Source organism: Frateuria defendens, from assembly GCF_001182895.1.
GTDB lineage: Bacteria > Pseudomonadota > Gammaproteobacteria > Xanthomonadales > Rhodanobacteraceae > Frateuria_B > Frateuria_B defendens.
In genome coordinates, this window is record NZ_LFQR01000004.1 from 1 (window position 1) to 114,013 (window position 114,013).

96 protein-coding genes, 1 tRNA gene and 5 pseudogenes (1 of these 102 cut by a window edge) are annotated in these 114,013 nt (G+C 68.8%); 34 read left to right on the top strand and 68 right to left on the bottom strand.

The window, feature by feature from the left end; translation table 11 throughout:
• Positions 1–105: 105 nt before the first annotated feature.
• Positions 106–1,128 (top strand): ribonucleotide-diphosphate reductase subunit beta, encoded by a 1,023-nt coding sequence (locus ACH65_RS00385; protein ID WP_153242409.1) that lies wholly within the window; start codon positions 106–108, stop codon positions 1,126–1,128.
• A 133-nt stretch (positions 1,129–1,261) separates the two neighbouring features.
• On the opposite strand, the gene ACH65_RS00390 is transcribed toward ACH65_RS00385, so the two are convergent.
• Together ACH65_RS00390 and ACH65_RS00395 are read right to left on the bottom strand one after the other, a co-directional pair.
• Positions 1,262–1,558 carry a HigA family addiction module antitoxin gene (locus tag ACH65_RS00390; RefSeq protein WP_049620589.1) on the bottom strand — a complete coding sequence of 99 codons (297 nt, stop codon included), beginning with the start codon at positions 1,556–1,558 and terminating at the stop codon, positions 1,262–1,264.
• Positions 1,559–1,569: 11 nt separating this feature from the next.
• A complete protein-coding gene (locus ACH65_RS00395; protein WP_082190076.1) occupies positions 1,570–1,848 on the bottom strand; it encodes a type II toxin-antitoxin system RelE/ParE family toxin in 279 nt (92 codons plus the stop codon).
• A 211-nt stretch (positions 1,849–2,059) separates the two neighbouring features.
• Here ACH65_RS00395 and ACH65_RS00400 point away from each other — a divergent pair, with 211 nt between their 5' ends.
• Positions 2,060–2,770 (top strand): hypothetical protein, encoded by a 711-nt coding sequence (locus ACH65_RS00400; protein ID WP_049620591.1) that lies wholly within the window; start codon positions 2,060–2,062, stop codon positions 2,768–2,770.
• Between the two features lie 7 nt (positions 2,771–2,777).
• Here the strand turns inward: ACH65_RS00400 and ACH65_RS00405 are convergent, their stop codons facing one another.
• Positions 2,778–3,161, bottom strand: a complete 384-nt coding sequence (locus ACH65_RS00405; protein WP_049620592.1) for an ArsR/SmtB family transcription factor — start codon at positions 3,159–3,161, stop codon at positions 2,778–2,780.
• A 97-nt stretch (positions 3,162–3,258) separates the two neighbouring features.
• On the opposite strand from ACH65_RS00405, the gene ACH65_RS00410 reads away from it, so the two are divergent.
• Positions 3,259–4,005, top strand: a complete 747-nt coding sequence (locus ACH65_RS00410; protein WP_049620593.1) for a glucose 1-dehydrogenase — start codon at positions 3,259–3,261, stop codon at positions 4,003–4,005.
• 56 nt (positions 4,006–4,061) lie between these two features.
• On the opposite strand, the gene ACH65_RS00415 is transcribed toward ACH65_RS00410, so the two are convergent.
• The 4 genes from ACH65_RS00415 to ACH65_RS00430 all read right to left on the bottom strand — a co-directional run bounded on the left by ACH65_RS00415 (position 4,062) and on the right by ACH65_RS00430 (position 8,654).
• Complete coding sequence (locus ACH65_RS00415) at positions 4,062–4,970, bottom strand: type II CAAX endopeptidase family protein (protein WP_049620594.1); 909 nt, start codon at positions 4,968–4,970, stop codon at positions 4,062–4,064.
• Positions 4,971–5,078: 108 nt separating this feature from the next.
• A complete protein-coding gene (locus tag ACH65_RS00420; protein WP_049620595.1) occupies positions 5,079–5,732 on the bottom strand; it encodes a DUF2076 domain-containing protein in 654 nt (217 codons plus the stop codon).
• 331 nt (positions 5,733–6,063) lie between these two features.
• Positions 6,064–7,329 carry an OprD family outer membrane porin gene (locus ACH65_RS00425; RefSeq protein WP_049620596.1) on the bottom strand — a complete coding sequence of 422 codons (1,266 nt, stop codon included), beginning with the start codon at positions 7,327–7,329 and terminating at the stop codon, positions 6,064–6,066.
• Positions 7,330–7,349: 20 nt separating this feature from the next.
• Positions 7,350–8,654: a cation:dicarboxylate symporter family transporter gene (locus tag ACH65_RS00430; protein ID WP_049620597.1), complete on the bottom strand. Its 1,305-nt coding sequence runs from the start codon at positions 8,652–8,654 to the stop codon at positions 7,350–7,352.
• Positions 8,655–8,853: 199 nt separating this feature from the next.
• Between ACH65_RS00430 and ACH65_RS00435 the strand changes: the two genes are divergently transcribed.
• Complete coding sequence (locus ACH65_RS00435) at positions 8,854–9,762, top strand: cyclase family protein (protein ID WP_049620598.1); 909 nt, start codon at positions 8,854–8,856, stop codon at positions 9,760–9,762.
• Positions 9,763–9,950: 188 nt separating this feature from the next.
• Positions 9,951–11,048 (top strand): AbrB family transcriptional regulator, encoded by a 1,098-nt coding sequence (locus tag ACH65_RS00440; RefSeq protein WP_049620599.1) that lies wholly within the window; start codon positions 9,951–9,953, stop codon positions 11,046–11,048.
• Between the two features lie 47 nt (positions 11,049–11,095).
• On the opposite strand, the gene ACH65_RS00445 is transcribed toward ACH65_RS00440, so the two are convergent.
• Entirely contained in the window at positions 11,096–13,516 is a 2,421-nt protein-coding gene (locus ACH65_RS00445) for a TonB-dependent receptor (RefSeq protein WP_049620600.1), read from the bottom strand.
• 349 nt (positions 13,517–13,865) lie between these two features.
• Here ACH65_RS00445 and ACH65_RS00450 point away from each other — a divergent pair, with 349 nt between their 5' ends.
• Positions 13,866–14,252, top strand: a complete 387-nt coding sequence (locus tag ACH65_RS00450; RefSeq protein ID WP_049620601.1) for a BlaI/MecI/CopY family transcriptional regulator — start codon at positions 13,866–13,868, stop codon at positions 14,250–14,252.
• Position 14,253: 1 nt separating this feature from the next.
• Positions 14,254–16,248, top strand: a complete 1,995-nt coding sequence (locus ACH65_RS00455) for a M56 family metallopeptidase (RefSeq protein WP_064504782.1) — start codon at positions 14,254–14,256, stop codon at positions 16,246–16,248.
• A gap of 369 nt (positions 16,249–16,617) precedes the next feature.
• Here the strand turns inward: ACH65_RS00455 and ACH65_RS00460 are convergent, their stop codons facing one another.
• Complete coding sequence (locus ACH65_RS00460) at positions 16,618–18,951, bottom strand: S9 family peptidase (RefSeq protein ID WP_049620717.1); 2,334 nt, start codon at positions 18,949–18,951, stop codon at positions 16,618–16,620.
• Positions 18,952–19,120: 169 nt separating this feature from the next.
• On the opposite strand from ACH65_RS00460, the gene ACH65_RS00465 reads away from it, so the two are divergent.
• Positions 19,121–19,537, top strand: a complete 417-nt coding sequence (locus ACH65_RS00465; protein ID WP_049620602.1) for an acyl-CoA thioesterase — start codon at positions 19,121–19,123, stop codon at positions 19,535–19,537.
• A 169-nt stretch (positions 19,538–19,706) separates the two neighbouring features.
• Positions 19,707–20,456: a glutathione S-transferase family protein gene (locus ACH65_RS00470; protein ID WP_049620603.1), complete on the top strand. Its 750-nt coding sequence runs from the start codon at positions 19,707–19,709 to the stop codon at positions 20,454–20,456.
• A gap of 16 nt (positions 20,457–20,472) precedes the next feature.
• On the opposite strand, the gene ACH65_RS18650 is transcribed toward ACH65_RS00470, so the two are convergent.
• The 5 genes and pseudogenes from ACH65_RS18650 to ACH65_RS00495 all read right to left on the bottom strand — a co-directional run bounded on the left by ACH65_RS18650 (position 20,473) and on the right by ACH65_RS00495 (position 22,712).
• Complete coding sequence (locus ACH65_RS18650) at positions 20,473–20,805, bottom strand: pilin (RefSeq protein ID WP_082190058.1); 333 nt, start codon at positions 20,803–20,805, stop codon at positions 20,473–20,475.
• A 295-nt stretch (positions 20,806–21,100) separates the two neighbouring features.
• Positions 21,101–21,388: a HigA family addiction module antitoxin gene (locus ACH65_RS00480; RefSeq protein WP_049620605.1), complete on the bottom strand. Its 288-nt coding sequence runs from the start codon at positions 21,386–21,388 to the stop codon at positions 21,101–21,103.
• Positions 21,389–21,399: 11 nt separating this feature from the next.
• Positions 21,400–21,677: pseudogene (locus ACH65_RS21115) on the bottom strand (type II toxin-antitoxin system RelE/ParE family toxin).
• A 114-nt stretch (positions 21,678–21,791) separates the two neighbouring features.
• Positions 21,792–22,013, bottom strand: a pseudogene (locus ACH65_RS20955) (prepilin-type N-terminal cleavage/methylation domain-containing protein); the annotation flags it as partial.
• A gap of 45 nt (positions 22,014–22,058) precedes the next feature.
• Positions 22,059–22,712, bottom strand: a complete 654-nt coding sequence (locus ACH65_RS00495) for a glutathione S-transferase family protein (RefSeq protein ID WP_049620606.1) — start codon at positions 22,710–22,712, stop codon at positions 22,059–22,061.
• A gap of 512 nt (positions 22,713–23,224) precedes the next feature.
• On the opposite strand from ACH65_RS00495, the gene ACH65_RS00500 reads away from it, so the two are divergent.
• A complete protein-coding gene (locus tag ACH65_RS00500; protein WP_049620607.1) occupies positions 23,225–24,931 on the top strand; it encodes a DUF6311 domain-containing protein in 1,707 nt (568 codons plus the stop codon).
• 207 nt (positions 24,932–25,138) lie between these two features.
• On the opposite strand, the gene ACH65_RS00505 is transcribed toward ACH65_RS00500, so the two are convergent.
• Positions 25,139–26,035 (bottom strand): LysR family transcriptional regulator, encoded by an 897-nt coding sequence (locus tag ACH65_RS00505; protein WP_049620719.1) that lies wholly within the window; start codon positions 26,033–26,035, stop codon positions 25,139–25,141.
• A gap of 168 nt (positions 26,036–26,203) precedes the next feature.
• On the opposite strand from ACH65_RS00505, the gene ACH65_RS00510 reads away from it, so the two are divergent.
• From ACH65_RS00510 to ACH65_RS00525, 4 genes are all read left to right on the top strand, one after another.
• A complete protein-coding gene (locus ACH65_RS00510) occupies positions 26,204–27,196 on the top strand; it encodes an aldo/keto reductase (protein WP_049620608.1) in 993 nt (330 codons plus the stop codon).
• A 236-nt stretch (positions 27,197–27,432) separates the two neighbouring features.
• Entirely contained in the window at positions 27,433–28,260 is an 828-nt protein-coding gene (gene queF / locus ACH65_RS00515; protein WP_049620609.1) for an NADPH-dependent 7-cyano-7-deazaguanine reductase QueF, read from the top strand.
• A 118-nt stretch (positions 28,261–28,378) separates the two neighbouring features.
• On the top strand, positions 28,379–28,984 hold the full coding sequence (locus ACH65_RS00520; RefSeq protein WP_049620610.1) for a hypothetical protein: 606 nt from the start codon (positions 28,379–28,381) through the stop codon (positions 28,982–28,984).
• 169 nt (positions 28,985–29,153) lie between these two features.
• Positions 29,154–29,357 carry a CsbD family protein gene (locus tag ACH65_RS00525; protein ID WP_049620611.1) on the top strand — a complete coding sequence of 68 codons (204 nt, stop codon included), beginning with the start codon at positions 29,154–29,156 and terminating at the stop codon, positions 29,355–29,357.
• 95 nt (positions 29,358–29,452) lie between these two features.
• On the opposite strand, the pseudogene ACH65_RS19490 reads toward ACH65_RS00525, so the two are convergent.
• Positions 29,453–29,563 (bottom strand): annotated as a pseudogene (locus tag ACH65_RS19490) (transposase); the annotation flags it as partial.
• A gap of 258 nt (positions 29,564–29,821) precedes the next feature.
• Here ACH65_RS19490 and ACH65_RS00530 point away from each other — a divergent pair.
• The 5 genes and pseudogenes from ACH65_RS00530 (at position 29,822) to ACH65_RS00545 (ending at position 35,299) form a co-directional block, all read left to right on the top strand.
• The gene (locus tag ACH65_RS00530; protein ID WP_153242411.1) at positions 29,822–31,420 is read left to right on the top strand and encodes a glycoside hydrolase family 32 protein; all 1,599 of its coding nucleotides are present in this window, start codon (positions 29,822–29,824) and stop codon (positions 31,418–31,420) included.
• A 111-nt stretch (positions 31,421–31,531) separates the two neighbouring features.
• Positions 31,532–31,699 carry a hypothetical protein gene (locus tag ACH65_RS19495; protein ID WP_153242412.1) on the top strand — a complete coding sequence of 56 codons (168 nt, stop codon included), beginning with the start codon at positions 31,532–31,534 and terminating at the stop codon, positions 31,697–31,699.
• A 249-nt stretch (positions 31,700–31,948) separates the two neighbouring features.
• Complete coding sequence (locus ACH65_RS00535; protein WP_336884791.1) at positions 31,949–33,187, top strand: acyltransferase family protein; 1,239 nt, start codon at positions 31,949–31,951, stop codon at positions 33,185–33,187.
• A gap of 149 nt (positions 33,188–33,336) precedes the next feature.
• Positions 33,337–34,300: pseudogene (locus ACH65_RS00540) on the top strand (IS1595 family transposase).
• Positions 34,301–34,396: 96 nt separating this feature from the next.
• The gene (locus ACH65_RS00545; protein WP_049620612.1) at positions 34,397–35,299 is read left to right on the top strand and encodes an XdhC family protein; all 903 of its coding nucleotides are present in this window, start codon (positions 34,397–34,399) and stop codon (positions 35,297–35,299) included.
• 54 nt (positions 35,300–35,353) lie between these two features.
• Here ACH65_RS00545 and ACH65_RS00550 read toward each other — a convergent pair whose 3' ends face one another.
• Positions 35,354–36,250 carry a LysR family transcriptional regulator gene (locus tag ACH65_RS00550; protein ID WP_049620613.1) on the bottom strand — a complete coding sequence of 299 codons (897 nt, stop codon included), beginning with the start codon at positions 36,248–36,250 and terminating at the stop codon, positions 35,354–35,356.
• Positions 36,251–36,626: 376 nt separating this feature from the next.
• Between ACH65_RS00550 and ACH65_RS00555 the strand changes: the two genes are divergently transcribed.
• The 4 genes from ACH65_RS00555 to ACH65_RS00570 all read left to right on the top strand — a co-directional run bounded on the left by ACH65_RS00555 (position 36,627) and on the right by ACH65_RS00570 (position 41,008).
• Positions 36,627–37,736, top strand: coding sequence for an alpha/beta hydrolase (locus ACH65_RS00555; RefSeq protein ID WP_153242413.1), 1,110 nt, complete (start codon positions 36,627–36,629; stop codon positions 37,734–37,736).
• 71 nt (positions 37,737–37,807) lie between these two features.
• Complete coding sequence (locus tag ACH65_RS00560) at positions 37,808–39,025, top strand: MFS transporter (protein WP_082190061.1); 1,218 nt, start codon at positions 37,808–37,810, stop codon at positions 39,023–39,025.
• Positions 39,026–39,075: 50 nt separating this feature from the next.
• The gene (locus ACH65_RS00565; RefSeq protein WP_049620615.1) at positions 39,076–39,819 is read left to right on the top strand and encodes an SDR family oxidoreductase; all 744 of its coding nucleotides are present in this window, start codon (positions 39,076–39,078) and stop codon (positions 39,817–39,819) included.
• A gap of 196 nt (positions 39,820–40,015) precedes the next feature.
• The gene (locus tag ACH65_RS00570; protein WP_049620616.1) at positions 40,016–41,008 is read left to right on the top strand and encodes an aldo/keto reductase; all 993 of its coding nucleotides are present in this window, start codon (positions 40,016–40,018) and stop codon (positions 41,006–41,008) included.
• A gap of 216 nt (positions 41,009–41,224) precedes the next feature.
• Here the strand turns inward: ACH65_RS00570 and ACH65_RS00575 are convergent, their stop codons facing one another.
• The 3 genes from ACH65_RS00575 to ACH65_RS00585 form a co-directional block, all read right to left on the bottom strand.
• On the bottom strand, positions 41,225–41,644 hold the full coding sequence (locus ACH65_RS00575; protein WP_049620617.1) for a nuclear transport factor 2 family protein: 420 nt from the start codon (positions 41,642–41,644) through the stop codon (positions 41,225–41,227).
• 192 nt (positions 41,645–41,836) lie between these two features.
• Positions 41,837–42,901 (bottom strand): NAD(P)-dependent alcohol dehydrogenase, encoded by a 1,065-nt coding sequence (locus ACH65_RS00580; protein WP_049620618.1) that lies wholly within the window; start codon positions 42,899–42,901, stop codon positions 41,837–41,839.
• 15 nt (positions 42,902–42,916) lie between these two features.
• The gene (locus ACH65_RS00585; RefSeq protein ID WP_049620619.1) at positions 42,917–43,474 is read right to left on the bottom strand and encodes a flavodoxin family protein; all 558 of its coding nucleotides are present in this window, start codon (positions 43,472–43,474) and stop codon (positions 42,917–42,919) included.
• Positions 43,475–43,617: 143 nt separating this feature from the next.
• Here ACH65_RS00585 and ACH65_RS00590 point away from each other — a divergent pair, with 143 nt between their 5' ends.
• Positions 43,618–44,574 carry a LysR family transcriptional regulator gene (locus tag ACH65_RS00590; RefSeq protein ID WP_049620620.1) on the top strand — a complete coding sequence of 319 codons (957 nt, stop codon included), beginning with the start codon at positions 43,618–43,620 and terminating at the stop codon, positions 44,572–44,574.
• A 5-nt stretch (positions 44,575–44,579) separates the two neighbouring features.
• On the opposite strand, the gene ACH65_RS00595 is transcribed toward ACH65_RS00590, so the two are convergent.
• From ACH65_RS00595 to ACH65_RS00615, 5 genes are all read right to left on the bottom strand, one after another.
• Complete coding sequence (locus ACH65_RS00595; RefSeq protein WP_049620621.1) at positions 44,580–45,494, bottom strand: LysR family transcriptional regulator; 915 nt, start codon at positions 45,492–45,494, stop codon at positions 44,580–44,582.
• A gap of 99 nt (positions 45,495–45,593) precedes the next feature.
• Positions 45,594–46,448, bottom strand: a complete 855-nt coding sequence (locus ACH65_RS00600; RefSeq protein WP_237561408.1) for an ABC transporter substrate-binding protein — start codon at positions 46,446–46,448, stop codon at positions 45,594–45,596.
• Between the two features lie 183 nt (positions 46,449–46,631).
• On the bottom strand, positions 46,632–48,782 hold the full coding sequence (locus ACH65_RS00605) for a TonB-dependent receptor (protein WP_202594115.1): 2,151 nt from the start codon (positions 48,780–48,782) through the stop codon (positions 46,632–46,634).
• A gap of 35 nt (positions 48,783–48,817) precedes the next feature.
• Positions 48,818–49,597 carry an ABC transporter ATP-binding protein gene (locus ACH65_RS00610; protein ID WP_049620624.1) on the bottom strand — a complete coding sequence of 260 codons (780 nt, stop codon included), beginning with the start codon at positions 49,595–49,597 and terminating at the stop codon, positions 48,818–48,820.
• A complete protein-coding gene (locus ACH65_RS00615) occupies positions 49,594–50,646 on the bottom strand; it encodes a FecCD family ABC transporter permease (RefSeq protein ID WP_082190062.1) in 1,053 nt (350 codons plus the stop codon). Before ACH65_RS00615 ends, ACH65_RS00610 begins: the two co-directional genes overlap by 4 nt.
• A 382-nt stretch (positions 50,647–51,028) precedes the next feature.
• On the opposite strand from ACH65_RS00615, the gene ACH65_RS19500 reads away from it, so the two are divergent.
• Both ACH65_RS19500 and ACH65_RS00620 read left to right on the top strand, forming a co-directional pair.
• Positions 51,029–51,220: a hypothetical protein gene (locus ACH65_RS19500; protein ID WP_153242414.1), complete on the top strand. Its 192-nt coding sequence runs from the start codon at positions 51,029–51,031 to the stop codon at positions 51,218–51,220.
• Positions 51,217–53,667: an outer membrane protein assembly factor BamB family protein gene (locus ACH65_RS00620; RefSeq protein ID WP_049620626.1), complete on the top strand. Its 2,451-nt coding sequence runs from the start codon at positions 51,217–51,219 to the stop codon at positions 53,665–53,667. The genes ACH65_RS19500 and ACH65_RS00620 overlap by 4 nt, the downstream gene beginning before the upstream one ends.
• A gap of 522 nt (positions 53,668–54,189) precedes the next feature.
• Here the strand turns inward: ACH65_RS00620 and ACH65_RS00625 are convergent.
• Genes ACH65_RS00625 through ACH65_RS00635 form a run of 3 tightly spaced genes read right to left on the bottom strand, consistent with a single transcriptional unit; the run spans position 54,190 to position 58,440 of the window.
• The gene (locus tag ACH65_RS00625) at positions 54,190–55,560 is read right to left on the bottom strand and encodes a c-type cytochrome (protein WP_049620627.1); all 1,371 of its coding nucleotides are present in this window, start codon (positions 55,558–55,560) and stop codon (positions 54,190–54,192) included.
• A 31-nt stretch (positions 55,561–55,591) separates the two neighbouring features.
• Complete coding sequence (locus ACH65_RS00630) at positions 55,592–57,853, bottom strand: xanthine dehydrogenase family protein molybdopterin-binding subunit (RefSeq protein WP_049620628.1); 2,262 nt, start codon at positions 57,851–57,853, stop codon at positions 55,592–55,594.
• Positions 57,853–58,440 (bottom strand): (2Fe-2S)-binding protein, encoded by a 588-nt coding sequence (locus ACH65_RS00635; RefSeq protein WP_049620629.1) that lies wholly within the window; start codon positions 58,438–58,440, stop codon positions 57,853–57,855. Before ACH65_RS00635 ends, ACH65_RS00630 begins: the two co-directional genes overlap by 1 nt.
• 309 nt (positions 58,441–58,749) lie before the next feature.
• Between ACH65_RS00635 and moaA the strand changes: the two genes are divergently transcribed.
• Positions 58,750–59,808 carry a GTP 3',8-cyclase MoaA gene (moaA, locus tag ACH65_RS00640; protein WP_049620630.1) on the top strand — a complete coding sequence of 353 codons (1,059 nt, stop codon included), beginning with the start codon at positions 58,750–58,752 and terminating at the stop codon, positions 59,806–59,808.
• 188 nt (positions 59,809–59,996) lie between these two features.
• Here moaA and ACH65_RS00645 read toward each other — a convergent pair whose 3' ends face one another.
• The 8 genes from ACH65_RS00645 to ACH65_RS00675 form a co-directional block, all read right to left on the bottom strand.
• Positions 59,997–60,725 carry an NADPH-dependent F420 reductase gene (locus tag ACH65_RS00645; protein WP_049620631.1) on the bottom strand — a complete coding sequence of 243 codons (729 nt, stop codon included), beginning with the start codon at positions 60,723–60,725 and terminating at the stop codon, positions 59,997–59,999.
• Between the two features lie 24 nt (positions 60,726–60,749).
• A complete protein-coding gene (locus tag ACH65_RS20510; RefSeq protein ID WP_202594116.1) occupies positions 60,750–60,905 on the bottom strand; it encodes a hypothetical protein in 156 nt (51 codons plus the stop codon).
• 178 nt (positions 60,906–61,083) lie between these two features.
• Positions 61,084–62,244, bottom strand: coding sequence for an MBL fold metallo-hydrolase (locus tag ACH65_RS00650; RefSeq protein ID WP_049620632.1), 1,161 nt, complete (start codon positions 62,242–62,244; stop codon positions 61,084–61,086).
• 22 nt (positions 62,245–62,266) lie between these two features.
• Complete coding sequence (locus tag ACH65_RS00655; RefSeq protein ID WP_082190063.1) at positions 62,267–63,151, bottom strand: SDR family NAD(P)-dependent oxidoreductase; 885 nt, start codon at positions 63,149–63,151, stop codon at positions 62,267–62,269.
• Between the two features lie 68 nt (positions 63,152–63,219).
• Entirely contained in the window at positions 63,220–64,629 is a 1,410-nt protein-coding gene (locus ACH65_RS00660; RefSeq protein WP_237561397.1) for an SMP-30/gluconolactonase/LRE family protein, read from the bottom strand.
• A 61-nt stretch (positions 64,630–64,690) separates the two neighbouring features.
• Positions 64,691–65,464, bottom strand: coding sequence for an SDR family oxidoreductase (locus tag ACH65_RS00665; RefSeq protein WP_237561398.1), 774 nt, complete (start codon positions 65,462–65,464; stop codon positions 64,691–64,693).
• Positions 65,465–65,519: 55 nt separating this feature from the next.
• A complete protein-coding gene (locus tag ACH65_RS00670) occupies positions 65,520–66,044 on the bottom strand; it encodes a cyclophilin-like fold protein (protein ID WP_237561399.1) in 525 nt (174 codons plus the stop codon).
• A gap of 378 nt (positions 66,045–66,422) precedes the next feature.
• Positions 66,423–66,947 (bottom strand): cyclophilin-like fold protein, encoded by a 525-nt coding sequence (locus ACH65_RS00675; protein ID WP_202594117.1) that lies wholly within the window; start codon positions 66,945–66,947, stop codon positions 66,423–66,425.
• Between the two features lie 299 nt (positions 66,948–67,246).
• Between ACH65_RS00675 and ACH65_RS00680 the strand changes: the two genes are divergently transcribed.
• Entirely contained in the window at positions 67,247–68,161 is a 915-nt protein-coding gene (locus ACH65_RS00680) for a LysR family transcriptional regulator (protein WP_049620636.1), read from the top strand.
• 96 nt (positions 68,162–68,257) lie between these two features.
• Entirely contained in the window at positions 68,258–69,433 is a 1,176-nt protein-coding gene (locus tag ACH65_RS00685) for an arabinose transporter (RefSeq protein ID WP_049620637.1), read from the top strand.
• Positions 69,434–69,463: 30 nt separating this feature from the next.
• On the opposite strand, the gene ACH65_RS00690 is transcribed toward ACH65_RS00685, so the two are convergent.
• The 7 genes from ACH65_RS00690 to ACH65_RS00710 all read right to left on the bottom strand — a co-directional run bounded on the left by ACH65_RS00690 (position 69,464) and on the right by ACH65_RS00710 (position 75,017).
• Positions 69,464–70,333, bottom strand: coding sequence for an aldo/keto reductase (locus ACH65_RS00690; protein ID WP_049620638.1), 870 nt, complete (start codon positions 70,331–70,333; stop codon positions 69,464–69,466).
• Between the two features lie 72 nt (positions 70,334–70,405).
• On the bottom strand, positions 70,406–70,615 hold the full coding sequence (locus tag ACH65_RS19505; protein WP_202594118.1) for a tautomerase family protein: 210 nt from the start codon (positions 70,613–70,615) through the stop codon (positions 70,406–70,408).
• A gap of 44 nt (positions 70,616–70,659) precedes the next feature.
• Complete coding sequence (locus tag ACH65_RS20670) at positions 70,660–70,848, bottom strand: SDR family oxidoreductase (protein ID WP_237561400.1); 189 nt, start codon at positions 70,846–70,848, stop codon at positions 70,660–70,662.
• Positions 70,845–71,144: an SDR family NAD(P)-dependent oxidoreductase gene (locus ACH65_RS20675; RefSeq protein ID WP_049620639.1), complete on the bottom strand. Its 300-nt coding sequence runs from the start codon at positions 71,142–71,144 to the stop codon at positions 70,845–70,847. The genes ACH65_RS20670 and ACH65_RS20675 overlap by 4 nt, the downstream gene beginning before the upstream one ends.
• 513 nt (positions 71,145–71,657) lie before the next feature.
• Positions 71,658–72,563, bottom strand: coding sequence for a LysR substrate-binding domain-containing protein (locus tag ACH65_RS00700; RefSeq protein WP_049620640.1), 906 nt, complete (start codon positions 72,561–72,563; stop codon positions 71,658–71,660).
• Positions 72,564–72,836: 273 nt separating this feature from the next.
• A tRNA-Arg gene (locus ACH65_RS00705) sits at positions 72,837–72,913 on the bottom strand.
• 205 nt (positions 72,914–73,118) lie between these two features.
• A complete protein-coding gene (locus tag ACH65_RS00710; RefSeq protein ID WP_049620641.1) occupies positions 73,119–75,017 on the bottom strand; it encodes a M61 family metallopeptidase in 1,899 nt (632 codons plus the stop codon).
• Positions 75,018–75,259: 242 nt separating this feature from the next.
• Here ACH65_RS00710 and ACH65_RS00715 point away from each other — a divergent pair, with 242 nt between their 5' ends.
• On the top strand, positions 75,260–75,838 hold the full coding sequence (locus ACH65_RS00715; protein ID WP_049620642.1) for an outer membrane beta-barrel protein: 579 nt from the start codon (positions 75,260–75,262) through the stop codon (positions 75,836–75,838).
• A 91-nt stretch (positions 75,839–75,929) separates the two neighbouring features.
• On the opposite strand, the gene ACH65_RS00720 is transcribed toward ACH65_RS00715, so the two are convergent.
• The 12 genes and pseudogenes from ACH65_RS00720 to ACH65_RS00775 all read right to left on the bottom strand — a co-directional run bounded on the left by ACH65_RS00720 (position 75,930) and on the right by ACH65_RS00775 (position 93,378).
• The gene (locus tag ACH65_RS00720) at positions 75,930–77,840 is read right to left on the bottom strand and encodes a M61 family metallopeptidase (RefSeq protein WP_049620643.1); all 1,911 of its coding nucleotides are present in this window, start codon (positions 77,838–77,840) and stop codon (positions 75,930–75,932) included.
• A gap of 233 nt (positions 77,841–78,073) precedes the next feature.
• Entirely contained in the window at positions 78,074–79,567 is a 1,494-nt protein-coding gene (locus ACH65_RS00725; RefSeq protein WP_049620644.1) for an amino acid permease, read from the bottom strand.
• A gap of 309 nt (positions 79,568–79,876) precedes the next feature.
• Positions 79,877–81,226 (bottom strand): metallopeptidase TldD-related protein, encoded by a 1,350-nt coding sequence (locus ACH65_RS00730; protein ID WP_049620725.1) that lies wholly within the window; start codon positions 81,224–81,226, stop codon positions 79,877–79,879.
• Positions 81,227–81,234: 8 nt separating this feature from the next.
• Entirely contained in the window at positions 81,235–82,677 is a 1,443-nt protein-coding gene (gene tldD / locus ACH65_RS00735; protein ID WP_049620645.1) for a metalloprotease TldD, read from the bottom strand.
• Positions 82,678–82,727: 50 nt separating this feature from the next.
• Entirely contained in the window at positions 82,728–85,472 is a 2,745-nt protein-coding gene (locus ACH65_RS00740) for a TonB-dependent receptor plug domain-containing protein (protein WP_049620646.1), read from the bottom strand.
• 220 nt (positions 85,473–85,692) lie between these two features.
• Positions 85,693–87,456 carry an ABC transporter ATP-binding protein/permease gene (locus tag ACH65_RS00745; RefSeq protein ID WP_049620647.1) on the bottom strand — a complete coding sequence of 588 codons (1,764 nt, stop codon included), beginning with the start codon at positions 87,454–87,456 and terminating at the stop codon, positions 85,693–85,695.
• A gap of 358 nt (positions 87,457–87,814) precedes the next feature.
• Entirely contained in the window at positions 87,815–88,027 is a 213-nt protein-coding gene (locus ACH65_RS00750) for a heavy-metal-associated domain-containing protein (protein WP_049620648.1), read from the bottom strand.
• Between the two features lie 153 nt (positions 88,028–88,180).
• Positions 88,181–90,619: a heavy metal translocating P-type ATPase gene (locus tag ACH65_RS00755; RefSeq protein WP_049620649.1), complete on the bottom strand. Its 2,439-nt coding sequence runs from the start codon at positions 90,617–90,619 to the stop codon at positions 88,181–88,183.
• A gap of 101 nt (positions 90,620–90,720) precedes the next feature.
• Positions 90,721–91,137 (bottom strand): annotated as a pseudogene (locus ACH65_RS00760) (heavy metal-responsive transcriptional regulator); the annotation flags it as partial.
• Positions 91,138–91,465: 328 nt separating this feature from the next.
• Positions 91,466–91,921 carry a hypothetical protein gene (locus ACH65_RS21055; RefSeq protein WP_336884792.1) on the bottom strand — a complete coding sequence of 152 codons (456 nt, stop codon included), beginning with the start codon at positions 91,919–91,921 and terminating at the stop codon, positions 91,466–91,468.
• Positions 91,922–92,090: 169 nt separating this feature from the next.
• The gene (locus ACH65_RS21060; protein ID WP_049620651.1) at positions 92,091–92,384 is read right to left on the bottom strand and encodes a hypothetical protein; all 294 of its coding nucleotides are present in this window, start codon (positions 92,382–92,384) and stop codon (positions 92,091–92,093) included.
• A 64-nt stretch (positions 92,385–92,448) separates the two neighbouring features.
• Complete coding sequence (locus tag ACH65_RS00775) at positions 92,449–93,378, bottom strand: LysR family transcriptional regulator (RefSeq protein WP_049620652.1); 930 nt, start codon at positions 93,376–93,378, stop codon at positions 92,449–92,451.
• A 117-nt stretch (positions 93,379–93,495) separates the two neighbouring features.
• On the opposite strand from ACH65_RS00775, the gene ACH65_RS00780 reads away from it, so the two are divergent.
• Positions 93,496–94,251 (top strand): 3-oxoacyl-ACP reductase family protein, encoded by a 756-nt coding sequence (locus ACH65_RS00780; protein ID WP_049620653.1) that lies wholly within the window; start codon positions 93,496–93,498, stop codon positions 94,249–94,251.
• On the opposite strand, the gene ACH65_RS00785 is transcribed toward ACH65_RS00780, so the two are convergent.
• From ACH65_RS00785 to ACH65_RS00800, 4 genes are all read right to left on the bottom strand, one after another.
• A complete protein-coding gene (locus ACH65_RS00785) occupies positions 94,179–94,694 on the bottom strand; it encodes a hypothetical protein (RefSeq protein WP_237561402.1) in 516 nt (171 codons plus the stop codon). The two genes, ACH65_RS00780 and ACH65_RS00785, sit on opposite strands and share 73 nt — an antisense overlap.
• Positions 94,678–95,313 carry a transcriptional regulator gene (locus ACH65_RS00790; protein ID WP_049620654.1) on the bottom strand — a complete coding sequence of 212 codons (636 nt, stop codon included), beginning with the start codon at positions 95,311–95,313 and terminating at the stop codon, positions 94,678–94,680. The genes ACH65_RS00785 and ACH65_RS00790 overlap by 17 nt, the downstream gene beginning before the upstream one ends.
• Before the next feature lie 134 nt (positions 95,314–95,447).
• The gene (locus ACH65_RS00795) at positions 95,448–97,766 is read right to left on the bottom strand and encodes a TonB-dependent receptor (protein WP_053096099.1); all 2,319 of its coding nucleotides are present in this window, start codon (positions 97,764–97,766) and stop codon (positions 95,448–95,450) included.
• Positions 97,767–98,022: 256 nt separating this feature from the next.
• Positions 98,023–98,619, bottom strand: coding sequence for a TetR/AcrR family transcriptional regulator (locus tag ACH65_RS00800; RefSeq protein WP_049620655.1), 597 nt, complete (start codon positions 98,617–98,619; stop codon positions 98,023–98,025).
• Positions 98,620–98,741: 122 nt separating this feature from the next.
• On the opposite strand from ACH65_RS00800, the gene ACH65_RS00805 reads away from it, so the two are divergent.
• The gene (locus ACH65_RS00805) at positions 98,742–99,476 is read left to right on the top strand and encodes an SDR family oxidoreductase (RefSeq protein WP_049620656.1); all 735 of its coding nucleotides are present in this window, start codon (positions 98,742–98,744) and stop codon (positions 99,474–99,476) included.
• Between the two features lie 272 nt (positions 99,477–99,748).
• Here the strand turns inward: ACH65_RS00805 and ACH65_RS18410 are convergent, their stop codons facing one another.
• The 5 genes from ACH65_RS18410 to ACH65_RS00825 form a co-directional block, all read right to left on the bottom strand.
• A complete protein-coding gene (locus tag ACH65_RS18410) occupies positions 99,749–100,015 on the bottom strand; it encodes a hypothetical protein (RefSeq protein ID WP_053096101.1) in 267 nt (88 codons plus the stop codon).
• Positions 100,016–100,028: 13 nt separating this feature from the next.
• Entirely contained in the window at positions 100,029–100,454 is a 426-nt protein-coding gene (locus tag ACH65_RS18415; protein WP_053096103.1) for a hypothetical protein, read from the bottom strand.
• Between the two features lie 111 nt (positions 100,455–100,565).
• Positions 100,566–101,618 (bottom strand): glycerophosphodiester phosphodiesterase, encoded by a 1,053-nt coding sequence (locus tag ACH65_RS00815; RefSeq protein ID WP_049620657.1) that lies wholly within the window; start codon positions 101,616–101,618, stop codon positions 100,566–100,568.
• 257 nt (positions 101,619–101,875) lie between these two features.
• Complete coding sequence (locus ACH65_RS00820) at positions 101,876–102,136, bottom strand: hypothetical protein (protein ID WP_049620658.1); 261 nt, start codon at positions 102,134–102,136, stop codon at positions 101,876–101,878.
• A 1-nt stretch (position 102,137) separates the two neighbouring features.
• The gene (locus ACH65_RS00825) at positions 102,138–104,447 is read right to left on the bottom strand and encodes a TonB-dependent receptor (RefSeq protein ID WP_049620659.1); all 2,310 of its coding nucleotides are present in this window, start codon (positions 104,445–104,447) and stop codon (positions 102,138–102,140) included.
• A 251-nt stretch (positions 104,448–104,698) separates the two neighbouring features.
• Here ACH65_RS00825 and ACH65_RS00830 point away from each other — a divergent pair, with 251 nt between their 5' ends.
• Both ACH65_RS00830 and ACH65_RS00835 read left to right on the top strand, forming a co-directional pair.
• Positions 104,699–105,097, top strand: coding sequence for a lysozyme inhibitor LprI family protein (locus ACH65_RS00830; protein WP_082190066.1), 399 nt, complete (start codon positions 104,699–104,701; stop codon positions 105,095–105,097).
• A 50-nt stretch (positions 105,098–105,147) separates the two neighbouring features.
• Entirely contained in the window at positions 105,148–106,518 is a 1,371-nt protein-coding gene (locus tag ACH65_RS00835; protein WP_064504785.1) for a peptidoglycan-binding domain-containing protein, read from the top strand.
• Between the two features lie 222 nt (positions 106,519–106,740).
• Here ACH65_RS00835 and ACH65_RS00840 read toward each other — a convergent pair whose 3' ends face one another.
• From ACH65_RS00840 to glk, 4 genes are all read right to left on the bottom strand, one after another.
• The gene (locus ACH65_RS00840) at positions 106,741–107,856 is read right to left on the bottom strand and encodes an acyltransferase family protein (RefSeq protein ID WP_237561403.1); all 1,116 of its coding nucleotides are present in this window, start codon (positions 107,854–107,856) and stop codon (positions 106,741–106,743) included.
• A complete protein-coding gene (locus ACH65_RS00845; RefSeq protein ID WP_049620661.1) occupies positions 107,853–110,156 on the bottom strand; it encodes a family 20 glycosylhydrolase in 2,304 nt (767 codons plus the stop codon). The genes ACH65_RS00840 and ACH65_RS00845 overlap by 4 nt, the downstream gene beginning before the upstream one ends.
• A 120-nt stretch (positions 110,157–110,276) precedes the next feature.
• Complete coding sequence (locus tag ACH65_RS00850) at positions 110,277–112,994, bottom strand: TonB-dependent receptor (protein WP_049620662.1); 2,718 nt, start codon at positions 112,992–112,994, stop codon at positions 110,277–110,279.
• A 106-nt stretch (positions 112,995–113,100) separates the two neighbouring features.
• A protein-coding gene (glk, locus tag ACH65_RS00855) for a glucokinase (RefSeq protein WP_082190067.1) crosses the window boundary here: on the bottom strand, positions 113,101–114,013 show its 3' portion. It continues 140 nt past the right edge of the window; the window shows 913 of its 1,053 coding nt (coding positions 141–1,053); its start codon lies off the right edge, out of view; the stop codon is at positions 113,101–113,103.

Sequence of the window (114,013 nt, forward strand, 5' to 3'; positions counted from 1 at the left end):
GCCGTCCTCCACCAAGGCAAGGCGCGGGGCGCCAGCTTGCGCTGGCATGACGGGACCCCACGACACCGTCGCCTCGACGACGACATGTCCGCACAAGGATCGACCATGACTACCTCGCACAGCGACGCCCACCTCCTCGACCCGGGCTTCTCGCTCACCCTGCGCCCAATGCGCTACCCCAGCTTCTACGAGATGTTCCGCAACGCCATCAAGAACACCTGGACGGTGGAGGAGGTGGACTTCTCGCTCGACACCACCGACCTGAAGTCCAAGATGTCCGACGCGGACCGCCACCTAATCCACCGCCTGGTGGCCTTCTTCGCCACCGGCGACACCATCGTGTCGAACAACCTGGTGCTGAACCTCTACCAGCACATCAACGCGCCCGAGGCGCGCATGTACCTCTCACGCCAGCTCTACGAGGAAGCGCTGCACGTGCAGTTCTACCTCACCCTGCTGGACACCTACATCCCCGACCCGGCCGAGCGCGCCAAGGCCTTCGCGGCGATCGAGAACATCCCCTCGATCCGCCAGAAGGGCGAGTTCTGCTTCAAGTGGATCGACTCCATCCAGGACCTCAGGCGGCTGGAGACGCGCGAGCAGCGCCGGCAGTTCCTGCTGAACCTGATCTGCTTCGCGGCCTGCATCGAGGGCCTGTTCTTCTTCGCCGCCTTCGCCTACGTCTACTTCCTGCGCTCGCGCGGCCTGCTGCACGGCCTGGCCTCCGGCACCAACTGGGTGTTCCGCGACGAATCCGGCCACATGGCCTTCGCCTTCGAAGTGGTGCGCACCGTGCGCGAGCAGGAGCCGGACCTGTTCGACGAGGCCATGCGCGAACAGGTGGAAGCCATGCTGGAAGACGCCATCGCCTGCGAGACCCAGTTCGCCGAGGACGTGCTCGCCGGCGGCGTCGCCGGCCTCTCGGTGAAGGACATGCGCCAGTACCTCGAATACTGCGCCGACCAGCGCCTGGCCCAGCTCGACCTGCCGAAGAAATACGGCGCCAGCAACCCCTTCGACTTCATGGACCTGCAGGACGTGCAGGAACTGACCAACTTCTTCGAGCGCCGCGTGTCGGCCTACCAGGTGGGCGTGGAGGGCGAGGTGGCGTTCGACATGGCGTTCTGAGCCGCGCCGCCGCACGGCGGGAATATCGGTGATGCGGGCTTGCTGCGTTTGGCCGTCCTGGCAGCCTCCTCATGGACAGCCCACCCGCGGGCACGCCACCGCTTCCAGGTTCGGGAGACCGCCGCGCAGCCGCTCAGGCTGCGTGCGGATGGATGCGCCGCAACGTATCGCCCAGTTCCCGGCGCGCCGTCTCCAGCTCGTAGCGCTTTTGCAAGTTGATCCATACGTCCGGCGTGGTGCCGAAGTAACGCGCCAGGCGCAGAGCCGTATCCGCCGTGATGCCGCGCCGCTCGTTCGCAATATCGTTGATGCGGGCCGGCGTGACGCCGAGCGCGCGGGCAAGCGCATTGCTCGACAGCTCGAGCGGCCGCATGAACTCCTCGCGCAGGATTTCGCCCGGGTGGACCGGTGGGAGCAACTTCGTGGCCATGTGTCTCATCCTCAGTGGTAGTCCACGATCTCGACCGCGTGCGCCGCGCCATCCTTCCATACGAAACAGATGCGGAACTGGTCGTTCACGCGAATGCTGTACTGGCCGGCCCGGTCGCCCTTTAGAGCCTCGAGACGATTGCCTGGCGGCGAACGCAGGTCGTCGAGGGTTTGCGCCGCATCGAGGTATTCAAGCTTGCGCCGAGCCACCCCCTCGATGCTCACGAAGCGGCGCACGCGCACGCCATGGAACAACGCTTCCGCATCCTTGCTGGCGAAGAAGGTCTTGATCACAAGGTTTATCGTATACCGATATACGGCATGAAAGCATCGCTTATGGGATGCACTCCCCCTGAAGATGCGGACCTCGGTCGGGATCGAGATGGATGCCGAGTCGATCCCGCCGCGAGGCCGCTACCCGCTGGCTCATGGCTTTCGGCTAACTATCCGCCATGCCCGTGCCTGCCATACTCGCCCGCACGACCGACTCCTCGGGGCGCCCATGTTCGACTCAAGGAAGCACCGCGCAGCCGCGGCCCTCGTCGCGCTCGCCTACGTCGCCATCCAGTCGTTCCAGTGGTTCGTCTTCGCCCGGCTGCCGCCCGCTGACGTGCCGGCGCAGGCGCTGATGCAGGGGCCGCTGCCGCTCAACGTGGCGCGGGCGGTCGCGATGCTGCTCGCCTTCCCCGGGCTGGCCTACCTGTTCCTGGTCGTCTGCGGCCTCGTCCATCGTCGCCGCCCTGCGCTCGCCGTCGCCGCCTTCCTCGGCTTCTTCGTGTTCTGCCTGCTGGAAGTGCAACTGCGCTCGGTGGAGCTGTTCTACGTGTATCTGGAACTGCCCGCCCGCTACCAGGCCGCCGCCTCGGCGGCCGGGCAGGCGCGCGTGCTGGCGGCGCAGGCCGCGTTCCAGTCCGTGCAGCACGCGCTGTATTTCCCGCTCGGCCTGTCGTGGCTGATCGCCAGCACCCTGGTCTGCCTGGGCCTGGGCGGACACCGGCTCGACGGGCTGGCGCAATGGGCCTTCGGCCTCAACGCCGTGCGGCTGTTGCTGCGCATGCTCGACGCCTATGTGCTCGGCCCCCGCTTCGACGCGCTCTACGAGGCGCTGTACCTACCGCTGGTGTTCCTGACCTTTCTGCCGCTGGCCGCCTGGCTGCACTGGGGAGGGCGCGATGGCGCGCCTGCACCGCCGCAAGCCGTGGTGGAACGCTAGCCTGCGCTCAGCCGGTCGTCGCCTTCCGCGCCGCCGGCTTCTTCTTCGCGCCGCGCATCCGCTCCTCGAACTGCGCGCGGTGCGCCTGCATGATCGCCGGGAGCAACCCCGGGAAACGTTGCTCGATCTCCGCGCAGCGGGTGGTGTTGCGCATCTCCACACCGTGCCGCTCGCTGCGGATCAGGCCCGCCTCGCGCAGCGCGCGAAAGTGCTGGGACAGGGTGGACTTGGGGATGCAGCGGTCGCTGATCTGCTGGAAATTGGAGCAGGTGCGGGCGGAATCCGCGTCGGCCAGCTGCGCGTAGATCGCCACGCGCACCGGGTCGGACAGCGCGTGGAGGATGCCCTCCACGGTGATGTCGTCGATCGATGGGTGGGTCAGCGGCCTCATGCGGGCATTTTACCAGCCCTTGATTGATAGTTCTAAAGTTCGTATGTTTTGAAGTATTGGATCAATGGACTCACCCCAACCCTCCACGGGAGTCGTCATGAGCAAGCTCAAAGACAAAGTCGCCGTCGTCACCGGCGCATCCAAGGGTATCGGCGCGGCCATCGCCAAGTCGCTGGCCGCCGAAGGCGCGTCGGTGGTCGTCAACTACGCCTCCAGCAGGGCCGGCGCCGACAAGGTGGTGGCCGAGATCGAGGCGGCCGGCGGCAAGGCGGTGGCGGTGGGCGGCGACATCGCCAAGGCCGCCGAGGCGCAGGCCATCGTCGATGCCGCGGTCGAGCGGTTCGGCCGGCTGGACATACTGGTGAACAACTCCGGCGTGTACGAGTTCGCGCCGCTCGAGGCCATCACCGAGGAGCAGTTCCACCGGCAGTTCAACGTCAACGTGCTCGGCCTGCTGCTGACCACGCAGGCGGCCGCCAAGCACCTGGGCGAAGGGGCCAGCATCATCAACATCGGCTCCCTCGCGACGCGCATCGTGCCACCGGCGAGCGCGGTGTACGCGGGTACCAAGGGCGCGGTGGACGCGATCACCGGCGTGCTGGCGCAAGAGCTTGGCCCGCGCAAGATCCGCGTCAACGCGGTGAATCCGGGACTGATCGAGACCGAGGGCGTGCACACCGCCGGCGTCATCGGCTCGGACCTCGAAACCCTGACGGTGACGAAGACGCCGCTGGGCCGCATCGGCCAGCCGAAGGACATCGCCTCGATCGTCACCTTCCTCGCCTCGGACGATTCGTACTGGCTGACCGGCGAGCAGTTGGTCGCCGCCGGCGGCATGCGCTGAGCGGGGCCGGCCCCGGGGCCCGTATGGGCTCCCGGGGTCGCCCTCGCGCGACCATCTCAACCGGGGCGGGCCTCGTCCGTGCCGGCGCGGTGCGGGTAATCCGCGCCGCGCTCGCCCAGCTGCCCGCGCCGGCGCCAGACGACGACCGCCACCAGCACCACCACCAGCGGCAACATGAAGCCGAATTCGTCGATCGCGTACGGCGTGATGGCGCCGTGCGGGCTGGTGATGGGGGTGAAGAACTGCTGGATGAACACGTTGTGGCTGGCATGCAGGATCGCCGCCGGCCACAGGCTGCCCGAGCGCAGGCGCAGCCAGGCCATCGGCACGCTGATCGCCAGCACCATCAGCGTGAAGCACGGCAGCGCGAACCACCAGGGCGTGCCCGAGTTGTAGTCGGCGAACAGCAGGATCGGCATGTGCCACAGCGCCCACACCGCGCCGGTCAGCAGCGCGCCGCGGGTGAAGCCGAACGCCTCGGTCATGCGCGGGGCGAGGTAGCCGCGCCAGCCGATCTCCTCGCCCAGTGCGGTAGAGAGGCCGAACACCAGCCCCACGCTGGCCCGCAGCAGGAAATAGCCGGCCACGACCAGCCAGGACGGCGCCGCCCCCCAGCCCAGGCCCTCGGCGAGCGAGGCGACGAACTGCGGGTTGCCGAAGCCGCCCAGGCCGCCCAGCCACACGATCGCATAGGCCACCGCCGCATAGCCGAGCGGAAGCAGGTAGGCGAGCCAGGCCCAGCGCGCCGCGCTCCAATGCCAGCCGAGGCCGGCCAGCGGCTGGCCGCCGAGGCGGCAGCTCGCCAGCGCCGCCATGGCCGGGCACCACATGAGGCCGGCGACGTACATGCGGAAACCGCCGCCGAGGTGGCCGGTGGCGATCACCAGCGCGTAGAAGACCGCACTGAACGCGAAAACCAGCAGCAGATACAGGCCGATCGCCGGCCGTGGATGCCCAAGTGCCATCGCCAGTCCTCCTGGAGTCCGGGACCGGCCGATATAAGAACGACGGCGGTCGCTCGCGCAACCGCCGTCGGTCATGGTTCACGGGGCGGGCCCTTGCGGGCCTGCCGCTCAGCTCCAGTTGCTGTCGTCGTCGAAACCGCTGTCGGCGAAGTCGGAGTCGTCGGAGGGGCCTAAGTTGTCGAAGCCGCTGTTGTCGTGGTCATTCTGCGAATCGTCGTAGAAGTTGTTCTGGGTGACGTTCTCGACCACCTCCGGCTGGCCGCCGGCCAGGCCGCCGCCCTGGTGGCCGCCGATCAGGCTCTCGATGCCGTTGAACAGGAACATGCCGCCCGCGACGCCGGCCGCGGTGGTGGCGGCGCTGGCGAGGAAGCTGGGCGCGCCGCCGCCGGCCGCCTGCGGCGGGGGCACCGGCGGGGGCGTGGCGCCGCCGCCGAAGAAGCGCTCACGCCAGCCCGGGGCCGGCGGCGGTGCGGACGGCGCTGGCGGCGGCACCTGGCCGCGGCGCCAGTCCTGCTGGCCGCCGAGGAAGCTGCCGCCGCCCTGCCCGCCGGCCTGCGCCTGCAGGCGGGCGATCTCGGCCTTGGCGTTCTCCAGTGCCTGCTGCTGCAGCAGGCTGCGCTGCACCAGCAGGTAGAGCGCGTCCGGCTGGTCGGCCACGCGCTGGCGGATCAGCGCGTCGGCCTGCGGGTCTTTCGCCACGCCGCGCGCGGCGGCCAGGCGGTCGAGGAAATCTTCCAGCAGTTGCTGTTCCTGCGGTGTCATGCGCAAAGCTCCGGACTCATGGATGGTTGCGTAGCCCTTGGCACTGCCGTGGTTCCGGCGGCGCCGGGTACGCCCGCCGCCGCGACGGAACGGTTCCGTCACGCAGCGGCGTAAGGAGGACTGTAGGGGCGCCCCGTGACGCATCCAAGGCATCGGCCGCGCGGCATTAGGCGGGCGATTCAGGCGGCGTCGGCGACGCAAGTTCTTGCCGGGCGCCCGCCCGCGGCCCCGCACCGCGGTTTGCGCCGGTACGGCAGCCGCGAAGCGGACCGGGCCGCACGCACGGCGCGACAGCATGCCGCGGTGCCGCGCCCCGTCGTGGCGGCCGCGCTCACTTGAGCGCCAGCACGTAGTCGAGGATCAGCCGGTTCTCGTTGAAGCGGTTGGCGGCCGCGTAGCTGCTGCGGATCGCCGTGTTGCGCCAGCGCAGCGAGAAGCCCTTCAGCGGGCCGCCGGGAAAGGCGTAGCCGATGTCGGTGTTGCGCTCCCACTCGCGTCCGGCGGGCAGGCCAGCGCCGCGGTCGATGTGGTCGCCGGCGGTGTAGCGGGTCATGAAGGTGAGGCCCGGCAGGCCGAGCCGCGCGAAGTCGTAGTCGAAGCGGTACTGCCAGGAACGCTCGTGCGCGTTGGCGAAGTCGTTGATGGTGACGAAGTTGATGAGGTAGGCCGTGCTGCGCGCCAGGTAGGGGAAGGGGTCGCGCCCGCCCATGTGCTGGTAGCCCACGCCGAAGGCGGCGCCGCCGAGCTTGTAGGTGAGCATGGCGTCCACCGCGCGGTTGTCCACCGGCGCCCGGCTGCCGCCGTCCGGTCGGGTGACGTGGTAGCGCAGGTCGCCGGACAGCGACTGGCCCGCGCCCGTGTGCCAGCTGCCCTTGAGGCCGTAGAAGCTCTGCCGGTAGATACCGTCGAGCCAGATGTAGCGATAGGTGGCGCTGGCGCCGAGCGCGCCGGGGAAACTATAGGTGCCGCCGCCCATCACCAGCTTGTCGCTGCGGTAGGCCGGGTAGCGGTTGAGCACGAAGTCGCTGTAGTGGGTGGCGTTGGCGTACTGGTTGCCGCTGAGCCTGGCGCCGATCAGGGCGAGGCGGTCGAGGTCGTGCGACTCCACCAGCCAGCCCTTGTAGGTGGCCTGCAACAGGCGCGTGTAGTCGGAGATGGCGAAGGGGTCGTTGAAGACGAAGGTGCCGTACTTCACCGTGGTCTTGCCGAGCTTCGCCTTGTAGGTCGGGCGCAGCTTGGCGTACTCGTTCTCCGGCGAGCCGTCGGTGCGGTAGGGCATGATGTTGGTGCCCGCGCCGCCGTGCAGGCGGTAGCCGGCCTGGCCGAGCAGGTCCACGCCCAGGCCCACCGGGCCGGCGGTGTAGCCGGAGTTGAACTGGAAGATGAAAGCCTGCGCCAGCCCCACCGCGCCCGGCCGCGGCGCGGGTTGGTGGTGGAACTCGCGGTTGAAGTAGAACTGGCGCGCCTCGAGCGTCGCGCTGCTGCCGTTCCAGAAATCCGCCGCGCTGCGGCTGGCCCAGTCGTCGGCATGGGCCGGCGCGACGGCGGCCAGCGACAGCCCCCCGGCGCAGGCCGCACAGAGGGCCAGGCGATGCATGGGCGAGCTTGGCCTCGTCATCATGCCGACCCGCCTCGATCCAGCCCGGCTGCCGCGACCGGCGCCTCCACGGGCGCCTCGCCCGCCAGCACGGTCCGGGCTTTCGCATGGTCGAGCGTGCGGGTGAAGGTGCCCACCACCAGCGTGGCGACGCAGTTGCCGAGGTAGTTGGTGAGCGCGCGGGCGATGCCCACGAACCAGTCCGCCGGCAGCAACAGCAGCAGGCCGGACACCGGCAGCGAAGGCACCGCCGCCAGGGTGGCGGCGAGAATCACGATGGCCGCCCCCGGCACGCCGTGCGCGCCCTTGGAGGTGAGCAGCGCGATCAGCAGCACGCTCACCACCTGCCCCGCACTGAGCGCGGTGTCGGTGGCCTGGGCGATGAACAGCACGGCCAGCGTGAGGTACAGGGAAAAGCCGTCGAGGTTGAACGAGTAGCCGGTGGGGATCACCAGGCCCACCGTGCCCTCCTCCACGCCCAGGTCCTCCAGCTTCTTCATGGTCTGCGGCAGCACCGCGTCGGAGGAAGTGGTGGCCGCGACGATGGCGATCTCCTCGCGCAGGTAGCGCGCCAGCGCGGTGAGGCGATAGCCGCACAGCCGCAGCAGGCCGCCGAACACCAGCAGCACGAAGACCAGGCAGGCGCCGAAATAGGCGAGCAGCAGCAGACCGACCTTCTCCAGCGAGGCCAGGCCGAAGCTCGCCGTGGTGTAGGCCATCGCACCCAGCACGCCGAGCGGCGCGAGGCGCACGAACAGGCCGAGGATGCGGAAGAACAGGCGGCTGGCGTCCTCGATCACGTGGCCGATCTTCTCGCCCGGGGGGCCGAGCAGGATCAGCGCCACGCCGGTGACGATCGCCAGCAGCAGGATCTGCAGCACGTCGCCCTGCACGAAGGGGCTGAGCAGCGAATCGGGGATCAGGCGCTGGAAGAAATCGGCCACGCCGCCCAGTTCATGGTGGGCCGCCGCCGGCGGCTCGCCCAGCTGCGCCAGCGCCGCGGGCGAGGCGTGCAGGCCGCGGCCCGGCTGCACCACGAAGGCCACCAGCACGCCGAACAGCAGCGCGACGGTGCTGACCACCTCGAAATACAGCAGGGCCAGCCCGCCCAGCCGGCCGACCCGGCGCAGGTCGCCGCTCTTGGCGATGCCGCAGGCCACCACGCAGAACACCACCGGCCCGACCATGATCTTGATCAGCTGGATGAAGTCCTTGGCGAGCGGGCTCAACCGCTTGGCGAACTCCGGCACGAACGCGCCGAGCAGCACGCCCAGCACGGCCGCGAGCACCACCTGCAAGAACAACGAGCGTGCCAGATACCGCATGCCATACCTCCCTAGTCACTCTTCCACTAACCATGCAGGCGGGAGCGGCTCAACCGGCAAATTGACGCATAGCCATCCAGGCGTCCATACGAAAACGCTTCCGCTGCCTCCATCGCCGCCTCCGTCCGGGCCGTGCGGCGGCCGGCGCTGGCGCGCCGCTGCGCTAGGATGCCCGCGATCCCAGCGCAAGGAAAACCCGATGCCCCGCCCGCCCCTGCTGCTACCACTTCTGATGCTGCTCGCCCTGGCCGGCCCCGCCCGCGCCGCCGACGACACCCGCCTGTGGGACGCCTACGCGCAGCAGCTGCGCGGGGTGAAGTACGTGTCGCTCTCGCACGTGATCGCGCCGGGCATCCCGGTGTGGCACGGCTTCGGCCCCTCGCGCTTCGCGCCGGCCGCCGACCCCGCGGACGGCCACGCCTACACGTATGCGAAGGACGGCTTCGAGGCCACCCGCTATGAGCTTTCCACCGACCAGCTCGGCACCCAGCTCGACCCGCCCGCGCACTGGGCGCCGGAATACCCGTCCATCGACGAGCTGCCGGCCAGCTACACGCTGCGGCCGCTGGCGGTGATCTCCATCGTCGCGCAGGTGAAGCGCGACCCGGGCTACGCGCTCACGGTGGCCGACATCACGGCGTGGGAAAAGCGGCACGGGCGCATCCCGGCCGGCGCGGTGGTGTTCGTGCGCTCGGACTGGTCCAGGCGCTGGCCCGATCCCGCGCTCGCCACGCTCAAGCACTTCCCCGGCGTATCGCTGGCCGCGCTCAAGTTCCTGCACGAGCAGCGGCACATCCTGCTGCACGGCCACGAACCGCTGGACACCGACGACAGCCCGGACCTGGAAGGCGAATCCTGGCTGATGCACCACGGCTACGCCCAGGCCGAGGGCGTGGCGCACCTGGACCAGGTGCCCGAGGCCGGCGCGCTGGTGGCGATCGGCTTCCCGCGCTTTGCGGGCGGCACCGGCGGCTACGCCAGCTTCACCGCCCTCTGCCCGCCCGACTGGCCCTACGGCGTGGCCGCCGACCCGACCCGCGACGCCCCACTGCCCAAGGCCGCCCGGCCGCTGCATTGGGACCCGGCCACGGGCGTGCGCGTGCGCTGAAGTGGCGTCCACTGCGCCGCCTCGCCTGCCCGCGCCACGACACGGCCCCGGCGCCCGTTCGCCTCATGCTTCCGGATTGACGCATCGACGATGCGTGGACCAGCATCAACTATGTGAGTAAATCCTCATATAATGCGCACGGCACGAACCGCCACCGCACCGCTCCTTCACCTGGCGAGGATCTCCCCATGTCGCAAGCCGACCAGGCTCCGCCTCCATCGCCGCGCGTCGACGGGCACGTGGCGCTGCGATGGCCGGCGCTGCTGGTGCTCTCCGCCGTGCTGGTGATCCTGCTCGAAGCCATGCACCTCTCCGCCGCCCTGTTGATCGGCCCGATGGTCGCGGCGATCGCGCTGGCCGCCGCCGGCCGCGCGCCGCGCATTCCCAACGTCCCCTTTCTCGCCGCGCAAGGCGTGGTCGGCTGCATGATCGCGCGCAGCCTCACGCCGTCCATCGCCGTGGAAATGGCGCGCGGCTGGCCGCTGTTTCTCGCCGCCGTAGCCTCGGTGATCACGGCAAGCGCCGCCCTGGGCTGGCTCCTCACGCGCTGGCGCGTGCTGCCGGGCAGCACCGCGATCTGGGGTTCGTTCCCCGGCGCGGCCGCCACCATGAGCCTGATGGCCGAGGCCTTCGGCGCCGACATCCGCCTGGTTGCCTTCATGCAGTACCTGCGCGTGCTACTGGTGGCGCTGGCCGCATCCGGTGTCGCGCGGCTCGGCGGAGGCGACACGGTCGCGCACGCAACGACATGGTTCACGCCGGTCACGCCGGGGCCGTTCGCCCCCACGCTGGCCTTGGCGTTCGGCGCAGCGGCGCTGGCGCCGCGCCTGCGCATCCCGGCCGGCCCGCTGCTGCTGCCGATGGTGCTGAGCGCCGTGCTGCAAGGCTTCGGCTGGCTCACCATCACCCTGCCGCCCTGGCTGCTGGCGGCCAGCTACGCGCTGGTTGGCTGGAGCATCGGCCAACGCTTCACGCCCACCATCCTGCGCCATGCCCTGAAGGCGCTGCCGCAGGTGGTGGGCGCCATCGCGGCGCTGATCCTGGTCTGCGGCCTGCTCGCGCTCGGCCTGATGCGCCTGGCCCACGTGAGCGCTCTCACCGCCTACCTCGCCATGAGCCCCGGCGGCGCCGATTCGGTGGCGATCATCGCCGCCTCCAGCAAGGTCGACGTGCCGCTGGTGATGGCCCTGCAGAGCGCGCGCTTCGTCACGGTGCTGCTGGTGGGGCCGGCGCTCGCGCGCCTGCTGGCCCGACGCGTGCCTGGGGAGGCCGACGCGCCGGCGTAGTCGCGAACGCCACGGCCGTCCTCACGACGGCCGTGGCGCGGCGTTGCTCAGAAGAACGAGGCGCCGAAAGTCAGCATCACCGCGCGCGTCTGCAACACCTTGTAGACGGCGGGGTTGCTCACCGCCACCGCGGCGCCGCTCGAATCCACCGCGGTGCCGGAGGACTGGAAATCGCCCACTGTGTCGGCCGCCGCCAGCGCCTTGCGGCTGAACAGGTTGGACACGTTGAGGCGGATGTACGGCTTGCGGAAGTCGGAGGAGAAATCCGCGAAGTTCCAGCCGGCGTTGAGGTTCACCGTGGTGTAGCCGCCGAAGCGCTCGGTGTTGGCCCAGTCCGCCCACTGCGAGCCGGTGTAGCGCGTGTTGAGGCTGGCCCAGAACGGCCCCTGGTTGTAGTTCAACGTGAGGTTGGCGAGGTTGCGCGGCGTGTTGACCAGGGTCTTGCCGTCGGTGGCGTAGGTGATGGTGGTGCCGGCCGCGCCGCCCGGGCCGACCATGTCGGACTTGTTGGTGGCGTGCGTGTAGGCGTAGGAGCCGTAGAGCTTCCAGTTCGGCGTGAAGGCATAGCTCGCCTCCGCATCGAGGCCGCTGGTCTTGGCCTTGGGCAGGCTCACGTAGAGGGTGCTGGCGGGCATCGCCGGGTTGCTGCCCGACACCAGGCGGTTCTTGAAGTTGGTGGTGAAGGCATCCACGCTGGCCGACACGCTGTCGCCGTAGAAGCGCCAGCCGAGGTCGGCCGTCCACGCGGTTTCGGGCGAGATCTTGCTGCTGGGCGACAGCGCGCCGTTCAGGGCCGCGGTGGCGGTAGGCGCGCGGAAGGTCTGGCCCAGGCTGGCGTAGAACTGGTTGCGGTCGTCGAGCTGGAACTTCACGCCGCCGTTGGGCGTGAGCTTGTGGAAGCTGCGATCCACCGGGCCGCCGGCCTGGAGCGTGGTGCCGGGGTTGAGGTATTCCCAGCCCTTGCGGCTAGCCCACAGGTAGGCCGCGCCCAGGGTCACCGTCCATTGGTCGTTGGGCGTCCAGGTGTTGGTGGCGAAGAGCTTGCGCGTCTCGGCCGTGGCGTAGGTCTCCAGGCCCTTCTCGATGCGCCCGCCGGGCAGGCGGATCACCGCGGGATCGGTGTCGGCCCAGTAATCGGCCGGGATGCCGCTGGCCTGGTCCACCGGCGTGGCCTTGGTGCCCTGCTGCTGGCGCGGGCGGTCGTACCAGAAGCCGTATTCCAGGCTGTCGTTGAGGCCCAGGTCCTGGTTGAACTTGACGATCACGCCGGGGCGGAAGGTGTTGGAGTAGAAGAAGCCGTAGCCCACGCCCACCTCGCCCTCGCGCACCACGCCGTTGCCGCTGGCGTCCTGGTTCACGTAGGGGTAGCCGAGCTCGGTCGAGGGCGTGGTGGATTCGAACAGCGGCACGCCGAAGCCGCCGCCGCCGTAGCCGTACTGGAAGTAGGGCACCACCGAGAGGTGCAGGCTGTCGGTCAAGGTGAACTCGCCGTCCACGCTGGCCGTCCAGCTCATGAAGGGGTCGGTCTGGTACTTGTAGTAGTCCAGGTTGTCGAACGGCGAGGCGCTGGGGTCGTAGACCTTGTCGTAGCCCTGGTCGTACTTCTGCTGCGCCTGGGCCTTGGTCAGCGGCTGGTAGTTGATGCGGAACTCGCGCGCGAACTGCAGCGAGGCGGCGATGGAGTTCTTCTCGTCGATGGTCCACACCGACTTGCCGTCCACCTTGGTCACCTTCATCTTGCCGCCGCCGCGCCACAGCGAGGCGGTGTTGTTGGAGTAGGAAAACCACGAGCGCACCGGCCCGGTGTCGCCGGTGTTGAGGCGCACGAAGCCGCGCCGGTAGTCGTTGCTGCCCACGCCCGCGCTCACGTCCAGCCCGGCCTTGTGCGAGGGCATCAGCGACACCCACGCCACCGAGCCGCCGACCGCCGCGGCGGTGGCCATGTCCACGTCGGGGAAGCCCTGCGTCACCGTGATGTCGCCCATGTTCTCGGTGTCGCCGTACTGGGTGGCCCAGATGGCGTAGTTGCCGGCGTCGTTCACCGGCGCGCCATTCACGGTGACGCCGATCTCGTCGGCGTAGAAGCCGCGCATGGTGAACTGGCCGTCGTTGAGGCCGGTGGCATCCACCGTGGCCGTGTTGACGCCCGGGATGGTCGCCAGCATCTGGGTGAAGTTGGAGCTGGAAGGCGCCTGCGCGATGGCCTCGCGGGTGACGGTGGAGACCGCCTTGGGCGCGTCCTGCGTGGTCATCAGGCCGCCGCCCAGCGTGGGCGACTGGCCCGACACGCTCACGCCCTGCATCTGCTGCACACGCTTGGTGTCGTTGGAGGTGGTGGTGTTGGAGGTGCTGAACACGCTGCGGCGGGCGGCCGGCTTGCCGTCCCCCTGCGCGTCCTGGGCCGCCGCCGTGCCGGCCGCCGTACACAAGGCGATCGCGATCGCCGCCGCCAGATGCCTGCTCTCCATTCCTCGTCTCCCCCGCGCATGCGTGAACCCGTCCGGTCGGCGCGTCCCCGCGGCCGACGAAAACCAAGCTAGCGGCCCTGTCACCGTTTTGCCACAGCAAGTTTTTGCGATGCAGCATCCGGTCACGTTTTGGAAAAACCTCGCCAACCACGGCACGGCCAGCCCTTCCATCGCCAGCGCCCGAGCCATGTCGCTACGAAAATGTGCGCTTGCGGCAACATGCCGCCTCGCCGCCCCGCGGCTTGGCCTGGCCGTGTAGACGTCCGTCCGCCGCATGCCGGCCGGCCTATTGACTACATGTGTAGTCAAGGCGTAGCGTGACTACACACGTAGTCACGGAAACCTCCCCATGTCCAAGCCCTCCATCGGCGACCAGGAGCTGGCGCTGCTGCACTACCTGGCCGAGCACGAACCGGCCTCGGTCGGCGAAGTCGCCGCGGATTTCGGCGAGGCGCGCGGCATCGCCCGCTCCACCGTGCTCACCATGATGGAGCGCCTGCGCGCCAAGGGTTACCTCAAGCGCCGCCAGCTCAAGGGCGTATACCGCTACAGCACCGCCACCGGCCCCGGCGAGGCGATGCGCCGCGCGGTGGGCAGCTTCGTGGAGAAGACCCTGAGCGGCTCGGTGTCGCCCTTCGTGGCCTGGATGGCCGAGCGCGGCAAGGTCAGCGACGAGGAACTGGCCGAGCTGGAATCGCTGGTGGCCAGGCTGCAATCCGGCCGCAAGGGGAAATGACATGGCGACGCTCGATCAGCTCTCGTCCCTGCTGCTGACGCGACTGGCCTGGTCGTCGCTGCAGGCGGCCGTGCTGGTCGGCGTGGTGGCGCTGCTGGTGCGCCGGCTGCCCAGGCTGCCGGCCGCCGTGGGCGCCATGCTGTGGTGGCTGGTGGCCTTGCAGGGCGTGGTCGGGCTGGGCTGGCATGCGCCGCTGGCGTTGCCGCTGCTCGCACCGGCTTCGGCGCCCACCGCCGCCTCGCCCGCCGGCACTGAGCCGCCCATGCGCGCCGATGCCATGGCCGTGGGCATGCCGTCCCGGCCGACGACCGCGGCGCCCACCGCCTCCGTGCCGGCCTCGCCGCCGCGCGCCTCCGCCGCCACCGAGCGTATGGCGCGGCCGAGCTTCGCCCCCGCCGACCACTGGCGCACCGCCCTGGCCGCGCTGTGGCTACTCGGCGTGCTCGCGCCGTTGCCGCTGTGGCTGCGGCAGGGCTGGCGCACGCACCGCCTGCTGTGCGAGGCGGCGCCGGTGGCCGATCCACGGCTGCGCGCGCAGTGCATGGCGCAGGCGAAGGCGCTGGGCCTGCGCCGCTGCCCGGCGTTGCGCGCCTCGCCGACGATCCGCTCGCCCCAGGTGGCCGGGTTGTGGCGGCCGACCGTGCTGTGGCCCGCCGCGTCCGCCTTGAGCGCCGAGGAATCGGCCATGGCGCTCGCCCACGAGCTGGCCCACCTGCGCCGCGGCGACCTGTGGCTGGGCTGGCTGCCGGCGATCGCGCAGCGGTTGTTCTTCTTCCACCCGCTGGTAGCCTGGGCCGCGCGCGAATACGCCCTGCACCGCGAGGCCGCCTGCGACGCGCTGGCGACGCGCGAGCTGCGCGCCGCCCCGCAGGACTACGGCCGCCTGCTGCTGCGCCTGGGCGTGGCCCGGCCGCTGCACGCCGGGCTCGCCGGCGCGTCGCCCACCTTCCGCAACCTCAAGAGGCGCCTGACCATGCTGCAGCAGACGAACGAGACGCCGCGCGCCCGCGGCTGGGTGCTGGTGGCGCTGGTCGCGCTGGCCGGCGTGCTGCCCTACCGGCTCACCGCCGCGCCGGAACCCGCGGCGACCGCGGCGCCGGCCGTCGCCGCCACGGCGCAGGCGAACCCCGTGCCGCGCGCCGCCGGCACGCCCGCGGCTTCGCCCCGGCCCGCCGCAACGGCCGCCCGCGCCACGCCGGCCAGCCGGGCAACCTATACCGACGACACCCTCAACAGACCGCCGCCGCCGCCCGCCCCCTTGCCGCCGCCCCCGCTCGCGGCGCCGCCGGCGCCACCCGCGCCACCCTCGCCGCCAGCACCCCTGCCGGCCAGGGGCCTGGCCGGCCACCACGTGGATATAGACGTCTATACCGACGCCGAACGCGGCTTCGCCCTGTTCGACGGCGACACCGTGATGGTGCACGGCGACGAGCACGATCTCGCCCAGGCCAGGGCATGGCATGAGCACGATGCGCCGCTGCTGTGGCTGCGCCGCGACGGCCGCGCCTACGTGGTCCGCGACGCCGCCTTCGTCCGCCACGCCCGCGACCTGTACGCGCCGCTGACCGAACTGTCCAAGCAGCAAGGCCAGCTAGCCAGCCAGCAGGGCGCCCTCGCCGGCCGGCAGGGCGGCCTGGCCGCCCGCGAGGGCGCACTGGCCTCGCGGCGGGCCGAGCTGGAAGGCCGCCGCGCCGCCGTCGAGGCCGAGCGCGCCACCATGCAGGCTCGGCCCGACCCCACCTCGCACACGGCGGCCAGTGCGGCGACCGACGCCAAGGCGAAAGTCATCGCCGAGCAACTCGCCGCCCTGGCCCAGGCGCGCACCGGCCTCGACGGCGAGCAGGCGAAGCTGGCGCAGCAGCAGGCGGCGCTGTCCCTGCAACAAGCCGAACTGTCCAGGCACCAGCGCAACCTCTCGGCGCAACTGGGCAAGCAGATGGATCGGCTGCTGGACGAGGCCCTGGCGAAGGGGCTGGCGCAGCCGGCCGCCCGCTGAAGGCACGCCGCCTCCCCGGCGACAGCGGCCCTACGATAGCCAACCTGGCCCCCAGCCGCGGGGCATGGCCGGCGGCATCCTTGGGATGCCTGTTCGCGATCTTGCCGAAGGCATCGAAACCGTAGGAGCGCGCCTTGCGCGCGACAGCGGTGTGGCAGCGTCGCTGCTGCGTAGGCTTGTCGCGCGCAAGGCGCGCTCCTACGTCGGTGATGTGCCATGGAAGGAGGAGCCACGGGGGCCCTCTACTGGCCTGTTCATCCGGCGCCATCGTTACAGGCGTTGGCGACGGACGAGCCAGGATTCGCGCCGGGACGCCACAGCGGCGCGGGGGAGCGACCACCTCCCCGCGCCGCCGTCGCCGGCGCTGGCTCAATCCTTCGGCGGCGCCAGCTTGTACGCCACCGGCGGCGTGTCGCCGGCGAGGTAGCGCACGAAATAGTCCCAGCGCCGGCGCATGGCGTAGTAGGTGCCCTCGGTACCGTAGCCGTGGTGCACGTTGGGGATCATCAGGAGGTCGAAATCCTTGCCGGCCTTGATCAGCGCGTCGGCCACCAGCAGCGTCTCGTAGGGCGGCACGTTGTCGTCCAGGGTGCCGTGCACCAGCATCAGGTGGCCCTTGAGGTTGGCGGCGTGGTTCTGGTTGGCCTGGTCGTCGTAGTTGCTCTTGCCGTCGGGGCCGGTGGCGAGCAGGCCCTGCCACTTCTCGGCCCAGTCGTCCTCGTAGTTGCGGTTGTCGTGGTTGCCGCTCTCGGCCCAGCCGACCTTGAAGAAGTCGGGGTAGCGGAACATCGCGCCCGCGGTGGCGTTGCCGCCGCCGGAGTGGCCCCAGATGCCCACGCGGCCCAGGTCGATCCACGTGTAGCGCTGGCCCAGCTCCTTGATGCCGGCCACCTGGTCGGGCAGCGTGTTGTCGCCGATGTTGCCGAAGTAGGCGTCGTGGAAGGCCTTGGAGCGCCACGGCGTGCCCATGCCGTCGATGGCGACCACGACGAAGCCCAGCTCCGCCAGCGCCTGGTTGTCGCCGTGCGCGGCCAGGAAACTGCGCCCGCGCACCGAGCCGGTCTGCGGGCCGGGGTAGATGTAGTCGACGATCGGGTACTTCTTCGACGGGTCGAAGTGGCTGGGCTTGAACAGCAGGCCGTAGAGGTCGGTCTTGCCGTCGCGCGCCTTCACCACGATGGGCTGCGGCGGCACCCAGCCGGCGGCCTTGAGGCGGCCGATGTCGGCCTTGGCCACGCCGGCGAGGGTGTGGCCGTCGCCGGCCGCGCGCAGCACGGTCACCGGCGGCGTGACGGAGGTGGAATAGGCATCGACGAAGTAGCGCCCGTCGGGCGAGAGCGTCACGGTGTGGTCGGCCGCCTCCGGGGTGAGCAACTGCGGCGCGCCGCCGTCCAGGCTCACCTTCCAGAACTGCTGGTAGTACGGGTCCACGCCCGGCGTGCGGCCCACGCCGCGGAACCACACGGTGCGGGTCTTCGCGTCCACGCGCAGCACTTCGGTGACGTTGCCCTCGCCGGTGGTGACGGCGCGCTTGAGCTTGCCGGTGTCCAGGTCATAGAGGTAGAGCTGGCCCCAGTTGCTGCGCTCGGAGAACCAGATGGCCTCGTGGCTGGCGGGCAGGTAGAACCAGTTCACCTGGCCGTTGCCGCTCTCGTAGTAGGTGGGCACGCTCTCCTCGAACGCGGTGCGCACCGCGCCGGTGGCCGGGTCGGCGAGGCGGAACCATTCGTGCTTGTGGTCGCGCGAGGTGGAGACGAAGGCCAGCGAGGTGCCGTCCGGCGCCCACTTCACGTCGTCCCAGCCGCCGTCGGGGCCGCAGCTGACGTCGTCGCACAGGGTGGAGCGGTGCTGGTCGGGCGGCATCTTGAGCCGCACCACCTTCTTCGCGGCCACGTCGATCACCACGCGCTCGATCATAGTCACGTCCTTGTCGCCCACCAGCGGGTACTTCCACGCCTCGAGCCTGGGGTGGCCCACGTTGGTGCTGACCAGGTACATGTCGCCGGTCTTGCGCTGGTCCTGCTGGAAGGTGGCGATGCGCTTCGAATCGGGCGACCACACCAGGATCGCGTTGTCGGTGTGCTTCCAGCCGGCGTTGTCGGTGGCGTAGCCGAAGTTCTCCACCCCGTCGGTGGTGAGCGCCGTCTCCTTGCCGGTGGCGACGTCGCGCAGCCACAGGTTCCAGTTGCGGATGAAGGCCTCGCTCCGGTCGTCGGGCGAGCGCACGCCCGGCTCCTTGCCGGTCCTGGCCTGCGCGGCGCGGCCCTCGCACTTGGGCTCGGCGGCCTTGAGGTCGCACAGGTAGTGCTTGCCGCGAAGCTGGACGTCCAGACGTCCATCCGCCTCGACACTGAAATCGCGGACGCCGAGCTTGTCGGCCTTGACCGGCTTGCCCGCGGCCTGGCCGAGCGCCGCGGCGAGCTTGGCCTGGTCGAAGGCCGGCGCCGCCTTGCCGGTGGCGGCATCCATGATCCGGTAATGGTCGCCCTGGGCGTCGTGGTCCACGAACCAGAAGCGGCCCGCGTCGAGCCAGGCGACCTTCTGCACCGCGTGATCGACCAGCGGCGCGGTGCCGTAGGCGAGGAGGCGCTCGGCCTGCGCATAGTCCTGCGCGGTCAGCGTGCGCCCCTGCGCCATCGCGCCGGTCGCCAGCGCGCCCAGTGCCAGAGCGCCGAGCAGGCGCGGCTTGCCCTTCAAGATCATGCGGGTCACCTCGTGGTTGTTGCGCGGACGCCGGAGCGGCGCGGCGTTCAAAACGCCTGATCGTAGCCCCAGGCCGCGGCCGCCACCCCTGCCATTGGTCCTGTCCTGTGCTGCGTTGCGGCAGAATAGGGGCCTCCGGCTCCCTGTCCCCGCCCCTCCCGAGATCGCCATGTCCGTCGCCGTGCCCGAAGCCCGCCTGCTCGAAATCGTCTTCCCCGACCACACCAACCACCTGGGCACGCTGTTCGGCGGCCAGGCGCTGGCGTGGATGGACAAGGCCGCCTTCATCGTCGCCTCGCGCCACGCGCGCCGCACCGTGGTCACCGCGCGTTCGGAGCAGGTGGATTTCCGCGTGCCGGTGCGCCAGGGCCAGTTGGTCGAGCTGATCGCGCGGCTGGTCGAGGTGGGCCGCAGCTCGATGAAGGTGCAGGTGGAAATGACCGCCGAGGACCCGCTCACCGGCGACCGCCAGGTCTGCACCACCGGCCAGTTCGTGATGATCGCCATCGACTCGCACGGCAAGCCGACCACGGTGCCGCCGCTGGATGCGGCCGCGGCACCGCAGGCGGCGGCCGTCGCCGGCTGAAAAGCCGGCGTCGTGCCGGACGGGTCGCGGCCAACAGCGGCGACCCGCACGGAACATCCGTGCCGCGAACCGCCTTCGCGCCGCAACGGGGGCCGCTTCGCGCCCCGCCCGCTTGACGCCGCGCCGCCCTCGCCGCAGGCTGCGGCTCCCCGCATTCCGGAGCCGGGCGATGGCGCAACGCCTGCAGGTGATCGGCAACTACCTCTCGCCCTACGTGCGCAAGGTGCTGGTATGCCTGGAGCTGAAGGGGCTCGACTACGCGATCGACCCCATCACCCCCTTCTACGGCGACGAGGCCTTCGCGCGGCTGAGCCCGCTGCGCCGCGTGCCGGTGCTGCTGGACGGCGAGCTGGTGCTCAACGACTCCTCGGTGATCTGCCAGTATCTGGAAGACAAATACCCGCAGCCCGCGCTCTACCCCGCCGACATCGCCCAGCGCGCGCAGGCGCGCTGGCTGGAGGAGTACGCCGACACGCGCCTGGCCGACCTGCTGATCTGGCGGCTGTTCTACCAGTTGGCGATCCGCCGGCACATCTTCCGCGAGGGCACCGACGAGGCGGTGGTGCGCAAGGCCCGCGAGGTGCAGATCCCGGCCGCGCTCGATTACCTGGAAGGCGTACTGCCCGCCGCAGGCTACCTGTTCGGCGCGCCCTCGATCGCCGACATCAGCCTCGCCAGCTATTTCCGCACCGCCTCGTTCGTGCGCTACGCGGTGGACGCCGCGCGCTGGCCGCGCACCGCGGCCTTCGTCGAGCGCGTGCTGGCGCTCGAACCCTTCCGCAAGCTGGCCCGCTACGAGGACGCCATGCTGCGCCTGCCGCCGCCCGCGCAGCGCGACGCCCTGGCGGCGATCGGCGCGCCGCTGACCGCGTGGACGCACGGCACCGCCACGCCGCGCCGGGGCGTGCCGCGCGGCTGAGGCGCGCGGCGGCCGGTCAGCGGCGGCAGCTGCTGGGCATGTACCTCAGCAACTGGCGGTCGGTGATGTTCGCATTGGTGCACGACCAATGGATCGCCCCCTCGCCGGTGATCGCGGACAGCCCCACCTGCTTGCCGGCGGGCATGGCGTGCGCCTTCTGCACGCTGTCCGAGTCGAAATGGATGAGGATCTGGCCCGGGTTCTGCGTGGCGTAGACGTGGCTCACGTACTTGCCCGAAATATCGCCGGAACTGCCGGGCAGGCCCGCGGACTCCGGCGTCGTCGGGAAATGCCCGTAGTTTGCGTATTCCGGCCCACCTGACCACCGCGTCCGGTAATGACTGACCAGGCACTGGTGTCGACCACCCTGCCGGTACTGACCAAGGGGGGCTCAAATTGTCTAAGGAATGGTGCCTGCTCCTGCGGCACGCGCCATCTTCGCTTCATGCCTTTGACGAGTTCGTATCGACCTGCGTCGAGCTGGCGGACCTTGATCGGCACGCCAGTGATCTTGGGCCTTGCTGCTGGGTGATCCAGGTCGCGACGGTAAGCACGGATTTCGGCTGATGTGTGGGCTCAATGGCCAGGGACGGAAGCGTGGCCGGCGAGAGGCAAAGGCCCCAGAAGCAAGGAAGGCGTGGCCATCACGCCACACGCCCCTGTAGCGCACGCACCGCTGGCTGCCGATGCTGCTTGGCCTGCCAGAGATCATAGTTCGCCTGCATGGAGAGCCACGCCCGGGCGGTGCTGACGCCGGCCTCCTCAAGGCGCACGGCCAGGTCAGGGCTGATGGCAGCCTTGCCGTTGAGCACCCGCGACAAGGCAACACGCGACATGGCCAACCGGCTGGCGGCCTCGGTCACAGACAGATTCAGCCGGGCAAGCACTTCGTCCTTGAGGATGCCGCCCGGATGGGGAGGATTGTGCATCATGGTTCGGTTCCTCAATGGTAGTCCTGGTAGTCGACCAGTTCGACGTTCGAGTCGACGAAACGGAAGGTGACCCGCCAGTTGCCGTTCACCCAGACCGACCAGTGGCTTTTCATCTGGCCTTGAGAGGGTGCAGTTTGAAGGACGGCAGCGCCATATCATCCGGCCCTGCCGCGACGTCAAGAAGCCCGAGGATGTTGCGGAGCTTATTCGCGTGTGCGGCCTGTATGCCTCGGGTCGACCCCGTGCGGTAGAACGTTTCGAGGCCCTTGTGCCGAAACCCGGTGAGCATGCGCACGGGATTAATTCGTATCGCATAGCGATACAACCCGGTGTGGACTTGGCGACCAGCAGCGCGGTCAGTCCAGATCGGAACGCTGGCCAGCCATTACCGGAATCTGCAGTAGTTCATGTAGAACTCCTCGCGCGCCGTCTTGGGCCCCTCGGCCAGCGAGAACCCTTCGGCGATCTGCGTGCGCACGACATGGCTCTGGTACGCCGGCAGGGCGATGGCCGCCAGGACGGCGACGATCGCCACCACGATCATCAATTCGATCAAGGTGAAGCCCGCCCGGCTTCGACTTGCGGATACAGGTCGCCCATCCCCGCTGGTCGGCTCGCCGACCAGGATGATCAGCGGACGACGTCCGCTTTCATCCTCGGAACGGAACCATCAGCCGGCTTGCGACTTGGCGGTGTTGACCGCCCATTGGGCGGCGAAAGCCCGCTGGTAGGCGGGCCGCGCTTCGCCGCGGGCGACATAGGCCGCCAGGTCCGGAAATTCGTCCAGCATGCCCGCCGGCCGCAGCCTGAGGAGCACCGACACCATCATCAGATCGCCCGCGCTGAACGCACCATCGAGCCAGCCGGCATCGCCCAGGCGGGCAGAAAGCTGGACCAGCCGCTGGCGAATGCGATCCTCGACCAGGGGCAGGCGTTCCTGGCTCCAGGGCTTGTCGCGCTCCGCGATCCTGGTGTTGGAGAGGTCAAGGATCGGCGGCTCCACGGTGTTGAGCGCGGCGAACATCCAGGTGATCGCCCGCGCCCGCGCGTTGGCATCGTCCGGCAACAGGCCTGGGTGGCGCTGGGCGAGATGAAAGACGATCGCGCCCGTTTCGAACAGGACGAGATCGCCTTCCTCGTAGGTGGGAATCTGGCCGAAGGGATGCAGGCGCAGGTGCGCGGGTTCCTTCATCGCACGGAACGAAACGAGGCGGACCTCGTAGGGTTGGCCTACTTCTTCCAGCGCCCAGCGCACGCGCGTATCGCGCGCCAGTCCCTTGCCGCCATCGGGCGACCGTTCAAAGGCGGTAATGGTGATGGTCATCGTGCGGCACGCCTGCTGAAAATCGGTTGCGGGGCTGTCAGGCCGCCAGGAAACGCTCGCACCTCGGCGGGTGCATGGCGGGCCTTACCCCGGGCCGGCGTCTCATGCATGTGGTTGAGCGCGTCGATACCAGGGATCATCGCTTTGCCGTCCAGGGCCGGGGGCGTAGTTTTCGGGATGTTGAGTTGCCACCAGACGTTGCGGCATGTTTGCTCCTTAGAGATCAGCCCAGGCGGCCTGATTGCCCGCTTTCACCATGGCGACGAACGGCCGGACCCGAATTCGACGCATGCCGGAAAAAATTTGCGCGCATGAGCGCGCATCTTCAGGGGCATGGCGCCCGCGTTCGACCCAAAGGACTATTGGCCCACCAGTAAAGTGATCAACGCGGATCGGTTGGCCGATCCGCGCGCGTCGGTCCGTCTGGTCAACGTCATCGGTACGCGCAGGCCTCCGGCCTGCACCCATCTGCCGCTACAGTTGCACCCTGCAATCCGCCGCAAAGACCCTCCATGCCGCTCAACCCTTCGCATCGCGTGGCCTCCGCCCTGGGAACCGCGCTGCCGCTCCTGCTCGGCGTCGCCGCGTTCTTCCTCGTCACCGGCGGCGCCCTGCTGCCGCCGGGCAACGTGCGGTGGCTGCAGCACAGCGACCTCGCGCAGAGCTACCTCGGCTGGGCCTTCTACCGGCACGACCCGTGGACGCTGCCGTTCGGCGCCAACCCCTCCTACGGGCTGGAGTTCCATTCCTCGGTCTACTACTCCGACTCGATCCCGCTGGTGGCGATGGCGCTCAAGCCGGTCGCCGCCTGGCTGCCGGAGCCGTTCCAGTATTTCGGGCTATGGCTGCTGCTCTGCTTCGCATTGCAGGCGCTGTTCGCCTGGCGCCTGCTCGCCCTGGCCACCCCGAGCCTGGCCGCGCGCGCACTGGGCTGCGTGTTCTTCGTGCTGGCGCCGCCCATGCTGGTGCGCCTGGGCGGGCACATGGCGCTGTGCGCGCACTGGGCGATCCTGGCGGCGCTGTATCTGTACCTGCGGCCGTCGCAAGAGCGCCAGCGCGGGCTGTGGACCGTCCTCGTCGCCGTGGCGATGCTGGTCCACGCCTATATCTTCCTGATGGTGGCCGCGCTGTGGGCCGCCGATCTCGTGCGCCGCGCCTTGGCGCAGGCGCGAGCGCGGCAGGTCGCGCTGCCGGCGATGTGGCAGCCGGTGCTGCGGGAGGCGGCCCAGGTCGTCGCCGCGACGCTGGCGGTGGCCTGGCTGGCCGGCTTCTTCATGGTGCCCGGCCGCGGCATGCACGCCGACGGCTTCGGCTACTACAAGATGAACCTGCTCGCGCCCTTCAACGGCAACGGCTGGTCGTTCTTCGGCCTGCACATGGCACAGGCCGCCGGCGAATACGAGGGCTTCAACTACCTTGGCCTCGGCGGCCTCGCACTGTGCCTGCTGGCCGTGCCGGCATGGCTGCTCGGCAAGAGGCGTGCGGAAGGCGCGCCGCGGCGGATGCTCTGGCCGCTGCTGGCCGTCGCCATCGCGCTGGCGCTCTTCGCCGTCACCCACCACATCGGGCTCGGCGCCGAACAATGGCGGCTCCCGCTGCCGGCCGCGTTGCAGAAGAAGCTGGACCGCTCGGCCATCCAGGCAACCGGGCGGCTGTTCTGGGTGGCGTACTACACGCTGCTGATCGGCGCGCTCTTCGCGCTCGCCAGGGCGCTGCCCCCGCGCGGGCTCGTCGCCGCGCTCGGACTGCTGGTCGCGGTGCAGCTGGTGGACCTGCGTCCCGGCCTCGCCAGCCTTCATACAGCGCTCGTGCAGCGCGCCACGCTCGACGACGCGCCGCCCCTCGAGGGCCCGTTCTGGACCCAGGCCGCGCAGCGCTACACGCGCCTGCGCCTGGTGCCCTCGCGCATCCTCGCGCCCGGCTGGGAGCGCCTGGCGCGCTACGCGCGAGAACACGGCATGGCGACCGACGCCATCCAGGTGGCCCGCGCGGACTGGAAAGTATTCACCCAGGTGCGGACGCAGCAGGTGCAGCGGGTGACGACGGGGACGCCGGAGGAACAGACCCTCTACATCCTCGATCCCGCCGTGGCGGCCACGGTCGCACGCGCGGCGCGGCCAGGGGATGCGGTCTTCGCGCTCGACGGCCTCGACATCCTCGCGCCCGGCTGGAACACACCGCTACCGGCTGGCGCGGCGAACCTCAAACACTCGCCCTGAACGCCCGCCCGAACGAGCCCGCCCGGCAACGCCCGGGCGGCGCGTGTTCGCCGCTGACGCGGCTTGGCTCCTCCCCCTGCAAGCAGTGCTTGCAGGGGGAGGCTGGGAGGGGGGTGAAGTCTGGCCTCGAGGCAAGGGTTTACCCCTCCCTGCACCCTCCCCTGCACGCAGGGGAGGGTGCAGGGAGGAGAGACTTTGAACAGGCTCTTAGCGCAAGCCGGCCATCAGCTCGGACAGCCACTCCACGAACACGCGCACGCGGGCGGAGAGCTGGCGTTGCGCCGGGTAGAGCACCGAGACCGGCAGCGAGGGCGGCGGGTACTGCGGCAGCACTTCGACAAGGCGGCCGGCGGCGAGGTCGGGCAGGAGGTCGTAGCGCGGGCGCTGGATCATGCCCAGGCCCGCGTGGCAGCAGGCGGCGTAGATCTCGCCCTGGTTGACGGTAAGCGTGCCCGGCACGTCCACCGAACGCAGTACGCCATCGACCATGAAATCCAGCCCCTCCGTGCGGCCGGTGGTCGGCGAGCGCCACCTCACCGCCTGGTGCGAGGCCAGCTCGTCCAGGCTCTGCGGCAGGCCGTGGCGCGCGACGTAGGCGGGGCTCACGCAGGTGGCCTGCGACAGCTCCGCCACCCGCCGCGCGATCAGCCCCGAGTCGCTCAGCACGCCGGCGCGCACCACGCAGTCGACGCCCTCCTGCATGAGGTCCACGTAGCGGTCGCTGGCGCTGACGTCCAGCTCCAGCTGCGGGTAGCGCGCGCGGAAGTCGGGCAGCGCCGGCACGATCACGCGGGCGCCCAGCGGGCCGGGCAGCTCGATGCGCAGGCTGCCGCGCGGCTGCGCCGCGGCGTGGCGGAAGCCCGCCTCGGTTTCCTCGATGTCGGCCAGCAGGCGCAGGCAGCGGGTGTAGTAGGCCTGCCCGTCCAAGGTGGGGCGCACGCTGCGGGTGGTGCGCACCAGCAGCTGCGTGCCCAGCCGCGCCTCCAGCTGGCGGATGGCGTGGCTCACCGTGGCGCGGGGAATGCCCAGCTCGTCGCCGGCCCGGGCGAAGCTGCCGAGGGCGACGATGCGGGTGTACAGGCGCATGGCGTCGAAGCGGTCCATGCCGGCCATTATTGAGATTTTTTGCATGGAGATGCCAATTCAATTGGCTTTATCCAACCCATGGCGACGCCGACAATCGTTTCACGTTTTCCCCTCTGCACGATCTCCCGCGCCGGCGCGCGCCTGCCGGCGGCGTTTTCCCCGTCCCTCACCTCACGGAGCACCGCGATGCAAACCCGTCTCCTCGGCAAGCACGGCCCCGCCGTTTCCGCCCTCGGCCTCGGCTGCATGGGCATGAGCGATTTCTACGGCGTGCGCGACGACGCCGAATCCATCGCCACCATCCACCACGCCCTCGACCGCGGCCTTACCCTGCTCGACACCGCCGACATGTACGGCCCGTACACCAACGAGGAACTGGTGGGCCGCGCCATCGCCGGGCGCCGCGACGAGGTGTTCCTGGCCACCAAGTTCGGCATCGTGCGCGATCCCAACGACCCCAGCGTGCGCGGCGTCAGCGGCCGGCCGGAGTACGTGCGCGCCTCCTGCGAGGGCAGCCTCAGGCGGCTGGGCGTGGACCACATCGACCTCTACTACCAGCACCGCGTGGACCCCAGCGTGCCGGTGGAGGAAACCGTGGGCGCGATGGCCGACCTGGTGGCCGCCGGCAAGGTGCGCTACCTCGGCCTCTCCGAAGCCTCGGGCGCCACGCTGGAGCGCGCCGCCACGGTGCACCCGATCGCCGCGCTGCAGGTGGAGTACTCGCTGTGGACGCGCGACCCCGCGCAGAACGGCATGCTCGACGCCTGCCGCAGGCTGGGCGTGGCCCTGGTGGCCTACTCGCCGCTGGGCCGCGGCTTCCTCACCGGCGCGCTGCGCTCGCCGGCGGATTTCGACGCCGACGACTACCGCCGCCACAGCCCGCGCTTCCAGGGCGAGAACTTCGCCCGCAACCTGGCCCTGGTGGACAAGGTGAAGGCGCTCGCCGACGAGAAGGGCTGCACGCCCGCGCAGCTCGCGCTGGCCTGGGTGCTGGCGCAGGGCGAGGACGTGATCGCCATCCCCGGCACCAAGCGCCGCGACCGCCTGGACGACAACCTCGGCGCGCTCGACGTGCGGCTCTCGGCGCAGGAACTGGCCGCGATCGACGCGGTGTTCCCGCCCGAGGCGGTGGCCGGCCCGCGCTACCCCGAGGCGATGATGAAGCTGGTGAACGCCTGAGCCCCCGTCGACGATCCTGCCACCGATGAATGCCCCTCCCCCTGCTCGCAGTGCTCGCAGGGGGAGGTCGGGAGGGGTGAGGCCTCGCCTCGAGGCAAGGGCTCACTCTTCTCCCCTCCCCTGCAAGCAGGGGAGAGATCGGCTGCCCCGAAACTCCCACGGCCGATACGGCGGGCTTTCCCGCGGCGGCGGCATGCCGCGGCGCCGCGCCGGGCGCCACCCTCTAGAATGGCCGCATGAGCACGCCCGACCATTCCCCCCTCGGCAAGGCCACCGTCTACGCCGACCGCTACGACCCCGGCCTGCTGTTCCCGATCCCCCGCCAGCCCAAGCGCGCGGAGATCGGCGTGCACGGCGCGCTGCCGTTCCACGGCGTGGACATCTGGAACGCCTACGAGCTCTCCTGGCTGGACGCGCGCGGCAAGCCGCACGTGGCCGTGGCCGAGTTCCGCGTGCCGGCCGACTCGCCCCACATCATCGAGTCCAAGTCCTTCAAGCTGTACTTGAACGGCTTCGCGCAGGAGCGCCTGGCCGATGCGGACGCGCTGCGCGAGACGCTGGCGCGCGACCTCGCCGCCGCCGCCGGCGCGCCCGTCGCGGTGACGCTGGGCGCGCCCACCGCGCGCGCCTACGCCTTCGCCGACCTGGACGGCGCCTCGCTCGACGCGCAGGACCTCGACCTCGACGACTACGGCCCGCCCAAGGCCGGCTACCTGCGCGCCGAGGCGGGTGCGACCGAAGTCGAGGAAACGCTGGTCTCCGACCTGCTGCGCTCGAACTGCCCGGTCACCGGCCAGCCCGACTGGGGCAGCGTGCAGATCCGCTACCGCGGCGCGCCGATCGACCGCGCGGGCCTGCTGCGCTACCTCGTCTCCTTCCGCACCCACAGCGAATTCCACGAGCAGTGCGTGGAGCGCATCTTCGTGGACCTCATGGCGCGCTGCACGCCCGCGCAGCTCAGCGTGTACGCCCGCTACACCCGCCGCGGCGGGCTGGACATCAACCCGTTCCGCAGCAGCGAGGCGGGCGCGGCGCCGGCCAATCCGCGCGGGGCGCGCCAGTGAGCGAGCCGTGAAGGCCGGCGCGCGCCGCTAATCCTCGCTTCATCCCGGCGGCGCTAGGGTTTGGGCTCCCCGGGCCGCGCTTCGCCGCGGCCGCCACTACCGGATCAAGGGACAGTCCATGAAACGAGTCGCCCTCTCCCCGCTCCTGCTCGCCGCGCTGGCGCTCGCCGCCTGCGGCAAGCAGGAAAACCAGGCGCCGGCTTCCGCCCCTTCGCCTTCCGCCACCGCCAACGCACCGGCGCCCGCCGGCACGGCGCCGGCCCGCCCCGCCACCACGCCCACGCCGGCCGCCCCGGCCAGCGCACCGGCTGCGCCGGCCCCGGCCAGCACGGCGCCGGCAGCCGCCGGCACCTCCGCCAGCGCCGCGCCCGCAGATCAGGGCTTCCGCGTCGACAGCGTGCAGCTCGGCGACGCGGTTACCGCCGCGCACAAGGTCCGCACGGTGAAGGACAGCTTCGAGCCCGGCCAGAAGACCCTCTACGCTAGCGTCGCCACCCTCGGCAAGACCGCCGGCGCCACGCTCAGCGCGCGCTGGAGCTATCTGGAAGGCAAGGGCCAGCCGGTCAGCACCATCAGCCAGTCGATCGCCACCGACGGCCCGGCCATCACCACCTTCAAGGTGCTGAACCCCAATGCCTGGCCGGAGGGCAAGTACAAGGTGGAGATCTCGCTCGACGGCAAGCCGGTCGCCAGCCAGACCTTCCAGGTGAAGGCCTCCTCCTGACCGCACTGCCCGCGGCCCCCCTCGAGGCGCCCCACGGGGCGCCTTTTCGTTGCCGGCGTAATGAATCGATGAGGCGGATGCCACGCCACCTTTACGCCGCGGCGAGTCCAATCACAGAGCGGTGCCGTCCCTCATGCACCGCGCATCCCCTCGACCAAGAGGCTTCACCATGAACCAGGACACCATCCATGGCCAGTGGAAACAGCTGGCCGGCAATATCCGGCAGAAGTGGGGCAAGCTCACCGACGACGACCTGAAGGTCGCCGAAGGCGACGCGGAATACCTCGCCGGCAGACTGCAGGAGCGCTACGGCATCGCCCACGACGAAGCGGAGCGGCAAGTCAGGGACTTCGAGCGCAGCCTGCGCCACTGATCCCCCCAACCGATAGGACCTTATCGACGCCGGCAGTCCGAGGCTGCCGGCGTTTTCAGTTTTCCGCGCCGGCGAAAACCCACCGCAGTGCTTGTGTTCAACGGCATCATCAGCAGTCGCTCGCTGCGCACGCTCTCGACCACCTGCAGCAGCGAGGCGCGCAGCAGCCGTTCCGGCGGGATCGAGGTGCGGCCACAGACCGCATAGCCCGGGCGATGGCTTCCTGCGGGACGTGCCCGGGACCGCGTTTTGCGTCGGGCGGTTGATGATAGGTTCCTCGTAGTTCAGGGGGCGCCCATTGCTGGGCGGAAAGTCGCTTTGACGAAACTGGCGCGGCGATAGCCGCGAGCTTGCTGCTTATCACGGACGTATCCAGGTCTTTGTGGATCGACTCCAGAGGCGTTCCTGACGCCGCCCGGCACGACAGCCGGGCATCACGACAGAAAGCTGAAGAGAGCACGTCCATGACCATCAAGCTATTCCGATCCCCTATGCCTCAAGGGGCGCAACGCATTGCCGTGACAGCCGTAGCCGTCTTCGCAGGCATGTTTGGTAGCCACGCACCCGCCGCCGCCGAGGACTTGCAGGTGAGCGCCGCAGGGCTCGGCGAGCTGCGTCCCGCCGTGCACCTGACCTCGGCGAGCGGCTGGATGAACGATCCCCAGCGTCCGTTTTTCCGCGATGGCCGCTGGCATCTGTATTACCTCTACAACGAGGATTACCCGAACGGGAACGGCACCGAGTGGTACCACGTCACCTCGACCGACCTGGTCCACTGGTTCGACGAGGGCGTGGCGATCCACAAGTACACGCTCGGCGACGGCGACATCCAGTCCGGCAGCGCCGTCATCGACGTGGACAACACGGCCGGATTCGGCGCCGGCGCGATCGTTGCCGTGGCGACGCAGCAGTTGAACGCCGTACAGACCCAGTCGCTGTTCTACTCCACCGACGGTGGCTACACCTTCGCGCAGTACGCGGGCAATCCCGTCCTGCGCAGCCCGGTGGAGGGCGCGGACTTCCGCGATCCGAAGATCACCTGGGACGCGGAGCATTCGCGCTGGCTGATGCTCATCTCCGAGCCGCACAAGGTCGGCTTCTACACCTCCACCAACCTGCGGCAGTGGAATTACCTGTCGGGGTTCGTACGCGACGACCTCGGCATCATGGAGTGCCCGGAGCTGTTCCGCATGGCGGTCGACGGCGATCCCTCGCGCACGACCTGGGTGCTTGCGACCGGTGCGAACGGGTTCAATTACGGCATGAATTCCGGCTATGCCTATTGGACCGGCAGCTGGGACGGAACGAATTTCCACCCCGACCAGGCCGAACCCCAGTGGCTCGACAACGGGTCGGACTTCTACGCGGCCATCACCTGGACCGACCCGCGGCAAGCCGCCGAAGAGCAGCTGCGCACCCGATATGCCATCGGCTGGACGAACAATTGGGACTATGCCCGCCGCCTTCCTGCCAGCGAATGGGGTGGCAGCCACCTCTCGCTCGTGCGCGAGGTGCACCTGCGGGATATCGATGGCCGGCTCACGCTCACTTCGCGGCCCGTCGACGCGGTCAACGCGCTCGAGGGCGCGCAGGCCCGCACCGAGCAGCTGTTGATTGGCCACGGCGAGACCTGGGCGGTGCCGCAGCCGACGAGTCCCGCCTACCGATTGCGCGCCTCGATCGCGCAGGACCTGTCCAATCCGGCGAAGGAGGTGCGGCTGAAGCTCAAGACGGACGGCACGCACTTCGTGACCGTCGGCTATGACTTCGCCACCCAGACGGCATTCATGGTCCGCGACCAGGATGCGATCGCCGACCAGCTGACCGAGGTGTACCGCCACGGACGCACGATCCGCGTCCGGCCGCGCAATGGCGTGATCGATCTGGACGTCATCGTCGACCGTAGCTCGGTGGAAATGTTCGTGAACGGCGACGAGCACGCGCTGAGCGCGGTCGCGTACGGCGCAAACGGCATCACGGCCGAGGCGTTCGACGGACTGGCCATCATTCAGTCGATGAGCGTCACCGAGCTTGCGCCGGCTCCACCGGTGCGCCAGCCCTGAACAGGCCGGCGACGCGGGGCGAAGCCGGCGTCGTTCGGTCGCCAGGGTGGCTTTGAGTTCAAGGACCGCCGGGGAAGGCTGCAGGCCTCGTTCGCGCAAGAACACAGGCTTATGTTCGACGTGGCTGGCCAGGACGTTGGCCGCCATACGCTCGCATGGAACCTCGGCCCCGGCAGCCGGCTCAACCAGCGCACCTCACTCCTGCTCGACTACGTCGGGGAACGCTTCAGCCGAAGCGTGACGCACGGCCTCCTGCTGGGCGTGGCCCATGCCTTCTAGCCGCGGACCGCTGGTGTGGCCGGGTGGCCTGAACGTGTTCGGGCTGCTCCGGCCACGCGCCCCGGAAGCCTTCCACGCCGGTGCTCATGATCTGTCTGTAGCCCGGCCTGCCGCACGGCCGAGGTTGGTGAAATCATCCAAACGGCCTATCACGCTGCGGATTAACGCCGCCTCCACGGCCTACGCGCTCGACTAGACAACTATATCCGCACCCGCTCTCGCGCCCTTCATCGGTCACAGGGGTGAAACATGGCTTTCCTGGCTTATCGCGAAACGTTCGGCCGACTGGTCCGGGGAAGCGCCCAGGCGCCCTCGCCGGCTGAGCTATCGCAGGTCATCAGCTTCGCCCGCATCATGCTCATCGTCGGGCTGGTGTTCCTGCACTACCAGAAGTTTCCCGATTCGAACGTGTCGCCCTTCGTCGGCGTGGACCTCGCGCAGAACCCGCTGGCCACCTTCGTCAACAGTTTCATCCTGTTCTTTTTCTTCAGCGTGGTGCCGCTGCTGAGCATGGTGTCGGGCTGGCTGTTCTTCACCTTCGATGCGAACGCGGCCGGTGCCGGCCTGCGCCACCGCATCGGCAAGCGCTTCACCTCGCTCTATCTGCCGATGGTGTGCTGGAACGCGCTGTTTCTGCTGGCGCTGGGCGCGCTGTTCCTGCTCCGGCCGCACTACCCGCTGCTCGGCGAACTCAACATTCGCTTCGACCGGGCCGGCGCGATGGACTACGCCAACGCCCTGTTCGGCCTCACCCGGCACCCGATCGGCTTCCAGTTCTGGTTCGTGCGCGACCTGTTCGTGACGGCGCTGGTCAGTCCGCTGCTGTGGCTGTCGCTGCGGCGCGCGCCCTACCTCGGCATGGCGGTGCTGGGCGTCGCGTGGCTGGCGGGCAGCGGGCTGGGCCTCTTCTTCCGCACCGACGTGGCGTTCTTCTTCTACCTGGGCGGCTTCCTGCGCCTGCGCAACACGCCGCTGCACATCGGCGCCCGCACGGCCTGGGCCGTCATGGCGCTTTACGTGGCGCTGGTCACCCTGCGGACCCTCGCACCGTGGCTGATCGACATGAGCGGCGACCGCCCCGACCTCATCACGGCGGCCACCCGCGCGATGCGGCTGGTGGGCGTGGTCGCCTGCTGGGGTGTGTTCCTGCAGATCGCCCTCACCCCGCTCGGCGCCTTCGTCGCCCGCTACGGCGGCCTGGCGTTCTTCCTGCACGCGGCGCATTACCCGCTGATCGCCGAGGTAAAGCTCCTGTTGTGGCCGCTGCTGCCCGCCGCCACGGACGGCTGGCTGGTGGCGCACCTGGTGGCGAGCGTGCTGGTCACGGTGGCGATCGGTATCTCGCTCGGCCTGGTGCTGGCGCGCGGCGCGCCGAAGGTGTTCGCCCTGATGAACGGCGGGCGCTCGGGCACGGGGCCGCAAAATCCCAACGTGGCGGTGGCAACGCCACCGCTGACGGCCGCCAAAGATTCGCTGGTCGGCTCCTAGCAGGCAGCGGCATGTCCCTGCAGCAGTTTGGCCGTCTCCTGCGCGTGCATGGCGGCACAGGCCGTCGCTTTCTACGCCTCCGACACCGACCTCGAAACCTTTCGCTCGATGGCGCGGGCCACAAGAAACCCCGCATGACGCGGGGCGCGATGGCGATGAATCGTGTGCAGTGCCAGCCGGGCCTGTCGATGGTGGAGTCCATGCAGCAGTACGGTGCCGAGGCGACGTGCTACCGCCCGCTGTACCGGGCGCGCTGGCCGCAGGGCTTCCGCTGCCCGGCCTGCAACGAGCGCCGGCGCTCGCGTTTCCGCCGCGGCGCGCAGGTCTATTACCAGTGCCGCACGTGCCGGCACCAGACGACCCTCCTCAGCGGCACGATCTTCCAGGCGACCAAGCTGCCGCTGCGCACGTGGATGCTGGCCATCCACCTGCTGACCTCGACCAAGACCAGCCTGGCCGCGCTGGAGCTGATGCGGCACCTGGGCGTGAACGACAAGGCGGCCTGGCGCATCAAGCACAAGGTCATGCAGGCCATGGCAGAGCGGGAGGCACCGCGCCAGTTGTCCGGGTTCGTACAGATCGACGACGCCTACTTGGGCGGCGAATGCAACGGTGGCAAGCCCGGCCGCGGCTCGCCGAACAAGCAGGCGTTCCCGATCGCGGTGGAGACCGATGCCATGCTGGAGCCTCCGGCCCATGCGGTCATCGAGCCGGTGCGCAGCTTCGACGATGAGAGCCTCAAGGACTGGCAGCGGCGCCATCTGGCGCCGGACGCCGAGGTCTTCAGCGACGGTCTGCACGGCTTCCGCCGCGTGGCCGACGCCGGGCATGCCCACACCGTGTTGGAAACGGCCGGCGAACGAGCGGCCTGCGTGGTGCGCGGCGCACGCTGGGTCAACGTGCTTGCTGGGCAACGTCAAACGCGCCATCAGCGGGAGCTACCACGCCATTGGTCAGGGTAAGTACGCGCTGCGCTATCTGGCTGAGGCGGCGTATCGTTTCAACCGCCGGTTTCGCCTGCGCGAGATGGTGCCGCGCCTGGCTCGGGCCATGATGCTGTGCAAGCCCCATGCAGAACCGGTCCTGCGGATGGCCAGCCCTTTTCATGGCTGAGGGTCGGAGCTAAACAGGTTATTCAATGGCCTTCATGCTTCCACTCAACAGTATTCACCCCTATGGGTGCGATATCCCTGATAGTCTCGGAAGCACATGCTCACGTCCGTTTCGCCACGACCCGCTTTTCTGACCGACGACAGCGCCACGATCCTGCGCTTTGCGGTGGACGCCATCGCGTCTGGGGCCGTTGCCGCGCTGGTGACGCTGGTGGAGATCCGCGGCGGCTCAGCTCGGCGGCTAGGTTCACAGATGGCGGTACGGGAGGACGGCTGCTACTGCGGTTTCGTCTCCGGCGGCTGCACGGAGGCCGCGGTCGCCACCGAAGCGCTCGAAGCGATCGCCGCAGGAGAAGACCGCCGGGTCAGCTTCGGGCAGGGATCAACCTACTTCGATATCGTACTGCCCTGTGGCGGCGGCATCACGCTGGATATCCACGTCCTGCGTTCGCCGCAGCCTTTGTTGGCGGTGCTGGCGGCACTCGACGCGCGCACTCCGGCGGGCCTGCGCTATGCCCCTGGCCCGAATACGCTCGAATACGTTCCGCGGGAACTCGTCAACGGCTGGAACGGCCCGTGCTTCGACATTGGCTACCGCCCGCGGACGCGCTTGCTGCTCTACGGCCGCTCCATTGAGGTCGAGGCGACGGCGAAGCTGGCGCAAGCGGCCTGCTATGAGGTGCATGTCAGCGACGGCAGCAATGCTCGCTCGACATCCACGCTCATCGACGCGGATTCGGCGGTGGCGCTGCTGTTCCATGATCTCGACCGGGAACTGCCGGCGCTCCGCGCGGCGCTCGCGGCGTCGCCTTTCTACATTGGTGCGCTTGGCAGCACCAGGACACATCAGCGCCGGATCAAGGCGCTGGCCGAGCTCGGCTACAGCGAACGCGACATTGCGCGAATCAAGGCACCGATCGGCATTTTCTCCAAGGCTCGCGATGCACACGCGCTCGCGCTATCGGTACTGGCCGACCTAGCGGCTGCGAGAACCGAGTAGCCCAGTGCAATGCGAACGACGTCGACCACCCCGTAGCCGCCGCCGCCGCAACGGTCAGGCGCCGTTACGAACGCGTAGCGCGTCGAGAACCAACGAGAAGGCCGGCGACGGATGCCGGCGGCTCGGGTAGTAGAGGTGATAGCCGGGAAACGGCGGGCACCAGTTCTCCAGCACGCGCACGAGGCGCCCCTCCTCGAGGTACGGGGCGAACTCCGCCTCCGGCAAGAAGGCGATCCCCAGCCCGTCGAGCGCGGCCGCCACGATGTGCGGCGAGGTGTTGATCGTCACCTGCCCTTCGACGCGCACCTCCAGCGCGCGGCCGCGACGCTCGAACTCCCAGGCGTAGAGCCCACCGCCGACCTGTCGCTGGTTGATGCAACGATGGCGCGTCAGATCATCCGGTGTCTTCGGCGGCAAGTGGCTGGCGAAGTAGGCGGGCGACGCCACCGCCGCCATCCGCAGCTTCGGCCCGATCGGGACGGCGATCATGTCCTTGTGGACACGCTCGCCCAGGCGCACGCCGGCATCGAAGCGGTCCGCGACGATGTCCCGCAGGCCGTAGCTCACATCGAACTCGACGTTGACGTCTGGATAGTCCCGGAGCACGGGCGCCAGCTTGGGCCAGATCGTCGTGCGCAGGACATGATCGGAGCAGGTGATGCGCACCGTACCGGCCGGCTTGTCGCGCATGGCCGTCAGCGCGTCCAATTCCGCCTCGATCTCCTCGAAGCGATGCCCGATGGCCTGCACCAGGTGCGCCCCGGCCTCGGTCGGAGCGACGCTGCGCGTCGTCCTCGTCAGCAGCCGGATATCGAGGCGCGCCTCCAGCGCCCGGATGGTCTGGCTGAGGGCCGACTGGGTCACGCCCAGCACGGCGGCCGCGCGCGTGAAGCTGCCTTCCCGGGCCACCGTCACGAAGGCGAGCAAGTCGTTGAGGTTGCGCTTGGCCATGGCGTTTTCCAAGAAAATTAATTAGATCAACTAATAGCTTCTTTAAGTTTTCATTATCTAGTCAAGGTCTCGCGCGCCCGCGAAAATGCCCGACATGGATACGACGCGCCCGATGCCTGCCGTCGGAGCCATCGCACAAGCTGTCCGCACGGGACGCGCCTGATGGCTGGCCTCCCATGGCCGGCGAGCCGACCAGCTACGTGCATTAGGACAACTTGGCGATTTTCATCAAGGGTTGCTCCCTATTCGTGAAGCCTGCCGCCGCTGGGCAAGCTGGATGAGGGCCTGGCCATCCTGGCGCAACCCGGACCGTACGAGGTGCGGATCGAGCGCGCCGAGCTTGACCGCCTGATTTGCATCGATGAGGAATACAACCATGTCTGACCCGCGAGACATCAAGCGGCGCGACTTCCTGAGCGCAGTGGGCACCGGCGTGGCCGCGCTGGGCGTGCTATCGATCACCGGCGGTGCGCTGGCCGCATCGCCCGCGCAACCCCAGGCACAGGCGCCAGCGAAACCCGCCGACGCGGACAACTTCTACACGAGCGACCTGGTCGGCGTGCGGAAGGTGCGCTTCAAAAACCAGTACCAGATGGACGTAGCGGGCAACCTCTACGTGCCCAAGTCGTTGGACCCCAAGACCAAGCATGCGGCCCTGGTCGTCGGGCACCCAATGGGCGCGGTCAAGGAGCAGAGCGCGAACCTGTACGCCACGAAGATGGCCGAGCGCGGCTTCGTCGCGCTGTCCATCGACCTGCCGTGCTGGGGCGAAAGCGAGGGGGCGCGCAACCGTGTCTCGCCGGACCTGTACGCCGAGGCATTCAGCGCGGCGGTCGATTTCCTCGGCGCGCAGCCGATGATCGACCGCGAGCGCATCGGCGCCATCGGCATCTGCGGCAGCGGCAGCTTCGTCATCAGCGCGGCCAAGATCGACCCGCGCATGAAGGCGATCGCCACCGTGAGCATGTACGACATGGGCGCGGTCAACCGACACGCGCTGCGCGAGTCGCTGACGCTGGAACAGCGCAAGGCCATCATCGCCGAGGCGGCGCACCAGCGCGACGTGGAGTTCGCCGGCGGTCCGCTCAAATACACCAGCGGCACGGTGCATGAATTGACCGCGCAGTCCACTCCGATCGAGCGCGAGTTCTACGCCTTCTACCGCACGCCGCGCGGCGAGTTCACGCCCGCAGGCGCCACGCCGCAGACCACCACGCACCCGACGCTGACCAGCAACGTCAAGTTCATGAACTTCTACCCGTTCAATGACATCGAGACGATCTCGCCGCGCCCGCTGCTGTTCATCAGCGGCGACCAGGCTCACTCCAGGGAGTTCAGCGAGGACGCCTACCGGCGCGCGGCGGAGCCGAAGGAGCTTGTCTGGGTTCCAGGGGCCGGCCACGTCGATCTGTACGACCGCGTGGGGCTGATTCCCTGGGACAAGCTGACGGCGTTCTTCCAGAAGAACCTGGCGAGGCCCGCCTGAGCGTGCCTGCCGCGTCCCACCGCTGCTTTCCATGATTCCCCATTGAGCCATTTGAAAAGTCAGGGCCTTTCATGACAACCACCGTAACCCCCGCGGGCACTTCCCATGAAACACAAGTGCATTCGGCATCCTGGAGTGGCGTCTTCGCCATGTCGGTTTGCGCGTTCGCACTGATCGCATCGGAATTCCTGCCCGTCAGCCTGCTGACGCCCATGGCCAGGGACCTCCATGTCACCGAAGGCATGACCGGCCAGGGCATCGCCATCTCCGGCGCGTTCGCCGTGCTCACCAGCCTGTTCATTTCGGCGCTGGCCGGCAGCCTGAACCGCAAGACGCTCCTGCTGGGGCTGACGGCCGCGATGGGGGTATCCGGCGCCATCATCGCGCTGGCGCCGAACTACTCGACCTACATGCTGGGTCGTGCGCTGATCGGCGTGGTCGTGGGAGGCTTCTGGTCCATGTCGGCAGCCACGGCCATTCGGCTGGTGCCGGCGCGCGATGTGCCGCGCGCCCTGGCCATCGTCAATGGCGGTAATGCGCTGGCCACCGTAGTGGCCGCGCCGCTGGGCGCCTACCTCGGCAATGTCATCGGCTGGCGCGGCGCCTTCCTGTGCCTCGTGCCGGTGGCCCTGATTGCATTGGCCTGGCAATGGAAAACGCTGCCGTCCATGCAGGCCGCAGCGCGTGCGCCCGGTATCGGCAATGTGTTCAAGATATTCACGCTGTTCGCACGCCCCGGCGTCACCGTGGGCATGCTGGGCAGCAGCCTGCTGTTCATGGGGCAGTTCTCGTTGTTCACCTACGTGCGGCCGTTTCTGGAGACGGTCACGGGAGTGCATGGCGCCACGATCTCACTCCTCCTGCTCGTGATCGGCGCGGCGGGCGTTATCGGCACCGTACTCGTCGGCAGGGTTCTGCAGCGGGGCTTTTACCAGACGCTGATCTTCACCCCGCTGCTGATGGCCTTGACGGCGCTGGCCCTGATCGCATTTGGCGGCTGGGTCGCCATCGTCGTCGCCCTGCTTGGGCTGTGGGGATTGACGGGCACCTCGGCTCCCGTGGGCTGGTGGGCCTGGATCGCCAGGGTCTTCCCGAAGGATGCCGAGGCGGGCGGCGGCCTGTTCGTCGCCGTGGTGCAGATGTCCATCGCGCTGGGCTCCACCGTGGGCGGCCTGTTGTTCGACCACCGCGGCTACCAAAGCACATTCGTCGTGAGCGCGGCGCTGCTGACGATCTCCGCTTTCCTGACCTTCATGACCGCACGCAGCACGGCGGCGCACGCCGCCTGAGCACGGCTTCGTCACCGACTTGGCCGTAGCCTGGATTGGGAGAAAACATCATGATCAAAGATAAAGTCATCATCATCACCGGCGCATCTTCCGGCATCGGCGAGGCAACGGCCAAACTGCTCGCAAGCAAGGGCGCCAAAGTTGTGCTCGGCGCACGACGCGAAGCGAAGCTGAAGCAGCTGACGGACCAAATCAGGCAGAGCGGAGGTCAAGCGGTCTACCAGGAATTGGACGTGACCAGGCCACAGGAGAACGAGAGCATCGTCAAACTGGCCAAAGAGGAGTTTGGCCGCGTGGATGTCATCTTTTTGAATGCGGGCCTGATGCCCAACTCGCCGCTGTCCGCGCTGAAGACCGACGACTGGCACCAGATGGTCGACATCAACGTCAAAGGCGTTCTGAACGGGGTGGCGGCGGTGCTGCCGGCGTTCCTGGAGCAGAAATCCGGCCACGTCATTGCGACTTCTTCGGTTGCCGGACTCAAAGCCTATCCGGGCGGCGCCGTCTATGGCGGAACGAAATGGTTCGTGCGTGACTTCATGGAAGTTCTGCGCATGGAATCGGCCATGGAAGGAACCAACATCCGTACGGCGACGATCTACCCGGCCGCCATCCATACCGAGTTGCTGACGACGATCAGCGAAAAGGAAACGCTCAACCAGATGCAGGGCATCTACGACAGGTACGGCATCTCCCCGGAGCGGATCGCCAACGTCGTGGCCTTTGCGATCGATCAGCCCGAGGACACCACGATCAACGAGTTCACGGTGGGCCCCGCGAACCAACCCTGGTGAGCGCATTGCCTTGACGCGGCCTTTCGCCAAGGCCGCGGCCATGCCGCAAAGCGGGCGCCAGCTTGCCACGGCGATCGCTGCGGCGGCGCCCGGGGGAAATAGAGAGGCAGCCAACAGCCGCCTCTCGCCCGGATCACCGCCCCTCACCGCGCCATCCGGACGGCCCCGCCTGCGGCAGTTACAGGAGTGATATCCGATGAACTACACGCATCTTGGCCGCACCGGCCTCAAAGTCAGCCGTATCGCGCTCGGCACCATGAATTTCGGTGAGCTGACCGATGAAGCGGCCAGCTTCAGGATCATGGACGAGGCGCTGGGCGCCGGCATCAACTTCTTCGACACCGCCGACGTCTATGGCGGCCCGCAGTCGCCGGACATGGAGAAAGGCTACGGCATCTCCGAAGAGATCATCGGCCGCTGGTTGGCCCAAGACGGCAGCCGGCGCGGCAGGATCGTGCTGGCCACCAAGGTGTACCAGCCGATGGATACCGGGCCGAACGACAAGTACCTGTCGGCCTACCACATCCGGCGGGCCTGCGAGGCCAGCCTCAAGCGGCTGAAGACCGATCACATCGACCTCTACCAGATGCACCACGTCGATCGCGCAACGCCGTGGGAGGAAATCTGGCAGGCGATGGAGCAACTGATCCGCGAGGGCAAAATCACCTATGTTGGCAGCAGCAATTTCGCCGGCTGGGACATCGCCACCGCGCAATGCACGGCGGCAGCACGCCACCTGCTGGGGCTGGCATCCGAGCAGAGTCTCTACAACCTCACCCAGCGCACCATCGAGCTGGAAGTGATCCCTGCGCTGCGTTATTTCGGGATCGGCCTCATCCCCTGGAGCCCCATCGGCATGGGGCTGCTGGGCGGCGTGCTGGGCAACAAGATCGCCAAGGGGCGTCGGGCCACGCCAAACCTGCAACAGCGGATCACCCGGCTGCGCCCGCAACTGGAAGCCTATGAAGCCTTATGCGACGAACTGGGCGAGACGCCTTCCGACGTGGCCCTGGCCTGGCTGCTGCACAACCCGGCCGTGACCTCCACGATCTGCGGCCCGCGCACGGTTGAGCAACTGCAACAGAACCTCCATGCGCTGACCTTGAAGCTTTCCGAGGAGACGCTGGCGAAGCTGGATGAGATCTGGCCGGGACCGGGCGGTGAGGCGCCGAAAGCTTACGCCTGGTAGATCCCTTGTCGTTGGCCATCGCGATCGCCATGGCGCAGTCCCCGGCGCACAAATCGGTGGCGGTGCCTTCGCCGATCCGCTCGACACGCCCGCCGCCTCCATGCCCGGGACATAAGGCGGCTCGGCGCCGGCGACGAAAGCCTGTCCGCGGCGCACCATGGCATCGACCGGGTTGACGGCGGCGGCCGGGCTGCGCGGCCGGAACCGGCAACGCGATTACGGCAACAACGCTGCTCCGGAGCCATCGGCTGCCAGGGCTTGCTGGACGAGGTGGCTGTCGGCGACCTGCTCGAGCGCGGCGAGCTTGCCATCACGCACGGTCCACAAATGGATGAAGCGAACGTCGGCCTTCTTCCCGCTCTTGGTGACCCCGTGATACTGGCCGGTCACGAAGACGTGGTTCTCGTCGTCGCCGTAGAATGCCTGCGCCTGGGTGCTCCAGGACGCGAACAGCGGAACGAACTGCCCGAAGAAATCCTTCATCGTGCTGTCGTAGCCGTGATAGACACCGCCGCGGGGAAAGCCTGGGGTGATGTCCCAGACGAGGTCTGGAGCCAGGATCTCCCGGGTGACGTCCGGGGCGGCGCCGGAATCGTAGAGCCGGCGAGCGAGGGCGATGTTGTCTGCCTTTGACATGGAATTCTCCGTCAGTAGTTGAGGGGCTTCGCGTGGCGGTTCGTTCAACGTCCCCGCACCCGGCATGGCATGCGAGGGTCGACGAGACGGCGGCTCATCTGCAATAGCGGCGGGGGTGTCGCCACTGCGACTACGGGCACTTGCGGCGCGCCCCTGCCATGGCGCCCAGCGGCGCCATTCGTCCACGTCGTCTCACGCGTGTTCGGGCTCATCCTGCAGGGAGGCCAAGTCGATGACGAAGCGGTACTTGACGTCGCTCTTGAGCATGCGCTCGTAGGCCTCGTTGATTTGCTGGATGGGAATCACCTCGACCTCCGAGACGACGCCGTGCTCGCCGCAAAAATCGAGCATCTGCTGGGTCGCCGCCACGCCGCCGATGAAGGAGCCGGCGATGGCCTTGCGCCCGAACACCAGTGCGCCCGCCGAGACCGGCGCGTTCAGCGGTCCCATGTAGCCGACCAGTACCAGCGTGCCGTTGAAGGCCAGCGTAGGCAGGTACGGATTGACGTCGTGCTCGTAGGGGACAGTGTCCACGATCAAGTCGAAGCGGCCGGCGACGGATGCCATCTGCTCGGCATCGGTCGACAGCACGACATGGTCGGCGCCCAGGCGCCGCGCGTCGGCTTCCTTGCCCGGCGAGCGGGTGAAGAGCGTGACCTCCGCGCCGAGCGCCTTGGCCAGCTTCAGGGCCATGTGGCCCAGCCCGCCCAACCCGACCACGGCGACCCGCTTGCCCGGGCCGGCCTGCCACTGATGCAGCGGCTCCCAGGTGGTGATGCCGGCGCACAGCAGCGGCGCCGCACCGGCCAGGTCGAGCCCCTCGGGAATGCGCAGGACGAATTTCTCGGACACGACCATCCGCTTCGAGTAACCGCCGTAGGTCGGCTGGCGGTCGTGCCGGTCGGTGCCGTTGTAGGTGAAGGTGGCGCCTTCCGCGCAATGCTGCTCGAAGCCCTGCTGGCAAGGGTCGCAGTGCCGGCAGGAGTCGACCATGCAGCCGACGCCGATGGTGTCACCCACCTTGAAGCGGGTGACGCCGCTGCCGACCCAGGTGACCCGGCCGATGACCTCGTGGCCGGGCACCACCGGGTAGCGGGTAACGCCGCCGTGGTTGCGGGCGAAGTGCAGGTCGGTGTGGCACACGCCGCAGTAGAGGACGTCCAGCACGAGGTCGTCCGAGCGCGGCTCGCGACGTTCGAACGGAAACGGAACCAGCGCCTCCGTCGCGGAGGGAGCGGCATATCCCAGGGTTTCCATGGCGCCCGCCCTCTTTCAACCGCGCCCGGCGCTGAACTGCTGGGCCAGCTCGGCGACGCGCTTGCCCAGATGGTGCGCCGTTTCCAGGTCGCTCTTGATCGGCGAGAGTTCCGGCGACTCGTCCTTCGAGTACGCCATGGCGCCCAGCCAGCCACCGACGCGGTTGAGCTCCTCGTTGCTCTTGCCCGGGAACAGGTCAAGGCCGACCCAGATCATGCCGTGCTGGGCCGCGAACAGCGCCATGGCGACCAGCGAGTTGAGCTTGTCGCCGTGCATGGAGCCGGAGTTGGTGAAACCGGCGGCGATCTTGTTGCGCCAGATCTGAGGCACCCACGCGGTCTTCGTCGAGTCTTCCATGAACTGCTTGAAGCGGGCGCTGACCGTGCCGTTGTAGGTCGGCGAACCAAAGACAATGGCATCGCTGGCGGCGAGCGCCTCCCAGTCGACCGGGCCATCGGCCACAGCAACCAGTCGAGCCTCGCCCCCGGCGACGCTGCCAACGCCCGCGGCGATGGCCTCGGCTTGCTTCTTGGTGTGGCCGTAGCCGCTGTCGTAGACAATGGAAACGGACATGCATTTCTCCTAGTGGGCAGTGCAGTGTTGTACCCATCATGCGCGCCGCCTCAATCAACAAGAAGTATCGAATTGGTTGATTAGGAATAAACTTATAGTTGATAATTGAGGCCGCCGTTCGGCAATACGGCAGGGGGCGCAGCATGGATTCTCCGCATCGGGTACGCGCGATCCTTTCTTTCATCCAGGCCGCGGACACCGGCAGCTTTGCCGCTGCCGGCCGCGCGCTGGGCGTGACCTCGGCCGCGGTCAGCAAGAACGTCGCCACCCTGGAGAAGTCGCTGGGGGTCCGCCTGCTCAATCGCACGACGCGCTCGCTCAAGCTCACCGACGAGGGGGCGGCGTTTCTTCGGCAAGCCCGTATCGCTCTCGAGGCGCTGGACGCCGCCGTCGACACCGTCGCCGCGCGACGCGCCGAGCCCCATGGGCGCGTCCGCATCTCGACGAGCGTGGCGCTCGGGCAAGGACAATTGATGCCCGTGCTCCCCGGGCTCCTGTCCCGCCACCCGGGCTTGTCCATCGCCGTGGACTTCGATGACCGCATGGTCGATCTGGTTCGCGACGGCTACGACCTCGCCCTGCGCGGCGGACACATCCGGGATTCCGCCCTGATCTCACGCCCGGTGTCCCGCCTCAATACGGTACTCGTCGCGTCGACCGACTACCTCGCGCACCAGGGCGTGCCGCGCGCGGTCGCGGATCTGCGCCGACACAGGTTGATCGCCCGCCGCTTCCTGGGCGGGAGCATCGATTCCTGGAGCTTCGCGGCCGCCGACGGCAGCATCACCACCCTGGACCCCTCCGATACGGCCGTTCTGACGTTGTCCGCGCCGGAGGCCCTGGTCGAAGCGGCGCTCGGCGGCGTCGGTGTTGCGCAGGTCGCCGTTCATCTCGCCTGGAGGCACCTGGTGTCCGGCAGGTTGAAGGTCGTCATGTACCGGCTGCACCACCCAGGCGCCTACGAAATGGTGATCCAGTACCCGCACCGCGCCTTGATCGCTCCGCGCGTGCGGGTGGTGGTGGATTACCTGCTCGAGGCATTTGCGGCGGACAAGGCCTTGCACGTGCCCATGGACTCGCTGGCCGCGTACATGGCCTGACGCCGCTATCGGCGCGCGGCCGAGGAAGCAGGCCGGTGCCGCAGCGCATCGATCAGCACCCGCATCGCGCGCGACGTCTCGGACTGCCTTGCATAGACGAGGTAATACCCAGGGAACTTGCGCCACCACGGCTTCAATACCGGCAATAGCTTTCCCGATTTCAGGTACGGTGCAGCCAGGTCTTCGGGCACATAGGCCAGGCCATGGCCGGACAGCGAGGCGTTGAGAACCTGGTAGATGCCATTGAACGCCAGTCGTCCATTCACGCGGGCGTGCATGGTCCGCTGGCCTCGCTTGAGCTCCCAGGAAGGCAAGCCCCCCCGGGAAGGGGGCCCCAGCACAATGCACTCATGGCGCAGCAGGTCTTCCGGCTTGGTCGGCATGGCATGCGAGGCGAGGTATTTGGCCGTGCCCACGATCGCAAACCGCTGATCGGGGCCGATGCGCACGGCCAGAATGTCCTTGGCCACCGCATTGCCCCGCCGCACGCCGAAGTCGTACCGCCCTTGAACGATGTCGTTCAAGGCGTAGTCGACGTGCAGTTCCACCTTGATCTGCGGATAGGCCGGCAGAACCTTGGCAAGCTTTGGCCAGACCACGGTGTCGATCGCGTGGTCGGTGGCGGTGATCCGGAGGGTGCCCGCCGGCACATCCCTCAGCTCCATCACGCCACGCAGTTCCGCTTCGATGTCTTTCAGCCGCGGCGCGATCACGGCCAGCAGCCGCTCGCCTGCTTCCGTCACCGATACGCTGCGCGTGGTGCGCGTCAGGAGACGCACGCCCAAGCGCTCTTCCATCTGCCGAATCGTATGACTGAGCATCGACTGCGACATGCCCAGCTCCGCAGCCGCGCGCGTGAAGCTGCGCTCGCGCGCGACCGCGACCAACGCGAGAAGATCACTGTAGTGTTGCCGAGGCATTTATCTATCCTGCGTATGGATGCATCCGATTTTATCAGCGCAAAGCAGCAGGGCCGGTCCGCAAGACCGACCGATGGAGGCGCATCCGCGCTGCCTTGATCAGGGCCCTGGCGGCAGGCCTGCAAGGATGCGCCGCGCCTCGTCGTCCGACAGCCGGTAATCGAAAAAGTGGGCATAGAAGTCGCGCACACGCGCTTGCATGTCCGCCTGATCGACCTGGCCGCTGCGCAACAACTGCGCCGCCCAGAGCACCTGCAGCGCCAACTCGGGCCCGTAGCGGTCCCAGGGGAACACGCCGCGCGGGTTGTGGTAGACCCGGCCCTGCTGCACCGCCGGCAAGCTGCGCCACAGCGTGGCTTGCGGCGTATCGGCCAGGTTGCCGGCATCGGCCGCCAGGATGATCAGGTCAGGCCGCCAGGCCAATACCTGTTCGATCGACACCGGCTGCATGTTGCCGTGCAGGCCTGCGGCGGCGTTGCGGCCGCCGGCCAGCTGGATCCACTCGTCGATGATGGTGCCCTGGCCGTCCACCTTCAGCGGCGCCAGTGAAACGACATGCAGCACGCGGGGGCGCCTTGCCGGCGGGATCGCCGCAGTGCGGCGCGCCGTGTCGGCCAGCACCTGCTGCAGGTAGTCTCGATAAGCCTCGGCGCGCCGAGTGGCGCGCGGGTCGTCGAGCGCCTGCACGGTCTGCGCCAGGCAGTCCAGCATCGAGCTGAAACTGTTGAAGCCGACCTTGACCACGTCGAGGCCGGCGCGCTGCAGCGCTGGCGTCGACGGATCGGCCGGGGCCACGAACACCAGTTGGGTGCCCAGTCGCAACAGCTCCTCGGCATTCATCGTACTGCCCTCGACCAGGGTGGCATGGGACAACTGCGGCGCCACCCGATACATCCAGGGAAACGCCTTCGGACCGGCGACGGTGACCACCACGTGGTCGGCCTGGCCCAGCATTACCAGCAAGGCATTGTGGGCGAACCAGGCATCGGCTAGCCGCGTCGGCGCAGCCGCCTGCAGTGGCAGTGTCAGGACCGCCAGGCCCGCAGCAAGCCAGCTCGCCGCGTGAGGTCGAAAGACGCGGGACCTTGGCCGTGGGTGGGAAATCGAGCGCATGCTTGGCACTTTCCTGATGCGGGCTCAGATCTGGAACTGCACCGAGGCGACCACCGCGCGCGGTGCGCCCGGCGAGGCGCTGGCATTGCCCGCCCCGGTATAACCATTGAGGCCGCCGGGCACGATGTTGGTCCAGTAGCGTCGGTTGGTCAGGTTGTTGATGTTGAGCAGGTAGGTCACCGGCTGCCCGCGCACCGTCATGCGATAGCCCAGGCCCACATCCAGCGTGGTGTAGGCGCTGACCGAGTGGAGGTTGGCGTTGTCCGTCGGGCGCGCGCTGACGTAGTGCACGTTGATCGAAGTGGACAGGCCGGGCAGAGCCCTCGGGCGATACTCGGCCAGCAGGTTGGCGGTGGCGTGGGCCAGGCCGACGATACGTTTGCCCTCGGTAGCGGCATTGCCGGTGTCGAACAACTTGGGATCCAGCCAGGCCACGCCGCCGAACAGCGAGAGTTCCTCGTTGACCTGGCCGTCGGTCATCAGTTCGACGCCGCGGTTGCGCTGCTGCCCGGCCACGCCGAACACGCCGTCGGACCGGGTGAAGGCGAACGGGCGCTTGATCTGGAAGGCCGCCACACTGAGGTTGAGCTTGTCCAGCGCCAGCTTGTAGCCAAGTTCCCACTGTTTGCTGCGGAACGGCGCCAGGATGCTGCCGGCGTTGCTGCTGCCCACCGGAGCGGTATCACCCTGCTGCAGGCTGTCGGCGTAGCTCAGGTAGGTGCTCATGTTCCACTGCGGCTTGAATACCAGGCTGGCCGCGCTGGATACGCCATCGTTGGAGGAACGGCTGATCTGCACGCCCCTGAGGTTGTAATTGTGGCTGGCCAGCCAGCTCTGGCTGGCCACCAGCAGCGCCGACCAGCGCGGCGAGAAGGTCAGGTCGTCGCCGACGATCAACGACTGCTGCCGGGCGGCCGCGCTCTGATAGCGGCGGGTGAAGTCGGGTACGCCGATCAACGGGAACGACTGCGGATGGGCCAGGCTGGCCGCGCCCAGCGTGGCGGTGCCGCCGTTGCGGGGGTTGTAGTTGTTCCAGTCGAAGCCGCTGTTGCCGAAGGTCAGTGCATGCTCGATCTCGCCAGTGTGCACCTTGCCGTTGAGGTAGAGCGTGTTGCTGGTGATGGTGAAGCGGCTGGCCGCACCGGTGGCGATGGTGGTGCGGTAGGCGCCGGCCTGGTTGATCAGGGTATTGGTCGGGCCAGTCGACTCACGGTCGGCGATCTGCCGCAGCAGCCCCACGCTCAGCCGCCATTGGTCGGAGAAGGCGTGCCTGAACTCCAGGCTGCCGGTGTCGGTGGTGTTGTCGTTGCCGCCGCTGCGCACCGCATAGGCCGCGCGTGCGGGATCCAGCGGCGACGGAAAATGTACGCCGGCGGCCAGCGCAAAGGTGGCCGGCAGCCCCTTGGAGACGTAACGGTAATGGCTGAAGTTGCTCTCCAGCACGGTGTCGGGCGAAAAGTGGTAGTCCAGTGCCAGGTTGGCCAACTGCCGTCGCAGGCGGCTGCCATCGGTGTAGTTGCCGCCATGCTCGTTGAGCAGAATGACCCGGTAGCCGAGCGGCCCGATCGGGCCGGCCAGGTCCGCCTGCGCCAGTCGGCGGCTGGCCGTGCTATAGCCCAGGGTGAACCGGTTGAGGCGCTGCTCGGTCGGCCGCTTGAGAATGTAGTCGAAGCTGCCAGACGGATTGGCCGGGCCGTACAGCGCGCCGGCCGGGCCATTGAGTACCTCGATGCGGTCGAACTGCTCGATCGGGTAGTCGGTGGTGGACACCGCGTTCAGCCCGTCGATCCGGCTGTTCTGCACCACGCTGCCCTGCACGCCGCGGCTTTGCGGGCGCACGCCGTCGCCTTGCACCGAAGGCAGGTAACGCAGGGCATCGGCGATGCTCTTCAGCTGCTGATCGTCGATCAGTGCCTGCGGCACCACGTTGACCGTATAGGGCGTGTCCAGCCGGCTCATAGACCCGAGCGGCCCCAACTGCGCCGCATCCACGCGCAGGCCATTGCTGGTCGCCTGCGTACCCTGCACGGTCACCGTATCGAGCGTCTTGGCCTGATGGCCGTCGGTGGCCGACGGCGCCGCCTGCATGGTCCCGGCAGCGTGCAGCGCCTCGATGCAGAGCGCACTGCCACCGACAGCGAGCCAGCGAAGAAGGGAATGAGAGGGCTTGTCCATGGTGGTATCCATCTAGCTGGCGGCCTCCCCGACGCTCAAGGGCGATGGGTGAAAAAGCGCTGTGCACTGGCGTCAAGCTGGGTCAGCGCAACGCCATACAGCGCGCTCATCGAGCCGGCATCGATCACCTGTTGCGGTGGTCCATCAGCGATCAGCCTGCCGTGCTGCAACAGCACGGCGCGCGTGGCGACTTGCAAGGCCTCGTCCGGCCGATGGGTAGTGTTGAGTATGGCGTAGCCTTCGCTGGCCAGTTCGCGCAGCAGCGCCTGCATGCGTACCTGATGGCCGTAGTCCAGGGCCGTCATCGGCTCGTCCATCACCAGGATCGGCGCCTGCTGCGCCAGGGCACGCGCCAGCAACACGCGCTGGCGCTCGCCGCCGGACAACGAGGTGTAATCGCGCCGGGCCAGCGAGAAGACCTGCATGCGTTGCAAGGCCGCCTGGACGGCCTCGCGGTCCTCCCCGCCCAGCGCCCGCCCCAGGCCGGCATGCGGCAGCCGGCCCAGCGCCACGACCTGCTCGACCGTATAGGGAAAGCTCGCCACGTGGGTCTGCGGCACGTAGGCCATGCGCCGCGCCCGCGCCGGCGCCGACCACCGCGGCAAGGGTCGCCCGTCCAGCCTAACCTCACCGGCCTGCGGCCGCAGCAGGCCCAGCATGATGCGCAGCAAGCTGCTCTTGCCGGCACCGTTGGCCCCAAGCAGAGACACCACCTCGCCCGCCGACACCGTCAGCGACACATCGTCGAGCACCCGACGGCGGTCTCGGACAAAGACCACCTGGCGACAGGCCAGCGAGGCGGCCGGCGGGCTCACGACGCATCCTGCCGCAGCCGGCGCAGCACCAGTGCGAAACCCAACGCGCCGAACAGCTGGGTGACAATGCCCAACGGCACCTCGCCAGCCGACACGCTGCGCGCGCAGGTGTCGGCCAGGATCAGCACGATGGCGCCGATCACCGCGCTCAACGGCAGCAGCTGGCGATGACCGGCACCGACCAGCAGGCGCGCCATGTGAGGCACCAGCAGGCCGATCCAGCCGATGATGCCGGCCACCGACACGGTCAGGGCCGAGATCAGCGTGGCCAAGGCGATCACCGCCAGGCGCAGCGCGGTCACCGGCACGCCCAGGCTGCGCGCTTCGTCGTCGCTCAGCGACAAGGCATCGAGCAGCCGGCCGCCAGCGCAGAGCAAGCCGGTGCCCAGCGCCAGCGGCACGGCGAAGCGGTCCAGGTCGTCCCAACCCACCTGGGCCAGACTGCCGAGCAGCCAGTAGACGATCGCCGGCAGCTGGTTCTGGGGGTCGGCCACGTACTTCACCAGCGACAGCAGAGAGGAGAACAGCGCATCGCTGATCAGCCCGCCCAAGACCAGGGCGAGTACGTTGCCGCTGCGCAGGGCGCCGGCGATGCCCAGGCCCACGGCCGCAGCGGTCAGCCCACCGGCAAAGGCCGCCGCCTGCACCCACAGCGGATGCGCAGCCAGCACGATGGCCAGCGCGGCACCAAAGGCCGAACCACTGAGCACGCCGAGCAGGCCAGGCGACACCAGCGGGTTGCGGAACACCGTCTGATAGCTGGCGCCAGCCACCGACAATGCTGCGCCGACCAGTGCTGCCGCCAGCAGACGCGGCAAGCGGACCTCGATCACCACCATGCGGAGCACGCTCAGCGCCGGACTGTCTTGCCGGCCCAATAGGGCCAGCAAGACTTCATGCGGTGAGACCGGATAACGCCCCAGCCCCAAGGTTCCCAGGGAAACCGCCGCGAGCATCGCCAGCGCGGCAATCCAGATACCGATACGTCGTTGGTGGCCGGGGCGTGCGGACAGGTCGTCGAAGTCCGGTCGGTCGGTAGAACGGGACATGGCCCCCTGGGTGTTGCCGCGGTGGGATGGAGCTAATGACTGGCGTTCACGGCCAGAGCGGAGAGACGGCGCCGGGCACCAGGCTGGCCGTCCATGTAGCCATGACTATATATCGAAGCAGAGTGCGTTGATGAAGGCAGCACCGGACAAGTGCCCACATTTTGAGGGCCCGTGATGGCGGCAGTGATCATCTTGTTCGATGAAGCCTCGACCTCCCGCGTTGAGTTGGCCATTCATCAACTCAGGTCATAGAAGCATTCTCTTTATTCGCACCCCAACTACAAAGAGGCCAAGCTAAATTGGGTTTGTAACCTCGCCTCAAGCCAGCCCGCACCGGGAAGTCAGACCGCCAATACCTTCGCGTTCCAGGGAAGACCTTGCGATGAAAAACCCGATCAGGACTGGACTGCCGATCGAATCGAGTGCCGAAGAAGTGCCACTCCTTGAAGAGCCCGAGCCGGACGAAGCCGCTCCATCACGGCACGCCTTCATGGTCGGCTCAGCCGCTGGCGCCATCGACGCAACAGGTAACCGCGTATGCGATTTGCCGATCACAACGGAAAGACGGTCATGACATCGCTCGGCGCAAACACACCTCTCCCCGCGGATACGACGACTCGGATTGTCCCCGCCCGTCACTGGCCTCGGCGCATCGCAGCGCTGATCCTGCTGGCCTTCGGCTTGCCGCTCGTCGTCGGCGGCGTGGTGCTGGCCGTCAGCGGCGGTTCGCTCTACTACGTGTTCACCGGCTTGGCCTTCCTCGCCAGCAGCGTGCTGCTCTGGCGCGGCGATGCACGCGGCGCATGGCTGTATGCCGCGATGCTGCTCTGGACCGTCGCATGGAGCGTATGGGAGGTAGGCTTCGTCGGCTGGCAGCTTGCGCCACGACTCATTGCGCCTTTCGTTCTCGCCGCGCTGTGGCTGCTGCCGTCGATTCGCAAGCTTCAGGCAACCAGGCCCGCGCCATGGCGGACCCACGGTTGGGCGACCTTCGGCGGCGGACTGATCGTGGCAATGGCGCTGGGCGGCATCGTCCACGCCTTGGGGCCGGGCGCCGCGCCACCCCCGGCACTGCGTCGCGGCCTGCAAGCACAGGTTCCAGGCAAGCTGCCGCAACCGCTGGCGACGATCGACCGCGACGACTGGCAAGCCTATGGCAACGACCAGGGAGGCACCCGCTACAGTCCGCTCGACCAGATCAATACGTCCAACGTCGCCCGCCTGACCAAGGTCTGGGAAGCGGAGATGACGCCGACGGTGCCCGGCCCGATGAATGCCCTGGAAGTGACCCCGATCATGATCGGCGACACGCTCTACGCCTGCGACGGCAACAATGGCGTGCACGCGTTTGACGCCGAGACCGGTCAGGTGCGCTGGCGACGCAATGTCTCCAACGGCCAGCCGCCATCCGGCAAGCCCTGCCGCGGCGTCGCCTACTACAAGGTGCCCGGCGCCCACGGTCTGTGCGCCGAGCGCATCTTCGCGCCCAGCCACAACCCGACCCTGACCGCGCTGGACGCCCGCACCGGCCAGCTCTGTCCCGGCTTCGGCAAGGACGGCCTGGTGGACCTGCAGCAAGGCATCGCGCCCTATCCGCACGGCCTGTTCTACGTCAGCTCGGCGCCGCAGGTGATCCACGGCAAGGTGGTGGTCGGCGGCGGCATCCCTGACGGCCAGTACTGGGGAGGGCCGTCGGGCGTGATCCGCGCCTTCGATGCCGTGACCGGCAAATTGGCCTGGGCCTATGACGCCGGCGTGCCTGATCGGATCGGCGCACCGCCGTCGGGTGGGGTCTACACGCCGTCATCGCCCAACAGCTGGGCGCCGATCAGCGCCGACGAGCAGCTCGGCCTGGTCTACCTGCCCATAGGCGGGGCGACGCCCGACGCCTTCGGCGGGCAGCGGCGCCCCTTCGACGACAGCATCGGCAGTTCCGTCATCGCACTGGACGCCGACACTGGCCGGTTGCGCTGGCGCTTCCAGACCACCCACCACGACATCTGGGACTACGACGTCGCCTCACAACCGACCCTGGCCGACGTGCCCACGCCACAGGGCGTGCGCCATGCGCTGATCCAGCCAACCAAGCGCGGAGAGATCTTCGTACTCGACCGCGAAACCGGCGAGCCGATCAAGACGGTGCGCGAGCTGCCGGTGCCGCAGGGCGGCATCGCCGCCGGCGAGCGGCTGTCGCCGACCCAGCCCGAGTCCAGCGATCTGCCGGCCTTCCGCGGCCCGCCGCTGCACGAGAAGGACATGTGGGGCGTGTCGCCGATCGACCAGATGCTCTGCCGCATCGAATTCAGGCGCTCGCGCTATGAAGGCATGTTCACCCCGGTCACACTGGACAAGACCATCGTGATCGATCCCGGCTCCATGGGGGGCGTCAACTGGAATGGTGTGTCGCTCGATGTTGATCGCGGCATCATGATCGTCAACTGGACGCAGGTGCCCGACCGGCTCGAACTGATCACGCGCGCGGAAGCCACGCGCCGCAACTTCCAAATCGCGCCGGGCCTTGATGCGGGCGGCCAGACCGATCAGCCGATGTTGGGCACGCCGTATGGCGCCTACCGCACCCAGTTCCTCTCCGTGCTCGGCTCGCCCTGCAATGCCCCGCCGTGGGGCCTGATCGGCGCAGTGGACCTGGCCAGCGGCCGCCTGCTGTGGTCCAAGCCGCTTGGCACCGGACGCGACATCGGCCCGCTGAAGCTGGGCGTACGCACGATGCTTCCCATCACCATCGGCACGCCGACCGCCGGCGGCGCGGTGACGACGCGCGGCGGGCTGGTGTTCATCGGAGGCGCGGCCGAGCACACGTTCCGCGCACTGGACGCCACCACCGGCCGCGAACTGTGGAGCAGCCGCCTGGCCACCAGCGCCAATGCAACGCCGATGACCTACCGCGGCCCAGTCAGCGGACGCCAGTTCGTGGTTGTCGCCGTAGGCGGTCGTCCCGCCTACGGCACGAAGCCGGGAACGAAGCTGGTCGCCTTTGCGCTGCCGGTATCGCAGCAGTGAGGGCTTCGCCGACGCCCCTGCGCGAGGGCACAGGAAGTCTCGGCATAGGGCGTGCGTAAGGAGTAAGGACTCGACTTGCCCCTCCTCTCGGCGCGGAACCCGGGTGAGAAATGTCGATCCGGCCATGGAAGCGGACGCCGGCGCGTGGAGCGCGGGGAGCACGCCTGATGACTTCGCCCTCATAGGCACGGCGCAATGCGAGGGCCGGCGCGCGGCGACCCAACATCATCCCGCACAGCTTCGCCCCTGCCTTCGGCACACGCCCGCCACACACTGTTCCCCGCACCATGTGCTGACCGCGCGCGGTCAGCTCACCAATGTCCCCGACTAGCGCTGCTACTCATCAATCGCCGACGGCACCATCGTCGGCAGCCCCGGCTGCCAATACGGCCAACTTCGTACCCGCGTACCGTGATGGCCAGCACCGAGCTGGCGGCTATCGAGCGCGCAGGCAGCAGGCCGCTGATTCCGGTGCGCCGACCGCCCCAGCCAATAATCGGATGCGGCCGGCGGCGTTAACCATCAACGCATCTGCAGGACGATGACCTCGCTGCTCGCAGGATTCGTCCGTTCGCGAAGGTTCTTCACGTCCTCCGGCTTCACCGTACCCCCCCTGTTGCCCCAGGACGTCCGCACGAAAGTCAGCACGTCCGCGATCTCCTGATCGGAAAGCTGATTCCGGTAGGAGGGCATGCGATAGGCGTCCGGGATGCCACTGGCGACCACCCGTCCCGACCCGTTCAAGGTCGCGTTGATGCTGGAAGCATTCTCCTTCGCCATGGACGACGCGCTCCCGGCCAGAGGCGGTATCCATTGTCCCTGCCCGCGCCCGTCCGGCCCATGGCAGGCGCTGCACCGGGCCATGAAGGTCTGCGTACCGGGAAGCTTCGATCGCTCGCCCATGGCCAGGGCGCCGCCCGACGTCTCCTCGTATTTCCACGGCGCGCCATCCCTGCCGGGATCGCCAGGCAGCGATTTGAGATAGCGCGCGACCGCCTTCAGGTCGTCGTCCGCCATGAACTGCGTCGAGTTGTTGTAGGCGTCGGTCATCGAACCGAAGACGACGGCGTGCCGGTTGCGTCCGCTCTTGAGGAACTGATAGATGTCCGCCTCGCTCCACCGGCCGAGCCCCGTATTCCCGTCGCCGCGAAGGCTGGGCGCATACCAGCCGTCGAGCAAGGCGCCGGATAGATAGAGCGGGCTGGTTTCGTCGAGCGCCTTCTCGTTCATCGCCCATCCGCGCGGCGTGTGGCAGCTACCGCAGTGACCGGGTCCCTGGACGAGATAGGCGCCGCGATTCCACAGCGCGTCCGCGTTCTCGGACGCCTTAGGCCGGTAGCTGCCCGATTCCGTGAAGACTGCATTCCACACCGCCAACGGCCAGCGCATGTTCATCGGCCAGGGAATGTTGCTCCGCCTGTTCTCCTGATGGACCGGCCGCACCTCGTGCATGAAATAGGCGTAGAGCGCACGCACATCCTCGTCACTGAGCTTGACGTAGGACGGATAGGGCATCGCGGGATAGAGGCGGTGCCCATTCCGCGCCACGCCGCGGCGGACCGCCCGGTCGAAGTCCGCCAGACTGTACGCACCGATGCCGGTTTCCTTGTCGGGCGTGATGTTGGTCGCGAAGATCGAGCCCATGGGCGTCGCCATTTCGAGGCCCCCGGTAAAGGGAGCGCCCTCCGGCGTGCTATGGCAGGCCACGCAATCGCCGAGCCGGGCGACGTACTCGCCGCGGCCGACCAGCTCGGCCGACGGCGCTCCGCTACTGGCGACGCCATCGAAGGGCGATGCAGGCGTGCGCGTTGCCAGCCATGTCACGACGACCGCGACGAGGATGCACACCGACAGCAAGGCAACCAGGATTCTTCTGGACCGGCTTTTCATCATGGGTTGTCGCTATTCCTGGAAGGCGGTTGGGCTAGGCCTTGAAGTCGTACCGCGACAGCGGCATGCCACGGATGCGCTGGCCGGTCAGCCTGGAAACGGCATTGGCCACCGCGGGCGGAACAGCCGGCAGCGGTGGCTCGCCGATGCCGCCCATCTTGGCGCCGCTCTCGATGATCCGGACATGCACGCGCGCCATGCGATCGGGCGTCAGGATCGGGTACATGTCGTAGTTGCGGGCCGCCGGCATGCCTTTCTTGTAAACGGTTTCCTCGAGCAGGACCTGCGAAAGCCCCAGCGCGACGGCCCCGTTCACCTGGGCCTCGATGATGGCCGGATTCACGATGCTGCCCGGGTCGATGGCTTCCCAGACATCGTGCACCCTGACCTGGCCGTTCTCGATCGAGACTTCCGCGATCACCGCCGCCTGCGTACCGAACGGCGAGGCCATCGCGATACCGCGAGCGCGCCGCGTACCGTCCTCGGCGGTGAAGGGGCCGCGCTTCCATCCGCCGGACAGTTCGGCGACGGCCCGTAGCAGATGGGTCAACCGCTCATTGCCCTGCAGCAGCCGCAGCCGCAGTTCGTAGGGGTCCTGCCCGCCCTTGTCGGCCAGCTCGTCCAGGAACGTCTCGTAGAGGAAGTCGTTCATGGAATTGCCGACCGAACGCCAGTAGCCGAGCATCGCCGGCGTCTTCACGTAGAGCTGGGCAATGCGCCGGTTCGGAATCGCATAGGCCTTGCCGGTCAAGCCCTCGAGGGCCGAGTCGTCGAGTTTCTCGCCCCGTTTGTTGCTGATGCCTTCGGTGGGCCCCTCGGTGGCGCTCACCGCCTCGAGGGCGACAGGCATGCCCTGCGCATCGAGTCCGCCCCGGAAGCGCACGACGGCCATGGGGCGCAGGACGTCCCGCAGGAATTCCTCCTCGCGGCTCCAGATCACTTTGACGGGACGGCCGACTTCCTTCGCCAGCTGGACCGCCTGGGGATAGACCATGGCGGTGTCGTAGATGAAGTGGCGCCCGAAGAACCCGCCCAGCAACGGCGAATGGAGGGTGATCCTGGCCGGGTCGAGGCCGGTTCGCTTGGCCACGTCGGCAAGGAACATCTCCGGAGCCTGGTTGGGCATCCACAGTTCGAGCGTGCCGTCCGCATTGAACCGCGCCAGCGCCGAGGGCGGCTCCAGCTGCGCGTGGTTGAGGTACTGGCTGTGATAGGTCGCGCCGACGACCGTGTGCGCGCCCTTCAGCGCACTGGCGACATCGCCCGCGGTCTCCGCATCGTCGCCCGAGCCCGGCTCGTTGGCGAGCCGTTCGCGGAACGCATCCGTCGAGAAATCAGCCGGCATGTAGCGGAGGGTGGAATCCTGCCCCGGCTCCCGCCAGTCGACCTGGATGGCCTCCACGGCGCGCCTTGCGTCCCACCATCGCTCGGCGACGACCGCGACCGCGCCAGGCAGGCGATGGACGGAGTGGACGCCTTTCATCGCCTTGACCTGGCCCTCGTTGCGGATGGCGCCCACGGTCAGGCCCAGCCGGGGCGCGTGCTGTACGGCCGCTTGCAGCATGCCCTCGACGCGAACATCAATGGCGTAGACCGCCTTGCCCGTCGATTTCGCGTGCACGTCCAGGCGCTCGACGGGTTTGCCGATCCAGCGGAATTGGCTCGGGTCCCTCAGCTTCACGCTGTCGGGGTCCGGTACCGGCATGTCAAGCGCGTGCGGCGCAAGCTCGCCGTAGCTGATCGACCGCCCCGAGGCCGCATGGACGACCTTTCCGGGCTCGGTGGTCAATTGGCCGACCGGCACCGCCAGGCGCTCGGCCGCCGCCTGCAACAGCATGCGGCGCGCCAAGGCGCCGAGGCGGCGCATCGTCGGATAACTCATGCGCACGGACATGCTGCCGCCGGTGATCCGCATGCCGTTGGACATGACGATGTAGTCGTGCCCGGGCGGCGCGTTCTCCACGACGAAGGTCGCCGGATCGGCATCGAGCTCCTCGCCGACGATCTGCGCCATGGCGGTAAAGATGCCCTGCCCACCTTCCATGAAGGGGCTTTGCAGCCGAATCGTGTTGTCCGGCCGGATCTCCAGGAAGGCCGGAACCCGCGTACCCGGCGCCGCCGCTTTCGCGGCGCCCTGGGCGCGCGCCCGGCCCACCGGCAGGCCAAAGCCGAGGACCAGGGCCCCCGCCGCGACGCCGGCCGAAGCGAGCAGGAAGCGGCGACGGGAAATGTTGGTGGGCTCCCCCGTCGGGAGCGCTTCGCCCGCCACGGCGGGCCCGTCAGCCAGGTTCGTCATCAGCCTTCCCCTCCCTGCCGGGCCGGGGCATGGCCGGGCGTGCCGAGGACGGCCAGGGCAAGCGCCCCGGCCGCGGCGGCCTTGCCTGCCGGATGCTGCGGAGCATTCCCGGCAGCGCCCGCCGCCGCGGCTTGGTCAGCTCCGCCGCCCGCCAGGTCATGGACGGCCGCCTTGATCGCGTTGTACGTCCCGCAGCGGCACAGGTTGACCATCGCCGCCGCGATGTCCTGGTCCGTCGGATGCGGCTTCTGCTTGAGCAGCGCGGTTGCCGCCATGACCTGCCCGGACTGGCAATAGCCGCACTGGGGAACCTGATGCCTGACCCAGGCGGCTACGACGCGCTTGCCGATGTCGTCGGCCTCGATGGCCTCGATCGTGGTGATCTTCCGTCCTGCCGCTCCATCGACAGGCATCACGCAGGAACGCACCACCGCGCCGTCGATGAGCACGGAACACGCCCCGCATTGCGCCAGGCCACAGCCGTATTTCGTGCCCGTCAACCCGAGCTCGTCGCGGATCACCCACAGCAAGGGCGTATCGGCATCCGCCTGGACCTCGTAGGTCTTGCCGTTGATCTGAAGTTCCATGGTTCTCCAAATAGCTGCTTGGGTCGGAACCCTGGCTCAATGGCTGATGCGGGTACCTTATGTAGGCCGCATAGCCCCGTTTAGACGCTAACACGGCAACAACGCCTCCTAAGGCGCGCAATCTTGCATGGGGCTAGCAATGAGATTGATAAATCGCAGCGATCCGCCTGCCGCCGGCCCAATTTATGACCCGGTTTCATGGCGGCATGCAACTATCGCACGCATGGCTGCGCGTATCATCGGTGCAGCCCCTCCTTGGCCGGGCCGTGCGTCATGCGCGGGCCGGCGACCGTTCCTAGCCGCAATGACATGAGCCTGGTCGCCCTACCGCCCGTCACCGCCCGCACTGCGCCGCAGACGCTGCGCGACCGTCACGGTCGTGCCCTGCACGACCTGCGCATCTCGGTGATGGACCGCTGCAACTTCCGCTGCACCTACTGCATGCCGGCGTCGACCTACGGCGAGGACTACGTCTTCCTCGACAACGACGCGCGGCTGAGCTTCGACGAGATCGAACGTATCTGCCGGCAGGCGGCGGCATTGGGCGTGACCAAGCTGCGCCTGACCGGCGGCGAACCGCTGCTGCGGCCGAAGCTGCCCGACCTGGTACGCCGGCTGCGCGCCATCGACGGCATCGACGACATCGCCATGACCACCAATGGCGTGCTGCTGCCGCGCCACGCCGACGAACTGAAACGGGCCGGGCTGGACCGGGTCACGATCAGCCTCGACACCCTGGACGCGGACGCATTCCGCCGCATCAGCGGCGGCCGCGGCGACCTGCAAGATGTGTTGCGCGGCATCGATGCCGCACGCGGCGCCGATTTCCCCGGCGGGTTAAAGATCAACGCGGTGATCCAGCGCAACGTCAACGACGACGCGGTGCTGCCGCTGGTCGAACACTTCCGCGGCAGCGGCGTGGTGGTGCGCTTCATCGAGTTCATGGACGTGGGCAATCGCAACGGCTGGACCGCCGCATCGGTGGTGCCTTCCAGCGAGCTCGTCGAGCGCATCGGCACGCGCTGGCCGCTGCTGGCGCTGCCGCCGCGGTACCCGGGCGAGGTCGCCACGCGCTACCGCTTCGTCGACGGCGGCGGCGAAATCGGCGTCATCTCCTCGGTCAGCGCGCCGTTCTGCGGCGGCTGCACGCGCGCACGGCTGTCCTCGGAAGGGCGGCTGTATACCTGCCTGTTCGCCGCCGCCGGCACCGACCTGCGCGCGCTACTGCGCGGGGGCACCGACGACGACGCCTTGCGCGGCGCGCTGCGCGACGTCTGGCTGCGCCGCGGCGATCGCTACAGCGAGGAGCGTGCGCAGCACCACGATGCCGGCGGTCGCAAGATCGAGATGTACTACATCGGCGGATAGCGCAGCCGGCCTTGCATGCCGGAGGCTCGCCTCGCAGCGTCGGTAACGATCCACGCCGAGCCGTTCGATGCCCTGCTGACGGCGGCGTTCGCCTCGGCCATGGAGCAGCGCCGGCCGGCGGCGAAATCCACTCCCCTCCGCAACCAAGGAGGCTTGCCGGAACCTCGCGCTGCGCTCCGTCCGCGCGCTCAGCTCGCAGGGGGCAGCCCGAGGCGGCGGCGCAGCTCCGGCGCGGTCAGGTGGACGCGCCAACCGGGGCCGCCTTGCTGGAAGGCGACGGCCGAAGCCAGGTTGCCGACGACGACCGGATCACATCCCGCATCGCGCACCAAGCCTGCCGCGACCTGTAGCGCCTGCGCATCGTCGCTGGCGATCGGCATGCCGATCCTGCCTCCCGCCCGGGTTCCGGACGATTCCACGACGTTGGCGTCGACGCAGCTGAAGGCGCGCACCAGGCGTGCGCCCGGCATGTACTTCGCCACCGTTTGCGCCACGCCGTTGGCCCGGGCTTGAAGAACGAGGGGGCTCGAGCCGCCGGACAGCGGCGGGTTGGTGGCGTCCAGCACCACCTTCCCGTTATATGAGCGCTGCAGGTCATGACCGATCTGGGGCAATGCCTCGAACGGCACCGCGAGCAGCAGAACCGTTCCGAACGCGGCCGCCTGCGCCGGCTGGCCCACCGAGGCGCGCGGGCCGAGCTCGCGCGCCATGGACTCCAGCTCCTCGGGATGGCGGGACGAGAACATCACCTCGTGTCCGGCCTTGACCCAGAGCCGGCCCACTGTGCCGCCCAGCCAGCCGGCGCCGATCACGCCGATCCGTGTGGATGGCGCCGCGCGAGCGAGGCGGGGAAGCATCCAAGGCACGGTGGCCAAGACGCCGAGCGATTTCAGGATGGCGCGACGAGAGAAAGTCATGTCGGTGTCCTCTCAATGGAAATATCAGGGGTTGTCCACGGCCAGAGGCTGTTCCGGCGGCGCTGCTGGCGCTTCCTGCCTCTGGTGGGAGCGGCCCAACCAGATGCTCAAGGCGAGCCAGGCGAGCGAGATCGGCACGGCGATCACGGCCATCTGCGTCAAGCCGAGCCCCAGCCCCATCAGGCCTGCATAGCCCAGCTCGCGACCTGGTCCCCGCCGCGGTAGATCACCGTGTCGATGAAGTTCTTGGCCTTGTAGCGATCCTCCCGCACGCTGGAAGTGAACAGGATCTCGCAGGCCGGCCGGGCCAGCGCGAAGTTCGCCGCCCGTCAGGCGTTGCAGCAGGGAGGTCGTCGAGCTAGATGTCATGGTCACTTGCAACCTTCCGGGGAGCGTCCGCATGGACGGTCTCCCACCACGATGAGAATTTCTGCGGCTGACCGGCCAGGTATACCGGCTGGCCGATCTCCGGCGTCCACAGGGCATAGCGCCGTACCCGGCTCGCCGCAACGATGCGCTTGAACGGATCGTCCCAATCGTGCGGCGCCAGGGAGAAGCGGCCCACATGCTCGGGCATGAGCACGCGGGTCCGGAGGTCCTCGGCAGCCTGCGCGGCCTGTTCGGGGGTCATGTGGACGTTCGCCCAGCGCGGGTCGTACTGGCCCATGTCGAGCGCCGCCCAGTCGAACGGGCCGAGCCGTTGGCCGATCTCGGCGAAATGCGGCCCGTAGCCCGAGTCGCCGCTGAAGAAGAGGCGGCGTTCGGGAGAGACCAGCGCGAAGCCGACCCACAACGACTGGTTGCGGGTGAAAGCGCGCCCGGAGAAATGCCGGGCCGGCGTGACGTGGATCTGCAGTTGCGGCGACAGCGCGACGGCCTCGTTCCAGTCGGCCTCGCTCACGACGCGCATGTCGTAGCCCCAGGCCTCGAAATGCGCCCCCACGCCCAACCCCACGATCACCTGCCGGACCTTGGGCTTGAGGGCCAGGATGGTCGGATAGTCCAGATGGTCGTAGTGGTCGTGGCTGATCAGCAGCGCATCGATCTCGGGCATGTCGGCGGCCGCATAGATGCTGGTGCCCTCGAAAGCCCGGTTCGCCCCAGGCACGGGCGCGGCATTGGTGCTGAAGACCGGGTCGATCAGGATGCGCTTGCCGCCCAGCTGCACGAAGTAGGAGGAGTGGCCCAGCCAGACGACCAGATCACGCGCGGGATCGAGCGCCTTGAGGTCGGTCTTGACGGCAGGGATGGCACCCGGCGGCCGGGGATGTCCCCGCTCCCCGAAAATGGTCTCCCTCCACATCGACCACTCGGACTGGTCCGTGGTCAGCATGGGCGTGTCGATCTGGTTGCGGAACGCGCCGTCGGCATAGTGGGGCGAGCGCTCGATCCGGGCCAGGCGCTCGCCCTTGGGCAACGCCCCGAACAGCGGATGCTGCAGGTAGGTGGCGGCCCCGGCCACACCCAGGATGGCGATGCCGGCGCAGGTCTTGAGTAGACGAGACCAGAACTTTTTCATGCAGTGGGTACCGCCGGTGCCTTCACGCCAGTGTCGTACCGGTGGCGCGCGCGAGTTCGGCCAGCAACTGATCCTGGAACCGGGTGTCGGCGGCGGCGGGATGTGGCTTCTGGCGCTGCTGGTGGTACCAGTACCCGCCGCTGGTCAGTGCTTCGGGATCGTTGCTGGTGGCGAGCCACTCCTGGGTCAGATGCCCCAGCCGCAGGTCGTCCGGCGCGTTCGGGCCGCCCATCCTGGTCGGCACCCAGCCCGGGTCGACGGCGTTGCTGAAGACGTTCGGCCACCGCCGTGCCACGGCCATGGCCAGCGTGGTGACGAACAGCTTGCTGTCCGAGTAGCTGCCCGTGGCCGTGCGGCCTGACCAGTCCATGCCGGCCAGGCTGGCACGTCCGCCCCTGTGCATGCTGCTGCTCAGGTAGATCAGGCGCTTGGGACGCTGGACCAGGGCCGTGAGCAGGTACGGCGCGACAACGTTGACGACCAGCACAGACGAACCGGAATAGACCCCCGCGTTGTGGATGACGGCGTCCATCGTGCCGATGGCATTGACCTGGCGGGCGAGATCGCGGATTTGCGCGAGATCCGACAGATCGCCGATCGTCGCGGTGGCGCCCTGGTCCACGAGTTCCTTCACGGCCGGCAGCCGGGCCTGGGAGCGCACATGCACGACGACGTCGTGGCCCTGGGCGAGCAGCGCCTTGGCCGCGGCATGGCCCAGCCCGTCGGCCGAGCCGGTGATGAACACGCGGGCCTTTCGGCCCGCGCCCCGTTGAGCATGGGACATGGAAACCTCCTTGCGGGCATTCGGCGGGGTCTGCGCCAGGGCGGGCATGGCGGCGATCAGCGTACCCGCGACCAGTCCCGAGCCCAGCTCGATGCCCGCGGCGAGAAATCTGCGGCGATCCATAGGCGTGTGCTCCACTCAGGTCATCCGGTCCTTCGGGGCATCCGGCGCCCGAGCGTCGTCGATGCGAATCACCGGGGCACGCCCTTGCTGAACACCTTGGCGTGAAACACCGTCGCGCCCTGCCCGCCGTCCCCGTCGCTGTCCACGACGTAGACATCGTTGCTGGCAGGGTCGATGGCCATGCTGGTCGTCAGCAGGTTGTGCCCGCGCTCGCGGCCCGGCAGCAGCACCTGGCCGATGGGAATGCCGTTACGGTTGAGCACCATCACGCGGCCTTGCCCGTACATCGCCACGTACACGTTGCCATCGGCATCGGTGCGCATCGAGTCCGGGGCCGGGCCGACGAACTGGTAGGCGATGGCCGAGCCGATCGGCGCGATGGTAGCCGCGCCGGCCAGTTCGACCCGGTGCAGCAAGTTGCGGCCGAACTCCGTGGCCCACAGCGTCTTGCCGTCGGCGCTAAGCGCGACACCGTTGGCCATCGCCAAGTGGGGCATTACCGGCTTGATCGTCGAGAGATCCGGCGCGACGTAGTAAACGCCGCCCTTGGGCTCGGTCGCGGTGCCCTTGAAGTCGGTGAAGTAGAAGCCGCCCCGGGCGTCGAACACCAGGTCGTTGGGCATGAACCCAGCCGCAGGCGGAATGATCGCCCGCAAGCCCGATCCGTCCGGGTTGGCCGCAAAGATCGCGCCGCGATCGTTCGGGATGTCCAGGGCCGCGATGAACAGGCGGCCGTCCCTGGCGAAGGCCAGGCCGCCCGGCGCCAGCGCACCCTCAAGGGCTACGACCGTGGAAAGCCGCTTGTCCGGCGTGAGGCGCAGCACGCGGTGGGCGGTCACGTCGCAGAAGAGTAGATCGCCGTTGTGGTCGAAGATCGCCCCTTCCAAGACGTGGCCTTCCTCCGATGCCTTAAACCAGGGCGATGCCACCACGGCCTGCAGCGCCCGCTCGGAAGGCGGAATGGGCACCGGGCCCTGGGTCTGCGCATCGTAGGCCAGCCCTGCCGACACGGCGCGCTGTTGGGCCGAGGCTTCCGTGGCAAGACAGGCTCCGGCGACAACGCATGCCACCGCGACGATGGTCTTAATCCTCCCCATCGGTGCGCCGCCGCGTCCCGCGGCGACTTCCAAAGTCTGATGCCGTGGCAATGCGTCTCTCCTCATGATCAGTACACGGCGAACTCTCCATCCACGGCCAATGCCTAGCCGGTCGCGAAGGCCGAGCCCGAACTGCGCAGTCAGAGCATGGCGTCGACAATTCCTTGTCGCGCCCAGGGCGCTATCGCACACCACATTGATCGTTCGGCCGCCAGCGGCCGTGATCTCGTCCACCGCCCTGTGCAAGTCGGCCTCGCTGCGGCACGCCAGCGCGACCGCCGCACGGACCTTGGCGAAAGCCCGCGCCACCACGAGTCCCATACCCGAAGAGGCGCCGCTGGCCAGCGCAGCTTGTCCTTTGAAGTCGTAGGTAACGCTCATGGCAATCTCCCTATCAGGTCGAGCCGCCAGCGACAGGCGAATCCGACCTCATGTCTGCGTGTCAGCGATACGCCGCCGGTCTATCGCCGTCGGTACCAGGCTGGCTGATTCCCAGGTTCTCGTTGGCATGAAGCGCCGGGTTCTTCACGACGTCGGCCACAAAGCGGCCAATGCTTGCGCGTGAAGTTTCCGTGCCCTTGTAGGTCTCGCCCTTCTTCGTCAGCTGGAACACTTCCGTCGGCTTGTCGGTCAGCCAAACCGGGCGCAGGATGGTGTAGGTCAGTGATGATTGCTCCACCACCTGCGCCGTTCTCAGATTGACGGGGCGGTACTGGCCGGCCATGCGTTTGTCCCACGCATTGAACGGCTCGGGCAGCTCGTCATAGATGCCGCCGGCACTGATGACGATGATGCGGCGAGCACCCTCGTCTTTCATGGCGCTCACGATATTCGCCGTCTTGACGTCGAGATCCATGCCGCCCATGGTGCTGACCACGATGTCTTGTCCCCGGATGGCTTCCCGGAGATCCGCCATGTTGGTGGCATCGCCCTCAACGAGGCGGACGCGATCGCTCTGGAGGAACTGCAGACGGCTGGCACGGCGCAGGAACAGGGTCAGCCGCACATCGTCCTGCTCGAGCAGACGAGGGATGATCTCGCGGGAGGTGCGCCCATTGGCGCCGATCAAAATCACGTTCTTCATCTTGGGATTGGCCTGCTGTACATCGCGTGCCTGCCCACTCGCCGGAAGATCGCCCGCGCCATTGGACATATCCGCGCCGATCGCCAAGGATGAAATGGCTAGGAAACTCAGTAGAAAAAGGATCTTCTTCATGGGCCCGCGTCTCGCACTTCATGGATGGATGGCCGCACGTTCGTCCGTTCAAAATCTAGTCTTTGGAAAACACGATCCGCACACCGCGCCGGCCGAGGCTTTCGGCCAAGCCTGTAGGGTCGTCCACGCGACCGAGGCGCGTATACGCATACGACGAGCTGAAGGTCAGGTAGAACACGACCAGGGTGTCCGAGCCGTACAGCATGAGGTCGCCGTTGTGGAGCGTTCCTGGCCGGCTTGCATTCGTCGGCAGCGCCTTGGGCAGTTGAGCGTACTTTTCATTGCCGTTGAGTTCGGTCATGTCCAAGGTCAACGGCAGCAGCGCGGCAAACGCGCGGGCCGGCTTGTTATCGCCCAGGGTGATGGCGAAACGACGTTCGCCGACGGTCATCCACATGCGAGATTCCTCTGGTTTGCCAATGGCCACCGCAGCGGCAGCTGGCGAACCTGGCGCCCCGGACTGTGCAGCATCGCACCCCGCGAGCACGAGCAGGCCGCAAAGAAGACTCAGCCCGCGCGAAGCACACAGACCACGGGCTTGGCGCCGAACGCTGCGATGGATGCTCAGGCCCATGGTCATGGCTTCTCCGGATTCGACACGCCGTTCAGGTCGCTTGCGATGATTGCGAACGCGAGGTCAGGAAGGTCAGGAATGCCGCAGCGGCATGGCCGCGCTTGCCACGAAAGTGTTCGATAATCCGCCGAGCCGAACAGCGGGCCGTCCACGGCCGAGCCCAGGGCGATGGCCAGCTGACTCCATCAGGCCGCCTCCGGCCTCCGCGTTCCAGGGCATGGCTTGTGCGATCCAGCTCAACCAGCCCACCAGGGCAGCTATCCAGCTATCGCCATCAGGCCCCCCAGCCTCAGCAACGCCACGATGGCCGCGACCCACTGCCCATGAAGAAGGCACTACCGCGGCCATGCTCAGCGCGACGGACATGAAAAATTGAGCTGCCGACTACTTCACCGCCTCGATCCGGACACTGAACTCGCCGTCCATCTTTGCGAGTTGTTCGATACCCGAGGTGAAGTGGCCGAGATGGACCAGATCGTTGGAGTGTCGAAAACCGCGGTAGTAAGCCACCAGGTTCCCCCACGGCGCATACAGGGCAAAGTCACCCACCGATGGCGTCAAACCAAAGGGCGCGTTTGCAGTCGAAAGCTTGCGCGGCGGATAGGCGACTTTCTCGACGTTGTTGTAGTCGCTGAACTTCAGCGTCAGCGGCAGCATGGACACAAGGTCACGGCTGGTGGGGTTGTCGTTGAGCACCGCCACTGCTTCACCCCCGTCGAAACTCAGCTTGATCCGCGTCAGTTCGGTTGATCTAGTCGACATGGTCGCTCCCTCTTTTGCTGGAGCAGTCTGAACCTCTTCCGCGCCGGGCTTTCCTTCCTGTGCCATCGCGCCATGGCTCACAAAAGCGACAGCAACTGCGGCCAGTACGGCAGCCAGCGCAGCTGACCGACAAATTCTCGTTTTCACAATGCCACCTCCTATGCGTGGGTGATCGGCTCTGAAGCTGCCGACGAGGACGCCTGTTCCGGCCGATGTCGCCCAGGGGACGGTCGATGCCGCGGCCGAGAAACACCGGAGGCGCAGGCCGCAGGCATCGATACGCCCGCGACCAGCGGCAGAGCGCTGCCCCTGAGCCATAGCGAGGCAGTCGGCATTGGCCTTTTCATGGCTTTGAATGCTCGCGCAGGAAAGTCAACTCGACTAGATAATTAATACTTAAAGAGGCTGTTAGCTGCACTAATTAATTTCCCGTGGGAAACTTCATCATGATCAGACGCAACCTCAACGATCTCCTGTACTTCGTGACGGTGGCGCGGGCAGGCAGCTTCACGCGCGCCGCCTCGCTGCTGGGCGTAACCCAGTCCGCGCTCAGCCAGGCGATCAGCGGCCTGGAGACGCGGCTTAAGATCCGGCTGCTGACGCGCACCACGCGCAGCGTCTCGCCCACCGCCGCCGGCGAGCGCTTGCTCTATGCCATCGGCCACCGATTCGATGAGATTGAGACGGAGCTGGATGAATTGACGGCGATGCGGGACAAACCGGCCGGCACGGTGCGGATCACCTGCGGCGAGCACGTCCTGCGCACGATCCTGCTGCCCAAGCTCACGCCATTGCTGCACGAGCAGCCCGACATCAAGGTCGAGTTCGACATCAACTACGGATTCCGCGACATCGTGGCCGATCGCTTCGACGCGGGCGTGCGCCTGGGCGACACCATCGACAAGGACATGATCGCAGCCCCCATCGGGCCACAACTTCGCATGGCGGTGGCGGCCGCACCGGCGTACTTCGAGACCCATCCCGTCCCCAAGGCCCCGCGCGACCTGATCAAGCACAACTGCATCAATCAGCGTATGCAGACTGCCGGGGGTGTCTACGTCTGGGACTTCGAGCGTCGTGGCAAGCAATTGAGCGTGCGAGTGGAAGGGCAACTCATCTTCAACACCTCGCCCAGCATGGTCGATTCGGCACTTGCCGGGCTGGGCATCGCGTTCCTGCCCGAAGACGAATTCGCACCGCACATCCAGGAAGGCCGGCTGGTGCGTGTGCTGGAGGACTGGTGTCCTCCTTTTCCCGGCTACTACCTGTATTACCCAAGCCGCCGACAGCCTTCACCCGCGTTCTCGCTGGTGGTCGACGCATTGCGGGTGACCGGTGCTTCGAGCGCGAAGCACCGGTAGCGCCGCAGCACCGAGCCGGCGCGGCACTGCTGGCCCCGAGCGGTATCGGACCAGCAGGTTACTGGCGGGCTCGTCTTGGCAATGGAATCAGAACCGATGACGCTGTCCCAACGCTCGACCGCGCAAGCGAACCATCCACCACTGTCCCAGTTAGCCTGCGTGTTCACCGTATTTCTGGTTACGGGCGCGGCATTGCCGGCCTTGCCGCTGCATATCCATGGCGATCTTGGCTTCAGCGCGTTCACCGTCGGGCTCGTCTCCGGCGTCCAGTTCGTCTCCTCACTGCTCTGCCGCCTGTGGTCCGGCACGATTTCGGACCGCAGGGGGGCGAAATTTGCGGTGACGGTTGGCCTCGTGATGGCGGTGCTCGCCGGACTGCTGTACCTCGTCTCGCTGATGCCCACGAACAGTCCCAGCCTGTCGATCATGATCCTGGTGACCGGACGCGTGCTGCTTGGTGGGGCCGAGAGCTTCACCATGATCGGGGCACAGAGTTGGAGCCTGGCGCTGGCTGGGCCGGGCAGCGTCGGCAGGATGATCGCGTGGATCGGCACGGCAATGTTCGTGGCCCTGGCCCTTGGCGCACCCCTTGGCAGTTTCCTGTTTGCTCACTTCGGCTTTGCGTCGATCGGGCTGGCAACCTGCATCGGCGCAGGGCTCATCCTGCCGCTGATCGTCGCCACACCGGCCACCGGACACAGGCCCCAGATCCGGCAATCCGCCCCCCGGATATTGAAATCGGTTTGGATGCCGGGCGTCGCCATGGCCTTTTCAAGCGTGGGCTACGGAATCATGACTGCATTTGCCGTGCTGCTGTTTGTCCAGCGCGGCTGGCAACCGGCGTGGCTGTCTTTCACCGCCTTCGCCACCGCCTTGATGGTGGCGCGCGTGTTCTTCGGCCCGCTGCCAGACCGGCTTGGCGGCGCACGGACCGCGATTATCTTCATCATCATCCATAGTGCCGGCCTGGCCCTGATCTGGCTCTCGCCGCATGCGTGGCTCGGCTTCGTCTCCGCGGGCATGGCCGGCTTCGGCTATGCGCTCGTGTATCCGGGCCTGGGCATGGAAGCCGTTGCGCGTGCACCGGCGAATGCCAGGGGTCTCGCCATGGGCGTCTATACGGCCTTCATCGACCTGGCACTGGGCATACTCGCGCCCCTTCTTGGTCTGGTTGCCAACGCGGTCGGACTGGGCCCGGTCTTTCTCATCGCGGCGCTTCTCGCACTGTGCGCCGTGCCGATCGCGATGTGGCTGCACCGACACCCATCTTAAGGCGTAGCCCGACGACAGCCTCCACCCTCATCAGCCCCGTGGCGCGGCGGCATTGAGTTCGGCCAATTCCTCATCGCTCAGCTCGATTGCCGCGGCGGCCACGTTCTCCTCGAGGTGCACCACCTTGCTGGTGCCCGGGATAGGAAGGATCACGGGGCTACGCTTCAGCAGCCAGGCCAAGGCGATCTGACCGGCCGTCGCCCCCTTCGCCCTGGCGAGCGCGTCCACCGCGCCGCCCGGTCTGGCGAGATCGCCGGCCGCCAGCGGGAACCACGGGATGAAGCCGATGCCGTTGGCCTCGCAATAATCGAGAACGTCCTCATCCGCGCGGTCGGCCAGGTTGTAGCGGTTCTGCACCGTCGCGACCGGGAAGTGCTTGCGCGCTTCCTCGATGACCTCGACCGAAACCTGGCTCAGCCCGGCATGGCGGATAAGACCCTCGTCGATGAAGCCGCGGATGGCGTCGAACTGCTCGGCCTGAGGCACTTTCGGATCGATGCGGTGGAGCTGCCAGAGATCGATCTGTTCCACCTTCAGGCGCCGCAGGCTCATATAGACGCATTGGCGTAGATACTCCGGGTTTCCAACTTGCGGCCATGGAGTCGGATTGCCCGGGAAGCGGACAAGCCCGCCCTTGGTCGCGACCCTAATCCCATCGTAGGGATATAGCGCCTCGGCGATGAGCTGCTCGCTCACATGCGGGCCGTAGCTGTCGGCGGTGTCGATGAGATCGATGCCAACCTCCGGCAGCCGCTTCAGCACCCGGATCGCTTCCTCGCGATCCTCCGGTTCGCCCCAGATGTCGGGACCGGTGACGCGCATCGCGCCGAAGCCAAGGCGATTGACCGCCAGGTCGCCGCCGATGGCGAACTGGCCTGAAAGACCGGCATCAATTTTCATCTCGATTCTCCTGTGAATTGTCCCCCGGCGGGCTCGACGTCGCGGATAAAGCCGGTGGCATGGCGCGCGGACCTAGCCCGGGCGCGCTTGAGCAAGCGATCGGCCGCCGCTTTGATGTCGGGGCCATAGACCTGCCGCATCCAGTCCCTGCGTCGGCACCTCTTCCACCGCGCTGGCATTGACGCCCAGCACGGCCGTCAGGGCGGTGGCCAGTTTGTCGGCCAGCGACTGCTTGACCGCATCGCTGCGGCCTTGGGCGATCTTGAGGATGGGGTGATGCATGGTTTCGTTGCACGCTCATTGCACCGTCAAACCGCCGTCCACGGTCAATGCCTCGCCGAGGGCATAGCTCGCGGCGGGGCTGCACAGCCACACACCGCCGCGGCGATTTCCTCGGGGCGGCCCGCGCGGCCGATGGGTACGCCCTTTTCCAGCTCAGCGAAGCCTTGCTCGCTGCCGCCGACGACGTCCTGTGCAATCTGCGTGGCGATCGTGCCGGGGTTCACCGCATTCACACGGATGCCCTGTCTGGCATGCTCCAGTCCGGCCGTCCGGGTGAGACGACGACACCGTGCTTGGAAGCGATGTAGGCGCCGATGCCGGGATTGCCGGTCAAGGCGCCGACCGTGGCGTTGTTGACGATGGCGCTACCGCCCTGGCGCTGCATCTGCTGCATGCGCCCGCCGTCGCGGTCGGCCAGGACCACGGAGGCGCCGCGCCGGGCGAAGGCGCGGGCAGTCGCCAGGCCCATACCCATGGTGGCCCCCGTTACCAGGGCCACCTGACCCTTGAAGTCGTAGGTGGGATTCACGTTTTTTTCCTGGTTTCTGGAAAGACGCCGTCCGATCCGTGATCGTGCGACGGTGCCCTGGCATGCATGGAACAACCGGTCTGCATTCACGCTGCGTGCGCTTGCGTTGCGTCGGCTTCGGGATTGGCCGCGTTCTCCTTAAGATGATAGCGAGCGAACAGCGGACGCCGTTCCGGTTTTATCGAAAGCATCCATGAATACGAGCGATAGATGGATCCGTCGATGGGGTGAACGGGGGACCACGTCCGCCAATGCTTCAAAGCAGGCGCCATGTGCTGCTAGCAGGGACTGGCTGGCCGCGGCGTCGAGCGAACCCCCGACCACTCGGCGTGATTGGCCTGGACGACTCGGCTATATGGCAGCCGAATCAGACCTAGCAAATGGTCGACTACCGCGCCGCGCGAAAATATTCAAGCGGACATCGAGCACTGCGCCGCCGACCAAGGTCAACACAGGCCGGCGAGCTATCCCGCCCCTTGCACGGCAACCACCACGTTCACGTGCCCTACGGCGTCATGAATCGTAACGCAGCGCGGCGATGAGCATGGCCATTGCACCCGATGGCTGTCGACGGCTGGGGTAGTAGAGATGAAAGCCCGACCAAAAAGGGCACCACTCCTGTAGCACCGGCACCAGATGTCCTGCACGGACATAAGGCTCGGCAAGTTCGCTTGGTACGTAGGCGACACCTAGTCCAGCCACCGCGGCAGCAAGGCAATCGAAGAGGCTGTTATAGATGAGTTGGCCGTCGACGTGGACATTGACCTGCTGTCCACCCTTCTCGAACTCCCAGGCCCATAGCCCGCGATGTGTCATCGTGCGCACGTTGATGCAATTGTGGTGCATCAAGTCCGCGGGCTTTTGAGGATGCTCGCGCTTGGAAAAATAACGCTTGGTGGCGACGACCGTGAATTGAACCGGCGGCCCAATGCGCACGGCGATCATGTCTTGCGCCACCAGTTCGCCGAGACGAACTCCGGCATCGAACTGCTCAGCTGCAAGATCCACATACCCGTTGTCCAGAAAGAGCTCCAACTTGATATCCGGGTACTCCTTCAAGAAGTTCTTCAGCTTGGGCGCAAGAAGAAGCCGGATCGCATCTTCCGGTGCGGTGATCCTGATCGATCCGGCCGGCTTGTCTCGCAGCTCCGACACTTCAAGTAGCCCGGCGTCGATTTCTTCCAGCCGAGGGGCAACGGTAAGCAACAGATGCTCGCCCGCTTCGGTAGGGATGACGGCGCGGGAGTTGCGCGCCAACAGCCGGACACCCAAGGTCTTCTCGAGCGAGCGCACGGAGTGACTCACCGCCGTCTGCGATAAACCTAGTCGAGCCGCCGCCCGAGTAAAGCTCTTCTCACGAGCTACAGCGAAGAAGGCTGTCAGGCCACCAAAGGAGTTGTGTAGAAGGTTGTCTTTCATGATTCACGCACCTCGATCCATAGGCCATTGGTGTCGGCCATGCGATAGACCTTCTCGCGGGGTTTCATCGCGCGCAGCTTGGCGTCGGAGAGCATTGTGAGTAACACCCGAGTGAGTACGGGGCACCCGAGACAGCCCCCTTACTCACCACCTTACTCACTTTCGGACTGGATGCGACTGGACACCCTTGGCCCCCAAGAGACAAGAAACCCCGCATGGCGCGGGGCTTTCTCGTGATCCTTGGACTTCGTTGGACGCCCCTGGATCGGCATGTGGCGCGCTCGGCGGGATTCGAACCCACGACCTTTGCCTTCGGAGGGCAACACTCTATCCAGCTGAGCTACGAGCGCGTTGGAGGGCCGGCCGCGGCCTGGGCGGCAGCGGCGGAGGCGCAGTATAGCGGACTTGGACGGAGGCTGTGGAACGGCCGCCCGGGCGGCCTGCGCGAACGCGGCGGGGGCGGCCGCGCGACGTCTCTATGGCTGCGCTCCCGACCGATACGGAACGGCCCGCGCCACGAAACCGTGGCGCGGGCCGCGGGCTGCGCGAGCGGCCTCAGCGGGCCTTGATCAGCTCGGCCAGGCGGTCGGGCTTGCCGGCGTCGCGCTCCAGGTGCGGGTACTTCAAGCCCTCGTGGTAGGGCACGGCGAGCGTCTGGTACTCGTCGAAGTTCTTCACCAGCAGCTGGATCGGCGCGTTCTTGTCCTTGGCGGCGGCGGTGATGGCGTCCTTGATGGTGTCGCCGGAGAACTCCTTGCCGTTGACCGCCACGATCTTCATGCCCGGCGAGAGGCCGGCCTTGAAGGCGGGGCCATCCCACAGCACGTCGGCGATGTCGCCGTCCTTCGCCACCGACACGCCGAGCGAGAAGCTGAGGTCGGTGAAGCCGCGGCGCGCCTCCACCGCCTTCACCGCGGCCGAGGGCTGGTCGTTGTAGACCAGCTTCCAGCCGTGCGAGGCAATGCCGCCGATCAGCGGGCCGTGGCCGTCCAGGCGCTGGCGCAGGTACGGCGCCCAGTCGTAGTGGGCGATGCCCTCGAGCGTCTTCACCACCTCGTCGAAGGTGTACGGGTTGACCTTCCAGTCGCCGTTGTTCATGCCGAAGAAGGCCTTGCCGAAGTCGTCGATGGTCTTCTTGTTGCCGGTCAGCTCGCGCAGCTTGCCGTCCACGTCGAGCCAGATCATCTGGCCGGCCGAGTAGTAGTCCTCGCTGGCCTGGTAGTTGCGGTAGGGCAGCGGGCGGCGCTGGGCGATGATGGGGTCGTTGGTGGTGTCCTGCACGTTGCGCCAGCTGGCCAGGCCCGGGCGGCCCTTGTCGTAGGTGGCGGCGACGAAGGCGAGCATGTCGCGGGTCTGGTCGGCGTTCCACAGGCCCGAGCGGGCGGCCATCACGTAGCCCCAGAACTGGGTCTGGCCCTCGTACACCCACAGCAGCGAATCCTGCATGGGCACGTTGAAGCTCGGCGTGGCGAGGTCGGCGCCGCGGCGGTACTTGCCGTCCCAGGAGTGGTTGTACTCGTGCGCGAGCAGGTCGCGGCCGAGCGCGGTCTTCTCCCAGTCGGTGAAGTAGCCGGTGCCCACGCCGTTCTCGCTGGAGCGGTGGTGCTCCAGGCCCTGGCCGCTCATCTTCTCGCTCAGCGAGAGCAGGAAGTCATAGTGGTTGTAGTGGTGCGCGCCGTACATCTTGTACATCTGCTGCACCAGGTTCTGGTGCGCCTTGAGCTGCTCGGGCTTGATCTCGAGGAACTTCGGGTCGTCGGCCACGATGTTCAGGTGCACCGGCGCCGCGGCGCCCGGGTCGAGGTCCACGCGCTTGAAGTACTTGCCGGCGTAGACGGGCGAGTCCACCAGGTCGTCGAAGTCGATGGACTTGTAGGTCACGGTGTTGCCGCGGGTGGAGGCCACGTCCAGCGCGGTGGCCGACTGCCAGCCGGCCGGATAGGTGGCGCTGACCTCGGCAGGGATGCGGCTGGCGTAGTAGCCGGCCGGGTACAGCGTGGTGGAGCTCCACTGCAGGTTGAGCATCTCCGGCGTCATGGTGACGCGGCCCTGGCTCTTGTCCTGCGCGGAGAGGAATTCGAAGTACACCTCCACCTGGCTCGCGCCCTGCGGCACCTCGACGTGGAAGGCGTAGACGTCGAGCGGGTCGCGCGTCCACGGCAGCACCTGGCCGTTGGCCTTCACCACCAGGCCGGCGAGCTTGTCGATCGGGCCGCTGGGCGAGTGGTGGCCGGGCAGCCATTCCGGGTAGAGCAGGGTCAGCGGCCCGGGTTGCGCCGGCACCGTCTCGGTGACGCGGAACACGCGGTGGGCGATGTCGGTGGCGTCCACGTGGATCTTCAGCGTGCCGTTGAACGACACGTCCTGCGGCGACGGCACGGCGGCGAGGGTGGCGAGACTGGCCGAGCCCAGCACGGCGGCGGCGAGGGCGGAAGCGAGACGGGTGGCTTTCAAGATGCGCTCCGGAGCGGCGGCCGCGCGTGCGGCCGGATGGAATGAGACCTGAACGGACGATGCTAGCCGCGCCGCCCGCCGCGCCACCCTGCCAAAGGTCATGCCCGAGCCTGAACGCAAGCCCCCACGCGCGCCGCGCCGAAAGACTCGCGCAAGCCGGGGAACCGAAGGTGACACCCGCCGCGCTCCCCGAGCGGCCACCGTTTCCCCCAAACGGCTGACATACAACAAGGAGCATTCCCATGAACAAGTTCGTTCTTTCGGCCGCGCTGGCCGGCCTCGCCCTCTCCCCGCTGCTGACGCAGACCGCCCGCGCCGACAGCAGCAACCAGCTGGACAACTTCTACGTCGCCGGCAACCTGGGCCAGACCCAGTACCGCGACAGCCTCAGCCACGACCACAGCGTGTTCCAGAACGTGCGCTTCGGCTGGCGCTGGAACGGCATCGTCGGCCCCGAGATCGGCTACGCCTACCTCGGCCGTCCCAAGGACGTGATCGGCAACGACCGCTTCTCGGTGAAGCCGCGCGCCGCCACCGTTGGCGTCAACGCCAAGTACGACTTCTACCAGAACTGGTTCGTCACCGGCCATGCCGGCTACATGCGCTCGCGCAGCAACCTGAAGGCCACCGTCGACGGCGTGACCGACAGCAGCAAGAGCTGGAACAACGGCTGGTACGGCGGCGTGGGCGTGGGCTACAACCTCACCCCGTCGGTGAGCCTGGGCCTCAACTACGACAACTACCACCTCAAGGTCGGCCGTGGCTCGCAGTCGAGCGCCAACGTGGCCGCGTACTCCGCCTCGGTGGAATACCGCTTCTGACCGGTCGCCCCGGCGACCCGGCCGCCGCGCGGCCGCTGAAAGGACGACGGCCGCCCCAGGGCGGCCGTCGTCGCATGCGGAACCGGCGGCGTTACTTGCGCGGGGCCGCGATCTCGCCGATCAGGTCCTTGCCCTTGGCGCGCTCCAGGTGCGCGTACTTGAGGCCCTCGTGGTAGTCGACCTTGACGGTGCTGTACTCGTCCACGTTCTTCACCAGGAGCTCGATCGGCGCCTGCGTGCCCTTGGCCGCCTTCACCGCGTTCTTGAGCGCGTCGGGCGAGTAGTCCTTGCCGTTCACGGCCACCAGCTTGAGCCCGGGCACCAGGCCGGCGCGGAAGGCCGGGCCGTCCCACTGCACGTCGCGCACGCGGCCGTCCTGCGCCACCGACAGGCCCAGCGAGAAGGCCAGGTTCACGCTGTGGGTGAGCGACTCCATGCCCTTGTCGAAGTCGGTCTGCTGGTCGGTGTAGACCAGCTTCCAGCCGCCGCGCTCGATGCCGTGCTCGGGCAGCTCCGGGCCGGTGTAGTCCAGGCGCTGGCGCAGGAAGCCCTGCCAGTCGTAGGGCTGCACCTGATCGAGGCCGGCGATCACGTCCTCGAAGGTGTAGGTGCGGGTGACGTAGCTGCCGGGGTCGACGCCGAAGAAGGCGCGGGCGAAATCGTCCAGCGAGCGCTTGCCGCCGGAGAGCGCGCGGATCTGCGTGTCCACGTCCAGCCACAGCAGCTGGCCCTCGGGGTAGAAGTCGGTGCCGCGGCGCCAGTTGGCCCAGCCGCCGCCGCCGTAGTAGGTGAGCGGGGCGGCATCCGCGGTGTCCTGCAGCGGGCGCCAGGCGCGGCCGGTGCGATGGCTCATGCTGCCGGCGATGCCGGCCAGCGAGTCGCGCCACTGCGCCGTGCTCCACAGGCCCGAGCGGGCCGACAGCACGCCGCTCCAGTAGTCGGTGAGGCCCTCGTACACCCACAGCAGGTCGTCTTCCTCCACCGTGTTGAAGTCCGGCGCCCACAGCTTGGCCGGGCGGCGGAACTTGCCGTTCCACGAGTGCACGTACTCGTGCGGCATCAGGCTGGCCAGCAGCGCGTAGGAGGGCTTGTCGGTGAGGAAGTTGGCCGGCAGGCGGTCGTCGCTTGACTGGTGGTGCTCCAGGCCGAAGTGGCCGGTGTGGTCGGAGAGCGTGAGCAGGAAATCGTAGTGGTCGTAGTGGTGCGTGCCGAACAGCTTCTCCGTCTGCGCGATCAGCGCCTGGTGCTGCTTGAGCTGGGCGTCGGTCAGCTTGACCTGGTCGGCCTCGTCGGCGATCACGTCCAGGTGCACCAGCACCTTGCCGCCGGGGTTCAAATCCACGCGGTTGAAGTGGCTGCCGGCGATCAGCGGCGAATCCACGAAATGGTCGAAGCCGAGCGGTTTGAAGGTGGTGGTGGCGCCTTCGCTGCCCGTCGCCTCCAGCGCGCTGGCGTACTTCCAGCCGGCCGGCAGGGTCACGCTGGGCTGGATCTGGATCTGCCGCGTGTAGTGCCCGGCCGGGTAGAAGGCCACCTGGTTGAACTCCACGTCCACCAGTTGCGGCGTGGAGGAGGCGCTGGCACCGAACATGCCGCCGTCGCCGGGCGAGAGGAACTGGAAAGAGAGATCGAGCCGGCTCACGCCCGCGGGCACGTCCACATGCAGCGCGAACATGTCGCGCAGGTCGCGCCGCCACGGCAGCTGCTTGCCGTTGGCGCGGATGATCAGGCCCGACACGTTGGCGATCGGGCCGGAGGGCGAATGCTCGCCCGGGATCCACTCGGGGTAGTACAGCGTGAGCGGGCCGGCGACGACCGGGATGCTCTCCTGCACGCGGAACACGCGCTTGGGCGCGTCGGTGAGGTCCACCTTCACCGCCAGCGTGCCCGGATAGGGCTGATCGACCGGCGGCGCCTTCTCGGCGGAGGCGGCGGCGGAGAGGGACAGGGTTGCGCCCACCGACAGGGCGAGCAGGCTGGCGCGCAGGGAAGGAAGCGTCACGGGCGGGTCTCCAGGCAAACGGGCGGCCCTGCGCAAGGCACGGCCGCGAAAACACGTGCGCCGCCCGCAAGGCGGACGGCGCGTTGGCCCGATGGTAGGCCGCCACCGCGCCACCACCCCCTGCCAGAGGTCATGGCGCAAGACGTGCTTGCGGGAAAGGCGGCCCGGCTCACTGTTCCGGCCGGCGCGCAAGCCACCCCCGGCCGCCCCCGCCGGAAGAGGAAGCCGCCGCGCTACGACCGGCGCGACGCCTCCAGCTTGCTGTGCCGGATGCCGTAGCCGAAGTACACCACCAGCCCCAGCGCCATCCACACCAGGAAGCGCTCGATGGTGATCCACGGCAGGCCGCCGAGCATCGTCGGGCGGCCGTCCGCGAACCACGGCCAGCCGATGATGAGGAACAGCGAGAACAGCATGCCCGCCGGCGCCACCAGCCACAGCGCCGGGGTGCGGAAGCTGCGCGGCAGCTCGGGGCGGCGGATACGCAGCAGCAGCACCGAGCCGCAGATGATGATGAAGGCGGCCAGCGTGCCGATGTTGACCAGCTCGGCCACCTGCCCGATCGGCAGGAAGCCGGCCACCGCCGCGGTGAACACGCCGAGGATCAGGGTAGGACGCGCCGGCGTGCCGTACTTGGGGTGCACCTGGGCGAACCACTTCGGCAGCAGGCCGTCGCGCGCCAGCGCGAACCAGATGCGCGCCGCGCCCAGCATGAAGGCGAACAGCACACTGGTGATGCCGGTGATGGCCGCGAGCGAGATCACCCCGCGCACCCAGTCCAGCCCCAGCGCCTTGAAGGCGGCGTCCACCGGCGCGGGGCTGTCCAGCTGCGCGTACGGCACCATGCCGGTCAGCACCAGCGAGATCAGCACGTAGAGCGCCATCGACACCGCCAGCGACAGCAACACCGCGCGCGGCAGGTCGCGCTGCGGGTGGCGGGCCTCCTCCGCCGCGGTGGTCAGCGTGTCGTAGCCGAACACGGCGAAGAACACGATGCTGGAGGCGGTGAGCACGCCGCCCCAGCCGAAGTGGCTGCCGCCGGCATCGGCGACGGCGGCGGGAATGAAGGGGTGCCAGTTGGCGGTGTTGACGTAGAACGCGCCCACGCCGATCACCAGCGCCACGCCGATCACCTTGATCGCCACGATCAGCGTGTTGAAGCGCGCGCCCCATTCGGTGCGCAGCGTGAGCAGCACCGCGATCAGCAGCGCGATGGCCGCGGCGACCACGTTGAACACCTTGCCGCTGCCCGGGTGCGCCGGGTCGTAGGCGCCCTGCGCCCATGCCGGCAGCTGGACATGGAACAGCTGCTCCAGCAGCGCCTGCACGTAGCCGGACCAGCCGATCGCCACCACCGCCGAGACCAGCGCGTACTCGATCAGGAGATCCCAGCCGATGATCCACGCGAACAGTTCGCCCAGCACCGCGTAGCCGTAGGTGTAGGCGCTGCCGGTGACCGGGATCATGCCGGAGAATTCCGCATAGGCCAGCGCCGCGCACGCGCTGCCCAGGCCCGCGACCAGGAAGGACAGCACCACCGCCGGCCCCGCGTTCACCGCCGCCTGCTGGCCGGCGAGCACGAACACGCCCACGCCGATGATCGCGCCGATGCCGATGGCGGTGAGCTGCCACACCCCCAGCACGCGGCGGAAGTCGCGCGCGCCGCCGGCCTCCGCCTGCAATTGCTCGACCGACTTGTGGCGCGTCAGCTTGCTCAAGAAGCCCATCGGCCTTTCCCCATGGCAAAGCCCAGGATCATAGCGAACGCCGGCCGGCACGCCATGCTGCGATGCGCGGACCGGCCTGGTTGCCCTGCGCCGCCTTCGGCGCAGGGCGAAACGTGGCGCCTTGCTCTGCTTCCTCTCCCTCTGGGGAGAGGACCGAGGTGAGGGGCGGGTGCTCGCGGGAAAGCTCGCCCGAAGCCGCGCCATCGCCAGCGTGCCCCCTCGCCCCAACCCTCGGGGGAGAGGGAGCAGTCCGCGCAGCACATCGCATCCCGTTCTCGCCATGCCCCGGAAAGCAGGCAAGAACGACACTCAAGTCCCCGCCACCGTCATCCGCTCGACCAGGATCGAACCCGAGGCGATGGCGCCGCGCCGATCCACGTCGTTGCCCACCGCCGCGATGCCGAGGAACATCTCGCGCAGGTTGGAGGCGATGGTGATGCCTTCCACCGGGTAGGCGATCTCGCCGCCCTCGACCCAGAAGCCGCTGGCGCCGCGCGAGTAGTTGCCGGAAACCGGCGACACGCCCTGCCCCATCAGCTGCGTCACCACCAGACCCGTGCCCATCTCGCGCAGCAACGCCTGGAAACCGTGCATGCCCGGTTCCAGCAGCAGGTTGCGCACGCCGCCGGCGTTGCCGGTGCTGCGCAGGCCGAGCTTGCGGGCGGCGTAGCTGTCCAGCACGTAGCGTTGCAGCACGCCGCCGTCCACCAGCAGCGAGCCCTGGGTGGCCACGCCCTCCTCGTCGAAGACGGCGGACGCCATGCCGCGCGCGAGGTGCGGGTGCTCCACCAGGCGCACGAAGGCGGGAAACAGGCGCTTGCCGAGGTGGTCCGCATACAGCGTGGCGCCGTTGTAGAGCGCCTTGCCCTCCACCGCCGCGACGAAGTGGCCGAGCAGGCCGCGCGCCAGCTCCGGCACGAACAGCACCGGGCACTGCCGCGTGCCCAGGCCGCGCGCGCCCAGCCGCGCCAGCGCGCGCTCGGCGGCCAGGCGGCCGATGCGCCCGGGCAACTCCAGGTCGCCCGGCGCGCGGGCGATGTCGTACCAGCTGCCGCGCTGCATGCCCTCGCCGTGGCCGGCGAGCAGGGAGCAGGACAGCTCGTGCCAGCTCTCGCGCCGGCGGCCGACGAAGCCGTGGCTGTTGGCGTAGCCGCGCAGCACGCTGCCGCTCTCCACCTCGGCGCCGTCCGAGTTGGTGATGCCTTCCTCCTCGCGCCCGGCGGCCTCGATGCCGCGGGCCAGTTCCACCGCCTCGTCCACCTCCAGCGCCCACGGGTGCCAGAGGTCGAGCTCGGGCGCCTCGGTGGGGTACAGGGTGGGATCGGGCAGGCCGTTGAACACGTCCGGCTCGGCCAGCCTGGCGATGGCGCAGGCCTTGGCCACGGTCTGGCGCACCGACCCGGGGTCGAAGTCGGCGGTGCTCGCCACGCCGAGGCTGCGGCCGACCTGGGCGCGCACCACCAGCTGGCGGTCGAGCCGGCGGGTGAGGGTTTCCACCTCGCCGTGGCGCACGCCCACGGCCAGGCTGCGGCGCAGGTGCGAGGACGCCGAGGCCTCATTGGCGCCGGCGGCGCGACACTGCGCCACCGCCTCCCGGCACAGCTGCGCCAGGGCGGCCGCGTCGTCGGCCGGCGCCGGCGGCCGCGCCGCCGCATGCATCACGCTGTTCATGCCGCGGTCCCTCCCACCGTCATGCCGTCGATCTTGAGCGTGGGCTGGCCCACGCCCACCGGCACGCTCTGGCCCTGCTTGCCGCACATGGCGATGCCCTCGTCCAGGGCGAGGTCGTTGCCGATCATCGACACCCGCGAGAGCACCTCCGAGCCGGCGCCGACCAGGGTGGCGCCCTTCACCGGCGCGGTGATGCGGCCGTCCTCGATCAGGTAGGCCTCGTTGGCACAGAACACGAACTTGCCGGTGACGATGTCCACCTGGCCGCCGGCGAAGTTCACCGCGTAGAGGCCCTTCTTCACCGAGCGGATGATCTCCTCCGGGTCGCGCTCGCCGGGCCACATGTAGGTGTTGGTCATGCGCGGCATCGGCAGCTGCGAGAAGGATTCGCGCCGGCCGTTGCCGGTGGGCGCCGTGCCCATCAGGCGCGCGTTCATGCGGTCCTGCATGTAGCCCTTCAGGATGCCGTCCTCGATCAGCACGGTGCAGGCACTCGCCGTGCCCTCGTCGTCCACGCCGAGCGAGCCGCGGCGGCCCTCCAGCATGCCGTCGTCCACGATGGTGACGCCGGGCGCGGCCACGCGCTCGCCGAGGCGGCCGGCGAACACCGAGGTGCCCTTGCGCGCGTAGTCGCCCTCCAGCCCGTGGCCCACCGCCTCGTGCAGCAGCACGCCGGGCCAGCCGGGGCCGACCACCACCGGCATGCTGCCGGCCGGGGCGTCCACCGCGTCGAGGTTGACCAGCGCGCGGCGCACCGCCTCGCGCGCCCAGGCCTGGGCGCGGCCGCCGCAGCGCAGGGCGTTCAAGCCGTAGCGGCCGCCGCCGCCGGCCGTGCCTTCCTCGCGGCGCCCGTGCTGCTCGGCGATCACGCGCACGTTGAGGCGCACCAGCGGGCGCACGTCGGCGGCGAGGGTGCCGTCGGAGGCGGCCACCAGCACGGTGTCGGCGTTGGCCGAGAGCGACACCATCACCTGCTTCACGCGCGGGTCCTGCGCGCGGGCGTAGGCGTCCAGCTCGCGCAGCAGGGCGATTTTGTCGGCGTCGGGCAGGCTGTCCACCGGGTCGAGCGCCGGGTACAGCGCGTGCGCGCCGGCCACCGCCAGCGCGCGGCCGGCGCCCTGGCCGCCGTCGCGCGCGATGCCGCGCGCCGCCCCGGCCGCCTCCATCAGCGCCGGCAGGTCGATGGATTCGGCGTAGGCGAAGCCGGTCTTCTCGCCGCTCATGGCGCGCACGCCCACGCCCTTGCGCAGCGCGTGGCGGCCGCTCTTGACGAGGCCGTCCTCCAGCGACCACGCCTCGTGGCGCTCGTGCTGGAAGTAGAGGTCGGCGGCGTCGATGGCGGGCCCCATCAAGCGTGCGAACACGCCGTCGAGGTCGCGGACATCGAGGCCGCCGGCGCCGAGCAGCTGTTGCCCGGCCTGGATCATGGCTTGGTTCATCGCAACCGTTCCCGTGCGCGGGCGCCGCCGGCGGCGCCCGCGGCTTGCTTTCAGTCGAAGTGCTTGTTGAATTCCAGGCTCACCGCGCGGCCCAGTGCGTTGTAGACCTGCGAGTTGTAGCGCGGGTAGGACACCCAGCCCTTGTGCGGCGGGTCGCGGTCGAACAGGTTGTTGACGTACAGGCCCAGCGACATCTGCCGGGGCAGCTGGTAGCTCACGCTGGCGTTGAACACCGTCCACGCGCCGGTGTGGCCCGGGTCGCCGTAGACGCGGCGGTTGGCGTCGGAGATGCCGTAGCCGAAGGCGGCCAGCGCGAGGTTGGGCGTGCGGCCGTAGCGCACCGCGAACAGCGTGGTGGACACCGGACCCACGGTCCAGTTGGCGCTGGCGTTGACGATGCTCTTGAACTGGCTCACCTGCCCCGTCGGGTTGTGCAGCACGTCGATCATCGGCTGGTTGCTGGCCGACTGCACCTTGTGGCGGAGCATGTCGTTCCAGTTGAGCGAGAACTGGAACTGGCCGAGGTGCTCCGTGCGCAGGCGGTAGTCCGCGCCGGCGGTGATGGTGGCCAGCGTCTCCTGCGCCACGTTGAAGTAGCCGCCGGTGATCATCGCGATGCGACCGGTGGCCGGGTCGCGCTGCACGCGCGCGATGGCGTCGCCGCAACCCGGTAGCACCGCGGCGGTGCCGCCCGCGCGGCAGCTCGCCTCGTCGGCCAGGATGGTGGGCACGGTGATGGCGCGGATCTCGTCCTGGATGCCGATGCGCAGGTAGTCCGCGTGCAGGCTGAAGGCGTCGCTGGGCGACCACACCGCGCCCACCGTCCACGACTTGGCCGTGGTGGGCTTCAAGCCGAGGTTGCCGGTGACGGTGGAGCCCATCACGTAGCGGCAGCGCGAGCTGGTGCGCGACACGCCGAGCTGGTCGCACCGGTACAGGTCGTAGGTGTTCTGCCGGCCCACGGTGGTGCCGGTGTAGAGGTAGGCCAGGTCCGGCGCGCGGAAGGCGGTGGAGTAGCTGCCGCGGATCAAGAGGCTGTCGAACGGGCGGAATTGCAGGCCCGCCTTCCAGGTCGGCTTGGAGCTTTGCACGCCGGAATAGCTGAAGCGGTCGTAGCGGCCGGCGAAGGTGGCGGTGAGCATCGGCCACAGCGGCAGGTCCAGCTCCGCCGTCAGCGCGCCGTGGTTGCGCTTGCCCAGGCTCGGCTGCTGCGAGCCGTACTGGAACAGGCCATTGACGTAGTCGGGCTCGGGCTGGTCGCGCCAGGATTCCTTGCCGCCCTCGGCCAGCACCGCGAGGCCGGCCGCGCCGCCGGGCAGCTGGAACAGCTCGGTATTGGTGAGCTTGCCGTACACCGACTGCGTCCAGGTGAGGGCGCGGCGGGTGCGGTAGTCGGCGAAGGCGGCGTACTGGTCCGGCGTGAGCGGCACGAACACGTTCTGGATGTTGCCGCCGTAGAGGCCGTTGAGGTACGCCTCCATCTTGCCCATCACCGGCAGGTAGGCGGACTGGCTCAGCCGGTACTCGGACAGCACGTAGTACAGGTCGTAGTTCCACTTGCTCTCGCCGATGCCGCCGCGCAGGCCCGCGGTGAGGTCGTACTGGTTCGAGCTGTTGTTGACGAAGTTGGCCTGCCGCCCGCCCGTCTCCTCCGGCGCGAACTCGCGCGAGACGAAGTAGTCCTCGCCCGCGGGGCTGGTCACGGTGTCGTAGAAATACGTGGTGCCGGCGTTGGAGCCGTTGCGCGCCACGGTGTAGTCCGCGTCGGCGTAGGCGGTGAGATGGGGGGTGAAGTCGTGGCTGACCGAGAGGTAGCCCGACACCGACTTGCTGGCCGGCACGAAGGTGCTGGTGTAGGAGCCGGCGTAGGGCGAGGCGCACCAGTCGCCGGCGTCGGCCACGCTGCCGCCGAACAGCCCTCCCATCGCGCGGCAGCCGTCGGCCGGGCGGATGTAGTTGTCGTGGCTGTCCTGCGCGTAGGCGTCGTCGTCGTAGGGGTAGTACTTGGTCAGGCGGCGGTCGGTGCCGTACACCGGGTTGCTCTTGCGCCACTGCAGGGCGTAGACCACGCGGGTGTCCCGGTTGCTGAAGCCGCCCACCAGCTGCGCCTGGCGGTTGAAGCCGCCGCCCTGGGTGTAGTTGCCCACGCGCACGTTGAGGTCGATGCCCTTCACGTCCTTCTTGAGCACGATGTTGACCACGCCGGCGATGGCGTCGGAGCCGTAGATGGCCGACTGGTTGCCGGGCAGGATGTCGATGTGGTCCACCATCGCCATCGGGATGTTGGCCAGGTCGGTGATGTTGCCGCCGCCGCCGGTGTTGTAGGTGAGCGGGTAGTTGGCCACCGGGTGGCCGTTGATCAGCACCTTGGTGAAGCTGGGCGAGAGGCCGAACAGGCTCACGACCTTGGCGTTCTGGGTATTGCCCGAGCCGATCGGCGAGCCGTCGCGCACGCCGCCGGTGGCGAACGGCGTGGCGCGCAGCGCCTCGGCCACGGTGGCGAAGCCGTTCTGCTTGATCTGCGCCGCATCGAGCGTGAGCGTGGGCGAGGCGCCCTCGCTCTGCGAGGCCGGCAGCAGGCTGCCGGTGACGGCCACCACGTCGAGCTTGTCGGCGTGCTCGGCCATCGCCGCGCAGGTCTTCTGCTGCGCTGCCTTCTTCAGCGGATCGGCGCACGAACCCTGCCCGTCCGATGGCGGCGCGGCGTCCTGCGCCGGTACCGCGGCGGCATGCACGGCCGCCATCCCTCCCCACTGCAAGGCCAGGCCGATGGCCACGAACAAACGCTTCTTCATACGGTCCCCTCCAACCCTCTCGATCAAACGAATCAGACGTGCTCCGCGCCGGAAAAAGGCACGCAGCGACTCCCCGGCCGCTGCGCCATGCGAAGCGGCACCCATGCGTTCCTCTTGTCGCCGCCGCAGCCGCGCCCCCCACGGCATCGGCGGCCTTCTCCTTTGGCCGGCATGGAGGCGTCCCTCCGCCGGCGATCCCCGGGCCAGGCCCGGCCTTGCCTCAAGAGCCCACGGCGACGGCCGCGGGCGTCGTACAGCCGCCGCCCAGGACCTCGCCCGTCCGCGGCGGCGAAAACGACAGCTTGCGCTGGTGCAGCGCGATCACCGACTCGCGGTGCGCCACGCTGATCACGGTGCAGGCGGGCAGCCGCTCGCGCACCTGCTGGTAGAGCCAGGCCTCGTTGGCGCTGTCGAGCGCCGAGGTGGATTCGTCCAGGAACAGCGTGTCCGGCCGCTGCAGCAGCACGCGCGCGAAGGCCAGGCGCTGCTGCTCGCCGGGCGAGAGGCGCTTGCTCCAGTGCGCCGTCTCGCCCAGCAGTGCGGCGTAGTGGCCCAGCCGGCAGGTCTGCAGCGCCTCGGCGCAGGCCTCGTCGCCGAATTCGTCGGCCATGCCGGGGTAGCACAGTGCATCCTTGAGCGTGCCGATGGGCACGTAGGGCCGCTGCGGGATGAACATGCTGCGGCGCCCGGACGGCATCTCGATGCGCCCGCTGCCGTGCTGCCACAGCCCGGCCAGCGACAGCAGGAAGGTGCTCTTGCCGCAGCCGGAGGGCCCGACGATGACGGAGGTGGAACCGGCCTTGATGTCCATCGAGGCCGGCTCGCTCAGCACGCGGCCGTCCGGGCAATGCAGCGCGAGGTCGTAGGTGCGCAGCACCTCGTCCTGGCTGTCGGCCACCACGATGTCGCGCGGATTCTCCGGCTCGTCCAGCAGGCGGTCGAACTCGACCAGGCGCGACAGCGCCGCGCGCACGTCGGCCAGGTCCGGATAGTTCTGGATGAACCACAGCAGGCCGATGCGCATCTGGTTGCAGGTCTGGAACAGCCGGGTCACCCCGCCCAGCGACAGCGTGCCGGCGAAATAGGCGCCCGCGCCGAGCAGCCACGGCACCACCTGCGCGGCCTGGCTGCTGCCCCAGCTGGAGAGGTTGACGCCGAAGGTGCTGCGCACGACGTGGCGCCAGTTCTGGCGGATCGCGGCGAAGGCGCCGTCGAGCCGGCGCTGCTCGGCGCGCTCGCCGGCATACAGCGCGATCGGCTCGCTGTTCTCGCGCACGCGCACCAGCGCGAAGCGGTAGTCGCCCTCGCGCGCCTGCTGGTGGTAGCGCGCGCGCAGCAGCGGCCGCCCCAGCCATTCGACCAGGCCGGTGCTGGCCAGGCAGAACAACAGGAACACGAACACCACCAGGCCGGGCATGGCCACCGTATGGCCGCCCAACTGGTACTGGATGGTGCGCGAGAGGTTCCACAGCACGCCGGTGAAGACCACGACGATGCCCATCTGGTGCAGGAAATCGAAGGCGTTCTTGAGCCCCTTGTCGCCGGTGAGGATCAGCATGTCCTCGGACAGGCGCTGGTCGGGGTTGTCGATCGCGCCGCTGCGGTCCAGGCGGTAATAGGTTTTCTTGTCCAGCCAGCGGCCCAGGAAATGCGCGTTCATCCAGGTGCGCCAGCGCATCTGCAGCCGCTGGATGATCCACTGGTTCACGGTGTAGGTGACCACCCAGGCCGCCATGATCGCCGCCTCCAGCGCGATCTGCCGCCAGAACACGCCGGCATGGCGCGCGCCGAGGGCGTCGAACATCACCCCGTTGATGCGGTTCTGCAGCAGGCTCTGGTAGACCATGACGCCGTTCAGCGCCGGCACCAGCAGCAAGAGCCCCCACGCCATCCACTTGTCGTCCGAGCGCCAGTAGCCGCTCAGCAGGCGCCAGGCCGCGCGCGGCGTGGTCTTGGGTGTCGGCTTGTCGGTGCTGGCGTTCATCGGGACTCCATCGCTGCGGACAGCGGGTGGCCGGGTGTCTGGCATGTCCGGCGGGCGGACACTCGGTCATGACTCCCGTTGCGGCTCCGCGAGGAGGCGACGGTTGGCATGGATATGCATGTCGAGGGCGTCCGGGCGGCGCGCGCCCGGAGCCTCGACCCTGATGCGCTACGGCTCCCCTGGCCCGCCGCGGCGGGCCGGTCGGTGCCGAGGGTGGCCGACGCCCCCTGGCGCGCTTCACCCGTCTTGCAGATGGCCCACCCGCCGGCATTCGGCATGCTGCGCAGTGTGCGGGGCGGCCCCATGTCCAGGGTCCAATGGCGATGGGTCATATGCATATGGCCCATCGCCATTCCGGTCAGGCGGCCAGCACGGTGAAGCCGGCGTCCTCGATGAGGGTCTTGATCGCCGATTCGTTGATCGCGCCGTCCTCGTAGCTCACGCTCACCTGCTTGGTCTCCAGCACGATGTCGGTGTTGTTCACGCCGTCGGTGCCGTCGAGCAGGCGCTTCAGGCGGCCCGAGCAGCCGCCGCACTTCATGCCGTCGACCTTCAGTTCGATCTGGCTCATGGTGTTGTCCTCCTGGGGTGAGTGGATGGATGGGGAAACGGGGGCGGGGTGTTGGCGCCGGCTCCCGAGGTGTTCAAAACCCGCTGCCTGCCCCCTCCCCTGCCTGCAGGGGGAGGGGCCGCGGGCCTCGATGGCAGGTGTTCGGGCACGCACTCAGGCCCGGGCGCGCCAGCGGTTGAGCAGCAGCGAGTTGCTCACCACCGAGATGGAGCTCATCGCCATCGCCGCGCCCGCGATCACCGGGTTGAGCAGGCCGAAGGCCGCCAGCGGGATGCCGAGCACGTTGTAGAGGAAGGCGAAGAACAGGTTCTGGCGGATCTTGCGCAGGGTGGCGGCGGAGAGGTCGATGGCCGCGGCCACGCCGTTCAAGTCGCCCTTCACCAGCACGATGTCGGCCGCCTCCACCGCCACGTCCGAGCCCGCGCCGATGGCGAAGCTGACGTCCGCGGCGGCCAGCGCCGGCGCATCGTTGATGCCATCGCCGACCATGCCCACCTGGCCCTTGCCCCGGTGGCCGGCCTGCAGGCGCCTGACCTCCTCCGCCTTGTCCTGCGGCAGCACCTCGGCGCGGAAGGCGCCGATGCCGGCCTGCGCGGCGATGGCGGCGGCGGTGTGGCGGTTGTCGCCGGTGAGCATCACCACGTCGAGGCCGAGCTGCTTGAGGCGCTGGACCGCGGCGGGCGAACTGTCGCGCAACCGGTCGGCGATGCCGAGGTAGCCGATGGCGACGCCGTCCACCGCCACGCCCACCACCGTCTTGCCCTGGCCCTGCAAGGCCTCGGCCTGGGCGCGCAGCGCGGCCAGCGGCGCGGGCTCGGCGGCCGGGTCGCCGGCGAACCAGCCCGGCGCGCCGAGCTGCACGCGGCGGCCCTCGACCTCGGCCTGAAGGCCCTTGCCCGGCACGGTGTCCATGTGCGCCATCGGCCGCGGCGCGATGCCCTCGGCCTTGCCGTGCTCGGTGACGGCGCGGGCCAGCGGGTGCTCGGAGCCGCTCTCCAGCGTCACCGCCAGGGCCAGCAGGTCCGCGCGCGCCACGCCCGGCGCGGGCAGCACGTCGGTAAGCTCGGGGCGGCCGCGGGTCAGCGTGCCGGTCTTGTCCACGATCAGCGCGCGCAGCGCACGGGCGCGCTCCAGCACCTCGGCGTTGCGGATCAGGATGCCGGCCTTGGCGCCCATGCCGGTGCCCACCATGATCGCCGTGGGCGTGGCCAGGCCCAGCGAGCACGGGCAGGCGATCACCAGCACCGCCACGGCGTGCACCAGCGCGGTGGCGAATTCGTGCGTGAGCGCCCAGGTGGCGAGCAGGGTGATCAGCGCGATGCCCACCACCACCGGCACGAACACCGCGGCGATCTTGTCCACCAGGTGCTGGATCGGCGCCTTGGAACCCTGCGCCTCGTCCACCAGGCGGATGATCTGCGCCAGCAGCGTGTCGGCGCCCACGCCGGTGGCGCGCGCGCGCAGCAGGCCGTTCTGGTTCACCGTGGCGGCGTAGACCTTGCTGCCCGGCTCCTTCTTCACCGGCATGCTCTCGCCCGAGAGCATCGCCTCGTCCACGCTGGAGCGGCCGCTCAACACCTCGCCGTCCACCGGCATGCTCTCGCCGGCGGCCACCACGAACACGTCGCCCACCATCAGGGTGCCCGCATCCACCTCCACCAGCTCGCCGCCGCGCTCCACCTTGGCGGTGCGCGGGCGCAGCGTGAGCAGGGCGCGGATGGCGGAGGACGTCTTGCGCTTGGCGCGCGCCTCCAGCATGCGGCCGCACAGGATCAGCATGATGATCGCCGCGCTGGCCTCGAAATAGACGTGCCCCGGCAGGGCGAACAGCGTGAGCACGGTGCTGTAGAGGTAGGCCATGCTGGTGCCCAGCACCACCAGCACGTCCATGTTGGCGGTGCCCGCGCGCAGCGACTTGAACGCCGCCTGGTAGAAGCGCGCGCCGATCCAGAACTGCACCGGCGTGGCCAGCAGCCACTGCACCCAGCGCGGCAGCATGTCCGCCATGGCGTGGCCGGGCATCGACAGGCCGTGGCCGAACATGGCGACCATCTGCGCCAGCAGCGGCAGCGTGAGCGCCACCGCCGCGGCGAACATCAGGAGCTGTTTGCGCCAGGCCTTGAGTTCCCTGGCCTCGCGCGCGGCCAGCTCGGCGCCGTCGAGGTCGCGCTGCTCACTGGCGTCGAAGCCGCCCTTGCGGATGCGCGCGATCAGCCCGGCCACGTCGATCAGCGCTGGGTTGTACTCCACGCGCGCCTTGGCCGAGGCGAAGTTCACCGCCGCGTTCACGCCCGGCAGCTTGTTGAGGCCCGACTCGATGCCGGCGGCACAGGCCGCGCAGCTCATGCCGGCCACGTCCAGCATCGCCACCTCGGTGGGCACCGAGAAGCCCGCCTTGCCGATGCTCTCCACCAACCTGGCCGGCTCCACCTGGCGCTGGTCGTACTCCAGGTGCACCCGCTCGCTGGCGAAGTTCACCTGCGCCTTCACCGAGGGCAGCTTGTTCAGCACCTTCTCGATGGTGGTGGCGCACGCCGCGCAGCTCATGCCGCGCACGGGGAAAGTGGCAACGGTGGCGGTCGCCTGACTCATGGGGACGCTTTCCTTTTGTCGCTTTGGCAGCAGGAGGCTTCGGCCGTCTGGGCGGGCCGGGGGCTCCTGGCTTCCAGGTTCTGGAACTCGACCACGGGCACGTCACCGCGCTGCATGGACTGGATGATCGGGCAGCCATCGGGCGAGCCCTCGCCGGGGCAGGCCTCGACCAGCCGCGCCAGGCCGTTGCGGATCTCGGTGAGCTGGGCGATGCGCTCGTCCAGCTCCGCCAGCCGCTCGCGGGCGCGCTGGTTGACGCCTGCCACGCCGGCGTCGTGGTCGCAAGAAAGGCTGAGCAGGTCGCGGATTTCCTCGAGGGTGAAGCCGAAATACTTGGCGCGGCGGATGAAGCGCACCTGCTCCACCGCCTGCCGGTCGTACTGGCGGTAGCCCGAGGCGCTGCGCACCGGCGGCGGCAGCAGCCCTTCGCGCTCGTAGAAGCGGATGGTGTCGATGGCCACGTCGGTCTCCTTGGCCAGGACGCCGATCGTGATGCGTGCGGTGTTCGTTCGCGACATGTGCCCACCCTCGTGTGGTTGCCGATGCCTTGGGACCCATCCTAGGGTCTGGAGGCAAGTCCAGTGTCAAGCGCTTTTTTTCGGCCCGCCGCCGGGGCGGCGGTGCGCCCACGGCAGCGGCGGGCCGGCCGGGAAACGGCCTGGCGCAACGGTTCGACGGGCGCGCCACGCGCGACGGCACCGGCGAGACTAGCGTCTGGACGTCCAAACGGGATGGCGTAAAGGCTTACGGCAGGACGCGGCAGTTTGTCGCATGCCGGCGTAGCGCGGCGCGCGGCGGCCCCGCCCAGCGGCACGGCGGTTCGCGCGGCCGCGGCGAGCCGCCCGCTCAGCCCGCGGCGAGGCGCCTTGGCGGCGAACGGGCATCGCGGATGCGCAGCCACCACGGGAGCGGCGCGGCGGCCGCCATCGCCACTGCCAGCGGCACCGCGATACGGACGTCCAGACGTCCGTCGTCCATGGCGGCAACCGCCAGCAGGGCCAGCACCCCCGCCAGCAGGCGCACACTCTCCGGCCAGGCCGCCCAGCGGCGCCCTTCCAGCAGGGCGCCCAGCGCCCACAGCGCGAAGGCGAGATAGGCCGCGCAGCCCAGCAGCCGCGGCAGCGAAGCGGTGGCGGCCAACGCGAGGAAGCCCATGCCCAGCGCCAGCAGCAGCGCGAACTGCAGCAGGCAGTAGGCCGCCATGCCGCGCGACAGCGGCGGTTCGAACGCCTCTCGGTGCAGGTCGAACGGCGGCTTGGGAAACCGCGCGGCCACGTCCGCCGGCCCGGCGGCTTCAGCCACACCAGCAGCTTGTCGCGCCAGCGGCGCGCATGCCGCATGTCCCTGGCCCAGTACACCTCCAGGTTCGCCCACAGCGGGTTCCAGCTGCGCAGCGGCGCGCGGGTGCCGTACCCCGGCGGGCCGGCGTCGTCTTCCTCGACGAAGGTGCCGAACAGGCGGTCCCACAGGATCAGGATGCCGCCGTAGTTCTTGTCGAGGTAGCGCGCGTTCGCCCACGTCCACACGCTGTCCGCCGGCAGATGGAACAGCGCGAAGTGCGCGACGCACCGGCATAGATGCCGATGTTGAGCACCTTGGCGAACACGCCGGCGATCTGCGAGAGCATGCCCAGGCTCAAGCTGTTGATCGCATCGTCCAGCCGGTACGCCTTGCGCCCGCGCCGGCGCGCGAGCAGCCATTCGACGGCGATCAGCACGAAGAAGCCGGGGATGGCCCAGGCCATGATGCGTTCGGCGGTGTCCATGGCCGCACTATGTGGCCGCCGCGCGGCGCTCGAAAGCGGCGGCGCAGCACGCCGCGGCGCCGCGTCAGCCGATGCTCCCCGCGAAGCGCTCGGCCAGTCGCTCGCGCCGGAAGCATGCCGCCACGTGGTCGACGAAGACGCGCGTCTTCGCCGGCAGCAGGGTGCGGGTGGCGTAGTAGATCGAGAGCGGGCCAGCGTCGGCGTACCACCTGGGGCAAAGCCGCACGAGCGCGCCGCTTTCCAGGTGGGGCAGCGCGTGCGGCATGGCGATCAGCGCCACGCCGAGCCCCAGCAGCGCGGCCCGGCACATCGCCTCCGGGTCGTTGAACACCAGTGTCTCGCGCGTGGTGGCGGCGTGCTCCTCGCCCGCCGCGTTGCGCATCGTCCAGTGGCGGATGCGCCCGGTGCGGGCCGAGCGCATCGCGATGCCGTCGAAGTCGAGCAGCCCCGCCGGGTCGGCCGGCGGCACGCGGCCCTGCATGGTGGCCGGCGCGGCCACGGCGATCACGTGCACCGGCGCGAGCGTGCGCGAGACGACGCCCGGCGCCAGCTCGATGCCACCGCCGATGGCCGCGTCGAAACCCTCCGCGACCAGGTCCACCTGGCGGTTCTCGAACTGCCAGTCCACGCGGATGCGCGGGTACTGCGCGAGGAAGGCGGGCAGCATCGGCAGCAGGTAATCGACGCCGAAGGTGGGCGCCAGGCTGACCTTGAGCACGCCCGCCGGCTCGCCGCCGTCGGCAGCGGCGTCGGCGATGGCGCCCTGCAACGGGTCGAGGTGCGGCCGGATCGCCTGCAGGAACCGCTCGCCCGCCTCGGTCAGGGTGAGCTGGCGGGTGCTGCGGTGGAACAGCCGCACGCCGAGGTTGCGCTCCAGCATCGCCACGTTGCGGCTCACCGCCGAGGGCGTGAGCCCAAGTTGCCGCGCGGCGGACGAGAAGCCGCCGCTTTCCGCGCTGCGCACGAAGGATTCGAGGTTGGCGAGGGTTTCCACGCGGCCGCCTTCAACGATCAGTCACAAGTGATTCCAGCCATTGCCGACTAATCATCGGCTATCGGAAGGCGAAAAATCCACGCCGCAAGCCACCCATCACCCTCCGGAGCTACTCCCATATCCCATACCGCCTCCCTCCCGCTCGCCGGCAAGACTGCCCTCGTCACCGGCGGCTCCCGCTCCATCGGCGCGGCCGTCGCCAGGCGCCTGGCCGCCGACGGCGCCGCCGTCGCCTTCACCTACAGCGCCTCGCCCGCCAGGGCTCAAGAGGTGGTCGCCGCCATCGAGGCCGCCGGCGGCCGCGCGCTCGCCATCCAGGCCGACGCCGGCGACCCGGCGGCGGTGCGCGCCGCCGTCGCCCGGACGGTGGAGGCCTTCGGCGGCCTCGACATCCTGGTCAACAACGCCGGCATCGCGCTGGGCGGCCCGATTGGCGAGATCACCTTCGAGGACTACCAGCGGATGATCGCGGTGAACGTCACCGGCGTGTTCGTGGCCACCCAGGAGGCCGCGCGCCACATGCAGGCGGGCGGGCGCATCGTGCACATCGGCAGCTCCATGACGCGCTACGCCGCCTTCCCCGGCGCCTCGCTCTACACCCTCACCAAGGGCGCGGTGGCCGGCTTCAACCGCAGCCTGGTGCGCGACCTGGGGCCCCGCGGCATCACCGTCAACACCGTGCACCCCGGCCCCACCGACACCGACATGAACCCCGACGGCGGCCCCGTCTCCAAGATCGTCGGCCCCGGCATGGCCATCGGCCGCTACGGCAAGGCGGAGGAAGTGGCCAGCGTGGTGGCCTACCTCGCCAGCCCGGAGGCTTCCTTCGTGACCGGCGCCGACCTGGTGGCGGACGGCGGCTTCACCGCCTGACCCGCGCCCACGCCCCACCACTCACTTCCTGAAGGAGCACGATCATGAGCATCGGCATCATCGGCGCAGGCGTCGATCAGGTCCGTCACCAGCCGCTCGCTGACATCGAGCTGGCCTTCGTACTCGGCCACGTTGCGCTGGTGGTGGCACTTGTCCAGCACGCGCCACACCTCCGGCCCAAGCCCGAGCGTGTGGGGCAGCACCTGGAACACGATGTAGCGATGGCCCGCGCGATAGCCCTTGCCGCGTAGGGCCGCCAGGCTCAGGGCATGGGCCGCGTTGTAGGCCAGGTCGAAGCGGCTCTCGAGCGAAAGCGATACGTTCTTGGCGTCCTTGAGGCGGGCCAGGCCCGAGCGCTTCAGGCCTTCCAGTTCGCGCGCATCCGGCGGCTCGGCCGACAGCGCCTTGCCGGGGCCGGCGAGGTTTTCAAGCGGCGAGGTCATCCTGTCCTCCGATCACCCAGATCTTGGCCTGCTGCATCACCCGCACCAGGAAGGCGTTCTCGTCCTTCAGCCGCTGGTCGTATTCGGCACGCGAGTAGAGCGTGGGGTTGACCGGGCGGCCCAGGCGCGCTTCCGCGCCGTCCAGCGCGCGCATCAGGTCGGCGCAGCCCAGCGTATCGGAGATCACCATCAGGTCGATGTCGCTGTGCGCCGTATCGCTGCGCTTGGCCACCGAACCGTAGACGAAGGCGACGAGGATCTGGTCGGCCAAGGGCTGCAAGGCTTCGCGCAAGGGAACGGCCAGGCCGACGGTCTTCTGCACGATCGCCACCAGCTCGTCGTAGATCGGCGACTGCGGATTGGCGCGGTAACGTTTCTGGTTGCCGACCCGCTGCACGGCGAGCAGGCCGCTGCCGGCCAGCGTGGCCAGTTCGCGCTGCACGGCGCCGGAGCCGGCCCCGGTGGCGGCGATCAGCTCGGACACGCCGAAGTCGCGCTGCGCCTGCCCGAACAGCAGGCCCAGCACGCGCTGCTGGGTCTGCGTGAACAAGGCATCGGCCAGGCCGGCCGTGCGGGTACGGTCCCCGGGGCGTGCAGAGCTGGAGCGGGCGCGGCTCATACCCATTTCGGGCATGTTAATGCCCAAATTGGGCATAAGCAATGCAAGCCATGGGCGCGCCGATTCACCGTGACGGCTCGATCGGCGGTGCCGCCTTGCCCTGCTGCCCGGGAGCCGGCTCGTGCGATGCCCGCTCAGAACTTCGCATTGAGGTTGACGAAGTACTGCCGCGGCGCCCCCGCCATCAGCGTCTGGTTGTAGCCGTCGGGGTCGGAGGCCACGTAGCCGTTGGTGCCGGTGCTGGCGAAGTAGTGCTTGCCGGTGAGATTGGTGACGTTGAGGCCGATGCTGAGGTCCTGGAACACCGACACCGCGCCGGCGTCATAGGTGAGGCCCGCGTTGAAGAGCCAGTACGCGGGCACCGAGGAGTCGTTGGTGTAGGTGATGTAGCGGCGGCCGGTGTACTTGCCTTCGAGGTTGGCGGTCCAGTGGCCCAGCGTGTAGCTCGCATTGCTGGCGAACATCGTCCTGGGGATGCCCACCACGTACTTGCCGGCCGTCGCCACCACACCGTTGTTGCTGTAGTCGTCCTGGTACTTGGTATCGGTGTAGGAGAGCGAGTTGAGCCAGCGCAGGCCGCGCAGCGGGCGCCAGATCAGCACGAGGTCCACGCCCTTGCTCTTCACGCTGCCGACGTTGCTGAGCACGGAGGCGCAGGTCTGCACCGCGCTGCACGGGGAGACCACCAGCAGGCGGTTGGCGAAGCGCGTGACGTAGCCGTCCACCGAGGCCTCGAAGGTCTCGCCGCGCACGCGGTAGCCGAGCTGGTAGGTCTGCGACTGCTCCGGCTTGAGCTGGTGCCGGGCCGCGTCGAACGCCGCCTGCGAGGTGGCGAACGGGGTGAAGCCGTAGGCGGCGATGTTCTTGCTGTAGGAGGCATACACCTCCTGCCGCTCGTCGAGGCGGTAGTCGATGCCCGCCTGCGGCAGGAAACCCTTGCTGGCCTTCATGCTGCCCTGGGCGAAGGCGCTGGTGGGCACCAGCGAATCGGCCTTGACCCTGATGCCGAGCGCCTTGGCGCCGAAGTCGAGGGTGAGGCGGTCGTCCAGCAGGTGCAGCGTGTCCTGCGCGTAGGCCATCCGCGTGGTGGTCTTGTAGCGCTGCAGGAAGCCGCGCAGGAACGGCGTCTGGTCGTTGTAGAAGTTGTACAGCGCGGTGTACGGGCCGCCGAGCGGGAAGTAGTTGCGCTCCTGGTTGGTGTTGGCCTCCTCCGCCCAGCCACCCACTTCGATGTCGTGGTTGCCCACGCTGAACTGCAGCGAGCCGGTGCCGCCGTAGCGATCCAGGCCGTAGTCGGTGGTGCGCATGGCGATGGGCACCGTGGCCGAGGACGGTACGTAGGGCGTGGCCCACTGCCCTTCGCCGCGGTCGCCGTGGTAGTAGCTGCCGAGGTTGAGCGTGGCGCCGCCCAGGTTGAACACGCCGCTCAGGCCGGCGAGGTCGTCGCGGCGGATGCCGCCGCCGGCGTAGTAGCTGGCGTCGAGCAAGTCGTAGTCGGCGGGCAGCCGGGCGAGCGAGGCCGGGTAGCCGTTGGCCACGCCGCCGTACTGGCCGCTGCCCTGGTAGGCGCGGGCCATCTGTGCGGCGGTGTTCCAGTCCGGCTGCAGGTAGTCCCAGTGCCAGCCCAGCGCCTTCTGGCTGGCCAGGGACAGGTCCATGTAGTCGTATTCCTTGCGCTTGGAACTGTCGGCGAACAGGCTGACCTGATTGCCGTCGCCCCACTGGTAGAGCGCCTTCAGGTTGGCCTGGTTGGACTTCTGGTCGCCGTAGCCCTTCCACTTGTCGGTGTCGGCGTGGGCAAAGGAGACGTACATGGAAAAGCCGCCATGCCGGCCGCTGTCGGCGCGCACGAAGGTGCGGCGGGTGGAGTCCGAGCCCAGCACCTGGCTGATGCGCACGCCGGCCCGGGCGTCCGGATCGGCCGAGTAGAAGCGCACGGTGCCGCCGAGGTTGGTGTTGGAGGCGGTGCCCAGCGCGCCGGCGCCCTGCGCCAGCTCTACCTGGCTCAGGTTCTCCGAGGTGATCGCGCGGGTCACCTGCAGGCCGTTGGTGACGCCGTAGCTCATGTTGCCGAGCGGGATGCCGTCCAGGGTGAAGCCCAGGCGGCTCTGGTCGAAGCCGTGCAGGGTGATCTGCGTGCTCCACTCGTAGCTGCCCCACGGGTCGGCGGACTGGAACTGCACGCCGGGCAGTTCGTCCAGCACCTTGAGGCCGCTGGTGCCGGGCGCGGCGGCCTGGATGTCCTGGCTGCTGATGTGCTGCACCTGGCGAGTGGCGCCCTGCGCCACCACCGACACCTGATCGAGCGTGCGGGTCTTGGCCTTGTCGGCGGCGGCGGGCGCGACGGCGGGAGCCGTCTCGTCGGCGGATGCGGCGACGGCGGCGCCGTGCAGGGCGAACAGGAGGGCCAGCGCGAGGCCGGTGCGGCGGGTCGGAAAGCGGCGAGCGTGCATGCGTGTCCTTCGCGCGGAACACGACGACGCCGTGCGGCCGCGGCATGGTTGGAGATCGGGAGACGTCCAGGCCGCGCCAGCGACCATGCGCGCCAGCATGGCCGCCGAGTGTGAAAGAACGTTGACGCGCGCGTGTCAGCGCCCGCCGGTGTCCCTTGCGCGGCACGTCCTCAAAGGCTTCCCATCTTGCCGTGGATGCGTCATGGCCCCTCGCCCCGTTCGCAGGGAGCGGAAGCAGATCGCACCCGGACAGCCCTCAGCGCGGCGGCAGCGCGGCGTCCAGCAGCAGGCCCAGCGCCTGCGGCAGGTGCTTGAGCGGCCCCGGGTCGGCCACGCTCATGCGCGTGAACGAGGCGCCCTCCAGCAGCAGCAGCAGCGCATCGCCGAGCATGGCCGGATCGCCTGCGCCCGCCTCGCGCGCCAGGGCGCGCAGGCGCCGGCGCAGGCTCGCCTTCTGCGCGACGATCAGCGTGCGCGCCTCGGGCAGCTCCTCGCGCAACTCGACGGCGGCGTTGCCGAACACGCAGCCCGCGCTGCCGGCGGCGCCGAGCCGGCGCGCGTGCGAGGCGAACAGCGCCTCGATCTGCGCCCGTGCATCGCCCGCATGGGGCCCGACGGTGGCCTTCCACCAGGCGTCATAGTCCGCGTGGAAGCTGCCCAGGCATTCGGCCAGCAGCGCGTCCTTGGATTCGAAGTGGCGGTAGAAGCTCATCTTGTTGGTGCCGGCCGCCTCGACGATCGCGTCCACGCAGACCCCGCGCATGCCCTGGCGATAGAACAGCTCCCGCGCGGCGTCGAGGATGCGCTGGCGGATGCGCGAGGGTCGCGCCGGCGTGCGGGTGGCGGGCTTCATGGCATCAGGGGTTTCCACGGCTGACGTTGACAGGTTACCACTCGGTCACTATGGTCAAAATGTGACTGACAAGTAACATCACGATCCGCTCGCTCCCCCACCCCAGCCAGGATGTGAAGACCATGAGCACCACGAAGGCGAAAATCGCGCTGATCACCGGCGCCAACAAGGGCATCGGCCTGGAGACCGCGCGCCAGCTCGGCAAGCAGGGCGTGCACGTGATCGTCGGCGCACGCGACGCCGCCAAGGCCGAGCAGGCGGTGGCCGAGTTGAAGCAGGCCGGCGTGGCGGCCGAGGCGCTCGATATCGACGTCGGCGATTCGGCCAGCATCGAGGCCGCCGCGCAGGAGGTCGAACGCCGGCACGGCCGGCTGGACATCCTGGTCAACAATGCCGGCATCCTGCTCGACGACTTCGCGCTCAAGCCCTCCGAGCAGTCCATCGCGACCTGGCGCAAGACCTTCGACACCAACCTGTTCGGGCTGGTGGAGACCACCCAGGCCTTCCTGCCGCTGCTGCGCAAGTCCGCGGCCGGGCGCATCGTCAACCTGTCCAGCATCCTCGGCTCCAACGCCGCCCACCTCGATCCGCAGTCGCCGATCTACGAGTACAAGCTGCCGGCCTACGACGTGTCCAAGAGCGCGGTGAACGCATGGACGGTGCACCTGGCCCATGAACTGCGCGACACGCCGATCAAGGTCAATGCGGTACATCCGGGCAGCGTGAAGACCGACATGAACGCGCAGGGCGACCTGACCCTGGAGGAAGGCGCGCGCAGCAGCGTGGAGCTGGCGCTGATCGGCGCGGACGGCCCCACCGGCAGCTTCAGCCATCTTGGGCAGACGCTGCCCTGGTAAGTACGCGGCGCCGACGCCGATGCAGCGACGTGAAGCTCCTCTCCCGCCGGCCTGATTGGGGCTGAATCTCAGCGATGGCCTGCGCATGTGGCAAAGGCTGTCGATGCAGCGACGTGAAACCCCGCTCCCGTCGGGAGAGGGGCTTGGGGTGAGGGTTCGGGCGGAGCGAGGGGCTGTGCTCCGGCCGCACCCTCATCCGCCTGCCGGCACCGGCTCCCGAGTGGAGAAGGGCTTCAACCCGAGACAACGAGGTTGACGCAAGGCCCCCAACCTCAATGCCCGCCCAACGCGCCGGCCGCCTCGCGCGGCGCCAGCGCGCAGAGCGCGTGGCCCTGCGCCTGCGGCAACGAAACGCCGAGCAGCTGCGCCAGGGTCGGCGCGATGTCGCGCATGTCGACGAGGCCGAGATCGCGCCCCGCCGGCACGCCCGGCCCGGCGATCAGAAAGGTGGACTGCATCGCCGGCTGCGCGGGGTCGTAGCCATGCATGCCGCGGCTGCCGCGGCGTGCGGGCCGTGGCGCGTCGGGCTTGGCGGCCATCTCGTAGCCGTCCTTAGAACAGCACGAACCAGCTCGCCCGCGCGGTGCCGCCCTTGGCTTCGAGCTGCGCGGCGTCGAGCACGCGCGCGATGCCGAAGGCCGGGTCCTTCGCCAGCCCCGCCAGCAGCGCGCCGACCCTGGCCCGCAGCACCCAGTCGTCCGGCCGGCGCAGCACGACGGCGGCGCTGCCGCCATCGTTCCACGGCATCGCCTGCCAGTCGGCCACCGCGCCGTCCTTGAGTGTGATCAGCCCGGCCGCGAGGAACGGCGCATAGAGGTTCACGTCCTGCTCCACCGGCGCGAAGCCGTGGTCGGACACCACCGCTACCACGCCGTCCGGACCGTCGATGGAGATCAGCAGCACCGGCGCGGCGGTGACGGGCGCCGCGCCGGCGAGCGAGCGCAGCGCGGCGGCGAGGTAGCGGGTCGCGTGACGCATGGAACGGCTCCTGGCTGGCGAAGGCTTAGCGGCGGCAGGCGTGCCCCGCGGGTGCGGGCCGCGCCGCCCCGCGCCCGTCCGGCGCGGCTGGGCAGCGCGGCGGCGAGGCGATCAGCGATGGCTCTCCAGCGCCCGGCGCCCCAGCGCCGGATCGTCGGTGAAGAAGGCATCGATGCCAGCGTCGAGGTAGGCGTGCATCTCGGCCACCGAGCCTTGTGCGTTGAAGGTCTTGGCGTCGCCGCCGCGCCAGAAGTTCTTCGCCTGGAAGTAGTTCTCGGGGCGGAAGGTGTAGGGATGCACCTCGAGCCGCGCCGCATGCGCGTCGTGCACCAGCGGCGCCGGCGCGGCCAGCGTGCCGTCGGCGGCGAGCGGGATCACCTCGCGCAGGTTCGGGCCGATGGCGTCGGCGTAGGCGGCGATGGCGCGCAGGCCGGCCGGGGTCATCATGTCGGCGTAGCGCAGCATGCCGCCGGCGGCGATCACGTCGCCCGGCTGCTGGTCGGCGTCATCGAGCAGTTGCAGCAGGCGAATGTTGGCGTGGTCCTGGCCGAGCCTGCCGCGCAGGTACTTCAAGTTGGCGACCTCGAACGACTGGATCTCCACCGGCGCCGTGCGCGTATAGGCGTGCGCGGCCAGCGTGGCGAGCAGCTTGTCCTCCATCGCCAGGCCGTGCTGCTGGAAGTAGGTGCCGTGCTTGATCTCGGGGATGAGGCCGATCACCCGCCCGCGCGCCGCCGACTCGGCCGCCACGAAGTCGATGATCTCCTCCAGCGTGAGCAGCTGGAACTGGCCGTCGTAGCGCGTGCCGCGCAGCTGCGGCAGGCGCTCGCGGGCGCGCAGGGTTTTCAGTTCCGCGAGGGTGAAGTCCTCGGTGAACCAACCGGTGACGGCCTTGCCGTCGATGGTCTTGGTGGTCTTGCGCGCGGCGAACTCCGGGTGCGCGGCCACGTCGGTGGTGCCGCCGATCTCGTTCTCGTGGCGCGCCACCAGCACGCCGTCCCTGGTCGACACCAGGTCCGGCTCGACGAAGTCGGCGCCGTCCTCGATCGCCTTGGCGTAGGCGGCCAGCGTGTGCTCCGGCCGCAGCGCGCTGGCGCCGCGGTGGGCGTAGACCAGCACCTTGGCCGCCAGCGGCTTCTCGTTGGCGTGGACGGCGGCAGGCATTGCCAGCGTTCCGATCAGCGGGAGGAGTGCGAGCCAGCTTAGCGATTTCATCGTGATCCTTGGTGGGGCGCGGCCCTGAGAGCCGGTTCAAAGTCTGCCAATGGCGCGGCATGACTCCTCCCCTTGGCTTGCATGGCTTGCAGGGGGAGGTCGGGAGGGGGTGGAACCTTGCCTCGAGGCAAGTGTTCACCCCTCCCCAACCCTCCCCTGCACGCAGGGGAGGGAGCGGGCCGTGGGCATTGAGCAGGCTCTAAGTCCTAGCCCAGCGCCCCGGAAAGGTCGAGTGGGCCTGGCGTCGCATGCAGCGCCCGGGCGAAGCTCGCCCCGCCGCGCAGCCGGCCCACCGCGAACAGCGGCAGGAACATCCGCGCGTCGCTGCCGGCCGCGCCGAAGCGCGGTGCCGGCACCGGCGCGGCCGCTTCCGCCCACGGCGCCAGCGGCGCGACGCGGGCGCTGGCGGCGGGCCCGGGCGTCGCCGCCTCGCGCTTCACGATGCCCATCGGCGACGGCGCCCCCATGTCAGAACTTCGCCTCCAGCGTCACGAAGGTCTGCCGCGGCGCGCTGGCATGGAAGGCGAGCTGCTTGCCGGCGGGGTCGGTGTTGGCGAAGGCGCCGAGGTTGGAGGCGTAGCGCTTGTCGGTGAGGTTGCTCACGTTGAGCGCGGCGCGCAGGTCCTTGGCGAACCAGGCCGGGCCGAAGTCGTAGCCCACGCCGAGGTCGAAGCTGGTGTAGCCGCCGAAGCCGCGGTCGTTGGTGTAGGTGTAGTAGCGCCGGCCGGTGTACTTGCCGCGCAGGCTGGCGTTCCACGGCCCGTAAGTCCAGCTGAGCTCGCTGGCGAACAGCTTGTCGGGCGTGTCCACCGTGACCTTGCCGCGGGTGGGCACCACGGCGCCGTTCTGCACGTAGTTGTCGTCGTAGGTGGCGCGGTTGAAGGAGGCGGAGTTGTACCACTGGAAGTGCGCGTCCGGCTTCCAGATGAAGGTGAACTCCGCGCCGTGGCTGCTCACCGAGCCCACGTTGTAGAAGCGCGTGGTGCACGCGGGCGAGGTGCCGGCCTGGATGCTCGGGCAGGGGTTGAGCGAGAGCAGGCGGTTGTCGAACTTCACGTCGTACACCGCCGCCGAGGCCTCGAACTTCGGCTGCACGATGCGCCAGCCGCCCTCGAGGGTGCGCGACTCTTCGGGCTTCAACTTGCCGCGGGTGGCGTCGAAGGAGGCCTGCGTCACCAGCAGCGGGCCGCCCGCGCCGCCGCCCTGGAAGGCGGCGATGTTCTTGGCGTAAGAGGCGAACAGCTCCTGCCCGCCGCCCAGCCGGTAGCCGAGGCCGAGCTGCGGCAGCAGCGCCTTGCCGGCGTCCAGGCGGCCGTTGGCCACCGGCGCCTCGTACTGGCCGGGCAGCTGGTGCGCGGTCATGGTGGTGTGCGGGCTCTTCACGCCCACGTCCACGCTCAGGCGATCCTCGAACAGCTTGAAGCTGTCCTGCAGGTAGGCCTGGCGGGTGATGATCAGGTAGTCCTGGTTGAACAGCAGGCGGTCCGGGCCGGTGAGGAACTTGTCGTCGCTCACCGGGCCGTCGATGTAGTAGAAGTTGCGCTGCACGTTGTGGTGGTTGTTCTCGTACCACACGCCGCCTTCGAGGTGATGCGCGCCGAGCTCCCATGCCAGCGAGGCGATGGCGCCGTTGCGGTTGATCACGTAGTTGGTGCTGCGGATGGAGATCGGCAGCGCCTGCGCCGTGCCCGGGTAGGAGGCCTGGCCCGGCGACCACCAGTGGCCCTGGCCGGCGTTCTCGTGGTGATAGACCTGCGTGTGCAGGGTAACGCCGTCGGCGGGGTAGAAGTCGCCGGCGAGGTAGTAGAGGTCGTCGCTGCGGACCGCGCGGCTCTGGTAGTAGGCGTCGTCGATGTTGGTGACGCCACCGGAGAAGCCGCAGCGCGCCGCGTTGTAGGTGGCCGGCGCGCAGTAGGCCGCGGCCAGCGCGCGGTTCCAGTCCGGCGCGTAGAGGTTCCAGTCCCAGCCCAGGCCGCGCGCCATGCCGCTCTTGGAGAGGTAGGCGTAGTCCGCCTGCGAGGTGCGCGAGGTGTCGACGAAGCCGGTGATGCGGCCGCCGCCGAAGTCGTACACCGCCTTGGCGTTGAACTGCTTGGTGGTGGTGGGCGAATGGGGCCGCGCCCACATGTCGGCGGTGGCGCGGATGCCCGACACGTACATCGAGAAGCCGTGGTAGTCGCCGGTGTCCAGGCGCACGTAGGTGCGGCGGTTCTGGTCGCTGCCGAAGGTCTGCGCCGCGCGGCCGCCGAAGGTGCTGGCCGGGTCGTCGGAGTAGTACTGGATGGTGCCGCCCAGGTTGCTGGTGGAGGCCGTGCCCAGGCCGCCGATGCCCTCGGCCAGTTCGGCGCCGCCGAAGTTCTCGGCGATCAGCGCGCGGCTGACGTTGAGGCCGTTGTAGTTGCCGTAGGCGTTGTCGCCCAGCGGCAGGCCGTCGAAGGTGTAGCCCAGGCGGGTGGTGCTGAAGCCGCGCAGGCTGATCGACTGCGATTCCTCGTTGGCGCCGAAGGCGTCGTTGGACTGCACGTTCACGCCCGGCAGGCGGTTCAGCACCTTCTGGATGCTGGTGCCCGGCGGCAGCACCGCCACGTCCTTGGTGGTCACGCGCTGCACCTGGCGCGTCTCGCCCTGGCCGATCACCGACACCGCGTCGAGGTTCTTCGCGCCGTCCTTGGCGGCCGCATCCGCCGCCGCGGGCGTGGCCGCCTCGTCGGCGAAAACCTCCGGGGTCAGGGTGGTGAAGACAAGGGCCAGCGCGGCCGCGAGTGCGGTCTTGGACATGCGATGCAACTCCAGGGGGATCGGGGCGCCGTCGGCGGCGCAGGGATCGCACTAGGGTGGCGGTGTCGCATGTAGTTACGTTGACGCTTGTGTTGCGGCGCGGGGGTGGCCGTGTGTCATGGGTGTTACAGCGCCTGCTGCGCGGAACATGCGGCTGGGTCGCAGTTCGCCAGTCGCACTACCGCTACAGTCGGCCCATGAAGGTTCATGGCTCGATCACTCCGCCATACCATCGACAAGGAAGCAGACGCATGATCCGTTGGGTTATCGGTGCTGGCCTGTGGGTGGTCGCCGTGACGGCCTCATATGGCCAGGACGCCGCTGCGGCGAATACGCCACTGCGGCCGACCTATTACACGTGCGTCAAAGCGGCCCGTGGCGTGACGCTGGCGCTCAACGACTGCATTGGTGCCGAGCACGATTACCAGGACAAGCGCCTGAATACCGCCTACCAGCGGCTGCGCACGACGTTGCCTGCCGCACAGCGCACCGCATTGCGCGATGAAGAGCGGGCGTGGATCGTCCAGCGGGACAAGGCCTGCGCCCCAGACGGCAGCGGGGGCACGGCCAGCCTGCTCGACGCCAATCAGTGCCAGTTGGACCAAACCGCCGCCCGGGCGGCGACCCTTGAAGGGCGTTCAAGCCGATAGCTTCATTCCGACGCAACGGACGACACGGACACCAAGCCGGAGTGGCGAGCATGACGGACCAGCTAGAACAGGCCAGGCGCGAAGCAGAGCAATGGCATCTCGGGCAAACCTCCGCAAGCTATGAATCAGGTCTCGCAGGAGCCGGGGCGATCTCCACCGGCAAGGGAGATCATGGAGGCGTGTCCTACGGCTCGTATCAGTTCTCCAGCGTCACCGGCACCTTGAAGGAATATCTGGACCAATCGCCCTACGGGCCGCAGTTCCATGGGCTGACACCGGTCACGCCGGCGTTCGATGCCAAATGGCAAGAACTGGCCCGCACCGACCCCGGCTTTGGCCAGGACCAACACGACTTTGTCGGCCGCTCGCATTACAGCGCGCAAGCCAGGGCCTTGCAGGCGCGCGGCCTCGACCTGTCGGGGCGTGGCATGGCTGTTCAGGACGCGCTATGGAGCACGGCGGTGCAATGCCGCGACCTGACGCCCAGCATCTTCAGCAAAGGCCTGGCCGAAAAGTTTGGCGATCACTACGACTTGGCCGCACTGAGCGACAAAGACATCGTGGACGCGGTGCAGGACTACAAAATCGCCCACGTCAAAACGCTGTTCAGCCATTCGCCCAAGCTGCACGATTCGCTCAAAGACCGTTTTTCTGATGAGAAGGTGGCGCTCGAACGCCTGGCAGACAGTGATGCGGTGCTTCGGGCCAACGGGGTGACGGTGGAACATCGCGGTACCGCGCCGGCAGTCGCCATCGCGCATCACCCCTCGCACGCCAGGCATGATGGCACCCACCCGGGTACGTTCCGGTTCAACGATCATTCCGAGAGAGTGCGGGACCTGCAAGCCCGGCTCGCGGCGCTCGGTTATGCCGGGGCCGGTGGCCGGCCACTCCAGGCGGACGGGCACTTTGGGGCCAGTACCCAAGCCGCGGTCGAAGCCTTCCAACGCGACCACCAGCTTCACGTTGATGGAGTGGCCGGGGCCCGAACCTTGGATGCCTTGCACCGCGCCCAGCAGGCCCCCGCAGCATCACTGGACAGCCCTGCGCATGCGGGCCACGGCATGTATGCGCAGGCCCTGCGGATGGTCCATGAGCTGGATGCGCAACAAGGCCGAACGCCGGACCAACTGAGCGTCAACTTTGCCGGCACACTGGCCGCCCACTCGCGGGCCGAAGGCATGACGCGCATCGACCACCTGCTGCTGAGCGAGGATGCGAGCCGGGCCTTTGCCGTTCAGGGGGATCTGAACTCACCCTTCAAGCAATATGCCTCGGTGGACATAGCCAAAGCCGTGGTCCAGCCGCTTGACCAGAGCAGTCGGGCGTGGACCCTAGCGCACCAGCAACAACCGCAGGTGGCGGCGTCCGCCATGGAGGCGCCGCAACAAGCGCCCACGGCACCCACGATGATGCGTTGATCCGGCTGCCTGATCGGCGACGACGCTCAGCTGTGAAATGGTCGACGGCCGACGCACGGCTTGCGGCCGAACAGGCCAAGTGATCGACGCGACTTCCGCCGGACCGCCAGCGGCCAGTGATCGGTGTTTGCGCTTTCTCAGCCTTTCAACGCGATGTACGTCTTGTCGAAGGCCTGGAATGTCGGCACATCGCTCATCCTGCATTGAAGCCTTAACTCCTGTTCAAAGCTTGAGATAAACCCGCCGCCTATCCATCACCCACACGATCCCCCACCACACCCCCACGAACCCCAGCGCCCACGCCAGCGAGGCCGCATACGGCCCCGCCAGCGGCACGATCCAGCCCGCGAACAAGCCGCGGTACAGCGGCTCCTGCCAGCCCAGCGCCGGCAGCAGGATCTGCATCAGTTCCGACCCGGCATACGCGGCGATGGCGTTGACGCCGAAACGCCGCCCCAGCGCCGGCCAGCCGCGCACGTCGATCAGCGCGTGGCACAGCCACAGCGCCAGCGCCGCCCAGCCCGCCGTCCACAGCGCGAACGAGGGCGTCCACAGGTTCTTGTTGAAGGGCAGCCAGTGCGACCACGCCAGGCCGAGCACCAGCGCTACCGCACCCGCGAGCGGCAGCATGCGCGCCCTGCCCGCGCGCAGCGCGCGGCCGGCGGCGAGGCCGAGCAGCGTGGTGGCGAGCGAGGGCAGCGTGCCGGGCAGGCCTTCCGGGTCGTGGCCGCGGCCGGTGGCGGGATCGGTCAGGTAGACGTAATGGCCGAACAGCGCACTGTCGCTGCGGCTGACGAGGTTGGCGAAGGGCTCCAGCGAACCGCCGGCCACGAGCAGCCCGGCATAGCCGAGCAGCAGCGCGACGATCGCTGCCCACTGCGCGCGCGGCGAGGTGTACAGCGCGAAGGCCGCCGCCGCGGCGAAGCACAACCCGATCCGCTGCAGCACGCCGGGCAGGCGCAGGTGCGCGCCGGGCAGCAGCCAGGCGGCGAGCAGGTTGATCGCCAGCCCCAGCGCCACGATGCGCAGCGCCCGCCACAATGCCGTGCGCAGCAGCGCGGCCGGCGCGGCGCCCTGCTCCAGCCGCGGGCCGAAGGCCAGGGCGATGGACACGCCGACGATGAAAAGGAAGAACGGGAACACCAGGTCGGTCGGCGTGCAGCCGTGCCAGGCGGCGTGTTCGAGCGGCGCGTAGACGTGGCTCCAGTCGCCCGGATCGTTGACCAGCAGCATCGCCGCCACGGTGAGGCCGCGCAGCGCATCGACCGAGCGCAGCCGGGGCGCGCCATCGGAGTGGCCCGTACTTCGCGTGCCCACCGTGCCGTGCATGCCCGTCATGGTTTCGCCGTGCCGGATGCCGCTGCCGGTTGCAGCGCCACTCGCGCGAAGGCGTACAACGGCCCGTCGGTCGGCGCGGCGAACAGCAGGCACAGCGTGTGTGCGCCGCGTTGCGCGGGCAGCGGCGCGGTGAGCGTGAAGCGTGCAGGCGTGGTGGCCGGATCGGGCAGCGGCACCTGTGCCAGCGGCGGGCCGTCGCAGCGGTCCACGCGCACCTCCAGCTCGCCGTGCGGCGTGTCGGAGGCGCGCTGCACCACCAGCTTCGCCTCGTGCGCGAGCTGGAAGTTGCGCGGCAGCCGCGCCAGTTCGAAGTGGATCGTGCCGATGCCGTCCAGCACGGCATCGGGCCAGCGCTGGCAGTTGTCGAACACGTTGACCGCGTACACCGGCGCCAGCGAGGCCGCCTCCGGCAGCGGCTGCACGCGCAGGCGGAAATCGCTGCCGGGGCAGTTGGGCAGCTCGGTGCCGAGGCGGCTGCGCAGCGTGGCGGCGTCGAGGGTGTACGTGCGCGCGGCGGCCAGCGGCGTGCCGTCGTCGGCGAAGCTGGCCGCGCGCAGCGTGTGCGGCAGCGCCACGGCGAACGGCGCGCCGTAGCGCGGCGAGGCCGGCGTGGGTGCGCTGCCGTCCAGCGTGTAGTGCAGCGCGCCGTAGCCGGCCTGGTTGCCCAGCGTGACCGTCGCGGTGCCGGTGTCGAGCGCGGCGTCGCGGTCGAACTGCGGCTGCACGGCGAAGGCGCTGTCGGAGGCCTCGATGCCGGCGCGGCGGTAGCGCGCGAGCTGCGCGGGCAGCCTTGCGAGGAAGCCCGGCCAGTCGCGCCGGGCCGGCGGCGTCCACAGCACCTCGGCCAGCGCGTCCAGGCGCGGGAACACCGCGCGCTCCACGTGGCGCGGGGTCGGCATGTGCTCGCTCCACACGTTGGCCTGCGCGCCCAGCACGTGGGCGGCCTGGGCGGCGTCGAGCGAGGCCGGCACCGGCTCGAAGGCGTAGATGTCGGCGAGGCTGCGCACCGGCAGGCGGCCGGCGATCTCGTCGGCGTGGTTGCTCTGCAATTGGTCGAAGTAGAGGTCGGGCGAGGGCGAGAGCACCACGTCGTGGCCAAGCCGCGCGGCCTTCACCGCGCCCGCGGTGCCGCGCCAGGACATCACCGCCGCGTCGCCCGGCACGCCGCCGTCGAGGATCTCGTCCCAGCCGATCAGCCGCCGCCCATGCCGGACGAGGTAGGTGCCGAGCCGGCCCATCAGCCAGCCCTGCAGGGCATCCTCGTCCTTGAGGCCGAGCACGTGCAGGCGCGCCTGCACCGCGGGCGAGTCCCGCCACTGGTCCTTCACCGCCTCGTCGCCGCCCAGGTGCACGTAGCGGGAGGGGAACAGCGCCATCACTTCGTCGAGCACGTTCTCGAGGAAGCGCACGGTGGCCTCGTCGACGTTGTAGAGCGTGGTGTGCACGCCCCAGTCCACCGACACCGGCGGCCGCCGGCCGGTGACGCCCACCTGCGGGTAGGCGGCCACCGCCGCCTGCGCATGGCCGGGCAGGTCCAGCTCCGGCACGATGGTGATCTGGCGCGCGGCGGCGTAGCGCACCAGCGCGCGGATCTCCCCTTGCGTGTAGTAGCCGCCGTAGCGCGCGGGCTCGCCGTCCCGGCCGGCCTCCGGCGGCGTGCGCCAGGCGCCGAGGCGGGTGAGTTGCGGGTAGCGCCGGATCTCGATGCGCCAGCCCTGGTCGTCGGTGAGGTGCCAGTGCAGCACGTTGAGCTTGTGCAGCGCCATCTGGTCGAGCAGCCGGCGGATCTCGGCCGGGCTCTGCATGTGTCGGGCGGAGTCGAGCATCAGGCCGCGCCAGGCGAAGCGCGGCGCGTCCTCGATGTGCAGCGCCGGCAGCGCATCCGCGGCGGGCGTGGCGGTGAGAAGCTGCCACAGCGTCGCCGCGCCGTGGAAGAGGCCGGCCTCGTCGCGCGCCGCGAGGTGCACGCCTTGCGGCGAGACATCGAGCACGTAGCCCTCGGCGGCAACGGACGCGGCGGGGTCGAGTGCCAGCGCGATGGCGCCGGGTTCGGCGGCCCCCGTGTGCAGGGCGAGCCTGGGCCCGTGCACGGCGTCGAGCCGGTCGATCAGGAACCGGGCCGCCCGCTGCGCGGCGCGATCGCCGGCGGGCACCACCAGCGGCGTCGCCGGGCCGACGGCGAAGCGCCCCTCGCGCTCCACCAGCTGCACCGGCAGCGGAATCAGCGCGGGCGCGGCCGCCTGCGCGGCAGCGGCGGACAGGCCGAGGATCAGGCCGAACAGCAGTCGACGACAACGCATGCGAAGACTCCATCGTCCCGGCCGTGCGCCCGCCGCCCTCGACGGCGCCGCCCGCCGGTGCCGGACAAAAAGCGGGCCCGGCAAGCCTAGCCGGGCCCGTGGCGGGGAGGTGTGCCTAAATCAGAACTTGAAGCGCAGGTTGAGGTAGTACTGGCGGCCGTTGACGTAGAACGCATAGGGCTGTTTCCCGTAGGCGTCGTTCTTGGTGTAGTACTTGAGCTTGGGGTTGTTGAGGTTCATCGCGTCCAGCGACAGCGCCATCCAGTCGTTGATCTTGTAGCCGAACGAGGCGGCCAGGTTGCCGATGCCCTGCTGGAAGTAGGTGTCGGTGCGGCTCACCCCGGCGTAGAACTCCGAGCGGTAGGTGTAGCTGATGCGGCCGTTGAAGCGGTCGTTCTCGAAGTAGCCGGACACGTTGTAGGTGTTCTTCGAGGTGCCCTGCAGCGGCACGTCGCCGGTGGCGTGGCCGTCGGCATAGGTGTAGTTGGCCTGCACGCCGAAATACTCGCCGACCGGCTGGATGTAGTTCAGCTCCACGCCGCGCACCTGCCCGTTGACGTTCTTCGGCACGCTGATGAGGTAGTCGGAGTAGACGTCCTGGCCGGCGGCGGCCGAGGCCTGCATGTCCTTGAAGCGGCGCACCTCGTTGCCGAAGTTGATGTAGTCCTTGAGGTTCATCGCGTACACGCCGGCGGAGAGCAGGCCGCGCGTGGCGAAGTACCACTCCACGGCGGCGTCGAAGTTGGTGGAGATCAGCGGCTTGAGCTGCGGGTTGCCGCCGCTGCCGGTGTGGGTGAGGTCGTCGGCGGAGACGTAGCCGGCCAGCGCCGAGTAGTCCGGCCGGGTCATCGTCTGCGAGGCGGCCAGGCGCAGCAGCAGCTCGTCGGTGAAGGCCAGCTTGAGGTTGGCGCTGGGCAGGAACTTGTCGTAGCTGTGCTTGTAGGTGTTCCAGAAGTAGTCGCCGAAGGCGGAGCCTAAGATCGGGCCGGTCACCGTGCTGGCCAGCGCGTCGGGCGCGGTGCTGGTGTAGCCGATGTCCTCCTTGGTCTTCACGTAGCGCACGCCGATGTTGCCGCTGGCGATGCCGGACTGGAAGTTGAGCTGCAGGTAGGCGGCCGAGTCCTTCTCCTCCACCTTGTAGACGTCGTTGAAGTAGAAGCGCGTGACCGGGTCGCGGTTGGCGAACGCGGCGTCGATGGCGGCCAGCTGGGCCGGCGAGTAGAACCAGATCGGGCCCGGGAAGCTGCCGCCGAGCGAGCTGCCGAAGTCGCCCGGGTAGCGGCCGTAGGTGGTGGGGTAGGCCGCCGGGTTGGTCCAGTCGCTGGCGAAGTTCGGCCCCTGCGCGATCTCGAACGGGTTCTCGCGGGTGTGCTTGGCATAGCGGGCGCCGAACTGCAGCGAGCTGAAGGCGCCGCCGTCGAAGGCAAGCTCGCCGTCGAACTGCGCCCAGTCCTCCTTGTCCTTCACCTTGATGCCCTGGCCGCCGAAGATCCAGCCGGCCGAGGGCAGGATGCCGGACGGCGAGGCGTTGTCGCCGCCCAGGGTCCAGTTGATCGGCTTGTCGAGGCCGCGCATGTTCCAGCTGGCGCCCGCGCCGCCGGCCGTGCCCAGCTCGATCACGTCCTGGGTGGGGCTGGAGCCGGTGCCGCGGGTGGTGCCGACCTGGCCGGTGAAGGTGAGGTGGTCGGTGGCGCGCCAGTTGGCCTCCAGGGTGAGGTACTTCGACTCCGACGCCGCCCCCGGGCGCGAGATCTGGTCGTACACGCCGTACGCGCCGGTGCCGCCGGCGATGGAGCCGCTGGTGACCACGTTGTTGCGGATCGCATTGGGCGTGAGCACGCCGCCGTTGGCCAGCGCGTTGCTGGCCCACATCATGTAGTTGCGGTTGTAGTTGTCGGCCTCGAGCTTGGAGTAGAAGCCGTTGAGGTCGAGGGTGAGGTTGTCGGTGGGCTTGAACTCCAGGTCGATCACGCCGCCCTTGCGCTTGCGCTGCTGGGTGAACAGCACCGCGCCAATCTCGTTCGGGTAGTACACGGTGTTGCCGCCCACGGTGGTGGGCAGGTAGCCGCCCACCACCTCCTGGCCGTTGCGCTGCAGGCTGCGCTTCTCGTAGAAGCCCTGCAGCATCACGCCCAGGGTGTTGGCGTCGTTCTTCCAGTTGAACAGGCCGCTGAACTGCGGCTTGGTCTTGTCCGGCAGGTCCGAGTACACGCCGCCCACCGAGACCTCGCCGGTGATGGGCTTGGCGAACTCCAGCGGCTTGCGCGTGACGATGTCCACCGAGCCGGCGGCGCCGCCTTCGACGATGCGCGCCTCGGAGGACTTGTGCACCACCACCTGGCTCACGATCTCCGAGGGCAGCAGGGTGTAGCTCACGCTGCGGCCCACCGTCTGCACCTGGCTCAGCACGAACCAGTCGCCGGTGCCGATGGTATGGCCGTTGACCAGGGTCTGGGTGAGGCTGGGGTTGGTGCCGCGCAGGCTCACGCGGTCGTTCTCGTCGAAGCCGCCCTCGCTGGCGCTGGACGAGCTGATGTTGACGCCGGGCAGGCGCTGCAGGGTGTCGGCCACGTTCTTGGCCGGCAGCTTGCCGATGTCCTCGGCGGTGACGATCTCCACGTGCGAGTCGGCGGCCTGCTTGAGCTGCAGCGATTCGGCCTCGCTGTTGCGGATGCCGACGACGGTGACGGTGGCCAGCTCCTTGGCCTTGGCCTGGTCGGCGCGGCTCTGGGCGCTGGTGGTGCCACTCGGCTGGGTGGCGTCCTGGGCCTGCAGCGAACCGTTGAAACACAGGCTGGCGATGATGCTTGCGGCTAACAGCGTCTTGCGGTGTGACATGGTTTGCTCCCCTCCGAGCGGATCTGCGTCAGCGGTGCCGGAACGGCCGGTGCCGCGTGGTTGATTGGGCTCGTGCCCCGGTACAAAGCTGAAACTCCCCCGCGCCTCATGCGCCCTGCCCCCCGTCCTGCGCGCGGCCGTCCAGGAACATCCCGGCCGCCCCGATCACCCCGTGCTGGCCGTGCTCCATCAGGCGCACGGGCACCTGCCGCAGAAAGGCGCGCATCACGCCCTTGTTGAAGAAGCGCTCGGCAAAGCGGCTGGCCAGCAGCAGTTCGCGGATCTGCGGCAGGATCCCGCCGGCGAGGAACACGCCGCCGCGCGCGCCGTAGAGCAGCACCAGGTCGCCCGCGAAGCTGCCCAGCAGGCCGCAGAACACGTCCACCGCCTCCACCGCGGCCGCATCACTCCTGACCAGCGCGGCCTGCGTGATCGCGGCCGGCTCGGCGAGCGCGGGCGCCAGGCCGCGCAGCGTGCAGATGGCGCGATAGAGGTTGAGCAGGCCCGGGCCCGACAGCGCGTGCTCGAAGGAGACGTGCGCGCGCTCGCGCGCCAGCAGGCGCAGGATCTCGATCTCCAGCTCGTTGCCGGGCGCCAGCGCGATCTGGCCCGCCTCGGTGGCGAGCACGCTGGCGCGCGGCCGGCCCGGCAACAGCACCGCCGAGCCCAGGCCGGTGCCCGGCCCCATCACCAGCACCGGGCCGGGCGAGCGCGGCGCGCTGGGCTCGATCACCGGCAGCGTGTCCGACTCGTCGAGGAACTGGGTGGCGTAGGCCACCGCCTCGAAGTCGTTGACCACGACGAGCCGCTGGAGGCCCAGGCCCGCACGGATCTCGCCGATGGACACCGGCCAGGGCAGGTTGTCGTTGACGATGGCGTCGTCCAGCACGTAGCCGGCGCTGGCCACCGCGCACTCCACCGGGGCGGCGTCGCCGAGGCCGGCGGCGAAGTCCTTGAGGATCGCGGTGAGGCTCGGCCACTCGGCGCATACGTAGCGCCGGTAGCGCAGCATGCTGACC

Coding starts and splice junctions, on each gene's coding strand:
- ACH65_RS00595 (WP_049620621.1), bottom strand. CDS start 45,494: ATGCCTCGGCAACACTACAGTGATCTTCTCGCGTTGGTCGCGGTCGCG.
- ACH65_RS00655 (WP_082190063.1), bottom strand. CDS start 63,151: ATGGATCGCCGCAGATTTCTCGCCGCGGGCATCGAGCTGGGCTCGGGA.
- ACH65_RS00730 (WP_049620725.1), bottom strand. CDS start 81,226: ATGCATGCGGCGGCGCGGCCGCCGGCGCCGGCCGACGACGCGGCCGCC.
- ACH65_RS00470 (WP_049620603.1), top strand. CDS start 19,707: ATGGCGCAACGCCTGCAGGTGATCGGCAACTACCTCTCGCCCTACGTG.
- ACH65_RS00635 (WP_049620629.1), bottom strand. CDS start 58,440: ATGGAACTTCAGATCAACGGCAAGACCTACGAGGTCCAGGCGGATGCC.
- ACH65_RS00560 (WP_082190061.1), top strand. CDS start 37,808: ATGACAACCACCGTAACCCCCGCGGGCACTTCCCATGAAACACAAGTG.
- ACH65_RS00545 (WP_049620612.1), top strand. CDS start 34,397: ATGCTCACGTCCGTTTCGCCACGACCCGCTTTTCTGACCGACGACAGC.
- ACH65_RS00425 (WP_049620596.1), bottom strand. CDS start 7,329: ATGCATCGCCTGGCCCTCTGTGCGGCCTGCGCCGGGGGGCTGTCGCTG.
- ACH65_RS00815 (WP_049620657.1), bottom strand. CDS start 101,618: ATGCCTGCCGCCGTCCACGCCAACGAGAAGCCGCTGGCGGCCAAGGTG.
- ACH65_RS00410 (WP_049620593.1), top strand. CDS start 3,259: ATGAGCAAGCTCAAAGACAAAGTCGCCGTCGTCACCGGCGCATCCAAG.
- ACH65_RS00415 (WP_049620594.1), bottom strand. CDS start 4,970: ATGGCACTTGGGCATCCACGGCCGGCGATCGGCCTGTATCTGCTGCTG.
- ACH65_RS00625 (WP_049620627.1), bottom strand. CDS start 55,560: ATGATGAAAAGCCGGTCCAGAAGAATCCTGGTTGCCTTGCTGTCGGTG.
- ACH65_RS00850 (WP_049620662.1), bottom strand. CDS start 112,994: ATGTCACACCGCAAGACGCTGTTAGCCGCAAGCATCATCGCCAGCCTG.
- moaA (WP_049620630.1), top strand. CDS start 58,750: ATGAGCCTGGTCGCCCTACCGCCCGTCACCGCCCGCACTGCGCCGCAG.
- ACH65_RS00565 (WP_049620615.1), top strand. CDS start 39,076: ATGATCAAAGATAAAGTCATCATCATCACCGGCGCATCTTCCGGCATC.
- ACH65_RS00785 (WP_237561402.1), bottom strand. CDS start 94,694: ATGACCTCGCCGCTTGAAAACCTCGCCGGCCCCGGCAAGGCGCTGTCG.
- ACH65_RS00830 (WP_082190066.1), top strand. CDS start 104,699: ATGATCCGTTGGGTTATCGGTGCTGGCCTGTGGGTGGTCGCCGTGACG.
- ACH65_RS00575 (WP_049620617.1), bottom strand. CDS start 41,644: ATGTCAAAGGCAGACAACATCGCCCTCGCTCGCCGGCTCTACGATTCC.
- ACH65_RS00590 (WP_049620620.1), top strand. CDS start 43,618: ATGGATTCTCCGCATCGGGTACGCGCGATCCTTTCTTTCATCCAGGCC.
- ACH65_RS00510 (WP_049620608.1), top strand. CDS start 26,204: ATGCAAACCCGTCTCCTCGGCAAGCACGGCCCCGCCGTTTCCGCCCTC.
- ACH65_RS00430 (WP_049620597.1), bottom strand. CDS start 8,654: ATGCGGTATCTGGCACGCTCGTTGTTCTTGCAGGTGGTGCTCGCGGCC.
- ACH65_RS00800 (WP_049620655.1), bottom strand. CDS start 98,619: ATGAAGCCCGCCACCCGCACGCCGGCGCGACCCTCGCGCATCCGCCAG.
- ACH65_RS00615 (WP_082190062.1), bottom strand. CDS start 50,646: ATGTCCCGTTCTACCGACCGACCGGACTTCGACGACCTGTCCGCACGC.
- ACH65_RS00465 (WP_049620602.1), top strand. CDS start 19,121: ATGTCCGTCGCCGTGCCCGAAGCCCGCCTGCTCGAAATCGTCTTCCCC.
- ACH65_RS00670 (WP_237561399.1), bottom strand. CDS start 66,044: ATGACCATGGGCCTGAGCATCCATCGCAGCGTTCGGCGCCAAGCCCGT.
- ACH65_RS00790 (WP_049620654.1), bottom strand. CDS start 95,313: ATGAGCCGCGCCCGCTCCAGCTCTGCACGCCCCGGGGACCGTACCCGC.
- ACH65_RS00820 (WP_049620658.1), bottom strand. CDS start 102,136: ATGGGGGCGCCGTCGCCGATGGGCATCGTGAAGCGCGAGGCGGCGACG.
- ACH65_RS00450 (WP_049620601.1), top strand. CDS start 13,866: ATGTCCAAGCCCTCCATCGGCGACCAGGAGCTGGCGCTGCTGCACTAC.
- ACH65_RS00530 (WP_153242411.1), top strand. CDS start 29,822: ATGACCATCAAGCTATTCCGATCCCCTATGCCTCAAGGGGCGCAACGC.
- ACH65_RS00690 (WP_049620638.1), bottom strand. CDS start 70,333: ATGAAAATTGATGCCGGTCTTTCAGGCCAGTTCGCCATCGGCGGCGAC.
- ACH65_RS00535 (WP_336884791.1), top strand. CDS start 31,949: ATGGCTTTCCTGGCTTATCGCGAAACGTTCGGCCGACTGGTCCGGGGA.
- ACH65_RS00805 (WP_049620656.1), top strand. CDS start 98,742: ATGAGCACCACGAAGGCGAAAATCGCGCTGATCACCGGCGCCAACAAG.
- ACH65_RS00420 (WP_049620595.1), bottom strand. CDS start 5,732: ATGACACCGCAGGAACAGCAACTGCTGGAAGATTTCCTCGACCGCCTG.
- ACH65_RS00825 (WP_049620659.1), bottom strand. CDS start 104,447: ATGTCCAAGACCGCACTCGCGGCCGCGCTGGCCCTTGTCTTCACCACC.
- ACH65_RS00840 (WP_237561403.1), bottom strand. CDS start 107,856: ATGACGGGCATGCACGGCACGGTGGGCACGCGAAGTACGGGCCACTCC.
- ACH65_RS00715 (WP_049620642.1), top strand. CDS start 75,260: ATGAACAAGTTCGTTCTTTCGGCCGCGCTGGCCGGCCTCGCCCTCTCC.
- ACH65_RS00550 (WP_049620613.1), bottom strand. CDS start 36,250: ATGGCCAAGCGCAACCTCAACGACTTGCTCGCCTTCGTGACGGTGGCC.
- ACH65_RS21060 (WP_049620651.1), bottom strand. CDS start 92,384: ATGGACACCGCCGAACGCATCATGGCCTGGGCCATCCCCGGCTTCTTC.
- ACH65_RS00650 (WP_049620632.1), bottom strand. CDS start 62,244: ATGAAAAAGTTCTGGTCTCGTCTACTCAAGACCTGCGCCGGCATCGCC.
- ACH65_RS00445 (WP_049620600.1), bottom strand. CDS start 13,516: ATGGAGAGCAGGCATCTGGCGGCGGCGATCGCGATCGCCTTGTGTACG.
- ACH65_RS18415 (WP_053096103.1), bottom strand. CDS start 100,454: ATGCGTCACGCGACCCGCTACCTCGCCGCCGCGCTGCGCTCGCTCGCC.
- ACH65_RS19505 (WP_202594118.1), bottom strand. CDS start 70,615: ATGCATCACCCCATCCTCAAGATCGCCCAAGGCCGCAGCGATGCGGTC.
- ACH65_RS19500 (WP_153242414.1), top strand. CDS start 51,029: ATGAAAAACCCGATCAGGACTGGACTGCCGATCGAATCGAGTGCCGAA.
- ACH65_RS00605 (WP_202594115.1), bottom strand. CDS start 48,782: ATGGACAAGCCCTCTCATTCCCTTCTTCGCTGGCTCGCTGTCGGTGGC.
- ACH65_RS20510 (WP_202594116.1), bottom strand. CDS start 60,905: ATGGGGCTGGGGCTCGGCTTGACGCAGATGGCCGTGATCGCCGTGCCG.
- tldD (WP_049620645.1), bottom strand. CDS start 82,677: ATGAACCAAGCCATGATCCAGGCCGGGCAACAGCTGCTCGGCGCCGGC.
- ACH65_RS00795 (WP_053096099.1), bottom strand. CDS start 97,766: ATGCACGCTCGCCGCTTTCCGACCCGCCGCACCGGCCTCGCGCTGGCC.
- ACH65_RS18410 (WP_053096101.1), bottom strand. CDS start 100,015: ATGGCCGCCAAGCCCGACGCGCCACGGCCCGCACGCCGCGGCAGCCGC.
- ACH65_RS00585 (WP_049620619.1), bottom strand. CDS start 43,474: ATGTCCGTTTCCATTGTCTACGACAGCGGCTACGGCCACACCAAGAAG.
- ACH65_RS00400 (WP_049620591.1), top strand. CDS start 2,060: ATGTTCGACTCAAGGAAGCACCGCGCAGCCGCGGCCCTCGTCGCGCTC.
- ACH65_RS00745 (WP_049620647.1), bottom strand. CDS start 87,456: ATGAACGCCAGCACCGACAAGCCGACACCCAAGACCACGCCGCGCGCG.
- ACH65_RS00525 (WP_049620611.1), top strand. CDS start 29,154: ATGAACCAGGACACCATCCATGGCCAGTGGAAACAGCTGGCCGGCAAT.
- ACH65_RS00435 (WP_049620598.1), top strand. CDS start 8,854: ATGCCCCGCCCGCCCCTGCTGCTACCACTTCTGATGCTGCTCGCCCTG.
- ACH65_RS00455 (WP_064504782.1), top strand. CDS start 14,254: ATGGCGACGCTCGATCAGCTCTCGTCCCTGCTGCTGACGCGACTGGCC.
- queF (WP_049620609.1), top strand. CDS start 27,433: ATGAGCACGCCCGACCATTCCCCCCTCGGCAAGGCCACCGTCTACGCC.
- ACH65_RS00750 (WP_049620648.1), bottom strand. CDS start 88,027: ATGAGCCAGATCGAACTGAAGGTCGACGGCATGAAGTGCGGCGGCTGC.
- ACH65_RS00555 (WP_153242413.1), top strand. CDS start 36,627: ATGTCTGACCCGCGAGACATCAAGCGGCGCGACTTCCTGAGCGCAGTG.
- ACH65_RS00725 (WP_049620644.1), bottom strand. CDS start 79,567: ATGGGCTTCTTGAGCAAGCTGACGCGCCACAAGTCGGTCGAGCAATTG.
- ACH65_RS00680 (WP_049620636.1), top strand. CDS start 67,247: ATGATCAGACGCAACCTCAACGATCTCCTGTACTTCGTGACGGTGGCG.
- ACH65_RS00630 (WP_049620628.1), bottom strand. CDS start 57,853: ATGACGAACCTGGCTGACGGGCCCGCCGTGGCGGGCGAAGCGCTCCCG.
- ACH65_RS19495 (WP_153242412.1), top strand. CDS start 31,532: ATGTTCGACGTGGCTGGCCAGGACGTTGGCCGCCATACGCTCGCATGG.
- ACH65_RS00500 (WP_049620607.1), top strand. CDS start 23,225: ATGCCGCTCAACCCTTCGCATCGCGTGGCCTCCGCCCTGGGAACCGCG.
- ACH65_RS00505 (WP_049620719.1), bottom strand. CDS start 26,035: ATGGACCGCTTCGACGCCATGCGCCTGTACACCCGCATCGTCGCCCTC.
- ACH65_RS00460 (WP_049620717.1), bottom strand. CDS start 18,951: ATGATCTTGAAGGGCAAGCCGCGCCTGCTCGGCGCTCTGGCACTGGGC.
- ACH65_RS00645 (WP_049620631.1), bottom strand. CDS start 60,725: ATGACTTTCTCTCGTCGCGCCATCCTGAAATCGCTCGGCGTCTTGGCC.
- ACH65_RS00385 (WP_153242409.1), top strand. CDS start 106: ATGACTACCTCGCACAGCGACGCCCACCTCCTCGACCCGGGCTTCTCG.
- ACH65_RS00845 (WP_049620661.1), bottom strand. CDS start 110,156: ATGCGTTGTCGTCGACTGCTGTTCGGCCTGATCCTCGGCCTGTCCGCC.
- ACH65_RS00665 (WP_237561398.1), bottom strand. CDS start 65,464: ATGAAGAAGATCCTTTTTCTACTGAGTTTCCTAGCCATTTCATCCTTG.
- ACH65_RS00480 (WP_049620605.1), bottom strand. CDS start 21,388: ATGATGCACAATCCTCCCCATCCGGGCGGCATCCTCAAGGACGAAGTG.
- ACH65_RS00405 (WP_049620592.1), bottom strand. CDS start 3,161: ATGAGGCCGCTGACCCACCCATCGATCGACGACATCACCGTGGAGGGC.
- ACH65_RS00580 (WP_049620618.1), bottom strand. CDS start 42,901: ATGGAAACCCTGGGATATGCCGCTCCCTCCGCGACGGAGGCGCTGGTT.
- ACH65_RS00600 (WP_237561408.1), bottom strand. CDS start 46,448: ATGCTGGGCCAGGCCGACCACGTGGTGGTCACCGTCGCCGGTCCGAAG.
- ACH65_RS00660 (WP_237561397.1), bottom strand. CDS start 64,629: ATGAGCGTTACCTACGACTTCAAAGGACAAGCTGCGCTGGCCAGCGGC.
- ACH65_RS00755 (WP_049620649.1), bottom strand. CDS start 90,619: ATGAGTCAGGCGACCGCCACCGTTGCCACTTTCCCCGTGCGCGGCATG.
- ACH65_RS00700 (WP_049620640.1), bottom strand. CDS start 72,563: ATGAAAGACAACCTTCTACACAACTCCTTTGGTGGCCTGACAGCCTTC.
- ACH65_RS00685 (WP_049620637.1), top strand. CDS start 68,258: ATGACGCTGTCCCAACGCTCGACCGCGCAAGCGAACCATCCACCACTG.
- ACH65_RS00835 (WP_064504785.1), top strand. CDS start 105,148: ATGACGGACCAGCTAGAACAGGCCAGGCGCGAAGCAGAGCAATGGCAT.
- ACH65_RS00440 (WP_049620599.1), top strand. CDS start 9,951: ATGTCGCAAGCCGACCAGGCTCCGCCTCCATCGCCGCGCGTCGACGGG.
- ACH65_RS00620 (WP_049620626.1), top strand. CDS start 51,217: ATGACATCGCTCGGCGCAAACACACCTCTCCCCGCGGATACGACGACT.
- ACH65_RS00390 (WP_049620589.1), bottom strand. CDS start 1,558: ATGGCCACGAAGTTGCTCCCACCGGTCCACCCGGGCGAAATCCTGCGC.
- ACH65_RS00495 (WP_049620606.1), bottom strand. CDS start 22,712: ATGACCATCACCATTACCGCCTTTGAACGGTCGCCCGATGGCGGCAAG.
- ACH65_RS00740 (WP_049620646.1), bottom strand. CDS start 85,472: ATGAAGAAGCGTTTGTTCGTGGCCATCGGCCTGGCCTTGCAGTGGGGA.
- ACH65_RS00570 (WP_049620616.1), top strand. CDS start 40,016: ATGAACTACACGCATCTTGGCCGCACCGGCCTCAAAGTCAGCCGTATC.
- ACH65_RS00520 (WP_049620610.1), top strand. CDS start 28,379: ATGAAACGAGTCGCCCTCTCCCCGCTCCTGCTCGCCGCGCTGGCGCTC.